Genomic DNA, 112,870 nt, shown 5'->3' on the forward strand with positions numbered 1-112,870 from the left:
GCCACCGTGCCGGGCGCTTGATCTTATTGGAAGTCTTGTCGCAACAACGCGGGTTGAATTGATGAAAGGCGCGAAAAAACATCAGATAGCGTGGTCTATCGCGTTTATTTTGTCCGTCGCGGGCGGGCTGTTCGTGTCATTGGCTATTTATGCATCGCGGATGATCTGGCCCGATCCGGCCGAGGTTCTTGCCGCCTATTCAGATGGCGCTTTGCTGCCCACGCCTGATGAACCTTCGACCCTGGAACCTGACGCCCTGCCTTTTGCGCTGGTCGCCATCGTTGATCAGCCGGCCGTGCCAGAACTTGATGCGCCATCCCCCGTGGCCCCTGCCCTTGCGCCGGTTCCGTCTTGGGGTCAGCCGGGCCGCATGGCTGCAGCTTTCCGTGGCTCGCCCTTGCAACCCGGCAACGACCTGACGGGGGTGAAAGCGACACCACTGATTGACATGCCGATTGTCTTGGCATTTTCATCGGATGCATTGGCGGTCGATACACCCACCCAAGCCGAAGATGTGTTCCGCTTGGGTATCCCGACAGATATGGTGTCACAGGCCGTACATGGGGCGGGTAATACCGATTACGAGCTTGATATGAGGATCGCCGCACTGGCTGAACCGGTGCCAAGCGTCCCGCCTAACGATGTGTTCGTCGTAGCGAAAAGCACACCCGCGCCAGTAGCAGATCAGGTCTTCACTGTTGGTGAACCGGCCCATTGGCCGCAGCTTGTCGACCATCAGACCGTCGTGGCTGTCTCGCAGTCGCTGGCTATGGGTGATGGCGCGACGGGCAACGCGCCCACGATCAAGGCCGCTAACGCCGCGATACCCAGCCGTGCGGCGTTGCAGCGGATTGCCATGCCGCAAGTGCAGTTGGCCAGTGTGTCAAGCGACCTACTCTCCCCGCCGCCGCTGATAATAAAGCCGGCGAAAAGGCCCGAAGATGTCGAAGTGGATGAATTTGCGCGAACCGTGGCGAACGTACTGGCCGCAACGCCAATTCCCACGCGCACCCCGCAGGTCGCCACCCGGCCAACAACCCCAACGCGTCCGGTCCGCGCAGATTTGGTCCCTGTGTCTGCCCCGGTCGCCGCACCGCCGAAGCCTGTAGACGGTCGTCCGCATCTATCGGTCGTCGGCGTCTTTCAGACCGACGGCACCCCTTGGGCGCTGCTTGAACTCAGCGATGGGCGCATCATCAAAGCCACTAGGGGCACCCAATTTGATGCTATCAAGATCTCACGCATTCGGGGCGATAAGGTCTGGGTCCGCAACGGTGGGTCGGAAAAGGGGCTGACGACCGGACAGTTCATGGTGCTAAAATAGACCTCACCGTGATCGCCCGCGCGCCTATTCAGCGTTGCGAAGATAGAAGTCCATTTCTCGGGTTCGGTGTACTAAGCTGTAATTCTTCATTACTTCGACAAAGCGTGGATCGGCTTCCATAAAAGTCATCCAAGTAATTGACGCAGTTTCAAGACGCCCTACATCGCGCATCGCGACGATGAGGTCCGGTTTGTGTCGCACGATGTCTTCCAAGTTTCCGTCGCGGTTTCGATCCGCAAAGCCTGTCAGCTTCTCACAGAGCATAGGGTGCAGATTGCAATCGGTCTGCGCCAGTTTGCTGATGGCGCCCGGATAAAGCCAGTTGTGTGGATACCGGCTGACCCAGTCCACACCCAGCCGAAGCGCAACCGGCGCGCCCGGATCAAGAAGGGTCGATCCAGCCATCAAGCTTGTGATCGGCCCATGTTTCTTAGCAACGCTAACCACAACATCCGTCATTTCGTTTCGGTGTTTGCCAAATTGAATTAATCCGAAGATCAACAACCCACCGAAAACGTAAGACGGCAACGTCCGAACCAGATTTATTCTTGACGTCAACAGCGCCATTACCGCAGCCAGAAGTGCGTAACAAAGAAACGGGATAAGGTGATAATGAAAAGCGGTGCTTTGTGCAAAATAGCTTATCAAGCCGGCGAATGCGGCCAAAGCGAAAAGATTTGCGTTGGCGTTAGGTTGAAATAATAACACTGACATCGCAAGCAAGCCAAGCGTCATCGGTACCAACTGATCTAACAAAACCTCTGACATCGGTTTTTTGAACGCGCCATAAACATCTACCGCCATTGGCGCGATGTCACCCAGATACTCGGGGTGGCGCGTCATGACGAAGGCGACATAAAACACACCGACAAACAGCATAGCCAGATAGCGTGGGTATATGATCGGGGCAATCGACCGGTTGCGCCATATATCCCGGGCCAGAAACGTCAAAGGGAAAAGCAGAAAAAAAGGTTTGATGCAAATCCCGATTGCGGCAAACACGCTGCTTGCCAGCGACGGCGTGCGCTTGTCTGCCGACAGGTTTCCAATCAGCCACGGCGACAGGAACAATACCAGAAGATGTTCACGTTGTGCAATTTCGCTGCCCGCCCCAAGGATGTAGATAATCGCCATGAAGATGAAGAACGCGTAGTAACGGACTGGCGACAAGTCGGTAACACGACGCAAGACCGCGCCGCTCCAGACCATGCTGACAAGATACAGCAGCGCCACCGCCAGATATTGGCCGTTCGTGTCACTGATATGTAACGCATCTGCAAGCCAAAGCGCCGGGACCGTCAAATAAAAGTTCAGGGGCGGATTGACCTCGACAATATCGACGTAAAGCCGGGCGCCATCCAACATTTTGCGCGTCGCGACCAGATACCACGCCGTTTCGTGGTTGATGGGCCAGTTCCAGTAAAGCCCGATCAAAACAGTGCTGAGGACCAGCGCGATGGCGACGACCGGCCACGGGGGTAACGCGATCGCGGCGCGGTCGGAAAACACCCAGAATCGCAGCGCAAGAAATGTCGCGATAGGCACCAGAACAACCACCAACGCCATCGCCAGATAGAAGCTGCCCCCACCCCAGGTGCTGACCACCCCGACGATTGTGCTGCTGGCGACAAGACCCATCGACGCGACGAACACAAACCGCGGGAACTGGCCCTTTTGTGTTGGCTCTGCGGCGAAAGTGACGCGCGAATGGCCCGTGTATGACACCAGAACAGCCACGCAGAACCCTGCAAAATTGGCCCACATATCCGGCACGGAAGCATACCGATAAGCGAGAGAAGCAACCAGAACATGGGTCAGCGTGGCCAGGCCGCCCACACCTATGAAGCGAAGCAATTGTGCAGGCACGGATCAGGTTTCCTTCATCAAAACGGGCACTGGGCAGCACGTAACCAGTGGCTTGCAAGCGTGCATGCGATTGCGATGATCATCCACCCCCCCTGCCCGCGTCGTCGACGCCCTGCTGATGATAAGACCGTACAATGTAAAGCGGACGCTGGCGCACCTCGGTATAGATGCGGCCCACATATTCGCCGATGATGCCCAAGGCAAACATATTCATCCCGCCAAAAATCAGGATCAAGATCACGGTCGAGGCATAACCGGGCGTATCAACACCGAATAACAACGTCCGGAAAAACAGGAACGCGGAATACAGCAACGACCCAACCGCCATGGTCAGACCGATATAGGTCCAGATCCGCAATGGCGTGGTCGAGGCGGCAAAAATACCGTCCAACGCGAGCTTCCACAGCTTCCAATATGACCACTGGGTTTCGCCAGCCGCGCGGGCGGGGCGGTCATATTCGACCTCGATGGTTTCAAATCCAACCCAGCTGAACAGCGCCTTGTTGAACCGCGACCGCTCTCCAAGGGCGCAGATGGCGTCCACCACTTCGCGATCCAGCAGGCGGAAGTCGCCGACGCCGGTCGGGATCGGATAGTCGGCCAAAGCATTGAATAGGCGATAAAACAGACCGGCACTGATGCGCTTTGCCCAAGTATCGGCGTCACGGCGGGCGCGGCGGGCGTTCACCACCTTGGCCCCGTCGCGCCAGCGGGCGACCATATCCACGATCACTTCCGGGGGGTCCTGCAAATCCACGTCGATCGGGATGGCCGCATCGCCGCGCGCGTGGTTCAGGCCAGCGGACAATGCGGCCTCTTTCCCGAAATTGCGCGACAGGTTCACCAAGGCGATCTGGGGCCAGTCGTCACGGCAGGCCAGGATCACGCGCTCGGTCGCGTCGCGGCTGCCGTCATTGACGAATAGGTATTCCACATCCAGATCATCGCCAAGCGGATCCAACGCCTTCGACGTCTGCTCAAGAAACAGGCGAATGCTGTCTTCTTCGTTGAACACAGGAATGATCAGAGAGATCATCTGCCGCCGCTGCACCCCAGGTTCAGAGTGGTCCAGCACTGTTGTATCTTTCGCCCCTGCCATAGTCCTACGCCTTGTAATTGCTATTTGCCGCGTTGGCGCTGCAAACACTCGTCAATTCGCGCAGAATATGATGACGCGAAGTCGCGCTGCAAGCTGCGTTTGGAATATGATCCGCGATTGCGATGCAGCGCGACGCGTGCGCTACGGTTTAACGGTGTGGACGGGGCGTCCTGCGGTCAGGCCGTGAACTTTTGAGACGATGGCCTCGGCATCAATCCCATGGTGGCGATACAAGTCGCTGATTGTGCCAGTCTGGCCGAAATGTTCGACGCCCAAGGGGATGGTCCGGTGCCCCACGACGCTGCCCAGCCATGCAAGCGTTGCCGGGTGGCCGTCGATGACCGTCACCAGCCTGCAATGCGGTGGCAGGTCCCGCATCAGATGTTCAATATGCGACGTGGCGCTGGCAATGCCCCGCGCTCGCGCCCGTTGGGCGGCCGTCCACCCAGCGTTCAACCGATCCGACGATGTCACGGCAAGGACACCAATATCGCGCCGACCTTCGCCGATAATGCCAGCGGCCTTGATCGCCTCGGGTGCGACGGCCCCTTGGTAGGCAATCACCACCTCGCAATTCGGCCCCGGTTTGCGCAGCCAATAGGCCCCGTCGATGGCGCCTTGCCGAAACGCCTCGTCATGGCGTTTGCCGGGCTGCTCGATCGGGTTGGTCGTCAGGCGCAGATAGACGCTGCCGCCGGTCTCGTCACGCAACCATGTGCGTTCGTCCGGGTCTCCTTCGCCGTCGCGTTGCAGATAGTCGAAGGCCCATTCCATGATCACAGCCAATTCGTCCGCGAAGGCCGGCTCAAACGCCGCCAGCCCGTCCTGCGACATGCCGATCAAAGGCGTGCCGACCGATTGGTGCGCGCCGCCTTCGGGCGCCAGCGTCACACCCGACGGCGTGCCCACCAGTATGAACCGCGCATCCTGATAACAGGCATAGTTCAACGCATCGAGGCCGCGGCTCACGAACGGATCATAGACCGTGCCGATGGGGATCAGCCGTTTGCCAAACAGGCTGTGGCTCAGCCCCGCGGCGCCCAGAAGCAGCATCAGGTTCATTTCGGCGATGCCAAGTTCGATATGCTGGCCTTCGGGCGTGAACTCCCATTTCGCGGTCGAGGGGATGCGGTGTTCAATGAACGCGTCCGCCTGCGCGGTGCGCGCAAACAGCTTGCGCCGGTTCACCCAAGGGCCAAGGTTCGTCGTCCCCGTCACATCGGGTGAAGTCGTCAAGATCCGCGCCGCCAGATCACTGTCACCTTTGGACAGGTCGTCAAGGATTTTGCCAAACGCCATTTGGGTCGAGAATTCGCGATCCGAGGAGATTTCTATTGTTGGCACGTCCAGCTTGGCGTCGTTAAACCGCCGGGTGCCCTTGGCGAAGAACGGCACGTCCTTCAGGAACTTCTTCAGCGCGCCGGGGTCGTCCACGGTGGCGAACGGCTCCCATTCCTCACCTTCGGCCACGCCCATATGGGTCTGCCATTCGGCAAACTGGGTCTTGTTCATCAGCCCGCCGTGATTGTCCTTGTGGCCCGCAATCGGCGTGCCCCAGCCCTTGATTGTATAGGCCAGAAAACAGGTCGGGCGGTCGTGGTCGATGGCGGCGAAAATGTCGGCCATCGTCTGAACGCAGTTGCCGCCAAGGTTCTCCATCAACTCGGCCAGTTCTTCGTCCGAGCGTCGGTCGATCAGCGCGCTGACCTCGCCCTGATCGCCCAGATCATCCATCAGCCGCTTGCGCCATACCGCACCGCCCATAAAGGTCAGCGCCGAGTATTCAGCGTTGGGGCAGGCGTCGATCCAGTCGCGCAGCGCCTCGCCGCCCGGCTCTGCAAACGCCGCGCGTTGCAACGCGCCGTGTTTGATGCGGACCACGTCCCAGCCGAAGGCATCGAATATCTTTTCAACCCGTTCAAACAGCCCTTCGCGCACGATCCCGTCAAGCGATTGCCGATTATAGTCGATGATCCACCAAGTGTTGCGCAGATCGTTTTTCCAGCCCTCTTGCAAGCACTCATAGATGTTGCCCTCGTCCAGCTCTGCATCGCCGACCAGTGCCACCATCCGGCCCATGGGCGCGTCTTTGCCCCATGGTTTCGCGCCAACATAGTCCTGCACGATCGAGGCAAAGGACGTGATCGCCACACCCAGCCCGACGGACCCGGTCGAGAAGTCCACATCGTCGATGTCCTTGGTGCGCGAGGGATAACTTTGCACCCCGCCGAAGCCGCGGAAGTTCTCCATCTTCTCGCGGGTCTGATTGCCCATCAGGTATTGCATGGCGTGAAAGATCGGGCTGGCATGGGGCTTCACCGCAACCCGATCTTCAGGTTTCAGCGTCGTGAAATACAGCGCCGTCATGATCGACACCATTGACGCAGACGACGCCTGATGCCCGCCGATCTTGATCCCATCCACCTTGGGTCGGACGTGGTTCGCGTGGTGAATCATCCAGTGCGACAACCACAAAAGCCGCTGCTCAATCGTCTGAAGATGCTGAAAGTCCGCCCGCTTGGGTAGGGTCGTGCGCGCCGTCATCGCGATTTCCTTTAAGCAAAATACGTTGCGCGAAGTCTATCGACATTTCCGCGCGATGTCACAGGCGCAGCGATGATGGGCTGTTGATACAACTCGCACACGTGATGACACAGATGAGCGCAATACGGCCACCCAGTGTGTTGAACAGAGGTACAACGCTTTCCTGCCGCGTATATTTAGTCGGATTGGTCGCCCTGAACTGGGCGCATCGTGGCAATCAGCTCGGCCACTTTCAGGCCGAATTTCCGCATCTCGGACTTGTTCATGATAACGCCGTCCTGCGTCAGATACAGCCAGTCGGTCGCGTCCAGAGTATGACCTCCGGCCTCGGGCGGCAGGACGATCTTGTACCTGATCAAGACGGTCGAACCAGATACGACGCCGCGCGCTTCGCCCACGATATCATCGGCGGTGGCGGTAAAAGTGTTATCATCGCCCAGTTTCAGAAACCATTTGCGGTTCTGCTCGCGCCCGTTGGAATAAACGAACTTTTCCGTCAGAGTACCAGTGTCACCATCCCATTCGCCGACCATCTCGGCGACGAAGCTGTTGGACAACTTGCCCTTGGGGCCGAAAATCAGCCCCTCAGAAGCGAAGCTGCCCGACAGATGCTCTTTCAACGAAAATGCCGGGCCGGCTGTATCGGCGTAGTCATCCGGGCTTTGCGCGCGAAAGCTGAAAAGCATGGTCTTAGCGAAGGTCGCCGCCAAGACCAGCAATAAAAAAGCGGTCAGAAGTTTCATTGGATACGCTCCTTGGTGGGAAGCGCCAGCACAAGGGCGAAAGCGCAGAGTTTCAGGATACAGGGCACGATGGCATAGGCGATGTTTAGGGTGGTCAGGGCCGCGTCGCTGTTGATTTGGCCGGGCTGAAAGCCGCTTTGCTCAAGCAGCGGCAGAACGGCGAAAGCGGCCAAGGCCAGCCCGAGCTTGCCCGCAAAGGACCAGATGCCGAACGCCGCCGATGCGCTTAACCCCGCCCGTGTCAGAACGACCGAGAACATGGCAGGTAAGACGACCATATCAGCCCCAAGTGCCGCACCCGATGCCACGCAGATCAGGGCAAATCCGATCAGATTTCCGGGGGCCAGAAACGCTGCGCCGATAAAGCCCAGGATCGCCAGCGGCATAGAAATCACAAGCGTCATTTTCGTGCCCACGCGTCGGCTCAGTCCCGTCCAGAGCGGCACACTGACCCCCGCGCACAGGAAGAACAAGATCAGAAGCGGCCCGCCCTTTCCCGGCAGTTGCAACCGATCTTCGACAAAGAACAGAAACAGCGTAGACGTCACCGCGACCGGCAGACTGTTGACCAGCGCCAGAAGCAAAAGACGCAACGCCCCTGCCCCCGCCAAGCCGGACAATGACAGCCCCTCGCCCAGCACCGGTTTGCGCTGCCACACGGGAAAGCTGAGCAACGCGACCGTGGCTGCCACAAAACCAAGAAAGCAGCCAAAGACAGGATAACCCTGCCCACCTGCGCCAAACGCCACGAACGCCGCCGGTGCGATGGCCGCGATCACGACACCCGCCAGCATTCCGCCTTCGCGAAAGGCGGCAAGGGTCATAAGGTCTTGTTCTCGTGGCGAATACGCGAGCGTCGCGCTGCGCCCATAAAGCAGGATCATGCCAAGGCTATAGGCCGAGAATAGCAGGACCAGCACCACCACAAGCCGGGCAACGACTGCCCCGCCGGGCTCAAGCGAGAAGAGGACAGGAAAGCCAACCGCCAACCCGGCAGCCGCCAACATTGCAAAAAAGCTTTGCGCCTTGGGCCAACGGTCAATCGCCCAGCCCAAAAGCGGATCTTGCACTAGATCGACCAGCCGAATGACCAACAAGATCACGCCGATCACCCCCAGCCCAATGCCCAGATTAACCGAAGCGAACCGCGGCAGATGAATGTAAAGAGGGATGCCAGCAGCCGCCAGCATCAGTGCATAAAGGCTGACGCGCGGATAGACCATTCAAGACCCCAACAGCTTTCGCGTGAAGGATTTGGACCGCGTATTCTCGCCCACGAAAATGCCCATGAAGCGGCGCTTGATCTGTGGGTGCGACAGGGTGCAAGTGCGTTGGCCGTTGCGCCAGAATGCGACCTTATTGGCACCATCGGACACGGCCAGATAGCGGTCGCCATTGCCGACAGCCTTGAAACAGGTATTCAATTGCGCCTCAAGCGGAAGCGCGCCACCGGTACGTTTGAATTCACGCAGCGTTGCTTCGACAAGATCGTATTGGGTCAGGTCACGTAGGTATGTCAGCTCGATCCCGAAATTCTGGCTCCAATTCAACGCCGCCCCGCCCACGGTGAACAGCCGTGCCTGATACAGCGGAAAGCCCAGAAAGCGCAGAGTGGCGGCGCCGCGCACCTCGGCACCCGGAAGGACGGCGGCAGCGGTTTTGCTTTGTGCCAACGCCACCGGCACGCTGGCGCTGACCAACATTGCCGCAGCCAATATGGCTTTAAGGCCGGGCATGAGCCAACTCCACCTGAACGACATTCGTATGACCCACAGCGAACGAGGCCGCGCAAATCTCTAGATAATACTGCCAGTTGCGCTGGAACGCCTCGCCATACCCCATTTCGGCGATCTTGCGCTTCTGTTGGGTGAACCGTTCGGCCCAGATGCGACAGGTTTTGGCATAGTCCTGCCCGAAAGCAAAATTGTCTTGCACCTGAAGCCCGGCCTTTCGCGCCTGTTCGGCGATCACGCTGTCTGACAACAGCATGCCGCCTGGAAAGACATACTGTCGGATGTAGTCGGACGAGGTCTTGTAAGTCTCGAAAAAGCTGTCTTTGACGGTGATTGCCTGCAACAGCACACGCCCACCTTCGGCAAGGTTCTGTTTCAGAACCGCGAAATAGTCGGGCCAGTAGCGCGCACCGACCGCCTCGATCATCTCGATTGAGACGATGTTGTCGTATTTTCCATCAATGTCGCGATAGTCGCGCAATTGAATATCGGCCCGCCCATCCAGACGACATTCCGCATAGGAATGTTGGTTGCGCGAGATGGTCACGCCGGTCACATCACGCCCATGGTGGGTTGCATGTTCGGCAAACCCGCCCCATCCACAGCCGATTTCCAACACCCGTTCTCCCGTCCCAAGTCGGGACAGCGCGCGGGCATTCTTGCGCGTCTGGGCTTCGGTCAGATCATCGCTGCCATCCATGAACAAGCCGGATGAATAGGTCATGCCTTCGTCCAGCCACAGCTGATAAAATTCGTTCCCAACGTCGTAATGCGACCGAATGTTCTTGCGCGACCCCCGGCGGGAATTCGCGCGCAGCATGGTATCGACCAGTCGGAACTTGGCGCGGTTGAACGCGTTTGCGCGGTCATAGGATGCCAAGTGGTCGCGATTGCGCATGGCCACAGACATCAAGGTTTCAATCGAGGACGTGTCCCACATCCCCTGCACATAGGCCTCGCCCAGTCCAACCTGCCCATGCGCGGCCATTGCTGATACGGCTGCCCAATCGTGGATTACCATCTCGGCCTCGGCGCCTGATGTGCCGAAATGATGGCTGTCGCCTTCAGGCGTGTGCAGGGTCAACTGCCCCTCGCGCAAGCGTTCACAGGTGGACAGAAATTCCGACTTCAGGGCTTTGTTCGTCAAACGCAATGTCCGATCCTTTCAGTGAGTGGTCATTATTGATCATCCGCACGACCCGCATCGCACTTGCGATGCCGTCTTCGTGAAACCCGTGCCGATGATAGGCCCCGGCAAACCAAGTGCGGTTCATGCCTTGCATGGCACGCAACTCGTCCTGCGCCTGAAGCGCAGGTTTGTCGAAGACAGGGTGAGCGAATTCGACCTCGTCATAAATCTTGTCCGCTGGAATCGGGGTCGAGGGGTTCAGGGTCACGAAAAGCGGGTCGCTTTCGGGAATGTTCTGCAACTTGTTCATCCAGTAGGTGACGCCAATCGCTCCGTTTTGCGACCGGTACGCCCAGCTTGACCAGCACGCCTTGCGCTTTGGCATCTGACCGGGATCGCAATGCAAAACCGCCTTGTTGGGCTGATAGCGGATGCGGCCAAGCGCACTTGCCTCGGCCTTGGTTGCATCGTCACCCAGCATCGCCAAGGATTGATCCGAATGGCAGGCAAGGATGATGTCGTCATAGCCCTTATCATGGGCGCCGTCGGTCTGGACCGATACACCATAGGGCATCCGGGCAACCCGCGTCACCGGTGCTCCGACCCGGATATCAACGCCGCGTGTGCGCAGGGCAGCCTCAAGACGTTTGACGTATTCGATACTGCCGCCCTTAACAGTCCACCACTGGTGTTCGCCAATCCCGGCCAGCAACGCGTGATTGCGGAAAAACTGAACAAGGGACCGCGCGGGAAATTGGTCGACATCATCCACGGGTGTCGACCAGATCGCGCCGCACATCGGCATCAGGTAATTATTGCGAAACCAAGGACCAAGTCCGAGCTCATCCACCAGCTCGCCGATGGTCTTGTCATTGTCTTTCGCGGCCTGTTCCGCGTGCTTACCGAACCGCAGGATATCCGCAATCATCTTGTAATATTGTGGCCGCAGCAGGTTCCGCTTTTGCGCCGTTATGCATTTCAGATTGCGAAGACCATATTCCAACCGCCCGTCGTCGATACTTGCGCCGAAGCTCATTTCGCTTTTGGTCACGGGCACATCAAGGTCGCGAAACAGACGGGTCAAATAGGGGTAGGTAACATAATTGAAAACGATAAACCCGGTATCGACGGGCTGGTCACCATTCTTCCCTGCGATCACCGTGCGCGCATGGCCACCCAATCTTGGCGCGGCCTCGTAAATCGTGACATCGTGGTGGGGGGACAGATAATAGGCCGCCGACAGGCCCGAAATTCCGCCGCCGACGATTGCAATTTTTCGACGCGGCCTGCGCTGTTGGTCAAGCATTGGTGCCTCATTCTTGTAAATACATGAAAGGGTTACGACCGTAAGATCAGCTTGGATCAAAAAAACGAAGCAATACTTGATCCAATCTCTCATCCTGTCCGTAGAAAGAGTAATATGGTTGACCACGTCCAAGCCCAAACGCTGCACGCACGGCGCGGCAAGCTAAAGAACGCCTTTAAGTACGGCGTTGATTTTGTGTTGTGCGATTTATCCAGCGATGTTCAACCCGTGCTTCTGTCACGCAATCGCTTCAACCTGTGGTCCTTGTGGGACAAACATCACGGCGGGCCACGTGGTGACGGTCGAGGCGTGGATTGGTTTCGCGACGAGCTTGAGGCGCGCGGGCTGCCCACCGCAGATTGCAACCTTCTGCTGCTGACCCAGCCCAGCTTTCTGGGCATTCATTTCAACCCGGTCAGCTTCTGGATCGCCACCAGCAACGGCACACCGCGTGCTTTTATTGCCGAGGTGAACAACACGTTCGGTGACCGGCATTGCTACTTCTGTGCCCATGATGATTTTAGGGCTATTGAAAAACGCGACACGATCATTGCCGAAAAGCTGATGCATGTCTCCCCTTTCCAAAAGGTCGAAGGACAATACCGGTTCAACTTTGGTATGACAGACGACGCATTCGACATCCGCATTCTATACGAAAATGGCGACGAAGGGCTGTTGGCCACGCTGGTCGGGGATCGGCGCCCGGCCACCAGTGCCTCGCTTGCGTGGGCGGCGCTGCGCAGGCCATTTGGTGCGGCGCGCGTGGTCGCGTTGATCTATTGGCAGGCATTCATCCTTTACCGAAAACGCGCTCCGTTCAAACGCAAGCCTGCCCCGCCGGACCCGTTGGTATCTGACAGCAAGACCTTCCGAAGGAGCAAATGATGGTTGAGTTCAAAGGAAAGACTTATTGGCTGATCGGCGCAAGCGAAGGGCTGGGCCGCGCACTGGCGCGTGATCTGGACAACGAGGGCGCGCGGCTGGTTGTCTCGGCCCGCAGCGCGGATCGGTTGCAAAGCCTGACGGACGAACTGTCAAACGCGCGCGCTGTGCCCTTTGATGTGACCGACCTTGACCAAGTGCGTGATGCCGTGGCGCAGGCAGGCGATGTGGATGGGATCGTCTACATCGCAGGGGCATATGACCCGATGCGCGCAACCGAATGGGACAGCAAATCCGCGATGGTCATGTGCAATGTCAACTTCATCGGCGCCATGAACGTGATGGGCGAGGTGATGCCGGCGCTTACCAAGAAGGGGCGCGGCGATATCACCCTGATCGGGTCGCTGGCGGGGTATCGCGGCCTGCCCGCCTCGGTCGGTTACAGCGCCAGCAAGGCGGCCATCGTCAGTCTGGCTGAAACGCTGCGCTTTGACCTGAAAGACACTGATATCGTTGTCAGGATCGCCAATCCCGGCTTCATCAAGACCCGCCTGACCGAGAAAAACAGCTTCAAGATGCCGATGCTGATGTCGCCCGACGACGCGGCAAAACATGTCTTGAAAGCGATGCGCAAGACTCGTTTTCGCACCGACTTCCCCGCCCCATTCTCTTGGGGGATACGGCTGTTGGAATATCTGCCGGATCTTGTTGTTTACCGGGGAAAATAATCAAAACTTAGTCTGAAAGAGCAATGCCGCCCAACAAAGGGGCGGCATTTTCTTTGGCTACGTAACGCTGTCTTAGTGACACGCTGGACGCTTACCCGGCAACAGAACCTTGTCGATTACATGAATTACACCGTTGTCGGCCATGATGTCGGCGATGATTACATTCGCGGTCTCGCCGGTGCTGTCGGCGATGGTGACACCATCAGCGCCCGACGTGATGCACAGCCGCGCGCTGGTCAAGGCAGGTTTGAAATAGTTCGAACCCTTTGGAATCATTCCCGCAGTCAATTTCCGGTCATCAACATGATACAGAAGGATATCCGTCAGTTTTCCCTTGTTTTCAGGCTTCAGAAGCGTGTCAAGCGTGCCATCGGGCAACGCCGCAAAGGCGTCGTTGACAGGGGCATAAACTGTGAAAGGACCAGGGCCGGACAGCGTGTCGGCCAGATCAGCAGCGGTGACAGCTGCAACGAGGGTAGAGAAACGGTCATCAGCCGCCGCGATCTCAACGATGTTGTCAGCCTTTGCGGTGGCCGCAGTGATGGTCAGAGCCAGCGCCGCAACGGCGGTTTTAGTAAGGGTTTTCATCAGGTTATCTCCTTGTTGGCAGGCTAACAGCCCATGTTTAACTTATACTTACGCAGAATATACGGCGCCGGTTCGCGTGCGGTTCACCGTGTTTCAAGTCGTCACACGAACGTGAGTTTTCGCGATCTCAAGCCCTTGATAAAAAAGAAAAACCTGCGCCAGAGCGCAGGTTTCTTTCAGACTTTACAGGGTGTGTTGAGTGGTGGCCTAAATTCGAAAAATCGGCTGCAGAAGACGGGGCATAAACGCGTTGAACCGCAGGGGCGCATCGGTGGCCGCCAGACAGATGCACGGCTCGCCTTCATCCGCGATGGGTGTGTGATCCAGATCTTCGTTCGCAATCTCGATATCGCCGACGTCGAACTGGCCGGTTTCATCACTGAAACTGCCCTGAAGCACCAACGTCATCTCGATCCCGTTGTGCCCGTGATCCGGCACAGCCTGCCCCCCGGGAATGTAGAGCAGACGAACCGACCCCTGCTTGCTTTCCGACAGGATCGACTGGCGCACGCCCATACCAAGCGTTTTCCATTTCGGCTCTTGCCCCTTCAACGCTTCGACCACCGGGCGCGGATAGATGCCTTGGCGGGTATATTGCGCAATGTTGGGCGCTGGCGCGTCAAGTTGCGCAAGAAGGTCGGCCTTCATCCCGTCCGACACAGCGACGCCATCCGTTGCGTCCAGCAACGCACCGCCAACGCTCTGATGCGCCTCTAGCGTCACGCGGCAGGTCGGGCACAGCGACACGTGGCTGGCCACTGCAACGGCAAAGTGATGCGGCAAGCTGCCCGCGGAATAGGCGGCCAGCATTGCATCGGGTATATGATGGGTAATTGCGGTCATTCTCGCATTCCCTTTAGCTCATGTCTCAACCGTTCCAGCCCCAACCGGATACGGGATTTGATGGTTCCAAGTGGCAGGCCGGTCTGGGTGCTGATTTCCTGGTGGGTCAACTCGCCCAGATAGGCCTTTTCGATAATCTCGCGCTGCTCTGGTTTCAGCGACGACAGTGCTTGCTTTAACTTGCCCGCTTCTTGCTCGACCGCAAGAATTTGGCTTGCATCGGGTTCCGAACCGGGATCTTCGGCCAATTCATCCGGCACCGGGCGATTTTCCTTGCGCACGACGTCGATGTGACGATTGCGCGCGATCTGATAGATCCACGCCGACACTTGCGCGCGGTGCGGGTCAAACATCGCGGCCTTGCGCCACACCGTCAGCATGACGTCCTGCACGATCTCTTCCGCCTGATGGGCCGAACAGCCCGTACGCATTATAAAGCCTTTCAAACGCGGGGCGAAGTGATCAAACAGCGCGCAAAACGCGGCCCGGTCACGATTGTCCCGAATGGCGAGCATCCAGACGGTCTGCTCTGAAATCTCGGTTTTCTTCTGCGACACCGGCTTTCCTTCGCGACGACGCATTGCGGCCATGGGGGGCCTGATGCGCGGGGGATCAAGGTTCAGTGTCAACATAACCTCAATACGAGGCACTATGAAACTCGGATCACTCTGCCGCGCGTTTTTTTTCGCAGTCTGTTTATCGGGCCTTACTGGTGCGATATCCGGTGGAAAAGATGGGTAAATGTGGCCGCGCCCACGATCGGGATCAAAAGGTTGATCAGGGGGATCGACAAAGGGATAGCCATCAGCGTGCCAGCCAGCCAAATGCGCATGTTGTTACGCGCCCGCATCCGGTTCGCCTCGGCCCGGCCCACGCGACGCATAGCGGCCATCTGGAAATACTCACGCCCCAGAAGATAGCCGTTCACAACCCAGAACAGGATCGGCGCCAGCGGGCCGACGAAGAAAAACAGGATCAGAGCGATCAGGTTCACGCCGACAAGCACACCCAGAAATCCAAGGCTGTCGCGGATCGTTTCAATCATCGGCACATCCGGCGCGGGGGGCAGATCGGGATAGTGTCGCGCCTCGACCGCGTCGGCCACGTCGTCCAGAAAGATGCCGGTGAATGCGCCAGCAACAGGCACCATCAGAACGACCGACAGAACGATCATCACCAGAAGTGACGCCCACCATGCGATACCGTCGACCCATGAAACTTCGCCAATGAATGGCAAAGCCAGGGTGTCGGGCACCAAGAACCCGACCAGCCAAGTCATCGCCACAGTGACCGCGATCAGTAGACCAATGGTCAGCGCCAGCCCTTTCCACAGAACAGAGCGAAAGCGCGGGTCGGTCATTTGCGCGACCGAGCGGAAGAAATCGTCAAGGATCATGCGTCCACCCACGTCGTGATTGCATCCAGATCAGGGCGGGGCCGTTCGGGCGGTGGGTTGGTTTGCGTACCGATATGGATGACGCCCGCAACGGTTTCATCATCCCCCAACCCCAACCCATCGCGCAGGAAAGTGCGGTCATAAACAGGCCAGCCGGTCAGCCAGTTCGCCCCCCAGCCCGACGCCAGCGCGGCGTTCAATAGCGCAAGGCAAACGGCACCCGCCGAATACACTTGCTCGATCTTCGGTATCTTGTCGGATTGAACGGGGGCTGAGACGACGACCACCGCCAATGGACTGTCCTGATAGGCGGACTTCGCTTTGGCGATCTGCGCGGGTGCCTCGTTGCGCTCTGCGCCGCGGGTCTCGACCAGATCAGCAAGACGTGCCAATGCGCCCCGTTCCAAGACGATAAAGCGCCACGGCTCCAGCTTGCCATGGTCCGGGCTGCGCGCGGCGGCGGTCAGGATGGGTTGAAGCGCCGCACGATCAGGCGCAGGATCCGTCAGCGTTTTGGCCGGGCGCGACCGGCGGGTTAGCAGAAATTGCAGCGCAGCTTCGTTGCGGTCAGGCATGGTTTTGTCCTTGATCTGGAAAAATGCAGGCTTGGCCGCGTCTGCGGCTGGCTTATGCTTCATGTTGTGTGTCAGGCGAGCAGGATCAAGATGTTACGTCACTTAACATTGAAAAAATCCTGCATCTCGGTCAGAAGTTGCGAATAAACGCGCTGCATACGTTGGTTGGGTTGGCTGGCGGCGAGGTTTTCGGCCATCGGGTCGGGTGCGTGGATGTCAGTGCCTGACATCTCTTCAAGCACCGCGTGGCCGCAGAAAGGCACATAGACTTCGGAATACCCGCCTTCATGCGCCATCATCAGCCGCCCCTCGCACAAATCATCGGCCAGTTCCACAACCATGCGCGTCATCTGGCGAAACGTGTCGGCAGTGGCAAGCATACAGGACAAAGGATCAACCAACGCCGCGTCATAGCCGCAGGCGATCACGATCACCTCGGGCTCGTGGGCGCGTATGGCGGGCAGGACGATACGTTCCACCGCCTCCAGATACGTCGCGTGACCGGCACCCGGTTGCAGCGGGATATTCATGTTCGATCCCTGCCCCGCACCTTCGCCGCGCGTGTCGATATCGCCGGTGTCAGTCGGATAGTTCCGTTCCTGATGCAGTGATATGGTCAGAACATCGGGGTCGTCGATAAATATCGCCTCGGTTCCGTTGCCGTGATGCACGTCCCAATCCACGACGGCGAACCGCTTGGCCAACCCCTTCGCCTGCGCATTGCGGATGGCGATCGCCAGATTTGCGAGCAGGCAAAACCCGTTGGGAAATTCAGGAAGGCAGTGGTGGCCGGGCGGGCGTGACAAGGCATAGGCGTTGTCCAGATCGCCTTTCAACACAGCCTCAAGCGCCGCGACGGACAGGCCCGCCGACAGCGCTGCGATTTCGTACCCACCTTGTCCAAACGGGGTGCGCAAGCCAAGTTCGCCGCCGCCCGTGTCAGATGCGCGTTTGAACTCACCCAGAAAAGACGCAGGATGCACCCGCCCCAACACCTCGCGGCTTGCTTCAGGGGCGGTCTGGCGATGCAGCGCGCCGCTGAGGCCCGTCACATCCATCAGGTTTTTCAGGCGGCGCTTGGTTTCGGGGTTTTCGGGCAATCCCCCGGCTGCCAAGGGTTGCACCAGACCACCAACCGGCAACTTTCCCGCATAATTGCCGCCCGAATGCCAAAAACACTTCTCGTCCCAGAAAAAGCCGGTTTTACGCATCTAATCCTCCTTGCTTGCCCGCAGAGTGGCCCAGCGCGCTTGCATCGTCCAGCCCCGCCCGACAGGATGGCGCCATGAAGAAAGGCGAACTGTCTCATCTGGCGAAACCCGGCGCGCGGATTTCGGTGCGTGTGACACCCAAGGCGGCGCGCAATCAGGTCGAAGACCGCGATGGGCAGTTGCGCATATCCGTTACCACCGCGCCCGAGGACGGTAAGGCGACGAAGGCGGTGGTCAAGCTTTTGGCGCACGCGCTTGGCATTGCAAAATCGCGCCTTGTTCTGACACAAGGCGCGACATCGCGGGATAAAGTATTTCGGGTCAATTAACCTTGGTCGCCCGACCGCGGGATCGACGACGCTACATAATCGCCATCGTCCGACCCGCCATAGCCTGCGCCACCAAGCGGATCGTCACCAAAGCGATTGGGACCATGCGTGCCCTTGCTGGCAAACCAGACGATCAGGATGATGAAACCGATCAAGGGGATCAAGAACATCCAATACCACCAGCCAGACCGGTCGGTATCATGCAACCTGCGCACCACAACCGAGATTCCCGGCAGCAACGTAACCAACCCGAACAGACCCGACAGGATCGGTGTATTTGTCTGGGCCTCGAACCCGCCCTCATAGGTCGTCACCGTGCCAAACAGGACGCTGTCCACGACGCCAAGCAACAACTGTCCGACAAAGACGAAAAGGACGAAATACCAGAACTCAGACCGCTGAGCACGACCTTGAAAAGTGACGTATTTCGAAAAACATGTCCGAATAGATTCCATAAAGCTCATGATCTAGTCCCTGCTAAGTTTACTTATTATCGCCTATGCGGGGTTCGTCCCCGGTGATCAGTCGCTCGATGTTCGCGCGATGGCGCAGGAAAATCAACACGGCAAGCGCAACTGACAGCCCGGCATAGGGCGCAAAGCCCAGCAGCGCGGCCCAAAGCGGCGACAAAGCCGCCGCCGCCAAAGCCGCTAGCGACGAGATGCGGAACAGCACAGCGACCACAAGCCAAGTGACACAAGCGGCCAGTCCGACAGGCCAGGCCAGCGCCAGGATCGTGCCAAGCCATGTCGCAACGCCCTTGCCACCCTTAAAGCTCAGAAAGATCGGGAAGCAATGACCCAGAAAGGCCGCGAAGCCAGCAACTTGCGCAGCGTCTTCGGCAAACACAGCCCGCGCGATCAGAACAGCCGCGCCGCCTTTGCCTGCGTCGCCCAGCAAGGTCAGAAGGGCCGCGGGCTTGTTGCCGGTGCGCAAAACATTGGTCGCGCCGATATTGCCCGACCCAATCTGGCGCAGATCGCCCAGCCCGAAAAGCCGCGCCATTACGATTCCAAAGGGGATGGACCCCAACAGGTAGCCCGCCACGGCGACCAGCGCCAGCACGGGCAACGCGGTGACAAGCTCAGGCATCGTCACCCCCGAACACGCGTTCGCCGCCGACCCATGTACCCAGCACGCGCCCTTCCATCCGCGCGCCGTCAAAGGGCGTGTTTTTTGATTTCGAGTTCAGCTTGAACCGGTCCAACACAAAGGGCGCATTCGGGTCGAACAAAACCAGATCGGCAGGTGCACCTTGCACCAACTCGCCGCCCGGCAGGCCGAAACGGCGGGCGGGGTTCAGCGACAGCGCTCGCCACAACGTTGGCAAGTCGATCAACCCCGCATGGACCAGCCGCATCGCCGCAGGCAGCAGCGTTTCCAGCGCAACCGCGCCTGACGCCGCCTCTTCAAATGGCAAGCGTTTGCTTTCCTCGTCCTGCGGCGTGTGCATGGACGAGATAATGTCGATCAAGCCCGTTGCAACGGCGTTGGCCATGGCCAGTCGGTCGTCCTCGGATCGCAGCGGCGGCTTGAGTTTGAAGAAGGTGCGATAGTCGCCGACGTCCAATTCGTTCAGCGTCAGGTGGTGAATGTTCACGCCTGCGGTTACATTAAGCCCGGCGGCCTTGGCGCGTTCCAGCGCAGGCAAGGCATGGGCGGTGGACAGGTTGTCAACGTGATAGGCGACGCCTGTCATCTCAACCAGCGCCAGATCGCGTTCCAGCCCCATACGTTCGGCCATCGGGCTGACGGCGGGCAACCCACGCAACGACGCAAACTTGCCCGAGGTCACAGCCGCGCCGTCCGACATATTCGGATCTTGCGGGTGGCCGATGATCAACGCGCCAAGGCTGCGCGCATAAGTCATCGCGCGGGAATACACCTTGTTGTTGGTGACAACATGGTCGCAATCGGTGAACGCCACCGCGCCCGCGTCCAGCAGGAACCCCATCTCGACCATTTCGCGCCCTTCGCGACCTTTGGTCAGCGCGGCCATGGAATGCACGTTGACCGGCGCCACCTGACCTGCCCGACGCGCCACGAAGGCCAACGTTTCCGGCGTATCGACCGAAGGCGTCGTGTCAGGGCGAATAACCATTGTCGTGACGCCACCCGCCGCCGCCGCCAGCCCCGCGCTGCGAAAGCTTTCCTTGTGGCGTTCACCGGGTTCGCCGATCTTCACACCGATATCGACGATACCGGGCGCAAGGCACTTGCCACCACAGTCGATGATATCGCCATCCTCGCCCGCGTTCACGCCGGTGATCAGGCCATCCTCAATCGTCAGGCTGCCCAACGCATCGGTGCCGGTTTCCGGGTCAATCAGGCGGGCGTTTGTGAAAGTCGTTGTCATGCAATGTCCCCCGTCACCCCACGCACGCGGTTGATCGCGGCTTGGGTCGCCTTTGCGTCGGCCTGATATTTCAACATGTATTTCTCGCCCGTGCGCGTCACGACCTGAGCCGCCGAGAAAATCACGTTCACTTTGGCAATATTATTCAAAAGAATCGTCCGTTCACCCGGCCCGATCACACGCCGGTCGGTCAGATGCCACGTGAACCCCACCTGTTCGCGCGCGACATAGACGCCGCGCACGGCGATGGCAGCAACCGCGCCCACTACGCCAGTCCACGCATGGGGATTGCCCATATAGATCAAGATGCCTGACATCAGAACAGACCCAAGGGCTGCCAGCAACACATGTTCTTTCACATAGGTGAGCATGTTGCCCGAGAAGCTTTGGATCAGGATCTCGTCCGGCGCGAGCTTGGGGCCGGTCTGATCCTCAAGCCGCGGCTCAAGCTGCATCTCAGACATAGACGCCCTCCGACTGGGTAGAGCGTTCAGCGCGCAGATTTCGAGCCAGAAGATCCATCGCGGCCATGCGCACAGCAACGCCCATTTCCACCTGCTCCTGAATGACCGACCTGTTGATGTCGTCGGCGATGGTGCCGTCGATCTCGACCCCCCGGTTCATCGGGCCGGGGTGCATGACGATAGCGTCGGGCTTGGCATGGGCCAGCTTTTCAGCGTCCAGCCCATAACGGTGGTAATATTCACGTTCAGACGGGATAAATCCGCCATCCATCCGTTCGCGCTGAAGCCGCAACATCATGACAACATCGGCATCTTTCAGACCTTCCTCCATATCGTCATAAACCTCGACCCCAAACTGGTCGATTTGTGACGGCATCAAGGTGGGCGGGCCAACAAGGCGCACGCGGTTTTCCATCTTGCCCAGCAGGATCAGGTTGGACCGCGCAACGCGGCTGTGGGCAATGTCACCACAGATTGCGATGGTCAGACGATGCAGCCGCCCCTTCTCGCGCCGGATAGTCAACGCATCCAAAAGCGCCTGCGTCGGGTGTTCGTGCTTGCCGTCACCGGCGTTCAGAACCGCGCAATTCACCTTCTCGGCCAGCAGGTTCACCGCGCCCGAATGAGGATGACGCACCACCAACAAATCCGGGTGCATCGCGTTCAGGGTCAGCGCCGTATCAATCAGCGTCTCGCCTTTTTTGATCGAGGACGCCTGCATCGCCATATTCATCACATCCGCGCCCAGGCGCTTGCCCGCAATCTCAAACGACGCCTGTGTTCGCGTGGAATTTTCAAAAAACATGTTGATCTGCGTCAGCCCGGCCAGCACGTCAGACCGCTTCTGCGCAGACCGGTTGAGATCAACATAGCTGTCGGCAAGATCAAGAACAGTTTTGACCTCTTCAGGGTGTAGCTGTTCGATCCCCAGAAGATGGCGTTGGCGGAATGTCATACGGGCCTCCGTCCTGTGTTCACGTGCTTATAGGTTCGGGGCGTGCGGGCGTCCATCCCTTGCGCACGCGAAAGCGCAACCCGCCGTTTACCTTCCCCACGCCCGGACGTAGGCTATCATCCATGGAATCGGCACACGACTGGCATGGCGCGAAGGCGCTTCTGGAATGGCATATCGAACTCGGCGCGGTGGACGCGATCGGGGATGCGCCTGTTGACCGCTATACGCTTGAGCCGCGTCAGTCGAAACCGGAAGAAAAGCCATTATCGCAGCCCGTGGCCCGCCCAGCCAAACCAACCGCAGCGCCCCAGACAGACTATGTTGCACTGGCGAAGCAGTCAGCCGCCGCGGCGGGCGACTTGGCAGCACTACATGCAGCCATTGCGGCATTTGAGGGGTGCGAGCTGAAGCGCGGCGCGCGCAATACGGTTTTTTGCGACGGCAACCCCGCCGCCCGCGTGATGATCATCGGCGAAGCGCCGGGCCGGGACGAGGATATTGAGGGCAAGCCCTTCATTGGCCGCGCCGGACAATTGCTGGACCGCATGTTCGCCGCTATCGGGATGAGCCGCGGCGCGACACAGTCGAAAGATGCGATCTATATCACCAATGTCATGCCGTGGCGCCCGCCCAACAACCGCGACCCCAGCGCCGAAGAAATAGCGATGATGGTGCCGTTTCTGGAACGCCACGTGCAATTGGTCGCGCCCGATCTGCTGGTCTTGATGGGTAATACGCCCTGTCAGACCGTGCTGGGGCGAAAAGGCATCGTAAAGATACGCGGCAATTGGGACGACGCATGGGGTAAGCCAGTCATGCCCATGACCCACCCCGCTTACCTTCTGCGCAACCCTGCCGCCAAGCGCGAGGCTTGGGCGGACCTTCTTGCCATTCAGTCTAAACTTCGGGGTTTGTCATGAAAATACTCGCTTTTTCCGACCTGCACCTTAGCAAGCCAGCAGCAGGCGAATTGCTTGAGGCTGCGAAAGACGCCGATTTAATTCTTGGCGTGGGCGATTATGCCCACCAGCGCAAGGACCTTGCCCGCTATGTCGCGCCGTTCGCCGATTGGGGGGCACGGGCCGTGTTCGTGCCCGGCAATAACGAATCCGAGGCCGAGCTGCGCGCGGCGCTTGCGGGCAGCGACGTCACCATACTGCACGGCGAAGCTATCGTGATTGACGGCGTGACCATCGCTGGCATCGGCGCCGCGATCCCGCCACCGCCCGCCATTCCGTGGGCATCGTTTGACCTGACCGAAGACGCCGCCCGCGCGATGTTGTCCCCAATTGAACACGCCGATATTCTGGTCTCGCACTCGCCACCGAATGGCGTGGCCGACCGCCACGAAGAACTCGGACCACTGGGATCATACGCGGTGCTGGATGCGGCGAAACGCCTGTCGCCAAAGTGGCTGCTTTGCGGTCATATTCACGACGCATGGGGCGCACGCGGCCAGATTGGCACCACGCAGGTTCTGAACCTGGGCCCGACGCCCAACTGGATTACATTGGACTAGGATTTCACGATGTCCCACATTACTCCCGCCGCCGCCGCCACGCGAGATTTCATTCCCGTGCGCATCGCCGTGCTGACCGTATCAGATTCGCGCAAGATGGACGAAGACCGGTCCGGCGACACCCTTGTTGCACGGCTGGAAAAGGCGGGCCACATTCTGGCTGATCGTAAAATAAAACCGGATGAGCAGAGCGAGATTGCAGACCAACTGCGCGCTTGGTCTTTGGACCCCGAGATTGACGTGGTCATTTCCACTGGCGGCACCGGTCTGACGGGCCGCGATGTTTCGGTCGAGGCGCATCGCGATGTCTATGAAAAGGAAATTGAGGCGTTCGCGACCGTGTTCACCATAATCTCGATGAACAAGATCGGCACTTCGGCCGTGCAAAGCCGTGCAACGGGTGGTGTCGCCAACGGCACCTATCTGTTCGCCCTGCCCGGCAGTCCCGGCGCGTGCAAGGATGCGTGGGACGATATTCTAGTGCATCAGCTGGATTATCGGCACATGCCCTGCAACTTTGTCGAAATTTTTCCACGTTTGGACGAACACGAACGACGGAAATGATCCGGTCCAACGTTCAACACGTAACTGATATATGCGCCGCCTGCGTGCCAACCCTGTAACCACGCGCCGCTTGCCTGCGGTGGCGTAGCAGTTCAGGATGGCGCAGCGTTTCGTGGAGTGACAATATGCGTTTTCTGGGCCGAAGCCTGACCGGGCTATTCCTGCTGGCTGCAACCATTGGTTTGCTGGCGATGGCAGCCAATATGATCAGTTCGGCATTCAAAGCGCGGGCAGATCGCGACAGCGCAGAACCCACGGCAAGCGAACGAGTTTTTTCGGCCAACGTGACCACCATCACCGCTCAGACGCTCACGCCGGTCCTGACCGCCTATGGCGAACTATCGTCGCGACGCGCACTGGACGTGCGTTCGCTGACCGGTGGCACAGTGACCAAGATCGCGCAGAATTTTGAGAATGGCGGCGTTGTGCGCGAAGGCGATCAGCTTCTGCGCATCGATCCGACCGATTTTGAATTTGCCCTTGAACTGGCACAGACCGATGTTGCTCAGGCCCAAGCCGAATTGCGCGACGCCCGCGCAGCGTTGGAACTGGCCCGCGACGATCTTGACAACGCCACAAGGCAAGCCGACCTGCGTGAAGCCGCGCTGACCCGGCAGCGTGATCTGGTTGATCGAGGCGTGGGCACCGAGGCAGCGGTGGAAACGGCAGCATTGGCCGCGTCGGCGGCGCAACAGGCGGTATTAGGAAAACGGCAGGCGGTGATCACTGGGCAGGCCCGTGTCTCAACAGCCGACGCCGGGCTGCGACGCAGCAAAATCCAACTAGACGAAGCCCAGCGGCGGCTGGACGAGACCAGTATCTCGGCGGAAATCGGCGGCGTTCTGACTGATGTGGCCGTGCTGCGTGGGGGCGTGGTGACGGCGAATGAAAAGCTGGGGCGCATCATCGACCCCAGCGCGCTTGAGGTGCGGTTTCGCGTCTCGGCCGCGCAATATGCACGGCTTCTGGGCGCGGATGGCACACTTTCCAACACCGACGTCACCATTCGCCTGAACGCGGCGGGCGTTGACCTGACCACCACCGGGCGCATCGACCGCGAAAGCGCCGATGTGGGCGAAGGGCTGACCGGCCGCTTGATCTTTGCCACACTGGCCCCCGCCCCCGGTATGCGCCCCGGCGATTTCGTCACGGTCGAGGTCGCGGAACCGGCGCTGCCCGGCACCGTCCGGCTTCCCGCTTCTGCTTTGAATGCCGAAAACGAGGTGCTTGTGCTTGGCCCAGAAGATCGCCTGTCCAGCGCACCGGTTGAACTGTTGCGCAGACAAGGCAATGACGTCATCGTGCGCGCCGCCGCGCTTGAAGGGCGCGAGGTCGTGACCGAGCGCACCCCGACCCTTGGCACGGGTATCCGCATCCGCCCGGTACGCCCCGGCGAAGCAGCCGCGCCGGAACCCAAGGCGGAAATGATCGCGCTTGACCCCGACCGGGTCGCGCTTCTGCGCGACTTCGTGCAAAGCAACACACGAATGCCCGTCGAGGCGCGTGAACTAATCCTGGCCCAACTTGACGAAGGCACCCTGCCTGCCGACACATTGGCCAGGTTGGAACAACGGATGGGGAACTGAGCCATGGGGCGCGGCTTGAACCTTCTCTCCTATTTCACCCGCCATGCGACGGTCGCAAACCTGCTGTTGGTGGTGCTGATCGCGCTGGGAATCTTCGCTTATCCCCGGATGCGCGCACAATTCTTTCCCGATGTGATCGTCGAAAGCGTCACGGTGCAGACCTCGTGGCAAGGCGCCGGGGCCGAAGATGTGGACGAGGCAATCGTTCAGATCATGGAACCCGCTCTTCTGGCCGTCGAAGGCGTGGAAAACGTCAGCTCGCGGTCGTTCGAAGGAAGCGCCAGCATCACCTTAGAGTTCGAGCCGGGCTGGGATATTGCCCGCGCTGCTGACGACGTTCAGACCGCCGTGGACGAATTATCTGATCTGCCTGAAGACGCCGACGCGCCGCAAGTTCGGCGCGGGGCATGGCGCGACAGCGTGACCGACGTGGTGATTTCCGGCCCTGTTGGGATCGAACAGCTTGGACAATTTGCTGATGAAATGATCGTGCGCCTGTTCGAACGCGGCGTCACGCGCACCGGCGTTCGCGGGTTTGTCGCGCCGCAGACGGTCGTCGAAGTGACTTCGCTGTCACTCGTGAAACACGACGTGACAATGGCCCAGATCGCCGAGGCCATCGGCGGCGAGGCCACCGCCGCCCCCGCGGGCGATGTCGCTTCGGGCGCATCGCGGGTGCGCACGGGCGTCGCCAAACGCAGCGCCGATCAGATCGAGGCGATTGTTTTGCGATCAAATCCCGACGGATCAAACCTGACCGTCGGTGACGTGGCGCAGGTCAGGATCGAAGGCGTGGACCGCAACCGATCGTATTTTGTGGGTGATGATCCGGGGATCGCGTTGAACGTGTCGCGATCCGCGCAGGGTGATGCGATTGAGATGCAACAGATCGTCGAAGACATCCGCGCCGAGCTTCTGACCACTTTGCCCGAAGGGGTGAAAATCTCGCTTGTCCGCACGCGGTCCGAACTGATCAACGCGCGCATTTCGATGCTTATGAAGAACGGCCTTCAGGGGCTTTCCCTTGTGCTTCTGCTTCTGTTTCTGTTCCTGAACGCCCGAACGGCGTTCTGGGTCGCGGCAGGCATTCCGGTGGCCATGACCTCGGCCATATTTCTGATGTATATGTCGGGTCTGACACTGAACATGATCTCGCTTTTCGCACTGATCATTACGCTGGGGATTGTGGTTGATGACGCGATTGTCGTGGGTGAACACGCCGATTTCCGCGCGCGTCGATTGGGCGAAAACCCCGTCGATGCCGCCGAGAACGCGGCCAAGCGCATGTTTCCACCCGTCTTTTCTGCCACTCTGACGACAGTGATCGCCTTTTTCGGCCTGACAGCCATCGGCGGACGGTTTGGCGACATGATCGCCGATATTCCCTTTACCGTGATTGTCGTGCTGGCGGCATCCTTGGTCGAGTGTTTCCTGATCCTGCCCCACCATATGGCCCATGCGCTGACCCATACCGCGAAGGAACACTGGTATGACTGGCCGTCGCGGCAGGTCAACAAAGGGTTTCGCTGGGTACGTGACATTGCTTTCCGCCCGCTAATGGGGCTGGTGGTCAAGGCACGTTATCCGGTGATTGCCATGACGCTTCTGATCCTTGCCAGTCAGGCGGCAACTTTCATTCGCGGCGATCTGACTTTCCGCTTTTTCGACGCACCTGAACGGTCATCGATCACCGGCAACTTCGCCATGGTATCTGGGGCAACCCGGAACGACACACAAGACATGATGCGGCTGGTGCAACAGGCCGTGGAACAGACTGCCATTTCCTTCGAGCAAGACCACGGTCGCAGCCCCGTTAAACACGTTCTGGCCCAAATCGGAGGTAACGCCGGACGCGGGTTGTCGGGCGTGGACAGCAAGGATGCCGACCTGCTTGGCGCGATCTCGGTCGAACTGATCGACGCCGACCTTCGCCCCTACTCCGCCTTTGCCTTCGTCAGCGCGTTGCAGCAGGCCGTCGAAAGCCACCCGCTGCTTGAGGTGCTGTCCTTCCGTGGCAGCCGCTATGGCCCCGGCGGCGACAGCTTGGATGTAGAGCTTTACGGCGCAACATCCGAGCAGTTGAAAGCCGCCGCCGAGGCGTTCCGCACCCGCCTGTCGGCCTTCCCCGAAGTCTCGGCGCTGGAAGACAGCCTGTCTTATGACAAAGAGGAACTGATCCTTGATCTGACACCACAAGCTCAGGCACTTGGCTTCACCATCGACGGGCTGGGCCGCGTGTTGCGCAACCGCCTGAACGGGGTCGAGGCCGCGACCTATCCCGATGGCAAACGATCCGCCGAAATCCGGGTTCAACTGCCCGAGACTGAACTGACCTCGGACTTTTTGGAGCGCACGCAACTGCGCACACAGGCCGGCACCTATGTCAATCTGGCCGATCTTGTGTCTGTGAAGGCGCGCACCGGGTTTGCCAGCGTACAGCGTGAAAACGGCATCCGCCTGGTCAAGGTTACCGGCGACATCGACGAAACCAACCCCACCCGCGCCGAGGAAATTCAGCGCACGATCGAAACCGAAATCCTGCCACAACTGGCCGAAGACCACGGCATTGTCTTCCAGCTTGCCGGTCTGGCCGAGCAACAGAAAGAGTTTCTGTCGGACGCCCGATCCGGCCTGATCTTGGTGCTGTTGGGCATTTTCCTGACGCTTGCCTGGATATTTTCCAGCTGGACACGGCCCATTGTGGTCATGGCGATCATTCCGTTCGGGCTTGTCGGGGCCATCTTCGGGCATGCCCATTGGGGGGTGCCGTTGTCCATGTTTTCGGTTGTTGGGCTAATCGGGATGACAGGGATCATCATCAACGACTCCATCGTTTTGGTCACGACGATTGACGAATACGCAAAAGAAAGGGGCTTGGTGCCAGCAATCATAGACGGGGCGGCGGACAGGCTGCGCCCCGTGATGCTGACCACGATGACGACCGTGCTGGGCCTTGGCCCGCTTCTGTATGAAACGTCGCGGCAGGCGCAGTTTTTGAAACCCACCGTCATCACGCTGACGTATGGGCTGGGGTTTGGAATGGTGCTTGTGCTGCTGGTCGTGCCTGCGCTGATGGCGATGCAGGCGGACATGGGTCGCATGGTTCACGCGCTTAGTCGCATGTGGCGCGGGCGTCACCGCTTGGGACTGGCATCGGCAAGCTGGCTGGTTGGCAGCGTGGCGCTGGCGATGGTTGCAGCTTTTGCGTTGTCAATCAGCCTTTGGGGGCCGACCACCGAGGGGATCGCGCGGTTTATCATGATCAGCGCAGTGATTGCCGTTTTGGGATATCTGGTCGGTGCCATCGCGACGCGGCGGCACAGGGCTTAGTCGAACGTCCCCGTCACGCGGCCCAGCAGCATGAAGGCCCGCGCCGTGCGGGTGTCGGCCAGCGCTGCGATGTCAGCGTCCGACGCATTCTTCTCGAAACCAGCAAAGGTTTGATCAAAACGGCGCAGAAAATGGTGCGCGGCGTCGCGGAAAATGGGGTCTTGCTTCATACGTCCGGCTGTCAGAGCCAGTGACGACCTATCGCGCACGCCACCCAAAGCGGCCACACTCCGCCCGCGTTCACCCGCGGCAAACTTGCGCCAGATTTCAGGCCGTGAGCGATCAGGGCGCAGATCGTCCATGTAAATGCCGTCTTGTGATAGAAGGGTCAGCACATCTTGCGCGGCCTGCACCAGCCCCGCAACCTGCCGATCATCCAACGCCCTACGAAGGGCGCGGAAGCCGTCCGCATCTTCGGCGGTCTCAGGAAAATGCAGGGCGCGAATGAAGTCCTCAACCGACAAGGGGGGCGTCAGATCCTCGACCGGGGTGCCCAGTGCCAAGCTGGTCTGATCGGCGACCGCCTGCGGCCCGTCTACAGCGGTTGCAATGGCGGGGCTGGGGTTTGCGGGCGTGGGGTTGGCCAAGGTCGGCATCCCCGGCCGGATCGAGGTAAACGTCGCCAGCGCGCTTTCCGTCTTGCGGCTGACCTGAGCAATTTCCTCAAGCTTCTGCTCGACCTTAGACGCCTGCGCGGGCGTACCGGTGAACCCTTGCTGTTGCTGAATATAGGCCGTTCGCATCGCGTCGATCGCAGCGCTGAGCCGTCGGCTTTCGTCGCGCATGATGCGCGCCGACCGCAGGGCCGCCACCGCAACCCAAATCACGGCTACAGGCATGATGACAGCCACCAGCGTCATCAGAAATTGCAACGGTTGTGTCAGCCCCGCCCCATCGGATTCGCCAAACCCCAAGACAAGGAAAAACAGGATACATCCCGCAAGCCACAGGCCGGACAGCAGAAGCCCGATGACTTCGCCCGCGCTGAGCGACGGCACCTGAGCGTTCAGTGCGCTCAACCGCCCCGTGCCCAGACTTGCCGGCCCTTTATTCGCCTTATCGTTCATCCTGTTCCTCGTGTCTGCCGCGCGGCGTCAGATCCATTCAACCTTCAGGATCTCATAGGCCTTTTCACCGCCGGGGGTGCGCACTTCGACGCTGTCGCCTTCTTCCTTGCCGATCAGGGCGCGGGCGATGGGCGACTTGATGTTCAACTTGCCGTTTTCGATATCGGCTTCGGGCTCGCCCACGATCTGATAGGTCTTTTCCTCGTCTGTATCTTCATCAATGATCGTCACAGTAGCCGAGAACTTGATAGCGCCTTTCAACGTCGCCGGGTCGATCACCTCGGCCAGTGACAAGATGCCTTCAAGTTCTTTAATACGCCCTTCGATGAAGCTCTGCTTTTCACGGGCAGAATGGTATTCCGCGTTCTCAGACAAATCGCCATGTTCGCGCGCCTCGGATATCGCGCGGATGATGGCCGGGCGTTCATCGGTCTTAAGCAGTTTCAGTTCTTCATTTAGCGCAGTGTGACCCGCGCGCGTCAGTGGTATCTTATCCATGAGACCTATTCGTTCTTCCGTGGCCCATACGCAAGCGGCGCATCGGCGAAGTTATTGCCGTAACATTTCAATCATGTCTTGGGGCAAACGCCCCGGTCACAAGGAACGTCTAACAAAGCTGCACGATTTGCAACGCCATTGTTTGCGTGTCCTTGCCCATATTGGCAGGCCATCGCCGAAATCGAATGTCAGCGCAAACAGCATGAGAAACGCTCAAAAAGCCTTCGGATACCCATTGTAACGCCGTGTCTTGATTGACCCAAAGGATGCGCCAAGCTAACGATCTTTCGAAACGGACCATCCGGGGAACAGAGAATGAGCGATATTGAACGCGAAAGCATGGAATACGATGTGGTCATCGTGGGCGCCGGCCCCGCTGGCCTGTCCGCAGCAATCCGACTGAAGCAGCAGAACGCCGACTTGGATGTGGTCGTGCTGGAAAAAGGCTCGGAAGTGGGTGCGCATATCCTGTCGGGCGCCGTGCTGGACACCTGTGGTCTGGACAAGTTGATGCCCGACTGGAAAGATAAGGGCGCGCCGATCAATGTGCCGGTGAAAAAGGATAATTTCCTTATACTTGGCGAAGCGGGACACATGCGCGTGCCCAATTGGCCAATGCCGCCGCTTATGAACAACCACGGCAAATACATCGTCTCGATGGCGAATGTCTGCCGCTGGATGGCCGAACAGGCCGAAGAACTGGGCGTTGAAATCTTCCCGGGCATGGCCTGTTCCGACTTGGTCTTTGGTGACAATGGCGAGGTCAAAGGCGTCATTGCAGGTGTCTTCGGGCTGGAGCCTGATGGGTCTTACGGCCCCAACACCGAGCCGGGGATGGAACTGCATGGCAAATACGTCTTCATCTCGGAAGGGGTGCGCGGGTCGCTTGCCAAGGAAATTATCGCCAAATACGACCTGCAAGCCGGTCGCGACGCGCCGAAATTCGGCCTTGGCATGAAAGAGATTTGGGAGGTTGACCCCGAAAAGCACCGCGAAGGCACCGTGACCCACACGATGGGCTGGCCGTTGGGCAAGAACGCGGGCGGTGGGTCGTTCATCTATCATCTTGAGAACAATCAGGTCTATGTGGGATTCGTGGTTCACCTGAACTACAAAAACCCGCACCTGTACCCGTATATGGAATTCCAGCGTTTCAAGCACCACCCCGAGATCGCATCACTGCTAGAGGGCGGCAAACGCTTGGCTTACGGCGCGCGGGCGATTTCCGAAGGCGGGTATCAGTCAATGCCGAAAGCCTCGTTCCCCGGTGGGGCGCTTTTGGGCTGTTCGGTCGGGCTGGTGAACGTGCCGCGCATCAAGGGCAATCACAACGCCATGTTGTCGGGCATTGCAGCCGCAGATGCCGCCGTGAAAGCCATCGCCGCCGGGCGTGCGGGCGACGAGCTTGCCGATTACGAAGAAGAACTGCGCACCGGTGACATCGCCAAAGACCTGAAAAAAGTGCGCAACGTCAAGCCACTCTGGTCGAAGTTTGGCCTGACCGCATCGCTGATGCTGGGCGGGGTCGATATGTGGGTGCAATCGCTGTTCGGCTTCTCGCCCTTTGGCACGGTCAAGCACGGCAAGAATGATGCGCAAGCCACCGGCAAAGCGGCGGATTTTCCCATCATCGACTATCCGAAACCTGACGGAAAACTGTCGTTTGACCGCCTGACCAACGTATCGTTTTCAGCGACCAACCACGAAGAAAACCAGCCCTGCCACCTGAAGCTGATCGACCCTGACATCCCGATCACGGTCAACCTGCCCGAATACGCCGAACCCGCGCAGCGCTATTGCCCTGCCGGAGTCTATGAGGTGGTCGAGGAAGACGGCAAAGACCCGCGCTTCGTCATCAACTTTCAAAACTGCGTGCATTGCAAGACTTGCGACATCAAAGACCCGAGCCAAAACATCAAATGGACGGTTCCGCAGGGCGGTGATGGGCCGAATTACCCGAATATGTAAGCCATTGTTTGCAAAAAACGTAATTGTGAGGGGCGGCCATGTGCTGCCCCTCATTGTTTTCGGCTGACTTGCCGATTAGGTTTCCCACATCGCCTGGGTTGCCGGGCCTCCTAACGAAAGACTTGCCCGTGCTGTCACTGAGATTTCCAGCCCCTCGTCAGCTTTTGGCCGCCGTGATCGCAGCCACATGCTTTGTCGGTGTCGCACCGTTGACCGGGCAGGCAGAGACCGCGGCTGGCCCCTATCTGGCAGCGCGTCAGGCCGATCTGTCAGGTGACTTCGCCAAGGTCGTCGAATACGGCACCCGCGCATTGGCCGATGCGCCCGAACGACTGGATGTGCTGGAAAGCATGGTCGTGGCCCACACAGCACTGGGGCAGATCGACAAGGCGCTGCCCTTTGCCCAACGGCTGGCGTCACTGAACCCCGACAACCAACTGGCGGGCCTTATCGTGCTGGCTGATGCGCTGGCGCAGGAAAAATGGGACGATGCGATTGCCCAACTGGAAACGGGCACGTCGATTGCTGGAATGGTTGACCGCATGACCGTTGCGTGGATCAGTTTGGGTCAAGGTCAAATGTCGCAGGCGCTGGAGATATTCGACGAATTATCGCAAGACCCCGACACCCGCGCTTTCGCACAATTCCAGAAAGCTCTGGCCTTGGCCCATGTGGGCGATTTTGAAGGTGCAGCGCGCATTCTGGGGGGCGACGACGGTGATCTGCAACTGAACCGGATCGGGGTTCTGGCCTACGCGCAAGTGCTCAGCCAGCTTGACCGCCACGACGAGGCTTTGGCGCTCTTGAAAGAAAACTCCGGCGGGCAGGTCGATCCCGAGGTTGAAGACATGACCGCCCGGTTGGAAACGGGCGACGTCTTGCCGTTCACCGGCATTACCTCGCCCAATGACGGGATTGCCGAGTTGTTGTTTGCCGTCGCCGAAAGCCGCAGCGTGGACGCCAACCCGACCATCGCGCTGGTCTTCAGTCGGCTGGCAGAGCATTTGAACCCAGACAATGCAATCTCGATCCTGTTGTCGGCGCAACTTCTGGAACAGATGAACCGTTACGAGCTTGCAGTCCAAGCTTATGGGCGCGTGCCCAATGACAGTCTGCTATATCAACAGGCAGCGCTGGGACGCACCGATGTTTTACGGCGGTCAGACAGGTTGGACGAAGCCATCGAAGAACTCCGCGCATTGGCCGAGACCTATCCAGAAACGCTGCGCTTTCGGGTTGCACTGGGTGATACTCTGATGCAACAGGACCGGTTTGCCGAGGCACGCGGGGCCTATGATCAGGCCATCGCGGGCTTCACGGTTGATCTGCCCGGCCAATGGCGCACCTATTTCCAGCGCGCGATTGCGCTGTCCAAGATCGACGAATGGCCCGCCGCCGAAGCGGATTTCCGAAAGGCGCTTGAATTGAATCCCGAAGAGCCGACGGTGCTGAACTATCTTGGCTATACCTATGTTGAACGCCAGGAAAATTTGGACGAGGCGTTGGACATGATCGAACGTGCCGTCGCCGCCCGTCCCGACAGCGGCTATATCGTCGATAGCCTGGGCTGGTTGCAGTTCCGGCTGGGGCGTTATGACGAGGCTGTGGAAAACATGGAACGCGCGGTCGAACTGATGCCGGTGGACCCCATCCTGAACGACCATCTGGGTGACACCTATTGGGCCGTTGGTCGAAAACGCGAGGCCCGCTTCCAATGGCGCCGCGCGCTGAGCTTCATCACCGATGACACCGATCTGGAAGAGCTTGATCCGGACCGCATCCGTCGCAAGCTCGAGGTCGGGCTGGACGTCGTGTTGCAGGAAGAAGGGGCGCCGCCCCTGACCGCGACCCAATGACGATCAGCAAGATCTTTGCCCCCGCAAAGGTGAACCTGACCCTGCATGTGACGGGCCAGCGCAAGGATGGCTATCACCTGCTGGACAGTCTTGTGGTGTTCGCCGATATCGGCGACCGCGTGACGGTGCGCCCCGCCGACAACTTCCGGCTTGAGGTCACAGGCCCCTGCGCCGAAGGGGTGCCCACCGACGCCACCAACCTTGTCGCCCGCGCGGCCGCACTGTTCGACCAGCCCGTTCATATCGTTCTGTCCAAACACCTGCCCGCCGCCGCCGGGATCGGAGGCGGCAGTTCGGACGCCGCCGCAACCGTGCTTGCCATGGCCGAGATCACTGGCAACAGCCGTCTGCCCGAAGGCGTAACCGCGTTGGGTGCGGATGTGCGGGTCTGTCTGATGCGGCAGGCGGCACGAATGCGCGGAATTGGGGATGATGTCGCCCCCTGCCCCGGCCTGCCACCGCTGTTTGCCGTGCTGGCCAACCCCGGTGTCGATGTGCCCACCCCGACCGTTTTCAAGGCGCTGGAGGCCAAGACAAACCTGCCCATGCCCAAACGCCTGCCGCAAGGCTTGAAAACGCGTGCGTTCATCGAATGGCTGGCCGCTCAGCGGAACGATCTTGAAGCACCCGCCATCGCCCACGCGCCCATCATCGCGCAAACACTAGACACGCTGGCGGGGCTGCCCGACGCGCGGCTTGCGCGGATGTCCGGTTCTGGCGCGACGTGCTTTGGATTGTTTGACACGGAACAGGCCGCGCAGGACGCCGCGCGCCTGCTGTTGGATCAACAGCCTGATTGGTGGGTGACACCCGCCCGCCTTAGCTGATCCGCGCCACCACGTAATCGGCAAGATCGTGCAACATGTCGCGGATCGGATCGTCGGGAAGGGCGATCAACGCCGCTTTCGCCCGGTCAGCCCACACCATCGCATCGGCGCGGGTATCTTCCAACGCGCCGTGTTTGTGCAGAAGCGTCAGCGCATGTTCCAGATCGCCGTCCTGCTGGCGCCCCTTCTCGATGGTGCGTGACCAAAAGGCGCGTTCTTCGTGATCGGCCTTCGCCACCGCCTTGATCAGCGGCAGGGTCAGCTTGCGCTCGCGGAAATCGTCACCAACATTCTTGCCAATTGCATCCCCTCCGGTGAAATCCAGCAAGTCATCCACGATTTGGAACGACACGCCCAGCGCGTCCCCATAGTCGAACAATGCCTTGACCTGTCCCTCGTCCGCGCCGGCAATCACGCCGCCAACCTCGGTTGCGGCTGAAAACAGCGCCGCGGTCTTGCCGCGTACGACTTGCAGATACACACCCTCGTTCGTTGCCAAGTCCTGCGCGGCAGTCAGTTGCAAAACCTCGCCTTCCGCAATCGTGGCCGAGGCATTGGACAGGATGCTCAGAACCCGCAGATTGCCTGTTTCGACCATCATTTGAAAGCTGCGCGAAAACAGGTAATCGCCGACCAGAACGCTGGATTTGTTATCCCACAGAAGGTTCGCCGTGGGACGTCCCCGACGCTGGCCGCTTTCATCCACCACGTCGTCATGCAAAAGCGTGGCGGTGTGAATAAATTCGACCGTCGCGGCCAGATGAATGTGATAGGGGCCGGGATAGCCGCACAGTTTGGCCGCCGCCAAGGTCAGCATCGGACGCAGGCGCTTGCCGCCTGCTTCGACAAGATGGGCCGTCACTTCGGGAATGCGCGGTGCATTCTTTGACGCCATCCGTTCGCGAATCAAGGTGTTCACCGCGGTCATCTCGTCCGCCAAGTGGACGCCCAGTCGTTCATGCGGTTTATGTGCAGCTTCCATCAGCATGATCACCTTCCCGTCAATTGTCCCGCCATCCGGCTCGACAAGACCTTGGCCCTGCCATTAAGTCCATATCTATGAGAGAGCTTCTGCGAACCACAGACCCAACTTTGATCCCATTCGTCACAGCCCTGCTTGAAGGCGAGGATATAGACTGCTTTGCGATGGACGTCCATATGAGCACGCTGGAAGGTTCCATCGGAATTTTGCCGCGTCGCCTGATGGTTCTTGAGAAGGATCTGTTTCTTGCCCGTGCCGTTTTGCGCGACAATGGCGTCGACTATGAAGGCTAGATCATGACTCAAACGGTGCCAGAGCTGACACATGATGCGTTTCTGGGTGGACGACTGACTTTGTCACAGCCCGTGTCCGGCTATCGCGCCGGGGTTGATCCGGTGTTTCTGGCCGCTGCTGTCCCTGCTAAGCCGACCCAATCGGTGCTGGAGTTGGGGTGCGGCGCGGGCGCTGCGTCACTTTGTCTGGGTCTACGGGTGCCCGGTCTGCGGCTGGCGGGGTTGGAGCGTCAGGCGCTCTATGCCGATCTGGCCGAGCATAACGCGACGCAGAACCAGATCGCGCTGACCGTGCATCACGGCGACCTTGCCCAAATGCCCGACACGCTGCGCAGCGTCAGCTTCGATCACGTGATCATGAACCCGCCCTATTTCCGGCGCGACCGGGGCACAGCGTCGCCCGACACCACCCGCGAAGGCGCATTGGGCGAGGACACGCCCCTGTCAACATGGCTGGACCAAGCCACCCGACGCCTGTCGCCCGGCGGTCATATCACTCTGATTCAACACGCCGAACGCCTGCCCGAGGTGCTTGGCGCAATCGACAGCAGGCTGGGCGCCGTGGTGGTCAAACCGCTGTGCCCCCGCATCGGGCGCGCGGCGTCATTGGTGATCGTGCAAGCTCGCAAAGGTGCGCGCGGAGCCTTTCGGCTGGCCGCCCCGCTGATCTTGCATAAAGGGGCCGCGCATACGATGGATCGCGACCACTATACCCCCGATGTCGCCGCGATCCTGCGCCGCGGCGCAGCATTGACGCTGGACTAGATCTTTCATTGGATTTCAGCGCTGGGACACAACGACCTCGTGACAAACCCTGAAATATGTGCTGCAATCCACTTGTCCAATCACACCAAAGGAGGATCGCCCATGAGCATGAGTTCGCATGTTGAAGAGCTGCGGAGGAAACATCAGGTTCTCTCGGACAAGGTTGAGGCGATGCAAAAGTCGCCTGGCAGCAGCGATCATGAAATTTCCGAACTCAAAAAGCAGAAGCTTCTGCTGAAAGAGGAAATCGAGCGTCTGGCAACAGCCTAAGACCGACAAGATCGGGTCAGTTCCCAGTGCCTTGTGCCGAACTGGCCCGTGCGGCCATCACCGCCCCGGCGGTAATAAGAATACCCGCCAAAACCAACGATAGCCGTGGGTCTGCCACGCCTGCGAAAATCAAGATCAGCGTCGACAATAGCGGCGCACCATAACTGGCGACGCCCAAAAGCTGAATATCGCCCTGTTTGACCCCGATATCCCAAACATAGAATGCCAGCCCGACAGGCCCCAGTCCAAGGCCCAGAACCGCTGCCCAGCCAAGCCCGTTAACGGGCCAGACAGTTTCTTCCCAGACCACATGCGCACCGGTCGCCAGCACTGCGGTCATCAGGCAGAACACCACGACCGACGCGGTCGGCGTGTTGCCCAATCTGCGCGACAAGACCGAGTAGCCAGACCACGTCAAAGCGCACAGGAACGCCAAAGCGAAGCCAGGCAATGCCTCTGCGCCGAAGCCGCGCGATCCGCCTAGAACGATGAGCGCCGCCCCGATAAACGAGGTCAGCGCACCCACAACATGCAGCGGCTGCAACCTCTCGCCCGGCAGCAGACCGGAAAACAGCACGATCAACAGCGGCCAAAGATAGGCGATCAACCCTGCCTCGGCCGCTGGGGCCATGCGCAGGGCCGTGAAATAAAGCGCATGATAACCAAACAGCCCCAAGGTGCCGAACACATAGACCCGCCAGCCCACCTGACGCAGCGCGCCCAGCGCCCCAGTCAACCCGATCCAGATCAGGCCGACCACCCCGCCAATCAGGAATGTCATTGCCGCCAGTTGAAACGGTGGCACCGGGGCTGTGCCCACCGTAAACAGGGCAAGCAACGACCAAAGCAGCACAGCCACGAACCCCACAAACGTAGCCTGCCGGGTGGTCACACCAAATCTCCGATCGGCAGTATGGTCATATCATCAACGCAACCGGCGGTTTGGGCCATCTCGGCCATGATCCAGTGGCGAAAGGCGGCGATATCATGCCGGTCTTCCTGCCCCTGACGGCACAGGAATCGAAACTTCGCATCTGTCCCCAATGCAACCTTGAAGGGGGCCACCAATCGCCCGTCGCCCAAATACCTCACCACGAAAGACCGCCGGCCCAACACGACGCCCGCCCCGGACAAGGCCGCATCCAGCGCGTGGTCAGGTTGCGAAAAACTGGACGACAAGCGCGGTTTGGCGTCGATACCAACCGCCTTGAACCACACCGGCCAGTCGCAGGCGGGGTTCAAAAAGTCATCTGCACTGTTGTGGATCAGGGGTGCATCCAATAACGCATGCGGCGTGGTGTATCGGCAGGCAAGCTCGGGCCGCATGACAGGTGTCATCCATTCCCGCCCCAACGATTGCGAAAACAGCCCGTCATCGGGGCCATAACCAAAACGGATCGCGACATCGACCTCGTCCGCGGTCAGATCCATGATCCGCAACGATGCCGCGACCCTAAGCTCGATATCAGGGTGTGTATGTGCAAACGCGGAAAGACGCGGCGCAAGCCATTTTGCAATGAAAGCCGGCCCTGCCGTCACGGTCAACGCACTGCTTTCCACACTGCGCCGGGCCGCCCGCCAAGCGGCGGTCAGGGCGTTGAACCCCTGCGCCGCGCCGGGGGCCAGAATGCGACCTGCCTCGGTCAGTTCAACCGCGCGGTTCAGACGTTTGAACAGAGGCGCGCCAAAATGCTCCTCAAGCGATTTGATCTGAAATGACAGGGCGGCGGGGGTTACGTTAAGCTCGGCCGCCGCGCGCTGAAACGACATATGGCGGGCTGCTGCATCAAAAGCGCGCAGGGCGGTCAAAGGAGGGAGGCGTTCCGTCATCTCAATCAAGTATCATTGGCGTGGAAAAGCGGGAAGGCCCGATATTCACTTTCGGTCACGCCAAGAGCTGGCGCTCACATCCGAAATACTTGTTTCCGACAACTCATACCATCACAAAAAAGGACCGGCCAATACAGCCGGCCCCATTTGATTCTACGGACACTCAGACGAAGAACTGTGCGCCGTTAGCCGAAATAGTCGAGCCGTTGATGAATTCGGCATCATCAGACGCAAGGAACGTCACACAACGCGCGATTTCTTCCGGTTCGCCCAGACGTCCGGCAGGAATGCCCGCGATGATCGAGTCGCGCACCTTCTCGGGCACGGCCATCACCATTTCGGTCGCGATATAGCCGGGGCAGATCGCGTTGGCAGTGATGCCCGCGCGCGCGCCTTCTTGGGCCAGCGACTTTATGACCCCAAGGTCGCCCGCTTTCGTCGCGGCATAGTTCACTTGCGCGAACTGGCCTTTCTGCCCGTTGATCGAGCTGATGACGATGATGCGACCAAACTTACGTTCGCGCATGCCGGGCCAGATCGGATGGATCGTGTTGAACACGCCCGTCAGGTTGGTGTCGATCACCTCTTTCCACTGGTCGGGCGTCATCTTGTGAAATGGCGCATCGCGGGTGATACCGGCATTGGCCACAACCACTTCGATTGGCCCAAGATCGGCTTCGACCTTCGCCAGCCCCTCCTTCGATGCGTCGTAATCCGCGACGTTCCATTTGTAGGTCTGAATGCCGGTTTCATCGGTAAAGGCCGCGGCCTTTTCGTCATTCCCAGCATAGGTGGCGGCAACTGTATAACCTTCTGCCTTAAGGGCCTTGGAAATCGCTGCGCCAATGCCGCGTGTACCACCCGTGACCAATGCAACTCGAGCCATGTCATCCTCCGTTTTAACTATAGGTATTGAAACTCTGTTACCTTTTATATATCAGATGCGCAATATTATTGCGCAACAATTCAAGCAATAAGCTGAATTAATCTCTCATCTTAACAGGACCATAACAAAAAAGCGCCCGCGGGGGCGCCTTTTCATTTTCTGTGCTGCCTTTTTACGGGCGCTCAAGGCACATTGCCACGCCCATGCCGCCACCAATGCACAGGGTCGCCAGACCTTTCTTGGCGTCGCGGCGCTTCATTTCGAAGAGCAGCGTGTTCAGGATGCGGCAGCCCGACGCACCGATGGGATGGCCGATGGCAATTGCGCCACCGTTAACGTTCACGATGGACGTATCCCAATCCATGTCCTTGTTAACCGCACAAGCTTGAGCCGCGAACGCCTCGTTCGCTTCCACAAGATCAAGATCCTGAGCTTTCCAGCCAGCTTTTTCCAACGCCTTTTTCGAGGCGTGGATCGGCCCCGCACCCATGATCGCCGGGTCAAGGCCAGCAGTGGCATAGGAGGCGATACGAGCCAGCGGTTCCAGCCCACGCTTCTCGGCTTCGTCCGCGCTCATCAAAAGGACCGCCGCCGCGCCGTCATTGATGCCAGAGGCGTTGGCCGCCGTGACCGATCCATCCTTCGTAAAGGCCGGGCGCAGTTTCTGCATGGCTTCCATCGTCGCGCCATGGCGGATATATTCGTCTTGGTCGACAACGATTTCCCCTTTGCGCATTTTGACAGTGAAGGGAATAATCTCTTCCGCAAACTTACCGGCTTTCTGCGCCGCTTCGGCCTTGTTTTGCGAAGCGACCGCGAATTCGTCCTGCATATCGCGTGTAATCTGCCACTTCTCAGCGACGTTTTCGGCGGTCTGTCCCATGTGATAGCCGTTAAAAGCGTCCCACAGGCCGTCCTTGATCATCGAGTCGATGAACTTCATGTCACCCATTTTGTGACCCGCCCGCAGATGCGCGACATGGGGGCTGAGCGACATGTTTTCCTGACCACCTGCCGCAACAATTGCCGCATCGCCAAGCATCACCTGCTGCGCGCCAAGCGCCACAGTGCGCAGGCCAGAGCCACAGACCTGGTTGATGCCCCAAGCCGACGCTTCCTTCGGCAAACCAGCGTTTATATGGGCTTGCCGCGCGGGGTTTTGACCCTGACCGGCTTGCAGCACCTGACCAAGAATGGTCTCGCTCACCTCGTCTTTGTCGATACCGGCGCGGGCGACAATCGCCTCAAGAACGGCGGCCCCCAAATCGTGGGCGGGCGTGTTGGCAAATGCGCCCGAAAAGCTGCCTACGGCTGTTCGTGCGGCGGATACGATAACAACATTGGTCATGATGGGTCCTTTTTCCTCCAAACTGACGAATCCGGCCCCAACCATGGCGATTTCCTGTCGGGTTTCCACGCAGATCCGATGTGAAAAGCATCCTGTGCTGCATTGCAGAGAAAATCAAGTCACACGCGCAACTGCCCTTATGCGCTGCGCGTGCCCTGACGGATTAACCGGTCTTCTGCCAATAAGGGTTGATGGTCGGCACACCGAAATAATAGCCCTGCATGCAATCCACGCCGATCGAGGCCAGATAAGCCGCATCCATGTGGTTTTCGACATTCTTTGCCACCGTGAACATATCGAAATGCCGCGCCAGCGACAGCATCGCCTCGGTCAGAAGCTGGTTGTCCACATCCTGATGAATACCGCGGATAAACATGCCGTCGATCTTCATAATGTCGAAATAGAAGTCCTTGAGACATCGAAAAGAAGTATAGCCCGCGCCAAAATCGTCTAATGCAAAGCTGATCCCTTTTTGCTGCAGCTCGTTCATGAAAACCTGAACAACATCCGGCATGGTGATCGCTGTGCTTTCGGTAATTTCCAAAATCAAGCGCTCTCCGACGGTCGGATTGTCCCGCAAGCCGCGATCAAGCACCTGTTTCCAGCGCGGATAGGCGATTGAGCGGGCAGACATGTTGATCGCCAGCCGCAAACCCGGTTCGGCCGCCAGAACCTCAAGCCCCTTTTCCAGTGCAAGCGCATCCAGAATGCGCCCCATCTCGGTATCTTCGACCGCGCGAATGAAGCTTTCGGCGGGAATCACCCGGCCCGCACTGTCATGTACGCGCAACAAGCCTTCGTAGAACGCCATCCGGTCGGGATTTGCCGTTTGCACCACCGGTTGGTAAGCCAGCTTGACCTGTTTGTGGCGCAAAGCATGGCGCACAAGCGCCACAGCGTCTTTATCGCACAGGTCAAGAGCGACGGACAAGGGGTCGCTCATGGGGGCGCATTCAGGTGCCTCGTTCCATTTTAAACTATCTTTCATCACCATACTCCCTCGCAGCGATGGGACATTGATGCGTGATATGTGCTAACAAGCCGTGAAGACTTATTGTTGTTAAAAATCTTTAGCAAACAGATTGCCGGAGCCCCATGACCCAGCGTTGCACATGGTGCGGGGTTGACCCGCTTTACATCGCCTATCACGACACCGAATGGGGCGTGCCGGAATACGATGGGCGGGCGCTGTGGGAAAAGCTGATCCTTGACGGGTTTCAGGCCGGGCTAAGCTGGATCACCATCTTGCGCAAGCGCGATGCATTTCGCGCGGCCTTTGAAGGATTCGACCCCGAAGTTATCGCCAAATGGGGGGATGACGATGTCGCGCGTCTCTTGGCCAATTCCGGCATCGTCCGCCATCGCGGCAAAATCGAGGCAACAATCGGCAACGCGCGGGCCTATCTTGATCTGGGTGGGGCGCAGGCGTTTTCCGACCAGATGTGGGGATACGTCGATGGCACGCCGCGTATAGGCCATCATGCCAGCCTTGCGGATGTGCCGACCGCCAGCCCGCTGAGCGCACAAATATCCAAAGACCTGAAAAAAGCGGGATTCAAGTTCTGCGGCCCCACAATTGTTTACGCATGGATGGAGGCCTGCGGGCTGTTCAACAACCACATCACCAGCTGTTTTCGATTCGACCAGGTGGCTACCGAAGTACCGCCAGCAAGTCCCGGCTGGGAACGCCCGTGACCGGCACACCGCGCGCGGTCTGGTAAGATCGGATCGCCGCCCGTCCCTTTTCACCAATCACGCCATCCGGGCGACCGGCCTTGAAACCCAGCGCATTCAGGCGCTTTTGCAGCTCTTGCCGCTCGGCTGTGGTCATGTCCCAAGGTTTGCCGGGAAACTTGGCACGAATAGGGCCACGCCCGGCCAGACGGTCAGACAAATGGCCCACGCCGATCACATAGCTGTCGGCATAGTTGTAAGTCTTGAGAACATGGAAATTGTCGAAGATCATGAAGACCGGGCCGGTTGGGCCTGCTGGCAGAATCAGCGCACCGTTGGCCGCACCGGTCAGCTTTTCGCCCGATGCATAGGTCACACCCAGCCGCGCCCAGTCACGTTGACGCCGGGGATAAATGCGGCCCGTGTGCGCAAGGTCAAACCCTTTCGGCAGACGCACCTCATAAGCCCAAGGCTGCCCGGTTTGCCACCCTTTCGCGCGCAGGTACGCCGCGGTCGAGGCCAGCGCATCCGTCGGATCGTCGGCCCAGATATCGCGCCGTCCGTCGCGGTTGAAGTCAACCGCATGGCGCAGGAAGGAACTTGGCATGAACTGCGTGTGCCCCATGGCCCCGGCATAGGAACCTTTCAGTCGGCTTAGTGTCGTGTCGCCAGCGGCAATAATCTGCAGGGCGGCCAGAAGCTCGGCTTCGAACAGATTGCGGCGACGCCCCTCATACGCCAGCGACGCAAGAGTCGACATCACTGGCACCGACCCGCGCACTGCGCCAAAGCTGCTTTCCATGCCCCAGATCGCGACGATGAGCTCGCGCGGAACACCATATTGCTGTTCGATGCGGCCCAACAGCGTGGGATAGCGCGCCATCATCAACTGACCCGCCTTGATGCGTTGCGGGGACGCGGCCGACGCCAGATAATCGCCCAGCGACCTAGCGGTTTCCGGAGGCGCCTTATCCGACCGCACGACCTTGGGCAGAAACCGCACATTGTCCAGCGCGCGCAATGTACCGGCGGAAATGCCGCTGGCCGCCGCACGGGCACGGAAATCGGCGCGCCAAGCGTCGAATCCCACATCTGCAAGCGCGGCTTTCGGCATGGCGGTTACGGCCAATATCAGCCCCACCGCTTGCCGCCGTGAAAAATCTTTGGCTTTCATGCCCTATGACACCCCAGTTATCGCAGCGTGACCCACTAGGATCATCCTGTATCGGGGCTGGATATTACGCTTATTGGCACGAGGCTGAAAGGGTTGTGCCGGTCATCGGCAATCCGACGCTGACTCGCCGCAATTGCACCCATGGCCTGCGCCGCGTATAGCAGGCGAAACCAGATCGAAGTTCCGAAGGGCCGACCATGAGTGACAACAGCAAATCTGCCAATACCATGTGGGGGGGCCGCTTTTCCGCAGGCCCCGACGCGATCATGGAGGCGATCAACGCCTCGATCGGCTATGATCAGCGCATGGCGCGGCAGGATATTGATGGATCGCGCGCGCACGCTTCGATGCTGGCGGCAGTCGGTGTCATCACCGAGCAGGATGCAGAAGCGATCCACGAAGGCCTGTCGCAAGTTCTGACCGAAATCGAAAGCGGCACCTTCGCCTTCTCGACCGCGCTTGAGGACATTCACATGAATGTCGAAGCCCGGCTGAAAGAGATCGTGGGCGAACCAGCGGGTCGCCTGCACACGGCCCGGTCGCGCAACGATCAGGTCGCCACCGATTTCCGCCTTTGGGTCCGCGACCAGATGGACGCCGCGATTGACGGGCTGGACGCCCTGATCCGCGCCTTGATCGGTCAGGCTGAAGCCGGGGCCGACTGGGTCATGCCCGGCTTTACGCACCTGCAAACGGCCCAACCTGTAACGTGGGGCCACCACATGATGGCTTATGTCGAGATGTTTGCCCGCGATAAGTCCCGGTTCCGCGACGCGCGGGCCCGGATAAACGAATGCCCGCTTGGGTCCGCTGCACTTGCGGGCACATCCTTCCCGATTGACCGCCACATGACCGCGCAGGCTCTGGGCTTTGACCGCCCCACCGCCAATTCGCTGGACGCCGTGGCCGACCGTGATTTCGCGCTGGAGTTCCTCTCCTGCGCAACAATCTGCGCCATGCACCTGTCGCGTTTTGCTGAAGAGCTGGTGATCTGGTCCTCGGCCCAGTTCCAGTTTGTGCGCATGTCGGACAAATGGTCGACCGGGTCGTCGATCATGCCGCAAAAACGCAACCCCGATGCCGCCGAACTGATCCGTGCCAAGATTGGCCGGATCATGGGGGCGAATATCGGATTGATGACCGTGATGAAGGGACTTCCGCTGGCCTATTCCAAGGACATGCAGGAAGACAAGGAACAGGTGTTCGACGCCGCCGACAATCTGATGCTGGCGCTTGCTGCAATGACCGGGATGGTGTCGGACATGGCCGCAAACACCGATGGGCTTGAGGCCGCAGCTTCGTCCGGCTTCTCGACCGCCACCGACCTTGCCGACTGGCTGGTGCGCGCGCTGAACATGCCGTTCCGTGATGCTCACCATGTGACCGGTTCGCTGGTCGCCATGGCCGAGGCGCGCGGTTGCGACCTGCCCGATCTGTCACTGGCCGACATGCAATCGGTCCACGATGCGATCACCGACGAGGTGTTCGGCGTGCTGGGCGTGCACAATTCAGTGGCCAGCCGCACATCCTATGGCGGCACGGCCCCGTCCGAGGTCCGCAAACAGATTGCTCGCTGGAAAGAGGCCCTGTCATGATCCGCATCACCCTGATCGTCGCCCTTCTGGGCGTTGCAGCCTGCGGCGCCGATGGCGAACCCCTGCGCCCCGGCAGCCCCGAAGACATCGCAGAACAGCAAGCGCGGCAGTAAGCCCGCAGACAGAAAGGGCGCACCCCTTGGACCATTTCCTTTACCACGACGGAATCCTGCACGCAGAAGACGTGGCAATCCCGCAGATTGCGGCGCAGGTCGGCACGCCCTTCTATGTCTACTCCGCCGCCACGCTGAGGCGACACATGGGCTTGTTCACCGAGGCGCTCGACTGGGCCGATCACCTTGTCTGCTTCGCGGTCAAATCCAACTCGAACCTCGCGGTTCTGAAGCTGCTGGGTGACATGGGCGCAGGCATGGACGTGGTGTCCGAAGGCGAATACCGCCGCGCCTTGGCCGCAGGTGTGCCCGGCGACCGGATCGTCTTTTCCGGCGTCGGCAAAACGCGCGATGAAATGCGACTGGCGCTGACCCACGGCATCCGTCAGTTCAATCTGGAAAGCGAGCCCGAGATTTGCGCGCTGTCGCAGGTGGCAACCGAAATGGGCGTCGTGGCCCCTGTCACAGTGCGTGTGAACCCGGACGTCGACGCCAAGACCCATGCCAAGATCGCGACCGGGAAATCCGAAAACAAGTTCGGCATTCCCATCGCCCGCGCCCGTGATGTTTACGCCGAAATTGCCGCCCTGCCCGGCCTGAAGGTCGTGGGTATCGACGTGCATATCGGCAGCCAGCTGACCGATCTTGAACCATTCCGCCAAGCCTATCAGAAGGTCGCGGAACTGACCGAGGTGCTGCGCGCCGACGGACACCAGATCACCCGGCTGGACCTGGGTGGCGGGCTTGGCATTCCCTATGAACGCTCGAACACCGCCCCGCCCCTTCCCATCGAATATGGGGCAATGGTGCGCGAAACCGTTGGCCATCTGGGCTGCGAGATCCAGATCGAACCTGGGCGGCTGGTGTCGGGCAATGCGGGTCTTATGGTGACTTCGGTCATCTATGTGAAGAAAGGCGAAGGGCAGGACTTCCTGATCGTGGACGCGGCGATGAACGACCTTCTGCGCCCCGCCATGTATGACGCCTATCACGACATCGTGCCGGTGGTCGAAGCCGCGCCCGGTCAGGACAAGGCGCGCTATGACATCGTCGGGCCGATCTGCGAAACCGGCGACACCTTCGCCAAGGGCCGCGATCTGGACGGCCTTGCCCCCGACGACCTGATCGCCTTTCGCTCGGCTGGGGCCTACGGTGCGGTCATGGCGTCGGAATACAATTCCCGGCCCTTGGTCCCCGAGGTTCTGGTGATGGGCGATCAATTTGAAGTCATCCGCGCCCGTCCGACCTATGAAGATATGCTGGGGCGCGATACCATACCTTCATGGCTGTGAACCCGACGCGGGTCCAATGACCCGCCCCACCTTACCAGACGAGGTGCAGCCGCACCTCAGATGGCCCTTGCGACTGACAGGGGCCGGTATGGTTTTGGAACGGCTTTGGCATGCCTTCTGGCCACTTGTCACGATCCTTCTGGTCGCCTTCGCAGTCTGGAGCTTCTGGACCCTTGGCCCCTCGTCCATCGCAACGGGACTGATGCTTGCGGCTGGCCTGTTGGCGCTAACCGCGTTGATTCGGGGCGCGCGCCACTTCGACTGGCCCACCCAAGCCGAGCGTCTGGCGCGACTGGATGACGCCCTACCCGGCCATCCGATCGCTGCATTGATGGACGAACAGGCCACCGGGCGCAACGACCCTGCTTCGCGCGAGCTTTGGCAAACGCACTTGCGCCGCATGGCCCAGCGTTTGAAGGGAATACGGCCCGTCCCCCCTGACCTGCGCGTGGCCCGGCAAGACCCGCTTGGCCTGCGCCTGATGGCTGCCACCGCCGCGGCATTGGCACTTGGCTTCACCCCATGGATGGACCGCGCCGGCGCGCTGACCGGCACCGGGGGCGGCACCAGCGCGCAGCCGATTGCCAGCGCCAGTTGGGAAGGCTGGATCGAGCCGCCGGGCTATACCGGGCGCCCCAGTCTTTACCTGGCAGATCAACCGCCCGGCCCACTGGCCGTGCCCACCGGCAGCCGCCTGACCCTGCGCCTTTATGGCGATCTTGCGGCCCTGTCGATTACCGCCGACCTGTCGGACACGCCCATCACTGACCCGCCCCAGCAAAGCTATGTCCAGACGATCACCCAAAACGGCCCCCTGACGATCAACGGGCCGGGCGCCGCTGAATGGGATATCACCGCCATCGGCGACACACCGCCCAATGTGCGCGTGGACGGAGAGCTGAGCCGCCGCCTGTCCGGCGATTTCTCGCTTCCGTTCATCGCGACCGATGATTACGCGGTGACCACCGGGCAGGCCGGCGCCACGCTGGGGCTTGACCGCATCGACCGCCGCCACGGGCTTGCCATCGAACCGGAAACGCGCCCGCCTCTGGTCGTTGACCTGCCCTTGCCCTATCGCGGCGCGCGCACCCAGATCGAAGGCGTGTTGGAAGAAAACCTGATCGAGCACCCTTGGGCGGGCCTGCCGATCAACCTGACGCTGACGGTCGAAGATGGCGCGGGCCAGACCGGCAAGACGCAACCGCTAAACATCATCCTGCCCGCCCGCCGTTTTCTGCATCCTGTTGCCAAGGCGCTGGTCGAACAGCGGCGCGACCTGCTTTGGTCACGCGAAAACGGTCGTCGCGTGGCGCTGATCGTGCGAACGGTCCTGAACCGCCCGGATGAGCTTAATCTGCCCGATGGGGTCTATCTGCGGCTGCGCGGCGCAATCCGGCGGCTGGAGGGGGGGCTTGCGTTTTCCGACCTGCCCTCGGGCCTGTCCGAGGATCTGCGCGACGAGGTCGCTGGCCTGCTTTGGGATGTGGCAGTCGAACTGGACGATGGCCGACTGGCCGACGCATTGGCACGCATGCAGCAGGCCCAGGACCGGTTGGAACAGGCCTTGCGTGACGGGGCCAGCGAAGAGGAACTGGCCGAACTGATGGACGAGGTGCGCGAGGCGATGCGCGACTACCTTGATCAACTGGCGCAAAACCAGCAAGACGGCCCGCAATCCGACCAACCCCAGCCCGAAGACGGAATCGAGATGTCGCAGGCCGACATCGAAGACCTGATGGACCGCATCGAGGAACTGATGCGCGAAGGGCGCGAAGATGAGGCGATGCAACTGCTCGACCAGTTGCGCCAAATGATGGAAAGCATGCAGATGGCCCAGAATGGCCAGCCAAGCCAACCCGGCGAAGGCGCGCGCGAAGGGCTGCAACAGACGTTGCGCGACCAACAAGGTTTGTCCGATCAGGCCTTCCGCGACTTGCAGGAACAAGGCCAGGGATCGCAGGCAGGCGAGTCTGAAGGCAACGAAGGCCGCGATGGTGATCAGCGCCCTGGACAGAGCGATGATGGCCAAGGGGCCGGACAACAACCGGGGCAGGACACCGGGCAAGGTCAGGATCTGGCCGGGCGCCAAAGCGAATTGCAACAGCAATTGGACGCCCAACGCCGCAACTTGCCCGGCGCAAGTGACGAGGCCGGACAAGCCGCGCGCGATGCGCTGGACGAAGCCGGGCGCGCCATGGGGGACGCGGCTGACGCGCTGGAACAGGGCGATCTGCCCGAAGCCTTGGGCCGCCAAGCCGACGCGATGGAGGCCCTGCGCGAAGGGATGCGACGCTTCGACGAAGCAATGGCGAACCAGCAAGCCCAGCGCGAAGGCGAACAGGGCAACAGCCCCGGCGAGGGCCGCAGATCAAGCCAGCGCGACCCGCTTGGCCGCAACCCGGACGGCCAATCCGGCGCGCCCGGCACGGACAGCCCGCTTGAGGATGGCGACGACGTCTATCGCCGCGCGCAAGAGTTGATGAATGAATTGCGCCGCCGCTCGGGCGATGGCGACCGGCCCGAAGTGGAACGGGATTATCTGAAACGACTGTTGGATCAGTTCTGACTTTGTGCGCTTCACATGCGCTTGCGCGCTGCCAAGGCGGCTGAAATCGTGCCTTCGTCCAGATAATCCAGTTCGCCCCCGATCGGCACACCTTGGGCAAGCGATGACACCTCGCACCGCCCCTCAAGCTCTTCGGCGATGTAATGGGCGGTGGTCTGACCGTCGACGGTCGCGTTCAGCGCCAAAATGACCTCGGTCACATTTTCATCATTAACCCGCTGGATCAAACGCGGGATGCCCAAATCCTCGGGCCCCACCGCATCCAGCGCCGACAGCGTGCCACCCAATACGTGATAACGACCCTTGAAGCGCCCCGCGCGCTCCATCGCCCACAGATCAGCCACATCTTCGACCACGCAAATCTCTCCCACCGCGCGTTTTTCCGACATGCAGATATCGCACCGATCCGCGGTCGAGACATTGCCGCAGGTCACACATTCCCGCGCCGTTTCGGCAACCGCCGCCATCGCATCGGCCAAGGGCGTCAGGACCAAAGCGCGCTTGCGGATCAGATACAGAACCGCACGGCGGGCCGACCGCGGCCCCAGCCCCGGCAGCTTTGCCATCAACTCAATCAAGTTTTCAATATCGCGGGGGGCTTCTGACATGCGCGCGCCTGCCTCAGAACGGCAGGTTCATGTCCTTGGGCAGCCCAAGCTCTTCGGTCAGGCGCGACATCTCGCTTTCGCTACGCTCCTGCGCCTTGGCTTGCGCGTCCTTGATCGCGGCCAGGATCAAATCCTCGACCACTTCCTTTTCGTCCGGGTTGAAGATCGACGGGTCAATGTCCAGCCCCGTCAACACACCCTTCGCCGTGGCCGTGGCGCGCACCAGACCGGCACCGCTTTCACCTACGACAGTCATGGTGGACAGGCTTTCCTGCAAATCCGACATCTTGGTTTGCATTTCCTGTGCGGCTTTCATCATCTTGGTCATATCGCCAAGACCACCCAGTCCTTTCAGCATCGTATGCTCCTCGATCTACTGTGTTCAGTTCTAGATACGGTCCGGCAGCGTGGCTTACAAGGTGTGGCGCAGGGTTTGCATCACGCCTCTTCGAATGGGTCCCATTCATCTTCCACCTCGGGTAAAGCCGCGACGGCGGCTTCATCGACCATGTCTTCTGCCGTGCGAATATCGGTGATACGGGCTTTGGGAAAGTTCGCAATCACGGCTTGCACCAAGGGATGCGCCACCGCTTCTTCCTGCAAGGCAAGCTTTTCGCCATCCCGAACTTCGGTGATGGTCGGCGCGTCGCAGCCATTGACCAACGTCACGCCCCAACGCACACCGGTCCACATCTGCAAGCGTTGCGCCAGCCGCGCGGCAAGGTCGTTCGGCGCGCCATCCGCCAGCGTAAATTCGACCCGTCCGGGTGTGTAAGACGCCAACCGAACGCCACCTTCCACCTCAACCAACAGCTTCACATCGCGGTTGGATCGGATCAGTTCAATCACATCCTCGAACCGGGCGTAGCGCGCCAAGGCATCCTCGGGCTGCGCCGATACGGCCAGCGCGGTCACACCACCAACGGTTCCGCCACCCGCAACCGGCCCGCGCGACGCCGTGCTGCCCGCTCCGCCCCCGGTCGGGACAGACATCCCACCCGCGGGGCCTGGGGGCGGTGCTGGCTGATCTTTCAACTTGCGCACCAGCTCTTCGGGCGAGGGTAAATCGGCCACATGGGTCAGACGAATGATCGCCATCTCGGCAGCCATCATCGAGTTTGGCGCGGCCCCGACCTCTTCAATCGCTTTCAGCAACATCTGCCACATCCGCGACAACACGCGCATCGGCAGTGCCTCGGCCATGGTTTGCCCGCGACCGCGTTCCTCTGACGACACCGTTGGGTCTTCCACGGCTTCCGGCGTGATCTTGATCACACTCAGCCAATGCGACACCTCGGCCAGATCGCGCAATACGGCCATGGGGTCTGCGCCATCGGCATATTGGCCACCAAGCTCGACCAAAGCCCCCGCCGCATCCCCTTTCAGGATCAGATCCATCAGATCAAGCACCCTGCCACGATCGGCCAACCCCAACATCGCGCGCACCTGATCGGCGGTGGTTTCGCCCGCCCCATGGCTGATCGCCTGATCCAACAAAGACTGCGCATCCCGCGCCGACCCTTCCGCCGCCCGCGTGATCAACGCCAGTGCGTCGTCCGCAATCTCGGCCCCTTCGGCATCGGCAATCCGGCGCAACATCGCCAACATGTCTTCAGGTTCAATCCGACGCAGATCAAACCGCTGGCAACGGCTCAGAACCGTCACCGGAACCTTGCGAATCTCGGTCGTCGCAAAAATGAATTTCACATGCTCGGGCGGCTCTTCAAGTGTCTTGAGCAGCGCGTTGAACGCGCTGGTCGACAGCATGTGAACCTCGTCGATAATGTAAATCTTGTAGCGTGCTGAGGCCGCACGATAATGCACGCTATCGATAATCTCGCGAATGTCGCCCACACCGGTGCGCGAGGCCGCGTCCATCTCCATCACGTCGACATGCCGCCCCTCGGCAATCGCCACGCAATGCTCGCACTGACCACAGGGCTCGACCGTCGGGCCACCCTGTCCATCAGGGCCGATGCAATTCATCCCTTTGGCAATGATCCGTGCCGTGGTCGTCTTGCCGACCCCACGAATGCCCGTCATCACAAAGGCCTGCGCAATTCGGTCCGATGCAAAGGCATTGCGAAGCGTGCGCACCATCGCGTCTTGCCCGATCAGATCGGCAAAAGTCTCCGGGCGGTATTTGCGCGCCAACACCTGATAAGGCTGTGCAGTGGGCGAATCATTGGAAATTGCGTCTGACATGGGACCCTTTGATGCCGGATTCGTGTGCCCGCCAGATTAGGCCGGGCAGTGCGCTGCGTCCACCGAACTCTGACCCGCGCATCATATCATCCCGTCCGGTTTCTTTTGGCCCAAAATATCCTGGGGTGAATGCGCACCGCGCAGAGGGGCGAAGCCCCTTCCCTCATCGCCCTTTGCGCTTTCCCGCCCCTTTGGTCACACCCTTGACCATCTTCGAGAACTTGCGCTCGCGCGCCCGGCTCTCAGTCACAGTTTCCGTGTTCTTCGCCTCGCCCGCGCGCAGCTTGCGCCAGCGAGCCAACCGATCGGGATCAAGCTCCCCCGCCTCGATGGCCGCGCGAACGGCACAACCCGGCTCGGTTTCATGGGCACAATCGGAAAAGCGACAGTGGGTTTCCAATTCAGCCAGATCGTCGAACACGATGTCGATCCCCTCGCGCGTGTCCAGAAGCCGCATGGCGCGCATTCCCGGCATGTCGATGATCCAACCGCCGTGTCGCATCGGATACATGCTGCGCGCTGTGGTCACGTGCCGCCCCTTGGCGTCATCCTCGCGAACGCCTCCAGTCGCCGCGTCACCTCCGGTCAACGCATTGGTCAGCGTGGTCTTGCCCACGCCGGACGACCCGATGAACGCCGCCGTCTGCGGTGGTTTGCACCACGCGCCCACCGTCTTGGCGGCATCTGGGTCACGCGCGTTCACTGTCAGGATCGTCAGCATCGGGTCAAGCGCCTGAGCCTGGGTCTCGTACAATGTGGAATCGTCGCACAGGTCCGCCTTGGTCAGGACCAGCACGGGATAACACCCTGCCTCGTACGCCAAGGCCAAAAACCGTTCAATTCGCGCGATGTTGAAATCATCGTTGCACGAGGTCACGATGAACAGCGTATCCACATTCGCGGCGATCAACTGCGTGTGTGCATCCGTTCCCGCCGCACGGCGTTGCAGTAGGGATTTCCGTTCCAGCACCTGCTGGATACGCATTTCAGGATCGGCCAGAACCCAGTCGCCCACCGCCAATTCGCCTGCGGCATTCTTAGGCGACGTCAGAATCACATCGCCCGCTTCGCCCAGCGCATTCATGCGGCTTCGGTGAATTTCCGTGATGCGATATGGTGTCAAATCGCCGGCATCGTCGAACTGTGCCTCGAAGGAAGTGGACCATCCAAGGTCCGCAAGTGTGTAGGTCATCGCTCTGCCTGTTTCAGCATCGCTTGGCACCCCGATCGACAATGCGGTGTGGGGTGTGCGTGCTCAGGCAGAAAGGGGTACATCCCGTCTAGCAAATTCCTGCCCGAAGGGTGGTGACGACAATCATGTTAGCCCTCCGTTCAATGATACGCGCCCTGCGCGAGCCGGATCTAGTGATCCCTCTCGGCAAAACTGCGTTTCGACTCTAGGTGCTTCAACTGCTGTGCAACTAAAGCTGGGTGAGAGGCTGGACACGACCCAAGCGGGGCTCGTTGTGGCTGCTTCCTTCCGGACCTGACCAGATTGGCGAGGCGCCTGCCCGCGCCAACCTCTCAACCCTCATATATGAGGCGAAAACCCGCGATGCAAGCCTGTCAGTTCCAGCTCGTAATGGGCAAAACCGCCTTCATCGCATTCCATCACGCGGCGGAGCGGTAGCCAAGAGTGATCTGCGCAGGCGCGACCGGCTCGTGGTGAGGTGCGAAAACACACGCTGGCACCAGGAATTTCGGCAAACCGCCAGACCGGGTCATCACCGACCTCAATCACACGGCGCTGCTGCATGTAAGCTTTCAGCAAATCGCGAATCGCCAAGTGTGGCGCATCCACTACGCCCCCGATTGGCGCGATAGGGTAGCCGCCGCCGCCACTGGCGCGGAAATCACTGGTTGCAAGCAGGAACTGATGGTCATCGGCAACCGCTCGGCCCCGGTGGCACAGCCCGACAATTCGTCCACCGCCAAGACCCGAGGTCCCTCCCGCGGGGGTGAAACGGGCAGGTTGGCTCAGGTCGATCTGGTAGGTCAGGCCCAGAACTGATTCCAACAGATAGCCCGGCGTGCAGTCGCCCTTCAACGCAATGCCTCGTTCGCCCGGCAGCACCTGATTGAACACGCTAGCCGAACGTTCAAGCCATTCTTTCAGATAGGCCCCGGTGACGCGGATCATCGCAAGCTCGTTGGGGAACACGTAAAGGTCGGACAGACAACGCAATGTCATCAGACCCGCGCGCACATCGGTATAATAGTTCGGCCCCGCCAGTCCGCCCGACTTGAACGGCGCGCTGGACGCCAGCACTGGAAGATCAGTTCCCAGCACCTGCGCCTGATAGCGCGTGACGTGATCCATCATCGCCTCTTGCACCAGACGCGTGGCACGATCTGGCCCCACAAGGGCCAGATGGTTGTTCAAGTCCCGCCTGCAGTGGGCAATCGGGGTGCGCATATGTGACAGCGTGTTTTCGTGCAGTTGCTGAAACCAGTTCGGAAAGCCCCTTGTGGTCTGCCCCTGCCGAAGTTCGGCCGATGCAGCGTCTGCGACCTTTCGCAGCTCTGCCCTGCCGGACAGCACTTGCCAGCCCGCGCCATCGCGACCAAGCGTCAGGTCGATGACTCCCAAATGCGACCCCCAAAAACCGGGAACCACGGTCGGCACCTGCTCAAGACAAGGGCTCAGCCCGTCCGGCCCGACCGAGGGCGCGGTCTGTTCGGGAAACACCTGATGGGAATGGCCGCCGACGATGGCGTCGATCCCGGTAACGCGTGACAGGGGCAGCAGGGCGTTCTCCATCCCCGGCAGGTGTGTATCGTCGCCAAGCCCCGAATGGGCAAGGGCCACAATCACATCCGCCCCGCGCGCTTTCAGATACGGCACGAAGGCCTCGGCCGTTTCAATGATGTCGCGAATCTCGGGTGTGGAGTTGGCGTTATGACCCAGTTTCAGCGAACCGGGCGGAAGGAAGCCGATGACGCCGATGCGGATGTCATGCACCACGCCATGCGCGTCCACGATCTGCCGATTCAGCATCGCGAAGGGCGGCACAAGCGTGGTGTCCTGTGTCGTCATACCCGCCCGCTTCACGACCGTATTGGCCGAGACTATGGGAAACCCGGCCTGTTCGATCGCGTCGAACAGCACATCAATGCCCCGGTCGAAATCGTGGTTGCCCAAAGTTCCCGCATCATATCCAAGATGGTCCATAGCGGCGATCATGGGGTGCAGGCTGGGTCCGTCCGCCCCACCCGCCGCGCGGTATTGTTCGACCATCAGATCGCCCATCGCCGTGCCATGCAGGAAATCGCCGTTGTCCAACAGGATCGTATTGGGTTCTTCCGCGCGGGCCTCCGCGATCAGGTTAGCCGTATTGGTGAGCCCCCACCCCTCTACGGGCCGGTCTGATAGATAGTCATAAGGCAGGATGTGCATATGCAGGTCCGTCGTCGCCAGAATACGCAATCGCGCCTGCGTCGCACCATCTGGGGGGGCGCATTGCTGCACGGGCTTCAACACCTATCGAACTCCTGCCTTATACCGCGCTTTACATTATTTTGCATCGCATTCGACCATTGAAAAACATTCCAAGGTAATTGAAAAGACTTCATATGCAACCTTAAGGCGTTTTACCTGTCAAATGCAGGTGGAAATCGCGGGGCTACCTGATAGCGTGCGGCGACAAGTTCAGAAGTACATGAGGGCAACATGAAAATCGCCGAGCAGGTGACATTCGGCGCAGGGCTTCTGGACCGTGCGGCCGAGTTGCGATCCGACAACACGGGTCTGTTACGACTGGCAGAAACTGCGCGTGTTCTGCCCGTTTGGCGTGGCAAACCGATGGTCGAACGAATCTCCGACCGCCAAATCGACTTGGCCTATCTGACCTTATCTCACAACGAAGTGTGCGCCCGCCGCGACCGGCTGGTATTTCTGGGGCGCGACCGGGTTGGCCCGCTGTTCACCGTTGATATGTCAGACTGTCAGCCAAATGGCGATGCGCCGGACCCATCGGAATTCGTTGACCCCACCTGGCAACAGCTTCCCGGCACACCCGACACACAGGGCTTTGCCGAACTGCGCAACATCATGGCGCAATTGACCCCGATCGAGGCCGAAGCCGCCGCCACCGCGCGCGCCATTCTGGAATGGCACCGCATCCACGGGTTCTGCGCCAATTGCGGGGCGCACAGCCTGCCCACGCAAGCCGGCTGGCAACGGACCTGCCCGGATTGCGGCCGGTCCCATTTCCCGCGCACCGATCCGGTCGTGATCATGCTGATCACCCACGGCAACGCGGTTCTGGTCGGGCGCAATGCGCAATGGCCTGCTGGCATGTTCTCGCTTCTGGCCGGGTTTCTGGAACCCGGCGAAACGGTCGAGGCCGCAACCCGCCGCGAGGTGTTTGAAGAAACCGGGGTCCGGGTCGGGCAGGTTGATTATCTGTCGTCACAACCGTGGCCCTATCCCTCATCTTTGATGATCGGCACACGCGGTCTGGCCACGAGTACCGACATCACGATTGATCCCAACGAGTTGGAACAGGCAATCTGGCTGTCACGCGAAGACATGTTGCAGGTGTTTGCAGGCCAGAACCCCGATGTCTCACCCGCCCGGAAAGGTTCAATCGCGCATTTCTTATTGTCAAACTGGCTTGCAGACCGGCTGGATTAGACCGAAAAACAGAGATGGTCCGCATCGGGAAAGAGCCACCGCATGAAACTTAAGACACGCGAAGACATCGAAGCGACGCTGGAACAAGTTTTCGAAGCCCTGTCCGATTTCGACGGGATGGAACGGGCGGCCCTGCGGCGCGGGGCCGATGTGACGCGCACCGATACATTGCCCGCGCCGGGTCAGGGAATGACGTGGCATGCCACCTTCCCCTATCGCAACCGAATGCGCGCCGCTGACATGATGCTGAAAACCTATGAAGCGCCGCATCAGCTCGTGCTGTTCTCCAAAGTGTCGGGGGTTGAGGCCACGGTCGAAGTCGAGCTTTTGTCGCTGTCGCGCAATCGAACGCGAATGATACTAAGTATCGACATGCGCCCTAAAACGATCCCTGCGCGGCTGGTAATACAGTCCATGACACTGGCCCGGAATGCCATATTGCGAAGGTTTCGCAAACGAATTGCGAATTATGCGCTGTCGATCGAAGACCGCTATCGCAGGGCGCAGGACCCGATTCGCTGATAGCTTCTGTTCAATCGCGGGCCGGGTCGCGCGGGTAAACCCCGAGAATATCAATGGTTGAGGTGAAATAGGCTAGCTCCTCTAGCGCCAGTTGCACCGACCGGTCTTCGGGGTGGCCTTCGATGTCGGCATAAAACCGGGTGGCGGTGAACGATCCATCGACCATATAGCTTTCCAGCTTGGTCATGTTCACGCCATTGGTCGCAAAGCCGCCCATCGCCTTGTACAGCGCGGCGGGAATGTTGCGGACCTCGAACACGAAGGTGGTCATCATGCCGTGATTGCCGCGCCGCGTGTGATCGGGCTTGCGCCCCATGATGACGAAACGAGTGGTGTTGTGACCGTGGTCTTCCACGTCCTCGGCCAGCACATCCAGCCCATGAATTTGCCCTGCCAATACCGAGGCCAGCACGCCTTCGCCTGCCGTTTTGGTCTTTGCCAGCGTAGCCGCAGCGCCTGCACTGTCGGCGGCCGCGACGCCACGAATGCCGTGGCTTTTCAGGAAGCTGGCAGATTGTGGCAACAACACAAGATGGGCGCGGACGGTGTTGATATCCTCGACCTTGGCCCCCGGAAGACCCAACAGGTTGATGCGGACACGCACAAACGCCTCGTCCAGGATATGCAACCCGCTTTCGGGCAACAGACGGTGGATGTCAGCTACGCGGCCATAGGTCGTGTTTTCAATCGGCAACATGGCCTGTTCGGCATCCCCGCTGCGCACGGCGGCAATAACCTGCTCGAAGGATTCGCATGGCATCGGCTCAAGCGTCGGGCGCGCGGCAATACATGCCTCGTGCGAGTAAGCTCCAGCCTCGCCCTGAAAGGCTATACGGCCTGTCATTTCGCGCGTCCTTCCTGCCGATTTGCGTTAAAGTGCAACTTACTTCGCCTCATATCGCTTGAAATATGACAATGGAAGCGGCTAGAAGGCTTTTGATTTTGGATGAGACGGATCGCGACATGTTCGACACAATGACACTGACGAAAGCCGGGGCCGCTGTTATTGGGACCCTCCTGTTTTTCTTGCTGGGCTCTTGGGCAGCAGACAGCCTGTATTCGACCCACGCCGCCGCCCACGGCGACGAAGGCGAAGTGGCGACCGGCTACGTGATTGCCACCGCCGACGACGAAAGCGATGAGGCGGAAGAGGAAGAAGAGGAGGTGCCCTTCTCGGAAATGCTGGCCTCTGCTGATCCCTCCAAGGGTGAGAAAGTCTGGGGCAAATGCCGCGCCTGCCACAAGCTGGAAGATGGCGCCAACAGCACCGGCCCGCACCTGTTCGGTGTTGTCGACCGCCCGATCGGTGAAGTGGGCGACTTCAACTACTCGGACGCGCTGGCCAGTCTTGATGGCAACTGGACGGCGGACGAACTGAACGCATGGCTGGCTGACCCCAAGGGCTATGCACCCGGTAACAAGATGACCTATGCCGGTCTGAAAAAGGAAGAAGACCGCGCGAACCTGATCGCCTATCTTCAAACCATCGGCGGTTAAGCTCTGGCACACACCTGTCTTACGGCCGCCCCACTGCCGGGGCGGCCTTTTTCTTTTCGATATCCGCCGGTTTGCGCGCGTTAGACCCCCGTTCACCAAATCGCGCCTTGCAGTTTATCTGGCCGCAGCTTTAGCTTGGGCAAAAGACAATCGATGATCCGCTGAAGGAGAGCCAGATGAAGCCGGTACAGGCACGCGCCCTAATCCCAGATACCGACATCCGCATCCCGATGGCTTACGCCCTGCTTGCCGGTCTTGCCCTAATCTTCGTCCCGCTACTGGCACAGGCCGAAACGACAATAAAATCCCACGCCTATTCCTATTTCTCTGAGCCGAAATACAGCGCCGACTTTACTCATCTGGACTACGTAAATCCCGACGCACCCAAAGGGGGCGAGATCATCATCTCGTCCGAAAGCGGCACCTTTGACAGCTTCAACCCCTATGCCCGCAAAGGGGTGTCTGGCGCACTGGCTTCCATGAATGTCGAACGCCTGATGGTCGGCACCGCGGACGAGATTGGCACCGTCTATGGCCTGCTGGCCGAAAGCCTTGAATACCCCGAAGATCAAAGCTGGGCCATTTTCACCCTTCGCCCCGAAGCGCGCTTTGCCGATGGCAGCCTGGTGACGGCGGAAGATGTGGTCTTCACCCACGACCTGTTCATGGAGCAAGGGCTGATCAGCTATCGTGAAGGCGTCGCGCGTATAATCGCCAACGCCAAGGCGCTGGACACCAAGCGTGTCAAATTCACCTTTCAAGCCAACGCCCCCATTCGCGAACGTATCAGCCAGGCAGCAGCAACACCCGTCATGTCGAAAGCGTGGTTCGAGGAAACCGGCGCGCGGCTGGATGAAAGTCGGCTGGAACAGGCGATGGCCACCGGCCCCTATATGCTGGACAGCTTCAAGATCAACCAGCGCATCATCTACAAGCGCAACCCTGATTACTGGGGCAAGGATCTGCCAATCAACAAGGGCCGCTGGAATTTCGACACGATCCGCATTGAATACTTCGCCGACAGCAACGCCGCGATGGAAGGGTTTTCATCTGGAAGCTACACCTTCCGACTGGAAAACAGCTCGAAAGAATGGGCCACGTCTTATGACTTCCCGGCGGTTAAAAACGGCCACGTGATCAAAGCTGAATTGGATAGTGGCGACCAAGCTTCAGGCCAGGGTTTTGTGTTCAATATGCGCCGCGAAAAGTTTAAAGACATTCGCGTGCGCGAGGCCATTGGCCTGATGTTCAATTTCAACTGGTCGAACGAGGCCCTGTTCTATGGCCTCTATGAACGGGTCAACAGCTTCGCCGAAAACTCGTATCTGGAGGCCACCGGCACGCCATCGCCCGAAGAACTGGCGCTGCTGGAACCATTGGCCGATCAACTCCCCGAAGCGGCCTTGGGCGAGGCGGTGATGGCGCCGATCTCGGGAGAAAAGCAGTTTGACCGCCGCAACGCGCGCAAAGCGTCGAAGCTGCTAGAGGACGCAGGCTGGGTCGTCGGCGGCGACGGTATTCGGCGCAACGCAGATGGCAAAACGCTACAGGTCGAATTCCTGATCTTTTCGCCGACATTTGACCGCGTGATTACCCCTTATGTCGAAAACCTGCAAAAGATTGGTGTCGATGCAAAACTTAGCCGGGTGGACACATCGCAATTCGTCGATCGTCGATACGCGTTTGATTATGACATCATCACCGACCAACTGGCGCTGGGAAATGAACCGGGCGGAAACCTGGAACAAATGTTTGGCTCGAAAGAGGCCGCGGTGTCCGTCTTCAACTCGGCCGGGTTGGCAAATCCAGCGGTGGACAGTCTGATCGACACGATCCGCGCAACTGATACCAAGGAAGAACTGGTCGCCGCCGCCAAGGCGCTGGATCGGGTGCTGAGGGCGCTGAAATTCTCGGTCCCACAATGGTATAAAGACAAGCACACGGTCGCCTATTACGACCAGTTCGAACACCCCGACCCATTGCCCCCCTATGATCTGGGCTATCTGGACTTTTGGTGGTTTAACGCAGAAAAAGCAGCAAAACTGAAGGCAGACGGCGTACTGCGCTGACCCGCGACAGGCACCCAAGGCACGAGTAAGAGAGCGAGACCCAAATGGGCGCATATATTCTGCGCAGGCTTCTTTTGATCATCCCGACCTTGTTGGGGATCATGGTGATCAACTTTACCCTGACCCAATTCGTGCCCGGCGGCCCGATCGAACAGATCATCGCCCAGATGGAAGGGGAAGGTGACGTATTTGCCACCATCGCCGGCGGAGGCGCGGATGCAGGGGCTGGGGGTGGCGGGGATGAACGCTATCTTGGCGCGCGGGGCTTGCCACCTGAGTTTATCGCTGAGCTTGAGAAAGAGTTTGGCTTCGACAAACCGCCGGTCGAGCGGTTCTTTTCCATGCTATGGAACTATGTGCGTTTCGATTTCGGTGAAAGTTACTTCCGGTCCATAGGCGTGTTCGAACTTGTGGCCGAAAAGCTGCCGGTGTCGATCTCGTTGGGGCTGTGGTCCACGGTTATCGCCTATATGATCTCGATCCCGCTGGGTGTGCGAAAAGCCGTACGCGATGGGTCGCGTTTTGACACATGGACATCGGGCGTGATCATCGTGGCCTATGCGATCCCCGGCTTTTTGTTCGCCATCCTCTTGCTGGTCGTCTTTGCAGGCGGGTCTTACTTGCAATGGTTCCCGCTGCGCGGCCTGACCTCGGACAATTGGAGCGAGCTGAGCCTTTGGGGTAAGATCGTTGACTATTTCTGGCACATTACTTTGCCGGTTTTCGCGTCGACCATCGCCAGTTTCGCAACACTGACGCTGCTGACAAAAAACAGCTTTCTGGACGAGATCAAGAAGCAATATGTCGTGACGGCCCGCGCCAAAGGGCTGGCAGAACATCGCGTGCTATACGGTCACGTCTTCCGCAATGCGATGCTGATCGTGATAGCGGGCTTCCCGGCAGTGTTCCTTGGCGTATTTTTTGGCGGCTCGGTCATCATTGAAACGCTTTTCTCGCTGGACGGCCTGGGCCGGTTGGGGTTCGAGGCCGCGTTGCAGCGCGATTACCCCGTCATTTTCGGCACGCTGTTCGTTTTTGGGCTGATCGGCCTTCTGATCGGCATTCTGTCCGACCTTATGTATGTCTTTGTCGATCCGCGCATCGACTTTGAAGGGCGCGAGGTCTGACAATGACGCTGTCCCCCCTGAACCAACGCCGCTGGCGCAATTTCCGCCGAAACGGTCGCGCCTTCTGGTCGCTGATCCTGTTCTGCATTCTGTTCGGCCTGTCCCTGCTGGCCGAATTCATCGCCAACGACAAACCCATTGTGGTCAGTTATCAGGGCGAACTGTATGCTCCAATCTTCAAATTCTATCCCGAAACCGCCTTCGGGGGTGATTTCAGGACCGAGGCGAATTATGGCGATATCGAAGTCCGGTGCCTGATCAAATCCGGTGGCTCTGAAGCCTGCTGGGACGATCCCGAAAAGACAATCGCGCAGGCTGAAACCGGCATGGTAAACGGGGCCGACATCCAGAAGGGGTGGCTGCTGTGGCCACCGATTCCCTACAGCTACACCACCATTGTCGATACCGGCGGCGCGGTGCCGTCGCCGCCCACCAGCCAGAACATTCTGGGCACGGATGACACGTCGCGCGATGTGGCGGCGCGGGTGATCTATGGCTTCCGGCTGTCGGTCTTTTTCACCATCATCGTGACCGTTCTGACGTCCGTTGTCGGCATCGCCGCCGGGGCGATTCAAGGCTATTTCGGCGGCTGGGTCGATCTGATTTTCCAGCGCATCTTGGAAATCTGGAGCTCTACGCCGTCCCTTTACGTCATCATCATCCTATTTGCGATTCTGGGACGAAGTTTCTGGCTTTTGGTCTTTGTGACGGTGCTGTTCGGCTGGCCCGCTTTGGTCGGTGTGGTGCGGGCCGAATTCCTGCGCGCACGGAATTTCGAATATGTCCGCGCGGCCCGCGCGCTGGGTGTTGCTAACCGCGTCATCATGTTTCGCCATGTGCTGCCCAACGCGATGGTCGCCACGCTGACCATGCTGCCTTTCATCATCACCGGCACGATCTCAACCCTTGCAACGCTCGACTTTTTGGGATTCGGCCTGCCGTCCTCGGCTCCATCGTTGGGCGAGTTAACCCGGCAAGCCAAAGCCAACCTGCAAGCGCCGTGGCTGGGCTTCACCGCGTTTTTGACCTTCTCGATCCTGCTGTCACTACTTGTCTTCATCTTTGAAGGGGTGCGAGACGCGTTTGACCCGCGAAAGACCTTCCAATGAGTGTTTTGAACGTCAAAGACCTGCAAGTTGGCTTCCGTCAGGACGGAGAGCTTCACCCCGCTGTCCGCGGTGTCAGCTTCGAGGTGGCCAAAGGCGAAACCGTCGCCATCGTAGGTGAAAGCGGATCGGGTAAATCCGTCACCGCCCTGTCGACGGTGTCGCTTTTGCCCGACAGCGCGCAGGTCAGCGGATCGATCACCTATGAGGGGCGCGAAATGATTGGCGCGTCCGCCTCCACACTGCGCGATGTGCGCGGAAACGATATCAGCTTCATTTTTCAAGAGCCGATGACATCGCTGAACCCGCTGCACACGATCGAAAAACAACTGACCGAGTCGATTGAACTGCACCAAGGGCTCAGGGGTGACGCGGTGCGTGTGCGCATCTTGGAACTTTTGGGCAAGGTCGGCATTCGTGACGCCGAAACGCGGCTTGCCCATTATCCGCACCAGTTGTCGGGCGGGCAAAGACAACGTGTGATGATCGCTATGGCATTGGCCAACGGGCCAGAGCTTCTGATCGCGGACGAGCCGACCACGGCGCTGGACGTGACCATTCAAGCGCAAATCCTCGACCTGTTGGCCGAGTTGAAAGAAAGCGAAGGGATGAGCCTTCTGTTCATCACCCATGACCTTGGCATCGTGCGCAAGATCGCGGACCGTGTGTGCGTGATGAAGGATGGCGTTATTGTCGAAGAAGGGCCAACCGCCGAGTTGTTTGCCAACCCCCGCCATGACTATACCCGCACCCTGATCAATGCCGAAGCACACGGCCGCCCCGATCCCGTGCCCGACGGCGCACCCGAGATTGCGCACACAAAAGACCTGCGCATTTGGTTTCCCATCCAGCGCGGGTTATTGCGCCGCACGGTGGGGCATGTGAAGGCGGTGAATGCGGCCAGCTTCTCGGTCCGTGCGGGGGAAACTGTGGGGATCGTGGGTGAGAGCGGATCGGGCAAGACGACGCTGGCGCTGGCAGTGATGCGGTTGATCAGCTCGGACGGGCCAGTTGTGTTTCTGGGTGAAAATATCCAAGGACGCAAATCGCGGCAGTTGCAACCCCTGCGCCGCGACATGCAGATCGTGTTTCAAGACCCATACGGCTCACTTTCGCCACGTATGACGGCAGAGGAAATCATTGCCGAAGGTCTGTCGGTTCACGGGCTGGAACCCGGCCGCAACCGGCGCGAAATGGTGACCGAGATCATGTTGGAGGTCGGTCTGGACCCCGCCACAATGGACCGCTATCCGCATGAATTCTCTGGCGGTCAACGTCAACGCATCGCCATCGCGCGAGCGATGATCCTGCGGCCCAAACTGGTGGTTTTGGATGAACCAACCTCGGCCTTGGACATGACCGTTCAGGTGCAGATCGTCGAGCTTCTGCGCGGTCTGCAAAAGCGGCACGGGCTGGCCTACCTGTTCATCTCGCACGACCTGCGCGTGGTCCGCGCGCTGTCGCACAAAGTTTTAGTGATGCGGGCGGGCGACGTGGTGGAAAGCGGTCCAGCAGATCAGATCTTCGATGCGCCGCAGACCGACTATACCCGCGCGCTGATGGCGGCTGCATTTGATATTGTCGTTGCCAAGGGCGCGTCACAATAGGCGCAGCGCCGGGCGTTCAGGATGGACCGACCATCTTACAGCGCGTGCTGCGCGCGTTCAGGCGGCGACAAGCCAGATCGGCTTGGGCTTCAGTCATGCCGACGAAGTTTGCATGCCAGCCGTCGGGGCGGCGCACAACCTTGCGCAAGGCTTCGTCCAGTGTGTCGATCTCTTTCAACGCGGTTTTCAAAAGCTTGCGTTCTGCCTGATAGCGCGAGCCAAGCACACCTACGTTGATCGCCCAATGCCGCCCGCCCGACGTTGACATGCGCGTGACCACTTCGGGCTGTGCTTCGCTATTGGACCGCGGTTCAAGCGATGTCAGAACAATTGCGGCGGGCCGGGCACGGGGGGGCGCGACCCGCGCTGGGGCGATGGCACTTGCCGAAACCGCTTGAACGGGCTGCGTGGCGGTGTCGGGCACCTGCACTGCGGCGGCGACAACCTGTGTCACGGGCTGCGTCGTGACGGGCTGGATTTCTTCGGGCCGCGTCGGCGCGGGCGGCGGCGTGACCTCGGCCACGATATCTGCTTCGTTCGCGGCGGTCGCGACGGCATCTTTAATGCTCTCGGACAAGGCCGCAAGCTGCGCCTGCGCGGCGGGGTCTTGGCTGATCGGGCGCGGTGTCGGGCGCGGGCTGACCTTGACCGCAGTTACAAGGCGGATGGTCTTGCCTGCGGCACCGGGTGCCACGGCCTCGGGGCTGCCACCAGCATAAACCGGCAAGGAAGGTTTGCGCACCGGCGCACGATTGGGCGCGCGGCGGAAGCCCAGATCCATCAGTTCGGCAACCTTGGCATTGCGTGTCGCGGTTGAACGACCGCCGAAAACCGTCGTGATGATCCGCTTTGACCCACGCTCGGCCGACGCCACGAGGTTGAACCCCGCCGCGCGGGTGTACCCCGTCTTGATCCCGTCCGCACCCTTGTAGTTGCCCAGAAAACGGCGGTTCGTATTCGATACCGACCGCATCCCGGCATCAGTCGTGATCCGTGAAAACAGATTGTAGTATTGCGGGTGGTCGAAGAACAGGTGACGGCCCAGCCGCGTCATGTCCCGCGCCGTGGACAGGTGGCCGCTTTCGGTCAAGCCGTGAGCATTCTTGAAATGTGTGCGCGTCATACCCAACGCCTTGGCCGTGCGGTTCATCCGCCGCGCAAAGGCGGCTTCGGACCCTGAAATCGCGATACCAATCGCGGTGGCCGCGTCGTTGGCGGACTTCACGCCAGCGGCGCGAATCAGATATCGAAACTTGATTTTCTGACCCGAGCGCAGTCCCAGTTTCGACGGCGGTTCAGCGGAGGCCTTGCTGGTGATCGTGACGACCGTATCGGGCGAGATTTCACCGCGCTTGATCGCCTCGAACGCGATATACAGCGTCATCATCTTTGTCAGGGATGCCGGGTGCAGTTGCGTATCCGCGTTGCGCGAATGCAGCACCTCACCGGTGCGCGCGTCGATCACCATCGCCGCATAGGGCGCAGCCTGCGCACGCGTTGAAGAAAGCTGAATGACACAGCCAATAACTGCAAGGAACAGCCCAAAACGGGCCCACTGCCACGGACGTTTTTGCACGTCGTCCACCTTTTTCTGCCTCAATCGCCTGGATCTTATGTCCGGCTGATTTGTTTTTTTCAGGCTAACCGAAGATCGCGTCCGAGAAAACACCTTATTTTCCAAGGATTAGACCGTGGCCTGCAAGACACGTGACGCACATATAGTGGCACAGGTCGTGGTCATACCTAAATCTTGGGAAAAGCGGCGTGTCCACAGCAGCTCGCCTACCTCGTGCCAGAACAAATGTCGCAGCACTGCGTCAATTATCAGCACAAAAACTGGATATTGAGACTTCGGACCTCATTTTGTATGAGCCTATCTTAAGACGTGACGCCCTGCCCCCTTTTCATCAGGCGCCGCGACCCTATATCCTGTGGCCAGATCGTGCCCATAAAAAACCATCGGAGCGATGCACAAATGGTCAGACAGCCCCTCATCATGTCACAAGGCGACGGCCAAGATGATGGCGATGCTGGGCTTGCGGTTGTCACCAAGCCCAAGACCAAACGACCGCCGATGTACAAGGTGCTGATCCTAAACGACGACTTCACCCCGATGGAATTCGTCGTGATGGTTTTGGAAAGGTTCTTCGGCATGAACCACGCGCAAGCGTTCGAGCTGATGTTGACCGTGCACAAGAAAGGTCTGGCAGTGGTCGGCGTCTTTTCCTACGAGGTCGCCGAAACCAAAGTGACCCAAGTCATGCATCTGGCGCGTGAACATCAGCATCCGCTGCAATGTACCATGGAAAAGGAGTAGCCGCGCAAGCGGCGATCACCATGCTTCACACCCGATTGTCCATCGCGCTGCGCGACGGCGCGTTCTCTTTGCCGGAAAGCGGCCGCATTCTTGTCATCGGCCCCAGCGCCGATCACGATCTGTCGAGTTTGCCGAAAGACCGGCTGACGATTTACAGCCGCTTCTTTCCCGATCACGATCACTGGAAGTCGGCTGGTTTCGACACGGTTTCGGCCCTGCCGGAAAGTGGTTTTGCCGCCGGTTTGATCTGCGCGCCCCGTTCAAAGGCGCTGGCACAGGCATGGGTGCGCGCGGCAACTGAAGCCACGGGCGGCGGGGTGGTCTTGCTGGACGGGCAAAAGACCGACGGGATCGACAGCCTTTTGAAGGCCGTAAAGAAACGGGCCGACATGCTGGGCACCTTATCCAAGGCACACGGCAAGCTGGTCTGGTTTGAAAAAGCGGACGTTGCGGATTGGGCGGCAGTGGACACGCAGCTTGACGGCGGCTTCATCACCCGCCCCGGCGTGTTTTCTGCAGATGGGATCGACAAAGGCTCGGCCGTTCTGGCCGCGGCCATGCCGCCTTCGATCAAGGGTCGAGTGGCCGATCTGGGCGCCGGCTGGGGGTTTCTGTCACGCCATATTCTGGATCGCACCGGCGTCACCGCCCTTGATCTGATCGAGGCTGATCTGGTGGCGCTGGAATGTGCCAAGATGAACATCGCGGACGCAAGGGCGCGTTTCATCTGGCATGACGCCACGCGGTTTCGCCCCGACACACCCTATGACGTGGTGATTTCAAACCCACCCTTTCACACTGGGCGCAGCGGCGACCCGAACCTTGGGCGCGCCTTCATACGGTCCGCCGCCGACATGCTGACGCCCACCGGCCGGTTTGTCATGGTGGCCAACCGCCACCTGCCCTATGAAGACACAATGGCCGACCTGTTTCGCGAGGTCGAAGACCTTGGCGGAACGGCAGGTTTCAAATTGCTGAGCGGCGCAAAGTCCCGTCGCACACGGCGCTAGGATCAGCTAGGCTTACCGGGAATCAGGAGGCTCCTATGTCCTTTTCCATCGCTGGCAAAACCGCCATCGTCACTGGCGCGGCCAACGGCATTGGCCTGTCCATTGCCCGCCATTTTGCCGACAATGGCGCGAACGTCATGTGCGCTGATATGGACGAAGCCCGCCTTGTGGATGAGTGGGGCGCAAACCCGGACAGTGATGAAGACGGCCCATCGAACATTCGTGTATTCGGCGGCGATCTACGTGAAAAGCTGACCATCGCCAACCTGCTTTCCGCAACGCTGGACGCGTTCGAACGAATCGACATTCTGGTCAATGCCTCGCGTCAGGTGATGTTGGCCGATCCGCTTGATCCCGATGATAACGCTGTTCAGATGCTGCTGGACCAAAACCTGATGACCAGCCTGCGGCTGAGCCAACTGGTCGCCAAGCGGATGGTCCGTCAGGGCGAAGGGTTGGACGAGGATCACCAGGATGTGCCGCTGGGAACAATCGTGAACCTGTCTTCGATTGCGGCGAGCCGGACACAGCCGGGGCTGATGGCCTATTCCATCGCCAGCGCGGCTGTTGACCAGATGACCCGATCGCTTGCCGTGGCATTGGCGCCCAATCGTATCCGCGTGAACGCCGTCGCCTTCGGCTCTGTGATGAGCGCGAGCTTGCGCGACACGATCCGAGACGCCAGCGAAACCCGCGAGGATATTCTTGAGGGCACACCCCTTGGCCGCATCGCCTCGGCCAAGGAAGTCGCCGAAGCTGCGCAGTTCCTGTCATCCGAAGGCGCGGGCTTCATGACGGGGCATATCCTGACCGTCGATGGCGGGCGCAGCCTGTTGGACGCCGTGGGTAACCCGGCGCACTGAACACCCAACAAAACAATCCCAACGCAACCCACCGGACCGAAGGAGAGCCTTGTGACCGACCAGATGGAAGACCAGAAAGCCCGCGCCAGCACATGGTTCAGCGACCTGCGTGATCAAATTGTCGCCGCCTTCGAAGGGTTAGAGGATACGCAGTCCACCGGGCCATTCGCTGACCAGCCGGCCGGACGGTTTGAGGTAAGCAAAACCAAGCGCAGCTCGGACGACGGGAAAGATGCGGGTGGTGGGGTGATGAGCATCATGCGCAACGGTCGCGTGTTTGAGAAAGTGGGCGTCAACATCTCGACCGTTTACGGTACGTTGGGGAAATCAGCACAGAAGGCAATGGCCGCGCGCGGGGTGCCCGGGATGAAGGAAGACCCGCGGTTCTGGGCCTCGGGCATCAGCCTTGTGGCGCATATGCAGAACCCGCACACGCCAGCCGTTCACATGAACACGCGCATGTTCTGGACGCCCGGCGCCTGGTGGTTCGGGGGCGGCGCCGATCTGAATCCCTGCATCGAATATGACGAAGACACTGCGCATTTCCACAGCCAGTTGGAAGCCGCGTGCGAACGTCACGACATAAGCTATTATGACAAGTTCAAAGCCTGGGCAGACGAATACTTCTTTATTCCCCACCGCGGCCGCGCGCGCGGGGTTGGCGGCATCTTTTACGACGACCTGAACACCGGCGACTGGGATGCGGACTTTGCCTTTACCCAAGATGTGGGCCGCGCTTTCCTGCCTGCTTTCGTACCCGTCACCGAAGCGCGTTGTGACACGCGGTGGACAGATGCCGACAAGGACAAGCAACTGGTGCACCGGGGGCTTTATGCCGAATATAACCTTGTTTATGACCGCGGCACCAAGTTCGGCCTGACCACCGGCCACGACGCCAACGCGGTGTTGATGAGCCTGCCGCCGATGGCCAAGTGGGTCTAGGGTTCGGGAACTCCGACACGCTCCTCGGTCAGTGGCGCGGCGTCCGACCGCTCTGACGAAGCGTTACAGGGGACAGCATCCGCCCTGATGTGCGATCCTGCCCCCAAACCGAACCAACAGGGGGATTCTCATGTCCGACATCGTAATTCTTGGCGGCGCACGCACCGCAATCGGCACGTTTGGCGGCAGCCTTGCCGCGATCCCGCCCAGTGCACTGGGTGCCGCCGTTACGCGCGAGGCGATGGCACGTGCGGGCGTTAATCCTGCCCAGATCGGTCACGTTGCCTTTGGTCACGTCATCAACACCGAACCGCGCGACATGTATCTGTCCCGCGTGTCCGCAATCGAAGCGGGTATTCCCAACACGACGCCAGCGATGAACGTGAACCGCCTGTGCGGATCGGGCCTTCAAGCGGTGGTATCCGTCGCGCAATCACTGATGCTGGGGGACGCGGACTTTGGCGTGGCCGGCGGTGCCGAAAACATGAGCCGCGCGCCCTACATTCTGCCGCAGGCCCGTTGGGGTCAGAAAATGGGCGACGCGGGCGCGCAGGACATGATGCTGGGCGCGTTGAACTGTCCGTTCGGCACGGGCCATATGGGTATTACCGCCGAAAACGTCGCGGCCGAGCATGACGTCAGCCGCGCGGATCAGGACGCCTTCGCGCTGGAAAGCCAAAACCGCGCCGCTGCGGCCATCAAGGCTGGGCATTTCGACAGCCAGATCGTGCCGGTTGAGGTCAAGCAACGCCGCGAGGTGGTTCAGTTCGCCCGCGATGAACACCCCAAACCAACCACGGCCGAGGCCTTGGCCGGACTGCGCACGGCGTTCCAGAAAGATGGCACCGTCACAGCGGGCAACGCGTCGGGCATCAATGACGGGGCAGCGGCGCTGGTGCTGGCACGCGCCGATGCGGCGGAACGCGCGGGTCTGAAACCCATGGCCCGCATCATCGGCTACGGCCATGCCGGTGTGCGACCCGAGGTCATGGGGATCGGCCCCGTCCCAGCGGTTGAAAACCTTTTGGCAAAAACCGGGCTGAGTGTCTCGGATTTTGACGTAATCGAGTCAAACGAGGCATTCGCCGCACAGGCCATCGCCGTGAACAACGAACTCGGGCTGAACCCCGCGAAAGTGAACCCAAACGGGGGCGCCATCGCGCTGGGGCATCCGGTGGGTGCAACCGGCGCGATCATCACCATCAAAGCGCTGTATGAGTTGGAGCGGATTGGCGGCTCGAAGGCGCTGATCACCATGTGCATCGGGGGCGGTCAGGGCATCGCGCTGGCCATCGAACGGATCTGAACGGGACGCAGGGTTTGCCCGGCACCACGGCCGGTCAAACCGTTATTTCCAGTCGAAAAAATCGTCATCAACGCGCGACAGAAGGTCTTTTGCCAGGGCACGGCCCAATTCAGGGCCGTCGGCAATAGGGCCAGAGACCTGACCGGATTCCGATTGCGAGCCGTCCGTGCGCAGGATTTCCCCGCGCAGGGTTAGCGTGCCTTCGTCCAAGGTGGCAAGGGCCGCTATCGGCGTCTCACATGATCCATCCAACGCCCGAAGAAACGCACGCTCAGCCGCCAGTCTTTGTCCGGTCTCGACGTCATGAATGGCGTCCAGCATATCCTTAACGCGCTGGTCGTCCGCGCGCCGTTCGATCCCGATGGCTCCTTGCGCAACGGCGTTCAGCATATCGTCGGTCGGGATGGGGGTCGCGGGCACGTCCTCCATCGCCAGACGGTTCAGACCCGCCATGGCAAGGAATGTCGCCTCGGCCACGCCATCATGCAGTTTTTTCAGGCGCGTCTGGACGTTGCCGCGAAATTCGACGACCTCCAGGTCAGGACGACGATTGAGCAACTGAGACTTGCGGCGCAGCGACGAGGTGCCGACAACCGCGCCCTTGGGCAGTTCGGCGATGGAAGAATATTTGACCGACACGAAAGCATCCCGCGTGTCTTCGCGCGGCAGGTTGCAATCCAGAACCAAGCCGTCGGGTTGTTCGGTCGGCATGTCCTTCATCGAATGCACGGCAATGTCAATGCGGCCATCCAGCATCGCCTCTTCGATTTCTTTGGTGAACAGGCCCTTATTGCCGATCTCCTTCAACGCGCGGTCGGCGGCAATCATCGCGCGGTCGTCGCCTGTTGTGTGGATAACAACCACTTCGAAGGCCGCTTCAGGCAGGTCGAAGGCAGCCATCAGGCGGCGGCGGGTCTCACGGGCCTGTGCCAGCGCAAGCGGGCTGCCGCGAGTGCCGATTTTCAGCGGGGTATCGGGGGTCGGATATGCATGTTTCATGCACCCCATTTACGCCGGAAGATCGGGGCTGTCCATGCCTGCGGCATCCCTTGCGCTTGACATCCCGTCGCGGGTGGGGGACCACGGCTCGAACCCAGTCAGGAAAGGCCCGCACTCATGACACAGCAAAAGACAATTCTGCGCGCACTGGCGGGCGAAACGCTGCCCACACCGCCCATCTGGATGATGCGTCAGGCGGGGCGGTATCTGCCCGAATATCGCGCCACGCGCGCCGAAGCCGGGGATTTTCTGAAGCTGTGCTACAACCCCGAGCTGGCTGCCGAGGTCACGCTGCAACCCATCCGCCGCTATGGCTTTGATGCTGCGATCCTGTTTGCCGATATTCTATTGGTGCCGCAGGCGTTAGGGGCGGATTTATGGTTCGTCACCGGGGAAGGCCCACGCCTGTCCACGATCACAAGCCAATCCGACTTTAACAAGCTGTCGGACAAGGATAACATTCACGAAACCCTGAATCCGATCTATGAAACCGTGCGGATTTTGCGCGGCGCACTGCCGGACGAGACTACGTTGATTGGTTTTGCCGGGATGCCGTGGACGGTAGCGACATATATGATCGCCGGCCAAGGCACCAAGGATCAAGGTCCCGCCCATGCGTTGAAGGCCGAGCACCCCGCGGTGTTTGATGCGTTGATGGACCGGTTGACCGAGGCGACGATCGAATATTTGTCGAAGCAGATCGAAGCGGGCGCCGAAGTGGTCAAGCTGTTTGACAGCTGGGCGGGATCGCTGAATGCAGCGGATTTCCAGAAATACGCGGTCGAGCCTGCCCGCGTGATCACTCAAGCACTAAAAGAACGCCATCCCGGCATTCCCGTCATCGGCTTCCCGCGCGAAGCGGGCGATGGCTATATCGGTTTTGCCAAGGCGACTGGTGTGGACTGTGTCGCGCTGGACAACTCTGTCAGCCCGGAATGGGCGGCCAAGCATGTGCAAGTTGATGGTTGCGTTCAGGGCAACTTGAAATCAAGTCACATGGTCACGGGCGGTCAGGCGTTGGTGGATGAGACCCGCGCCATCGTCAAGGCCTTCAAGAACGGACCGCATATTTTCAACCTGGGTCACGGGATCACGCCTGATGCGGACCCGGAAAACGTGCAGCTGATGATCGATACTGTGCGAGGCGGCTGAGGTCGTTGGGGGCGTTGCCCCCGCGCGAAAGCCTGCCGGCTTTCACCCTCCCCCAGGATATTTTAAGCCAGAAGAAACGCGCGGGCTTGTCAAGTTGGGCAGGCCCGTGTCTTGTTCGCGGGTTGTCAAAAGGAAGCTGGAATGCGGCTAGGTATTGCCACCCTGATCATCGCTTACGTGCTTAGCCAATTCTATCGCGCATTTCTGGCGGTGATGACGCCTGCGTTGAAGGCCGATCTGGGGGCGACGCCAGAGGATCTGGCGCAGGCATCTGGCGCTTGGTTCCTGTTTTTTGCACTGATGCAGATCCCGGTTGGCTGGGGATTAGACAATATTGGGCCGCGCAAGGTAACGGCCGCGCTTTTGGCCCTTGGCGGGGGCGGAGGAGCAGCGGTTTTCGCGATGGCCTCGACCCCGGACCACATTCTTTATGCAATGATGTTGATCGGGATCGGGTGCTCTCCGGTTCTGATGGCAAGCTATTATATTTTTGCGCGGATCTATCCGCCCGCAGTGTTTGCCACTTTGGCGGGGATGGTCATCGGCATTGGATCGCTGGGTAATATCGCGGGGGCTTTGCCGATGGCGCTGGCGGTTGAGCAATTTGGCTGGCGTGCCTGTCTTTGGGCGATGGCAGTTGTGACGGTATTGGTGGCAGCGTCGATCATGTTGGCGGTGGACAATCCGCCGAAGCTGGTCGCCGAGGACGGCGCGCCGAAAGGGTCGGTTCTGGACCTTTTGAAAATGCCCGCGCTTTGGGCGATTTTTCCGATCATGCTGGTGAATTACACTGCTGCGGCGGGCTTGCGCGGCAGTTGGGCGGGGCCCTATTTGCGTGACGTTTACGGGTTGGACACCGCCGGAATTGGCTGGGCCACGATGGCGATTGCGGTGGCGATGGTCATTGGTAGCTTTGCTTATGGACCGCTGGATCGCGTGTTTCGGACGCGCAAATGGGTCATCTTTCCCGGCAACATGATCGCTGTGGCCTTGGTTTTTCTGCTGTGGGCCGCACCGAATGCGGGCGTTTGGCAGGCGGCGTCAATCATGGCGGCGATCGGTCTGTTTGGGGCGAGTTACCCCTTGATAATTGCCCATGCCCGCAGCTTTGTGCCGCCGCATCTGATCGGGCGAGGCGTCACGTTGATGAATATGTTCGGGATCGGTGGGGTTGGGATATCTCAATATGCCTCGGCTGGAGTGTTCCGAATGGCCCAAGGCCCCGACGTGGCGGTCACGGCCCCTTATCAGGCCGTGTTTCTGTTTTTCGCCGTACCCGCTCTGATCTGCTGTCTGCTATATCTTCTGAGCGAAGATCGCTTGGGCTAGGCGCTTTTGCGACGGCGGCGTCGCCGCTTGGCCGGGGCTGCATCGGCGCGCGGTTTCGGCGCAGCAGCGCCGCCCGAGCGCGGTTTGCGACCTCCGCCCCCAGCGCCACCACGACGACCGCCGCCGCCACCCTGATTGCGAGTCGGGCGCTTTTCTTCGACCGGACGGGTGCCGCCAAGGATCGGGATGTTGATCTTCATGACCTTTTCGATGTCGCGCAGCAGGCCAAGTTCGACGCCAGAAACGAAGGAAATCGCATCGCCATCAGCACCAGCGCGGGCGGTGCGGCCGATACGATGGACGTAATTGTCGGCAACTTCTGGCAGGTCGAAATTGTAAACATGGCTGACGCCCGGAATGTCGATACCGCGGGCGGCCACGTCTGTTGCGACCAGCACGCGGGCCTCGCCCGACCGGAACGCCGCAAGCGCACGGTCGCGCTGCCCTTGGCTTTTGTTGCCGTGAATCGAGACAGCTTTGAAGCCTTCCGCGACCAGTTGCTTCATCAGCTTTTCAGCGCCGTGTTTGGTGCGTGAAAACACCAGCGACAGCGCGTCTTTATCATGGCCCAGCAGGTCAATCAGCAGTGCGATTTTTTCGTTGCGACCGGGCGCGTAGTAAAGCCCCTGCGTCACCTTGTCAGCAGCCTTGCCCGGAGGTGACACCTGAACCTTGGCCGGATTGGTCAGATAGGCGCGCGACAGCTCTTCCATCTGCTTCGGCATGGTGGCCGAGAACAGCATGGTTTGGCGCGGTGTGCCCAGTTCGGGCGCGATCCGGCGCAGCGCATGGATGAACCCCATGTCGAGCATCTGATCGGCTTCGTCCAGCACAAGGAAGGTCGCGGTATCCAGGCGGATGGCCTTGCGGTCCAACAGGTCGATCAAACGGCCGGGCGTGGCGACAAGAATGTCGATGCCGGGCGCCAACATGCTGATCTGCTTGTTGATCGACATGCCACCCACGACAGTGCGGACTTTCAAATGCGTGCCCTGCACATAGTCGCGCAGATTCACTGCGATCTGGTTCACCAATTCGCGTGTGGGGGCAAGGATCAAAGCCTTGACCGACTTGGGCTGACGCTTGTCGTGGTTGCGCAAAAGCTGGTGGATCAAGGGCAGGCCAAAGGCCGCCGTTTTGCCAGTTCCGGTCTGGGCCAGGCCCATCACGTCACGGCCTTCAAGGACCAGCGGGATGGCTTTGATCTGGATGGGTGTCGGCGTTTCATAGCCGGCTTCGGTCACGGTTGTGACCAGCTTCGGGTCAAGCCCGAGCTCTGCAAATTTTGTCATTATCGTCTTTCTGGCACGCATGATCGCGCGCCGTATTCACACGGTTACGGGGCGGATGCCCCATCGCTTCGGTTTGCGGCCAATGCTCGCGCCGGGCCGAATGCCCAATGCGCCGAACTGGTCGTCAGCACCCCGCGTGATTTGGGAACTTTGTCAGGCGCCTGTCGCGCCGTGGGTCTCTGTCTGCCGCAAAATGGGCGGGCTGCTCACGCGTCAGCCGGACAGAGTTGTGCCCGTATCACAGCATCGCCCGGTTAAGTCAACGACAAAACGCCGCCGGACGGCGCTTGAACCTTTCGCAAGCGCGGCAAGTGCGCTATGGACGCCCTCGGTTCAGGCGAGTCTTACGCGAAGGCTGGCGAACCGTGAAATATATAGGAGGCCGTGATGGGCTATAAAATCGCTGTCGTTGGCGCCACGGGCAATGTGGGTCACGAGATGCTGAACATTCTGGCGGAACGCCAGTTTCCTGTGGACGAGATTGTCGCGCTTGCGTCGCGCCGCTCGCTTGGCACCGAGGTCAGCTTTGGCGATACAACCCTGACCACCAAGGATTTGGACACGTTCGATTTCACCGGATGGGATATGGCTCTGTTTGCCGTAGGGTCCGATGCGACCAAGCAATACGCGCCAAAAGCGGCGGCAGCCGGCTGTGTCGTGATCGACAACTCGTCGCTGTATCGGTACGACGCCGACATCCCCCTGATCGTGCCCGAGGTGAACCCGCACACGATCCACGATTATGCCAAGAAGAACATTATCGCGAACCCTAACTGCTCGACCGCGCAGATGGTGGTGGCACTAAAGCCCCTGCATGACCGCGCAAAGATCAAGCGTGTCGTCGTATCGACCTATCAGTCTGTTTCGGGCTCGGGCAAAGAGGCGATTGACGAGCTGTGGAACCAGACCAAAGGCATGTATGTGCCGGGGCAGGAAGTGGACCCGTCGGTTTACCCCAAGCAGATCGCCTTCAACGTGATCCCGCATATCGACGTGTTCATGGACAGCGGTGACACGAAAGAAGAATGGAAGATGGTCGCCGAGACGAAAAAGATCATCGACCCATCTATCAAGGTCACGGCAACTTGCGTGCGCGTGCCTGTGTTCGTTGGTCATTCGGAAAGCCTGAACATCGAGACCGAGGAGTTTCTGGACGAAGACGAAGCCCGCGACATCCTGCGCGAAGCCCCCGGCCTTCTGGTCGTGGATAAACGCGAAGACGGCGGCTATGTCACCCCGGTTGAATGCGTCGGCGATTTCGCCACCTTCATCAGCCGCATCCGTCAAGACGTCACGGTCGAAAACGGCCTGAACCTTTGGTGTGTCTCGGACAACTTGCGCAAGGGCGCTGCGTTGAACGCCGTGCAAATCGCCGAGCTTCTGGGCCGTGAGGTTCTGAAGAAGGGTTAATTCTTCTGACAATTCAATAGGAAAAGCCCCGCCACGAGTGGGGCTTTTTCGTTTGGGCCATTGGCAAGACGAAAGGGGTTTGCAACACTCTGCACAACAGCACCATTGCGCTGTTTGTTTGAACTTCAGAAAAGGCGTGTTTCATGCGTTTCACTTTGCCCCTTTTGTTGCTAACGACTGCCCCCGCCTTTGCGGACGCGTTTCAGACCACCGCCAGCCCTGTGGCTGCGACGCTGTATCCCAACTTTGCGCAGGTCACCCATCACATCACGCAAACGCTTCCCGCCGGGACACACAGCCTTGTTGTGCCCTTCGCTTTTGATGGCGCCAGCGCGGCACCACAGGTGCGAAGCTTGTCAGGCGGGGTCACAATCACGCAGATCAAAAGGCAGGAAGGGCAGTTGCGCGACAGCGCAGCCTTTCAAACTGCCGAACAGAAAGCCGCCGTGAAAGCGGTCGAAGACACCCAGAAAGCGCTTGAGGCCCATGACCGTCAGACCAATATGCTGGGCGGTCGGGTCCGAGCACTTGAGGCTCAGCTGGAATTTCTGGGGTCGCTATCTGCGGGCGCGGTTGAAGGCGACCCCGATGACCTTCTGAACGTGGCCACAATGGTTTTGGGGGAAAGCGAAAAGGCCCATGCAGAAATTGCCAAACAAAGCGCATTGATCGCGGACGCACTTGTCGCGCGGGAAGATCTGGCAACATCGCTTGAAACGGCGCAAGCCAAACTGGCACGGCTGCTGCCCCCGGAAAAAGGGGATGACCTTTGGGCGGTGCAGGTTGACGTCGCAAGCCCCACCGACGCGGTATTGGAACTGACCGGCTATGACGCCGGGGTCTTTTGGCAACCTGCCTATGATGTTCATTTGAACGCGGACACACCTGATCAAATTCAGGTCACGCGCAAAGCCACCATCGCGTCATCTGCTGACACAAGCTGGTCCGGAATTGATCTGACAATCTCGACCAACCAACCGACCGGTCAAATCGGCCCGCGCCCTGTGTATGGTCATAAGGCGACAGTCTTCGAAGATGCGCCCATTGTGATGAAACGCACGGCCTCACCCAGCTTTTCGGACGCTTTGGTCGAAGAAGAGGTGATCGTGGTCGAAGAAGCCGCCGGTGGGTTTGCCCCGGTCGATCACGGATTTGCTGTGACATATACATATGGCACGCCGGTCGACCTTGGCCCGGATGACACTTTGGTTCTGGATCTGGGCACGCTGGCGCTGTCATCAACATCCCAAATCCACGCGTCGCCGCGATATGACAACACCGCCTATCTTGTGGCCAACATCACCAACAACAGCGGCGAACCGATCTTGCCCGGCAAGGCCAGGCTGTATCGTGATGGCGTGCTTGTTGGCGAAGAATTCATGCCCGGACTTGTCGCATCAGATACCATTGAATTGCCCATGGGCCCGGTTGAACACATCCGCCTGACCTATGTCGAAAAGGACAACCAGGTGGGCGAACGGGGCTTTATCAAGTCCGCGACTTCACGCACGCACAAAGCTTTGATCCGGGTTGAAAACCTAAGTGACACCGCCGAAGATTTGCGTGTGTTCTATCCGACAACATACTCGGAACAGGAAGAGTTGACGGTCACGGTCAACACATCGCCTGCGCCAACAACAACCGACTTCGAAGATCGCAAAGGCGTTGCAACTTGGGACATGAAACTTGGGGGTGGCGACACGTCCGAGATTTCTGTCGAAACCACCTTGCGCTGGCCTGAAGGTAAAACGCTTTCCTGGCAGCCCTAAGACGCTTGCGTCACGATTGGTCGCGGGACGAGTTCAGATCCGCGACCATTTTTTGTCCGCGACGCAAGGCAGTGAAGGCCGCCCCCAATATGATAACCCACAAGACCAGCGCCAAGGTCGGCTGCCCCATCAGTATTGGGATAAAGATCCCCAGCACCGCCCCAAGGGTTGTCAACGCCATGCGGTGCTGCTTTGCCATCGGGCCCGAGAAATCAGGCTCCAACCCCTGTGCGGCGCCGGCTTCGCGGGTATAAGCCGCAAGGACAGCCATCGTGGCGGCTGCCCAGCCCAGCGCGGGCATTGCCGCCCCCAACCCCATCCCCACAAGGATCAGGATATCGGCATAACGGTCGGGCGCCTCATTCCAGAACGGCCCATCCGGTTCGGCGCGACCACCTTCGACGGCGACCATCCCGTCAAACAGATTGCACAACAGCCGCCCCTGCACGCCCAGCGCTGCAACGATCAACCAAGGGGCCGACGCACCACCGGACAACCAGAACGCCGCCCCGGCAACCGCCGCAAACAGGATCGAGGCTTGGCTGATCCGGTTCGGCGTCACCTCGTGTCGGGCAAGCCAAGCGGCGATGCGCTGTGCCCATTTTCGGTCACGGGTTGCAATGGGGCGACGTTGGGCCATGGGGCATCACTTTCAAATCAGGCGACGGACCAGAAATAGCGGATCAGGTGGAAAAAGATCGGGGCGGAGAATACAACGCTGTCCAGCCGGTCGATGAACCCGCCATGACCTGCAATCAGATGGCCCCAATCCTTTACGCCCTTGTCGCGTTTGATGGCGGACATCACAAGCCCCCCGAAAAAGCCCATCAGCGTGATGACCAGCGACAGGCCCGCCGCCTCAAGCGGTGTAAACGGTGTCATCCACCACAGCCCCGCCCCAATGGCCGAGGCGTTGAGGACACCGCCCACAAACCCCTCCCATGTCTTCGAAGGCGACAGGCGCGGCGCGATCTTGCGACGCCCGATCAGCTTGCCCCACACATATTGCAGCACGTCCGACAGCTGCACGACGACCACAAGGAAGGCGACCAGAAGCACGTTCTTGCCTTCATATCCCGGAATCTCCAGCGACAGAAGCGCGGGAACGTGGCTGGCGGCAAAGACGCAGATCATCAGACCCCACTGGGTTTCCGCCACGCGGGTCAGGTATCCGTCGGTATCGCCGTGAATGGCGATCACGATGGGCAACAGAAGGAAGGCATAGACTGGGATGAAGATCGAAAACATGCCGTACCAATCCGCCCAGATCAGCGCGTATTGCACGGGAAGTATCACGAAAAAGCTGACCACCAGCGCCCAATGATCGGCGCGGCGCTTGGCGGTCAGGGTCAGAAACTCGCGCAAGCCCGCAAAGCTGAGCAGCGCAAACAGAATGACAACCCCCGCCTGCCCACCCAGCATCGCCAGCGTCAGCAGGGCCACCATGCCCCACCACGCGTTGATCCGCGCCACAAGGTTGTCGATCACGTCATTGTCGCGCGCCATGCGGGCCTTCAAGACCTGCGCGATCACGGTCGCGACGACCAAGATCGCCAGCACGCCAAGGATCAAAGTTGTGAATTCTGCGGGGGTGTTCATCGGGCAACCTCCTCGGCCAAGGTGGCAAGGGCGGCTTCAGCGCGTTTAAGAAATGCAGCCTTGTCTTCACCGTCAATCACCGCAAGCGGCTCTCCGAATGTGACCGAGCACAAAAGCGGGACAGGGATCACCTTGCCCTTCGGCATGACCGAGGTCAAATTGTCGATCCATGTCGGCACCAACTCAACATCGGGGCGCGCTTGGGCGACATGGAACAGGCCCGGTTTGAACGGCAATAACAGCTCGTCGGACGTATTCCGCGTGCCTTCGGGAAACAGGATCAGGCTGGCGCCGTCATCCAGCGCCGCCACCATCTGCCACACCGGGTCATCGCGGCGTGTTTGCGGGTTGCGGTCGATCAGAACGGCATTGAACACTTCGCGCCCGATAAATGGTTTCAGCTTGCCGCCCAGCCAGTAATCCGCCGCCGCAACCGGGCGCGTCTGTGTCCGAAGTGCAGGCGGCAGCACGGTCCAGATCAGAACGAAATCCCCGTTCGATCCATGATTTGCGAAATAGATGCGCTGACGCGGCACAGGGTCGACACCCTGCCAAACACCACGAACAGCCGTCACCAGACGGGCAAACAGGACAATGGCAGCCCCCACGAGCGTCGGCAAAATGGTCTTAAACAATTCGCGTTTCCTGACCTAGACCGGCCGGAAGGAATTGGTCTTGGCATCATAGAACTCCAGGCCACCTTCGCCAATATCGTTCCACAGCCCGTGCAGGGTCAGCTTTTCAGCTTCGACCGCATCGCGCACAAAGGGGAAGGTCATCAGGTTGTCCATCGAGACCTTGACCGCCTCTTTTTCCAAGGTGGCGCTGTCAATTTCGGCATCATTGCCGCCCAAACGCTCGTAACCGGGGCGCAGAATGTCCATCCAACGTCCAATGAACGACGTCTTCTCGGTCAGTTCGGGCGCGCGGCCGTGGCACATGTCGTGGAACCCCTGCACGCCGCCACAGGTCGAATGGCCCAACACGATCAGATGCGCCACCTTCAACGCCTTGACCGCGTATTCCACCGCCGCTGACGTCCCGTGAAAATCCCCATCCGGCGCGTAAGGCGGGACAAGGTTCGCGATATTGCGGTGCAGGAAAAACTCGCCCTGATCAGCGCCGAAGATAGCGGTCACATGAATGCGGGAATCACAACACGAGATTACCATAGCGCGCGGATGTTGCCCGCCTTCGGCCAGGCGGCGATACCAGGATTTGTTCTCGGCATATCCCGTGGCCTTCCAGCCCTGATAGCGTTGCACAAGATAAGTCGGCAGCGGTTGCGCTCGTTCCATGGAATCCTCCGGTTGCGGTTCCTTGTATGTAGGCTGAAATCCCGCCAAATTCGAGGAAATTTTGCAGCACCGATATACGATTTCTTGAGATCGCTGCGTCACATTCAAGAACGAGAGGGAATTTAATCGAGGGTGTGCAGGTGACTGTCATAGTAAATTTGAATCATAGCGAATCCGTGCGGCTAGACCGTGCGCAATTGGAACGGCTTTATGTCCAGCTTGGACCGGCCCGCGCCGATAAAGAGGTCAATCAAACGCTTGAAGACCTCGCGATCGGGCTGGCCAATGTGCAAAAAGCGCAAAGGGGCGGACAGATGGACCAGGTGCGCGAGTGTGTGCGCAACCTTATCGCCATCGCCAACAAGATCGGCATGACCAGCCTTGGCCGGGTTGGGCGCGATGTCCTTGATCTGTCTCAGGGAACCGACTTGGCGGGGTATCACGCAACGCTGGCCCGCCTTGGTCGCATCGGGGAACGCAGCCTGATCGCAGTCTGGGACATTCAGGACGTTACGCTTTAAGCAAAAACTGGCCGGCACAGGTCTTGGCCTTGCGGCGGCGCGCAGCGGCGTTAAGTTGGCCCTATCACAACCGATACGAGGCCAAGATGACCCTGACTTTTGCCCCCGAAACACCCGACGCCGTGCCACTGATCGTCATTGGCAAGGGCGACAAAGACGTTTTGGACGCTTTGCCGGAACCGGCGCGCGCATGGGTTGCCGCCAATCATTTCGACGGAAAACTAGGCGATGTTCTAGTCGTCCCGGACGAAAAGGGCGTACCAGCCCTTGCCTTGGTGGGCTATGGCGATGCAGCCGCTCGCGCCCGCGGTCGGTTCGGTCTGGCCGCTGCGCGCGCTAAGTTGCCCAAGGGCACCTATCGCCTGCAACACGGATTGCAACCCGAGGCCTTGGAAGAAGCCGCGCTTGGCTGGTTGTTGGCTGGCTATCGCTTTGACAGATATGCGGACCAAAAGACCCCCAAGGCGATGATCGTCGCGCCGGATGGCATTGACGTTCCCCGACTTGAAGCCATCGCCGCAGGCGAGGCGCTAACCCGCGATTTGATCAACACCCCGACCGAAGATATGGGGCCGGACGAACTTCAAGCCGCCATCGAAAAGCTGGCGGGCGATCACGGCGCGTCGGTGCGCGTTACAAGCGGCGATGATCTTCTGGAGGAAAACCTACCGATGATCCACGCCGTCGGTCGCGCTGCAGCCCGTATCCCCCGGCTAATCGACATGCGCTGGGGCGATTCTGGTCCGACGCTGACGCTGGTCGGCAAAGGTGTTTGTTTCGACACAGGCGGGCTGAACCTGAAACCTGGTGCATCTATGGGGTTGATGAAAAAAGACATGGGTGGCGCGGCCACTGTGCTTGGCTTGGCGCAGATGATTATGGCAATGGGGCTGCAAGTGCAGCTTCGGGTGCTGATCCCGGCGGTGGAAAACGCCGTGGCGGGCAACGCGTTTCGACCGGGTGACATACTGACTTCTCGCAAAGGGCTAACGGTCGAGGTTAACAACACGGATGCCGAAGGCCGGCTGGTTCTGGCTGACGCGCTGACGCTGGCGGATGAAGATAAGCCCGAGCTTATCATCTCGATGGCGACTTTGACCGGGGCAGCGCGGGTTGCGGTGGGGCCTGACCTGTCGCCATTCTATGCCACCCAGCCGACGGACGCAGATGCGCTGCGCAAAGGTGCGCTGTCGGTGGCGGACCCGGTATGGGAAATGCCGTTCTGGACGCCTTACGAGGCCATGATCGAACCGGGTATCGCCGATCTGGACAACGCGCCGAAGGGTGGGTTTGCGGGGTCGATCACCGCGGCCCTATTCTTGAAACGCTTTGTCACCGATACGCCGCGGTACATGCATTTCGATATCTACGGCTGGAACCCCACCGCAGCCCCCGCCCGCCCAAAAGGCGGTGTGGGAATGGGTGCGCGCGCACTTCTGGCCGCCCTGCCTGAAATGTTAAACCTGTGATGGACGCCCGCCTGACCCCCGCCAACCCGCACGTCGCCCATGACAGCCTGAAGGGGCAGGTCGATGCTCCCACCTACACCAGTGGCGAATGGCGCCGCGTGGGGGTTGGTGTCACCGATTTGCTGCGAACACCTGATGGCCCGCGAACCCGGCAAACCCTGTTCGGCGACCGCCTCCTGCAGTTAGAGGAACGCGACGGCTTTGCCTTCGTGCAGTCGGAAAAGGACGGGTATGTGGGCTATGTGGCGGCGTCCGATCTGGTGGATGACAGGCAACCGACGCACTGGGTCAGCGCCCTAGGCTCGCACATTTACCCCGCGCCGGATTTCAAACGGCACGAGGTTCACAACCTGTCACTAGGCGCCCGGGTCACAGTGGTCGAGACTTCGGGCGCTTTTGCCCGCACCGACACCAACCTGTTTGTCCCGACGGCACATCTCAGCCCGTTGTCAGATACGCGCGCCGACATCATCGCCACCGCTGAACTATTTCTTGGCACGCCATATCTGTGGGGTGGAAATTCGCGAGCCGGCATTGATTGCTCGGGGCTTGCGCAGGCCGCTTTGCTGGCGGCGGGCCATGCCTGTCCGGGCGACAGCGACATGCAAGAAGGCCTTGGCAAAGCAATTCCAGCCAACCAGCCACTTCAACGCGGCGATCTTCTGTTCTGGAAAGGGCATGTGGCGCTGGTGGTCGATGATAAGATGATGATCCACGCCAACGCGCATCATATGGCGGTTGCTTACGAAGGGTTGGATGACGGTATCGCCCGCATAAAGGCGCAGGGGGATGGACCCGTAACAGCGCGGCGGCGGCTTTAAGATTTATTTGACCGCGCGGATCAGCTTGCGATCCAGCACCCGCAACACGATACGCAGATCGTTGCCGCGTTTCAGAATACGCCCGTCCATGCCGATCACCGCGAACTGACCCTGACGACTGCGCAGTTTCGGGCGTTTTTCAATCCGGTAAATCGGGGTTTCGGCTGTGCGTCGAAAAATCGAGAACACCGCCACGTCGCGTAGGAAGCTCAACCCATAGTCACGCCATTCCCCAGCCGCGACCATACGGCCATACAATCCCATGATGGCACCAAGTTCCATCCGGTTGAAAACGACTTGTTCGGCAGGCTGGCGTGGCCCCTGAATTGGGGGCGGCTTTTGCATGTTCATGCCTTCACAGTGCCGATCAATCATCAACAAATCAATCCCTGCCCGATTTTGGCCGCGATTTAAGGCAGAAGTTAACACATCACTTCCCTTTTGATGCCGCGTTAACCCGACATGGTAGACGAAGTAGAGCGAGCGCAAGCTCAACCCGGTGCTGCAGCAACAGCCCCCATCCTAAACGCGGCGCCGGGCCTACTTGCGGTGGTTATCAGTTTTTCTGGCCATCTGGCCGTACAAACTACGCCGATCACAATCCTGTCATTTTGCTTTTACGGCGCAGTGTATAGACTCGCCAGAATTTCAATCCTCTTGAAAGGAGCAAACATGACTTTTCTTGGACGAACCGTGCTGGCCCTCGTAATCAGCGCCCCGATGGCTGCGCCACTGCTGGCCGAGGATAAAAAGCCCGAACCGACTAACCCGGTCGTGATCGAACGCATGGAAACCATGAAAGCCATTGGCGGCGGGATGAAGGCCTTGGCCGATATGGCCAAAGGCGAAGCACCGTTCGATTCGGCAAAAGCCGATGCCTCGGTCGCAGTTATTGCCGAGAAAGCCGTTTTGGTTCCCGCCAAATTCGAAGTAAACGAGCCCGACCCAGCAACCGAAGCGCTGCCGAAAATCTGGGATAACTATGACGATTTCATCAAGAAATCCGAAGACATGGCCGCTGCCGCGACATCCGTCGGACCGATTGGCGATCAAGCCGCGCTTGGTGCGGCGGTCGGCAAGATCGGCGGCACCTGCAAAGCCTGCCACCGCGACTATCGCGAATAAAGCGAGCTACGCAGCCCAGCGTCGGAATTCCATCCAAGGCGGTGCGTGACAAGCGCACCGCCTTTTGTATTCGTCATGTTACGAACACCAAACGCGGTCGATCAATCCATCCTTCGTGATCGAGATGTTCAGCCGGTCGGGTCGGTAATCCTGTGTCACCGCCATGTCGGGCTTCACCACACGGGTCGCCGGCGGCAGATCAACCTCGCGCAGGACCGCCGCATCCTGTCCGACCAAGCCGCGCAGTCTGTCCTGTCCGCAACGGGGCACAAATGCGTCAGGTGCGGGGGCGGGCGGGCCACCAAACTGGCAGGCGGTTAAAACCGCGACCAATGGCAAGATCAGATAGATTTTCATACCTTCCATTTGCGCTGCAATGTCGCCCGATGGCAAGGGCTGGTCGGCAGAGCGCTTGAAACCCCGTTGGCTTTCCAGCAATCTGGCCCAGTCACACAACAGGAGAGAAACCATGCGCACCCGTGCCGCCGTTGCCGTCGAAGCTGGCAAGCCCCTTGAGATCATGGAGGTGAACCTTGAAGGCCCGAAAGAGGGCGAGGTTCTGATCGAAATCAAAGCCACCGGCATTTGTCATACTGACGAATTTACCCGCTCGGGCGACGACCCCGAAGGTCTGTTTCCCGCGATCCTTGGTCACGAAGGCGCGGGCGTGGTTGTCGAGGTCGGACCGGGCGTCACCTCGCTTGGGGTCGGTGATCACGTGATCCCGCTTTACACTCCGGAATGTCGCGAATGCGAATATTGTCTGAACCCGAAAACCAACCTGTGCCAGTCGATTCGCGAGACGCAGGGTCAGGGGCTGATGCCTGACGGGACCAGCCGGTTTTCGATGCTGGATGGGACGCCGATCCATCATTATATGGGCTGTTCGACCTTTGCCAATCACACGGTCATGCCCGAAATCGCGCTGGCGAAAGTGCGCAAGGACGCGCCGTTCGAGCAGATTTGCTATATTGGGTGCGGCGTCACCACGGGGATTGGGGCCGTGATCAACACGGCCAAAGTTGAAATCGGCTCGACCGCGATCGTGTTCGGGCTGGGGGGCATCGGCCTGAACGTTCTGCAGGGCTTGCGATTGGCGGGTGCAGATCAGATCGTTGGCGTGGACCTGAACGATTCAAAAATCGAGATGGCGACGCGGTTCGGCATGACCCATTTCGTGAACCCCTCGAAAGTGGACGGTGATCTGGTGGCCCATCTGGTTGAACTGACTGGCGGCGGTGCGGATTACACGTTTGATGCGACCGGCAATGTGGGTGTGATGCGCGATGCGTTGGAAAGCGCGCACAAGGGCTGGGGCGAAAGCGTTATCATCGGCGTCGCTCCTGCAGGTGCCGAAATCTCGACCCGCCCCTTCCAACTGGTGACCGGTCGCGTCTGGCGCGGCACGGCGTTTGGTGGCGCACGCGGGCGCACGGACGTGCCGAAAATTGTCGATTGGTACATGGACGGCAAGATCGAGATTGATCCGATGATCACTCACACGATGGGGCTTGAGGATATCAACAAGGCGTTCGATCTGATGCATTCGGGCGAAAGCATCCGCAGCGTCGTGCTTTACTAAACGCCTGAGCAAACAAGCAGATACCGGGGCGGGCCGCACTTTGCAGGCCCGCCCCGCTTCATATTATCCGCGTCACTTTGCAGGGTTGTGCCAGCGGAAAAATTCGTTAAATTAGAACCATTCTAATTCAGGAGCCTTTAATGTTGGCTGGCACCCTTAACCGTCGCCGTTTCTCGGACTTGTCCGAACAGGAAATCCTTGCTCTCGCTATCTCGAACGAGGAAGACGATGCGCGCATCTATCGCCAATATGCCGAACATTTGCGCGCCGACTTCCCATCCTCGGCCAAGGTATTTGACGGGATGGCCGAAGAAGAAGATGAGCATCGCCGCCTTTTGATCGACGCCCACAAGGCGCGGTTTGGCGTTGTGATCCCGCTGATCCGGCGTGAACATGTCGCGGGCTTCTATGCCCGCCGCCCCGTTTGGCTGGTCGAAAACCTTGGGCTGGAATCCATCCGCGGTGAAGCGCGCGAGATGGAGCGGCAGGCGGAACAATTCTATCGTAAGGCCGCCGACCGCACGACAGACGCAAACATTCGCAAACTGCTGGGCGATCTGGCGGCAGCCGAGGCCGACCACGGCAATGTCGCCGGCCAGCTTGAGGCAGACCACCTTGGGGATCAGGCCCGGTCAGAGGAAGACGCCGACGCCCAGCGCCAATTCATTCTGACTTGGGTGCAACCGGGACTGGCCGGGCTGATGGATGGCTCTGTCTCGACCCTTGCGCCGATCTTTGCGACCGCGTTCGCGACCCATGACACGCACACGACGTTCCTTGTGGGGCTGGCAGCCAGCGTCGGGGCCGGTATCTCGATGGGCTTTACCGAGGCCGCTTCGGACGACGGCGAACTGTCGGGGCGCGGTAGCCCGGTGAAGCGTGGTTTTGCCTCGGGCATCATGACGACATTGGGGGGGTTGGGACACGCCCTGCCCTATCTGATCACTGACTTCTGGACCGCCACCACCATCGCCCTGATCGTGGTGTTCATCGAGCTTTGGGCGATTGTTTGGATACAAAACCGTTTCATGCAAACCCCATTCTTGCGCGCAACCATTCAGGTTGTCGTAGGCGGGGCGCTTGTCTTCGCGGCGGGGGCCTTGATCGGCGCGGGCTAGGGCGCGCACGGCATCTCGCCAACCGTTGCGCCCCATGTTAGGGCTTGGCCCATGATCGACGTCCTGCTGCAGACCTTGCCTTTTTTTGCGCTTATCGGATTGGGGTTCGGGGCTGCTGCGCGCGGCTTCTTCCCGCCCGCAGCGACGGTCTATCTGACCCGCTTTGTCTTCTATTTTGCGCTATCGGCGATGTTGTTTCGCTTTTCCGCCAATCTCAGCTTGTCCGAGGTCGTATCGTGGCCCTTTATCTGGGCCTATGCGCTTGGTGGTGGGGCGGTTTACCTGCTGGCAACCGCAGTTGCGCTGGTGCGCAAACGCGGCTTGGAAGAAGCCGCGGTCGAAGCCCAATGCGCCGTCATCGGCAATACCGGCTTCTTGGGCGTGCCGATGTTGGCGCTTTTGATGGGCGAAGCGGCGGTCGGCCCCGTCATGCTGGTGCTGGCTGTTGACCTGTTCCTATTCGCCAGTCTGATCGTCATATTGATCACGGGATCACGCGATGGGCGGGTCAGCCCGGCGATTCTGGGCACAGTGGCCAAGGGGTTGATCACCAACCCGATGATCGTTTCGATGGCGCTTGGTTTTGCGTGGTCGGCCACCGGTTGGGCGCTGCCTGACCCGTTCAGCCGGTTTCTGGACATTCTGTCGGGCGCATCAACGCCGGGTGCGCTGTTTGCCATCGGCGCATCGCTTGCCGCAAAATCGGCCGAACGTATCAGCGTCGCCGCTTGGCTATCCTTTGCGAAACTGATCCTGCATCCGCTGGCGGTGGGGGTGCTGGCGTTCTTCGTTTTCGATGTCGACCCTTACGCGGCCAGCGTGATGGTGGCGGCAGCAGGCCTGCCAGTGGCGGGCAACGTCTATATCCTTGCCCAGCACTATGGCGTTGCGCCGCAGCGCGTGTCGGCGGCAATCCTGATATCGACGAGCGCGTCGATTCTAACACTCTCTGCAATTCTAGCTTGGTTGACCCAATGATCCTTCTGTCCGGAGCATATCGCCTGTTCTTCTCGTTCGCCGCATTGTTTGCGGGAACCGCCATTCCGATCTGGCTGATCTATTACGCCGGTGTGGTCGACCGCATGAACGACCCCTTGCTGTGGCACCAGCACGAGATGTTGTGGGGCTATACCCCTGCGGTCATCGCCGGTTTCCTGTTTACCGCGATCCCGAACTGGACGCGCCGCCCGCCACTTGGTCCCGTCACAGTTGCCGGGCTGTTCGGCTTATGGCTCACCGCCCGCATCGCGATGTTCGCCGCCCCCGAAGGCGCGCTGTCGCATACCGTCGCATTGGCATTCTTGCCTATCGTTGCCCTGCTGGTATTGCGTGAGCTGCTCGCCAGCCGCAATCGCCGCAACTATATCGTCGCGGTGGTCGTGCTTGGGCTGGGGCTGTCGCAGGCGGTATTCTTAATGGGGGATGCAGATCTTGGCCTGACCATGGGGTTTGCGCTGATATTCGTCCTGATGATGCATATTGGCGGACGGATCACACCCGCCTTCAGCCGCAACTGGTTGAAAAAGCGAAACGTGGAGGACCTGCCCGCCGCCTTCGGCACTGTTGACCGGGCTGCTATCACGCTGGGCGTTGCGGCTGCAGCCAGTTGGATCATCATTGGTGCGCACGCCATCACCGGGCTGATCGCAGCAGCAGCGGCGGTCGCCCTGGCACTTCGTCTGTCGCGGTGGCGGGGCTTTGCCGTCACGTCCGAGCCGCTTTTGTTCGCGCAACACGCGGGCTATGCGTGGCTGCCGGTATCAATGGCGCTTCTGGCGGCGGCGTCGCTGTCGGATTGGGTCAACATTGGTCAGGTCCACCACGCCATCGGCGCCGGTGCCATTGGAACGATTACCGTCATCGTTATGCTGCGCGCCCTGCTGGGGCATTCGGGCCGCCCAATCGAGGGCACTCGATTTGACCGCGTTTTCCTGAACTTCCTGCATATCGGCGCCGTTCTGCGCGTCACCGCCGATTGGACGGGCGACCCGACCCACTTTTACCACCTTGGCGGCACGTTCTGGGCTGTGGGTATGGTCTGCTTTTTCATCCGCGCTTTCCCCATTGCTTTGGCCCCGCGCGTCTAGTTAGCTGGCATAGGATTTCTGAAAAGGAGATACAAATGGAAACGCTATCGGAAAACATCTGTTTTGGGGGCACTCAGGGCGTCTATAAACACGCGTCCGACGCAACTGGCACCGACATGACCTTCGGCCTGTTCTTGCCGTTAGAGGCGCAAGATGGCCCCGTTCCCGTTCTGTGGTTTCTGTCGGGCCTGACCTGCACCCACGAAAACGCCATGACCAAAGCCGGCGCGCAAGCTTGGGCGGCGGATCAGGGTATCGCGTTGGTCTTTCCCGACACCAGTCCGCGCGGCGAGGGCGTCGCCGATGATGACGCGTTCGATCTGGGCCAAGGCGCGGGGTTCTATGTGAACGCCACGCAAGACCCGTGGGCACCACATTTCCAGATGTGGGACTATGTCACCGAGGATCTGCCGGGGCTGGTCTTTGATCATTTCGCGCTGGATCCGGAACGCCAAAGTATCACAGGGCATTCGATGGGGGGACACGGCGCCCTGACCATCGCGATGACGCTGCCCGAACGCTTCCGGTCCGTGTCCGCTTTTTCACCGATCTGCAATCCGATGTCGTCGGATTGGGGGCGCAAACAACTGACCGCGTATCTCGGGGACGAAGACAGTGCCGATTGGTCCGCCCATGACGCCAGCCACCTGATGACGCAGCGCGGGTTCGACGGCCCCATGCTGATCGACACTGGCACCAAGGACCAGTTCATCGACCTACTGCGTCCAGAAACATTGGCCCACGCCATCGCAAGCCGCCGCCAACAGGCCGCGTTTCGGATGCAACCGGGCTATGACCATAGCTATTTCTTTATCTCCACTTTCATGGAGGAACACATCGCATTCCACGCAGATGCGCTTTGGGCCTGACCGGTGGTTGTCTATGTCGACGCGGACGCCTGCCCGGTCAAAGCCGAGGCCGAGGCGGTCGCGACCCGGCACAAGACACCGGTGTTTTTCGTGTCAAACGGCGGTCTGCGTCCGTCGCAAAACCCGCTCGTGCAGATGATCTATGTCCCCGATGGGCCAGACGTGGCGGATATGTGGATCGCGGATCGTGCGGGACCAGCGGATGTGGTGGTGACTGGCGACATCCCCTTGGCCGCCAAATGCGTCGAGGCGGGTGCGCAAGTCCTGCGTCACACAGGTGAAGCCTTCACTCAAGCCAATGTGCGCGAGCAACTTGCGATGCGTGATCTGATGACTGATCTGCGCGCCGCCGACCCGTTTCGGCAAGGCGGCGGGCGGGCGTTTTCGAAATCTGATCGCGCGCGGTTTCGTGAGGCGCTGGAAATGGCGTTGCGCCGGATTGGCGCGAGTTGACGGCCCTGCGACATAGCAGCGCGAAGCCTGAAAATGGGAATAAATTCAGCGTTCTCCCCTTGGCCTCTGCCCCCTAAAATGACACGATAATGTTGCCTGCGGGAGCGGGTGGGCGTTCGGATAATATGGGGCTTTGCCCCCTGATCAGCCCGATCGTTGGTATTTCCAGGGGCAGAGTGGAGTGGGTCCACCTGCCGGGGCACACACTGGTGGCACCTATTGCAGTCGCCCGCGCGTGCCGCGATCTGACACGAGGAAGTGATTTTTTATGACGCTCGACAAGAGAGGGCTTCGGCCCTCTCTTTTTTGTCGCGCCTCGGGCATGTTTGCGCGCTCAGTCTTGCGTATCTGCGCCTTGCGCACTAGGCAGATATGACAAACTGACCGGAGGGCACGTCATGCCGCACAGCGACCCCAAAACACTGGTTTCCACCGAATGGCTTGCCAAGCATCTGAATGATCCAGACCTGCGCATCCTTGATGCCAGTTGGTATCTGCCCGACATGAACCGTGACCCGCGTGCCGAATACAGCACGGCCCACATCCCCGGCGCGCGATACTTCGATATAGACGAGATTGCCGACCTGCGCACCGACCTGCCGCACATGATGCCGCCTTCAGAAAAGTTCGTGTCCCGCGTGCGCGCGATGGGGGTTGGTGATGGGCACCAGATCGTCGTCTATGATGGGATGGGCCTGTTTTCCGCCGCCCGTGTGTGGTGGATGTTTCGCCTGATGGGTCACAAGGACATCGCCGTCCTGGATGGCGGCCTGCCCAAATGGCAAGCCGAAGGGCACCCGGTCGAAGACATGCCCCCCGTGGTGCGCGACCGCCACATGACCGTGATGCGGCAGGCGCATATGGTGAAGGATGTGACCCAAGTCGCCGCCGCGGCTAAGCTGGGCGACCAACAAATCATCGACGCCCGTCCCGCCGACCGATTCCGTGGCGAGGCCCCCGAACCGCGCGAGGGGTTGCGATCGGGCCATATCCCCAATTCAAAGAACCTGCCCTTCAGCGATGTGCTGAACGAAGACGGCACGATGAAATCCCCCGACGACCTTCGCGCTGCGTTCGAAGCCGCTGGCGTCGATCTTGGAAAAGCCGCCATCCTCAGCTGTGGGTCGGGCGTCACCGCTGCAATCCTTGCGCTGGCGCTGGAACGCATCGGCCATGACCGCCACGCCGTCTATGACGGAAGCTGGGCGGAATGGGGCATGTTTAACGACCTTCACGTCGAAACCGGAGAATAAGTGATGTTCACAAACCTGAACGCTCAGCCCACCGACAAGATTATCGCACTGATGCAACAGTTCCGCGAAGACCCTCGCGAGGGCAAGATCGACCTTGGCGTCGGTGTCTACAAGAACGCCCAAGGCGTCACCCCCGTGATGCGCGCCGTCAAGGCCGCCGAGAAGGTTCTGTGGGATCTTGAAAGCACCAAAGCCTATACCGCGCTTGCGGGCGATCCGGCCTATTGCCGCGCGCTGTCGGGGCTGGTTCTGGGCGACAGTGTCGCGGCGGACCGGCTGGCGATGGCCGCACAGCCGGGCGGCACAGGGGCCATTCACCAAGCGGTCGAGTTGATCAAGATGGCGTCACCGGATGCCACGATCTGGCTGTCGGCGCCGACATGGCCCAACCATCCCTCGATCATCAAGCATCTTGGGATGAAAATGGCCGAGTATCGCTATTTCGACAATGACAGCCGTGCGGTCGATTTTGATGGGATGATCGAGGATCTGAAATCGGTGCGCGCTGGCGATGCGGTTCTGCTGCACGGCTGCTGCCACAACCCTACCGGCGCAAACCTGACCCTGCCCCAGTGGAAAGAAGTCGCAGACCTGATCGTTGAAAAGGGCGCGCTGCCCTTCATCGACATTGCTTATCAGGGTTTCGGCGACGGGCTGGAAGAAGACGCAGCCGGTGTGCGCCTGATCGCGCAGACAGCACCCGAGGCGTTGATCGCGGCAAGCTGTTCAAAAAACTTCGGCATCTACCGCGAACGCACCGGGCTGTTGATGAGCATCTCGCAAACCGCCGAGCAGGCGGCGATCACCCAGCAGAACCTGACCCACCTGAACCGCCAGAACTTCAGCTTCCCACCCGATCACGGCGCGCGGCTGGTGACGATGATCCTTGAGGATGACGGCCTGCGCGCCGAATGGATGACCGAGCTTGAAGACGTGCGCCAAGGCATGTTGCGTCTGCGCGAAAATCTGGCCGGTGAATTGCGCGACCGCACCGGATCGGACCGTTTCGGGTTCATCGCCGATCACCGCGGCATGTTCTCGCGCCTTGGTGCCACGCCCGAACAGGTCGAGGCGATGCGCGTCGATCACGGCATCTATATGGTCGGCGACTCTCGGATCAACATTGCCGGGTTGAACGACGAAACCGTGCCACTTCTGGCGGACGCAATTGTGAAGGTTGGGGTTTAGGCCCCGACCTCTTTTTCGCACTCGCTACCGCGTTGCATTTCTTGATGGTCCGCTGTGCGGGCGAAGCTGCCGTTCGAAATGCAGGAATGAAAAGCGGCTTTCGTGTGAGTGTGGGATAAAATCTGCAGAAACCATCAGCAACCTCAGCGAAGTTCGAGAATTATTCTGTGGTCAGGACTCCGTCTTCACCAACTTGTTCCAACAGCTCCTCGAAAAGAAGATTGCCTATTGAAACGTTGTTCTCGACGATCCAAAGATCATCGGCTTTCGCTCGAAACATTGCCGTCGCATCTTCGACGTCAACACAAAGAATTTCCCGTTTTTCCAAGGCTATCTTGTCGACAATGAAGACAACAGAAGCATCAGGAAACGCTGCAACGACTTCTTTTGGGTTAGCGCCTGAGAAACGAGGTTCTGAGACGGGCGCGATGTACGCGCGGAAACCCATTTCGTTCTCTTTCGCGACTTCATCCAATAATGCTGTCCATTTGGATAAGTCAGAAAAATCAGTTTGCACGAATGGAGAAAGTTCGTCTTCCATCAGTTACCTCCTTGTTGTCGGACATTCGCCGCATCACCGCAAATATGCAAGATGGGCTCAAAGCCGACTTTAGCATTTCGACAGTTGACCAAAAGAAAAGGGAGCCTTCCAGCCCCCTTTTCCACCCTGTTGGCCTTGGCATTTGCGCAGCCAATCTGCGCCGGGGGTTGATTCCCCGGCGCTTTGTTTTCACCCGTTGGTGAATTCCGGATAGGCTTCCATGCCCAGTTCGGCCATGTCGAGGCCGTTGACCTCTTCCTCTTCGCTGACCCGCAGGCCCATTGTGGCCTTGATGATCGAGAAGACGATGAAGCTGACCACGAAGACGAAGATACCGATGGCCGCGAACCCCAAAATCTGGGTGCCGAAGCTGGCGTCTGCGTTGGTCCAAGCCACGATGAAGGTGCCCCAGAAACCAGCGACCAGGTGAACCGGGATTGCACCGACCACGTCGTCGATTTTCAGCTTGTCCAGCAGCGGAACCATGAAGACCACGATGACACCACCAATGCCGCCAATGATCAGCGACTGGAACAGGCTGGGTGCAAGCGGCTCGGCGGTGATCGACACCAGACCGGCCAGTGCGCCGTTCAAGGTCATCGTCAGGTCAACCTTCTTGAACAGTATTTGCGTCATGATCATCGTGACGATAGCGCCGGCAGCGGCCGCCATGTTGGTGTTGGCAAAGATGCGCGCCACGTCCGAGACATCTGAGATCGTGCCCAAAGCCAGTTGCGAGCCGCCATTGAAGCCGAACCAACCCAGCCACAGGATGAACGTGCCCAAGGTGGCAAGCGTCAGGTTGGACCCCGGCATCGGGATTGTGCGGCCATCTTTGTATTTTCCAAGACGCGGACCCAGGATCAGGGCGCCAGCCAAAGCAGCGAAACCACCGGCTGCGTGCACAAGGGTCGAGCCTGCGAAGTCCGAGAATCCGGCCTCCGACAACCAGCCGCCACCCCACTGCCAGCTTGCCTCAATCGGATAGATGAAGCCCGTTAGCACGACCACGAAGGCCAGGAAAGGCCACAGTTTGATACGCTCGGCCAACGTGCCCGAGACAATCGAAGCGGTGGTGGCACAGAACATCAGCTGGAAGAAGAAGTCCGACGCGCCCGAGGCATAACCTACGTCCACAGCATCGGCAGCAACACCAACGGGATCCAGCGATGTGACCGCGAAGAACGGACCCAACCAGCCTTCGATCAGCCAGTCAGCCGGATACATGATGCCGTAGCCCGACAGCCAATACATGATCGCTGCAATGGAAAACAACGCGATGTTCTTGGTCAGCTGCATCGTCACGTTCTTGGACCGGACCAAACCGGCCTCGAGCATGGCGAAACCAGCGGCCATCCAAAAGACCAGCACACCGCCCAGAAGAAACAGCACCGATGTCAGGATGAATTGCGTGTGGGCTGCGGTCTCACCGCTCGCCTCTTGCGCCATGGCCAAACCGGGCATCGTCGCCAGCAGAGCCGTTGTAAGTGCGAATTTACGTGTCATTTTTATTCCTCTCGCGCGCTCAAAGGGCGTCTGGTCCGGTTTCGCCAGTGCGCACGCGCAATGCGTCGCCAACATCCAAAGTGAAAATCTTGCCATCACCGATCTTGCCGGTATGTGCCGACTTCGCGATCGTCTCGACCACGTCGGGGGCCAGGTCATCGTCCACGACGACCTCCAGCTTCAGTTTTGGCAGGAAATTTACAGCATACTCTGCGCCGCGATAGATTTCAGTATGGCCCGACTGCGCGCCGAACCCTTTGACTTCTGTTACCATCATCCCAGTCACCCCGACCGAGGTGAGCGCTTCGCGCACCTCTTCCAGTTTGAAAGGCTTGATCGTTGCTATGATCAGTTTCACGTTCGTTTCCTTTCTTTCCCACAGCCCCATTCAATGATGCAGGACGGGACGAAGGACAGGGTTGGCATAGCTCCGCCGAGGCTCAAAACCGGCGTTGCACAAAAAATGCTGCGCGTGCACAATGGTGTGCTTAAATTTTAGCCGTCGCGAAAAGTCGCAGGCGCCCGCGGAACCGGCTACACTCAGGAAAAACGATTCGCTGCGGCGGACCGAACGAGCAGACGCGGAACCAGAATCATGAGCCCATCCGGCCCCAAACGCCCCAAGCTGGTGGCAGACAAACGCTATTCCAAGAAGAAGCCCGCGGCCAAGCCATCCGCGCGGCGCAAGACCCGCAAGCCTGCGCCCAAACGCACACGGCGAAACACGGGACGGCCCAAGGGAATTCTTGGGTGGCCCATCTTCCTGATCGGCTGGGTGTTGCGCTTGATCTGGCGGTTAACGTGGAAGGCGGCTGCGGTCGTCGCTTTGATTATCGGGATTGCAGTGTTCTATTTCGCGGCCACCATGCCGGAACTGAATGCCCTGCTGGACGGTCGGGCGAAAGGTTCGGTGACGATTCTTGACCGCTATGGCGCGGTCTATGCGTGGCGGGGCGATCAGCGCGGTCGCACCATCAACACCGAAACCGCCAGCCCCTATCTGACCGATGCGATCATCGCCAGCGAGGATAAACGCTTTTACAATCACTTTGGCCTCAGCCCGCGCGGCATCGCCAGCGCCATCCGCATCAACCTGAGCGAAGGGCGCGGCCCGCTGTCGGGTCACGGCGGATCAACCCTGACCCAGCAGGTGGCGAAACTTCTATGCCTAGGTGTGCCGTTCGACCCGAATGAGTGGAAGAACGAAGCGGCTTATGAAGCTGACTGCCGCCAAGGATCGCTTCGCCGCAAGATTAAGGAAGCCGTCTATGCGATGGCACTGGAAACCAAGTTCACAAAAGACGAGATTCTGACGATCTATCTTAATCGGGCCTATCTGGGTGCCGGGTCGCACGGCTTTGACGCCGCGGCCCAGCGTTACTTCGCCATTCCGGCGTCAGAGCTGAACCCGGCACAGGCCGCGATGCTGGCGGGGATGTTGCCCAAGCCGTCGGTCTATGCCCCGACTGCAAACCTGAAACGATCACAGGATCGCGCCGCGACCGTACTGCGTCTGATGAGCGAACAAGGATATCTGAGCAACGATCAGGCGACCAAGTTTCAAGCTAACCCAGCGACCCTGTCCACGGCTGCCAAGGCGCAGGCAGGCGGATATTTTGCAGACTGGATCATGGGCGATCTGCCCGCGTTCCTGACCCGCAAGACGACCGAGGATGTCATCATCAAGACAACGCTGGACCCCCGTATCCAGACCGCTGCCGAGAATGCTATGACCAAGATTTTCGAAACCAAGGTCTCGTCCGGGTCCGAAGCTGAAGCCGCCATCGTTGTGATGAGCTCGGACGGCGCAGTGCGCGGCATGGTCGGCGGGCGCGAAACCAAGGTGACGGGCGCGTTCAACCGGGCCACACAGGCCAAACGTCAAACCGGATCAGCCTTCAAACCCTTCGTTTATGCGGCGGCGCTGGACATGGGCTATCGCTGGGATGACTTCATTCTGGACGAACCTTACTGCGTGAACGTCCCCGGATCGGGCCAGTGGTGCCCAAAAAACTATACCCGCAAACATTACGGTAATGTCAGCCTGACCGAAGCGCTGGCGCGGTCCTTGAACATCCCTGCCGTTAAGGTTGCCCAAGATGTCGGGCTTGAAGCCGTGCGCAGTGTGGCATCAATGTTTGGCATTGAAAGTGATCTGGCCGCTGGCCCTGCGCTGGCGCTGGGTGCGTCAGAAAGTACCTTGCTGGAAACCACGGGGGCGTTTTCGGGCATCCTGAACGGCGGCTCGGCGGTCATTCCCTATGGCCTGACCGAACTCAGTCTAGTGGGCGAAAGCGATCCGCTGATGACACAGTCCGGCGGTATTGGTGAGCGTGTCATCTCGCAGCAGGCCGCGCAGCAACTGGTTTATATGATGAGCCGCGTGGTCGAAGCCGGCACCGGTGGCCGCGCCAAGATTGATGGGCTGGAAATCGCAGGCAAGACCGGCACCACGAACTCGTCCCGCGATGCGTGGTTCATCGGATTCACCGCCGAATACGTGATGGGCGTCTGGATGGGGTATGATGACAATACGCCACTGAAGGGTGTCACCGGCGGTGGCTTGCCCGCCGAGATCTGGCGTGAAGCGATGGTGGGCATCCAGTCCGAACTGGTGCCGACCCCTCTGCCCATGATCCGCCCCGGCGCGGCCCCCCAATTTAACGGACAGGTCTTTTCGTCCGAAGGTCAGCGCGGCGGCGGGCGTCCACAAGGCGGTCAATCGGTTGGCGAAGCGGTCGAGGATGCATTTATCGGCGTGCTACGCTCGATCTTTGGCAAGAACTAGCGCAACCGCAGATGGTCACGCCGTCGTCAACAGGACACGTTGCAGCAAGCTGATAAGCGTGTCGCGTTCATCTTTGGTCAGATCGCGCAGGAACGTATTGTTCAAAGCGTTGATGAGCGGTGGCAGCTTCTGCGCCATCTCGCGGCCTTTCTGGGTCAGAAAAACCTGCGTCGTTCGGCGGTTAGATGGGTGTGAGCGGCGTTCGATCAGGTCATCCTGCGCCATCGCATCCAGATTGCGGCTGATCTGATATTCAGGCAGCTTCAGCTTCTTGCCCAGCTCGCGCTGGCTTTGGCCGTCCTGCGCAAGAAGTTGCATCAGGGTCATGAAAAAACGAAAATTCAGCTCCAGATCGGCCAATCGTTCCTTCATCGCACCGTCAACGCAACGCGCCAGCGCCTGCGTCAGAAAGCCGAAACTTTCAATTTGGGTTCCCTTGGGCCAGCTTGCATCCGCCACGCCGATACTCCTTCAAATTGGGTAATCTTGATACTTACGGATGCAACCCTTTTCAAGACCACGACCTTCGTGAAACGAAAAACGCCCCCGCGTGTGCAGCGCAGGGGCGTTGTTCAAATTGAGTCGGCAGGGCGGTCAGCCTTATTTCAGATCCGCGATCAGCTTGTTCAAATCACCGCCACGACGGTCCAGCATCGCACCGATCTCTTTCCGTTCGGATTTCACGATGGAAATACCTTCCACCTGCATGTCGATAAATTTGCCGTTCTTGGCTGACACCACGAACACGACGTCAAAGGGTGATTTGCCCCTTAACTGAGTCTGGGTCATCACTTCGTACCGGCTTTTCACCTGCTTCGTGTTGACAACGTTAATGCTGCCGCCTTGGAATTCGCGGAAACGGCTGCCATACCGGCGTGCCACATAGGCGCGAAATGCCTTTACGAAAGCTGCTTTTTGCGACGCGCTTGCGGATCTTCCATCCGGGCCAAGGGCCGACAGCGCGATAAAGTTAACATCGGCATATTTCGCAAACACGTTCTCGAAACGTTTGATCATGGTGCCTTCCGACGCACCGGAGTTGATGATCCCATTGATATCACTGACAACCTGATCAATAAGGCTTTCCGCCCGGTCAGCCGAGATCGCCGCCAAAGCGCGACCCGGCAGCAGCGCCATTACGCCCAGCCCGGCCAATCCGCCCAGCATTGCGCGGCGTGTCAGTGAGGTTTGGTTACCCATCATACGCATCGTAAATATCCTCAAGTTCAGTATCCTCGACCTCGATCCCAAGTTCATACCGGCGCGAGTCGAGGTAATACAGCTGCATCAGCTCGTAACCATCTTCGCTATAATAGAACTCGTCAATCGTGTCGCCGAAAGTGTAACGGTCGCCGAACTTTGACAGAACCCAAGTCGCCTTGGGAAGGTGTTTCACGTCAGTCGGCAAAACCAAGCTCAGCGGATTCAAGAAGAAGTCCGCAACGATCCCGAAGCCATCGCGTTCGGTCGATGGCCCAAAGACAGGAAGAACCACGTAATCGCCCTCGGGCGCACCCCAGATATGAAGCGTTTCGCCAAAATCGGTGTCGCGTTCTTCCAGCCCAATATCCGTCGCCACATCAATCGTACCCAACAATCCGAACGTGGTGTTGAACAAAAAGCGGATCGCGTTGTGCGCCGCATCTTCAACATTACCTTGCAGGATGTTGTTTACGACCACGCCCGGCAGGCTTGCATTGTCCGAGAAGACCGACACAACATCGCGCACCTCGCGCGGGACCGCTTCGCCATAGACATCGGACGCGGGCGACACCAGCGCACGGTCAAGGTCAATATTCGCACCATGCGTGCGCCGGTTCTGAACCTCGTGCGGGTCAGCATAGCCCGATGGCGCAGGCGCTTTTGCACAAGCGCCCAACGCGACCAACAAAAGGCCAGCAATCGCCGGAGAATACTTCGTAATCAGTTTCGTCACTTTGATATCTTTGTCTGGCAGCACATCAATTGTTCACGCCTCACATAATGCACGAGCGTTCATTGCAAAGCCGTTAAGGGATCTTCAGCTTTTTATGTGTCTATTGGGTGACAGAATACAAGCAGATTCCCACCGAAACACGTACCGCCAACCGACGCATCTGCCACGCTGAAACCCAATGGAACAAGCCAAATGCGCCATGAAGAGTTAGAATTTGGTCATGAAGAACTGCGCAAGATACGGCGTAAACTTCACGGCTTGTTGATCAGCGCGGCGCTGTTTTCGGTGTTCGTCAACCTGCTGATGCTGACCGCCCCGATATACATGCTGCAAATCTATGATCGCGTGCTCAGCAGCCGATCAGTGGAAACACTGGTCGCACTTACATTATTGATGACCTTTCTGTTTATTGTGATGGGCTGCCTTGATTATGCGCGTGGGCGGATCCTTGCCCGCGCCGGGGCTCGGTTTCAGGCTGGTTTGGACGAACGCGTATTTCGTGCCGACCTTGATCCCGCGCAAGTCATGGCCGGCTCCGGGACACCGCCCAGCGCGGTGCGGGATGCCGACGCGATCCGACAGCTATTGGCCAGCCCTGTCGTGACCGCTTTATTTGATATGCCTTGGACGCCGGTGTTTTTACTGGCGATCACGTTATTTCACCCTTGGCTTGGCGCGCTCGCCTTGTCGGGCGGGGCGCTACTGGTTGCGGTGACGCTTACAAACCAAGCGCTGACAAGGGGGCCGGCATCGGTTGTAGCAGCACAAAATCGTGCGTCCGACCAACTAGCCGAGCGGCTGCAAACCGAAGCACCAATGGTCCGCGCCCTTGGTCTGACCGATCATGCTTTTCAGCGATGGCAGCAAGTTCGACGCACGACGTTACGTTCGGCCATTCACGTCTCGGACCGGCAAAGCCAGTTCGCAGTTTTCTCTAAAACCTTCCGACAGTTCTTACAATCAGCCATGTTGGGGCTCGGAGCGTATCTGGCGGTGCAAGGCGCAATCTCACCGGGGGCGATGATCGCCGGGTCGATCCTGCTGTCCCGCGCGCTGGCACCGGTCGATCTGGCCATCGGTCAATGGCCATTGGTGCAGCGCGCCCGATCCGCTTGGCTGTCGCTGGCGCAACGTCTCACGACTGCCACATGCAAAACAGACCGGACCGCGCTGCCAACCCCGGCTTCAGATGTGCATGTCAACAACCTGACCGTCATTCCCGAGGGCCACAGCTATGCTGTTCTGCGCGGCATTTCGTTTCACCTGAAACCGGGCACCGCGTTGGGTGTGATCGGGCCAACCGGAGCAGGCAAATCCACGCTGGCTCAGGTGCTGACAGGGACGCGTGCGCCAAGCGCCGGCACGGTCCGACTGGGCGGCGCGGCGCTGGATCACTATGCGTCTGACGCCTTGGGCCGCATTGTCGGATATCTGCCGCAACGGGTGCTGCTATTTGATGGGACCATTGCAGAAAATATCGCGGGCTTTTGCCCCAAGGCCGACGATGCCACGGTGATCGCTGCCGCACAGGCTGCCGACGCACATGATCTGATCCTGTCACTGCCCCAAGGTTATGACACAAAAGTCACTTCGGGCAACAATCCGCTTTCAGGTGGCCAAATGCAACGTATCTGCCTTGCACGCGCGCTTTTTGGCACGCCGCCTCTGGTCATTCTGGATGAACCAAATTCGAACCTGGATCATGACGGATCGGTCGCCCTGAATGCGGCCATCCAGACGGTGAAGCTGCGGGGTGGTGCGGTCGTAATCATGGCGCATCGTCCTGCCGCCATACAACATTGCGATATGCTGATGGTACTTGATGACGGATGCGCGACGGAAATCGGACCCCGCGACGAGATTCTAAGGAAACGCGTGCGTAACGCTGCACAAATACACTCAATACACGGCATCGGTGGAGGGTTTGATGACAGGGCATGACCTTTCCGCCCGACGTTTTCTGCTGCTTGGTTTTACCATGCTGTTCTTGCTGATCGGCGGCTTTGGCACGTGGTCCGCAACGGCCCGTATTGCCGGCGCGGTGGTGGCATACGGCACGTTGCACCCCGATCGGCTCCAACATATCGTGCAGCATCCCGATGGTGGGGTCGTCGTTGCGGTCATGGTCGAAAACAGCGATACCGTCCGCAAGGACGATATCCTGATGATGCTGGACGACGCGCGATATACTTCGCAATACAGGATCACAGAAAACCAGTATTTTGAAATCTTGACACGCATCGCCCGCCTGACGGCTGAACGCGATGATGCAGCCGAATTGTCCTATCCTGCGGTGTTGCACGACCACGCCCGCTTCCGCCCTGACGTGGCGGAAATGATCGCGGGTCAGACCCGGTTGTTCCGGTCACATCGCGCGGTTCTGCGAACGCAACTAGCGCAATTGGACAAACGCGCGTCACAAATCAGGGCACAGATTGATGGGTTGGACGCGCAGCACCGCGCCTTGGTGATGCAGCGAATTCTGCTGCTGGAGGATTTAACCCGGCAAGAAAAACTGCTGGCTGACGGGTTGTCACAATACCCACGCGTCCTGTCGCTGCGCCGGGAAAAGGCGGCCTTGACCGGACGACTGGCCGAAATTGCCGCCACCCGCGCCCAAGCCGCGCTGCAACTGACCGAAACCGATCTGCAAAAGCTGGCGTTGCAAGCTGAACGACAGGACGCCGCAATTGCCAAGCTGCGCGACCACCACGTCACTGCCAACGAACTGTCGGAAAAGATGCGCAGCCTGACCCAAGAAATTGAACGGCTGACCATTCGCGCACCCGCCGCCGGCGTCATACACGACCTTCAGGCCCTGACCCCGGGCTCTGTCGTGAGGGCCGGCCAATCGCTGCTGCATATCATTCCGCAGGATCACAGTATGCAGGTCGTCGCCCGGCTATCGCCAACAGATGTCGACCAGATTTTCATCGGCCAACTCGTGACGTTGACCTTTGCGGCATTGACTCAACGCGAAACCTCTGAGCTAAGAGCAAAAGTGCATAAGATCTCGGCTGCCGCTTTGGAAGATGCAAGAACCGGGCAACTTTACTATACCATCAAGATCGCGATCCCCGACACCGAACGCGCACGCCTACCCACTGATGCGCAGCTGCTGCCCGGAATGCCAGTTACGGCTTTCATCAAGACCGGGGACCATAGTCCGATGTCCTACCTGCTAAGCCCCATCACCGGTTTTTTTGACCGGGCGATGCGCGAACACTAGCAGCCGAAACCTGCGAACTGCGCATTGCCGCCGCTTTCGCCCTTTTCACCGCATGGATCGCAAGCTAGCGTCCGGAAACCCCTGCGCGATACGGGGAACCAATCGAAAAGGACACGACATGAGCAAAATTGAAGCCCGTCTGACGGAACTTGGCGTAACTCTGCCGGACGCACCAGCGCCAGCGGCCAACTACGTTCCCTATGTCCGGGTTGGCGATCTGGTTCACGTTTCAGGCCAGATATCGACCAGAGATGGTGAGTTCCTGACGGGAAAGCTGGGTGAAGACATGACCGCGCCAGATGGTGCGCTTGCAGCGCGCGGGTGCGCGATCAGCTTACTTGCCCAGGTCAAAGCCGCCTGTGGTGGTGATCTGGACCGGCTACAACGGGTCGTCAAGCTGACGGGCTTCGTGAACTCGACCAGCGATTTTAGCGAGCAGCCCACAGTGATCAACGGTGCGTCCGATTTCATGGTCGAGGTTTTGGGCGACGCTGGTCGCCATGCACGGTCGGCTGTTTCAGCCGCCAGCCTTCCGTTTGGTGTCGCCGTTGAAATCGAAGGCATCTTCCAGATCAAATGACCCAATCGCCGCCCCCTCTGCCGGACAGCTTCTTGGCGCGTCCGATCGCTCATCGTGCGTTGCATGATCTTGCCGCTGGCCGTCCGGAAAACTCGCGCGCAGCGATCCGGGCTGCCATCGACGCAGGCTATGGGATCGAGATAGACTTGCAACTGTCCAAGGATGCGCAGGCGATGGTCTTTCACGATTATGATCTGGCCCGGCTGACAGGGCAGTCAGGTGCGGTCCAACAACGCTCGGCCACTGAACTGGGCGGGATCAACCTGACCCATGGAAACGAGGGGATCCCAACCTTTGCCGAGGTCCTGAACATCGTCGCAGGACGCGTGCCTCTGCTAGTCGAACTGAAGGATCAGGACGGTGCGATGGGACCGCGCACTGGTCCGCTGGAACAGGCCACGGCGGACGCATTGAAAAACTATACCGGTGATGTGGCGCTGATGTCGTTCAATCCTCATTCCGTCGCCGCGTTCGGCGCCCTTGACACGGGCCACCCGGTGGGCCTGACGACCGCCGCGTTCCGCGACGATCCCGAAAGCCTGATCCCTGCTGCAACACGTCGGTATCTGCGTGACATTCCCGATTTCGACCGGGTCGGCGCAAGTTTTATCAGCCACGAGGCCAGCGATTTGCACAGCCTTGCCGTTGCTCGCCTGAAAGCGCGGGGAGTGCCCGTTCTTTGTTGGACGATCCGTTCAAAAAAGGACGAGATCGAAGCACGCAAAATAGCTGACAATATCACCTTTGAGGGCTATCCGGCTTGACCGCCCGACCGATCTTGGGTCCAATGGGCAAGTGACTGATACCAAAATCGAAATCCGCACCCACAACAGCCTGTCCAGCATCGCAGCCCGCGATTGGGATGCCTGCGCCGGTCCCGAAGCATCAGATGGCGTCCGCTCCATCGACCCGTTCACAACCCATCGGTTCCTGTTGGCGTTAGAGAAATCGGGCAGTGTGGGCGGACGAACGGGATGGCAGCCGCACTACCTCAGCGTTCACGCCGGGGGGCAGGTGATCGCCGTCGCCCCCTTGTATGCCAAGACGCACAGCCAAGGCGAATATGTGTTCGATCACAGTTGGGCCGATGCCTACGACCGCGCGGGCGGGCAGTACTATCCAAAGCTGCAATTGGCCGTTCCGTTCACACCCGTAACCGGGCGGCGTTTTCTCACCCGGCCCGGCCATGATGCCATCGGACGCGCCGGGTTGGTGCAAGGCATGATGCAGATCGCGACGGAAAACGGGCTGAGCTCGGCGCATATCACCTTCTGCACCGAAGACGAGGCCCAGGCAGGGGCGCAGATGGGCTTGCTTCATCGCATTGGGCAACAGTTTCACTGGGAAAACCACGGCTATGCCGATTTCGATGATTTTCTGAGTGGCCTAAGTTCGCGGAAGCGCAAACAGCTTCGAAAAGAGCGCCGGCAAGCCCAAGAATTCGGCGGCCGTATCGCAGCCTTCACCGGCGACGACATCCAGTCCCATCATTGGGACACTTTCTGGCATTTTTATCAGGACACGGGCGCGCGCAAATGGGGCCGCCCTTATTTGACGCGCGCGTTCTTTGATGAATTGCACGCCTCGATGCGCGATGACGTGTTACTAGTTTTTGCGCTGCGCGACGGTCGGCCGATTGCCGGGGCGCTGAACCTGATCGGACGAGATACTCTGTTTGGCCGCTATTGGGGCGCGTCAGAACACCATCCCTGCCTGCATTTCGAACTGTGTTATTATCAGGCCATCGACTTCGCCATCCAACACAATCTACAGCGGGTCGAGGCGGGCGCGCAGGGTGAACACAAACTTGCGCGCGGCTATTTGCCGGTCACCACCCATTCACTGCACTGGATCGCCGAACCCAGCTTTCGCGATGCGGTCAGTGAATTTTTAGGCGCCGAGAAAAGGGCCGTCGAGGGAGATATGGATATCCTGACCTCATACGGCCCTTTTCGGAAAACGGTGATCGACGAAGGCGACTAGGACTGCATGTCGGCCAACAGCGCCTCGCCCCCTGATGTTTCGCAAACACCCGGATTTTCTTCAGCGTTCAACACCTTGACCACGCCGTCTTCCGCATAAAGCGCATAGCGGCGCGAGCGGTTGATCAGGCCGGCGGGCGGTGCATCGAACACCATGCCCACGTCGCGCGTGAACGACCCGTCGGCATCGCCCAGCATGGTAATGCCGGCTTCGGTCGCGCCGGTGCTTTCGCCCCAAGCCTGCATGACAAATGGATCATTCACTGAGATACAGATGACCTCGTCCACGCCTTTCTTGTCAAAATCGGGCTTTGTGCGCATGAAACTGGGCACATGCGCGGTCGTGCAAGTGCCGGTATAAGCTCCCGGAAGGGCGAAGATCACGACCTTGCGCCCTTTGGTCAGGGACGACAGTTCAACCGGCTCTGGCCCGTCATCCCCCATTTGCAACAACGTCGCATTCGGTAGTTTGTCACCAACTGATAGAGTCATTTTTAACATCCCTGATTGTGTTTCCACTGCTCCTAGTCATAGTCTGCAAACCGCGTCAGGTCAGCAGAAAATGGAAGCCCCGCATGTCTCACATTATTGTCATCGGCGCCGGGCAAGCCGGTGCGTCGCTTGTTGCCAAGCTTCGAAACTCGGGTTTTGACGGCAAAATCACCCTGATCGGGGCCGAAACCGCGCCACCCTACCAACGCCCGCCACTGTCGAAAGCCTATCTGCTGGGTGAAATGGATGAGGAGCGTTTGTATCTGCGCCCCGAAAGCTTCTATGCCGAAAATGATATCACCTTGCGGTTGGGCACCCTTGTAGACGCGATCGACCCCGAACGGCGCGAAGTGGTGATTGGGGACGAGCGCATCGCCTATGATCAATTAGCGTTGACCACCGGATCTGTGCCGCGCCTCCTGCCCGACGCCATCGGCGGCAGATTGCAGGGCGTCCATGTGGTGCGCACCCTTGCGGATGTGAACCGGATGGCGCCGGAATTTACGCAAGGTCGCCGCGTGTTGATCATCGGCGGTGGGTATATCGGGCTTGAGGCCGCAGCGGTCGCGGCCAAGAAAGGTTTGCACGTCACACTGGTCGAGATGGCCGACCGTCTTCTTCAAAGGGTGGCTGCGCCTGAAACCTCGTCCTATTTCCGGGCGCTGCATACAGCACACGGTGTCGATATTCGCGAAGGTATCGGGCTGGAGCGGTTAACTGGTGACGGGCGCATCAGCGGTGCAGTCCTGTCTGATGGCACAAAGCTGGACCTCGACTTTGCCGTGGTCGGTGTGGGCATTGCACCCAACACCGATCTGGCCCAGGCTGCGGGGCTTCGGATTGACAACGGCATCTGGACAGACGCGCAGGGTCGAACATCTGACCCGGCCATCTGGGCTGCTGGCGACTGCACGTCCTTCCCGTATCGCGGGGGACGGATTCGGCTGGAAAGTGTGCCGAACGCCATTGATCAGGCGGAAGTGGTCGCTTGCAATATGATGGGTGAAGCAGTCGATTACGTGGCGAAACCTTGGTTCTGGTCAGATCAGTACGACGTAAAGCTGCAAATCGCCGGGTTGAACTTGGGCTATGATAATGTGGTCACACGACGGGGTGAACATGATGGCAGCACCAGCTTTTGGTATTATCGAGGCGATCAATTGCTGGCAGTCGATGCGATGAACGACCCACGCGCGTATATGGTTGGCAAGCGTCTGATCGAGGCTGGTAAAACCGCAGACAAGGCAACCGTCGCTGACCCATCCGCCGACTTGAAACCGCTGCTGAGATGAGGATCATCGCCGGTCGGTTTCGCGGCCTGACTCTGGCCAGCGTGGGTAAAGGAGACGCGGGCGCGCATTTGCGCCCGACGTCGGACCGGGTGCGGGAAAGCCTTTTTTCGATGCTGACCGGCGGGCGGTTCGGCGACCCCGTCGAGGGCGCGAAGGTGTTGGACCTGTTTGCCGGCACCGGCGCATTGGGGCTTGAGGCGCTGTCGCGCGGGGCGGCGCATGTGACGTTTGTCGATGATGGCCGCAAGGCACAGACGCTGATCCACGAAAACATCGCGAAATGCCGTTGCGCCGATCAGGTCACAGTGTTGAAACGCGACGCCACGCGCCTGCCGGGTGGGTCACCGTATGATCTGATCTTTCTGGACCCGCCTTATGGCAAAGGCTTGGGCGAAAAGGCACTGGACGCCGCAAGCAAGGGCGGCTGGATTGCACCAAACGCGCTGATCGTATGGGAGGAAAGTGCTACAATTGCCCCGCCGGATGGGGTGACCCTGCTGGATACGCGACAGTATGGAGATACCGTGATCTCGGTTCTAAGGCGGGTCTAGGCGCCGCCTATTGTGCCCTTGTCACGTCCACCGCTGCGCGCGCATCGTCAACCATCGCCGCACCGTCCAACCCTTTCTGGTTCATATCTTCGATCCATTCGGCAATGACCTCATCCCCCAAGGCGCGGATTTTAGCGGTTTGTTCCTCCGAGATTTCGGCAATGATATTTCCGTCCGCGGCCATCGCCTCGCGCCCTTCGATATCGCCAGTGTCATAGGCGCGTCCGGCCCATGCGGATGTATAAAAGCCCGAATTCGCGTCAATCACCACTTTCAGGTCATCGGGCAGTCCGTCATATACATCCTTGTTCATCGCCCAGATGAAAAACAGGTTATAAAGCGACTTGTCGCCTGCAACGTCTGTGTGACTATCCGCAAGTTCGTTCAGCTTAAGCGAAGGCGCCATTTCCCACGTGATCACACCGCCATCCAGCACCCCCTTGGCCAGAGCCTCGGGAAAGGCCGGGACGGGCATCCCGATGGGGATCGCGCCAAGCTTATCTAACAGCAGCGTCGCGGTGCGTGACGGGCCGCGCAGTTTCAGGTTCTGAAAGTCTGCAACGGAGGCAATCGGGTCGCCCTTCTTGTGAACGATCCCGCGCCCATGCATGTGTGCGGCGATGACCTTTACATCCGCAAAGTCGTCCATCAAGTATTTCTGGGTATAGACCCAAGCCGCTTTGGATGCCTCTTCACCGGATTTTGTTGTCATGAAAGGAAGCTCCATCGCTTCGCTTTCGGGGAAGCGACCGGGTTGATAGCCGGGAATGACCCAACCCCCATCAATCGCACCGTCGCGGATCAGGTCATATTGGCTGCTGGCTTTGCCGCCCAATTGCATGGCCGGATACAGTTCAACCTTGATACGCCCACCGGAGTCTTTTTCGACCTTCTCGGCCCAAGGGGTCATGAAATAAGTTGGGCTGGACGACAAGGGCGACACAAAATGCTGAAATCGCAACGTGACCTCTTGCGCGATACCGGCGCTGGCCGACATCGCAAGGGCGGTCGCCGCAGCAAGGGATGTGATGATGGATTTCGGGGCAAAGGGGCGGAAGTGGGTCATCTGACACCCTCCGATTTTTTCGTAAGGACAGCCGCGCACGTTGGTCGCGGAAGCCGCAGCACCTATTGCACCACGGCATAGCGAACCTATGCAGGGCAGCTTGCGAGTGCAATTGAAAAACGGCACCGCGCGTGACCTCTGAAAATCAATGCTCGAATGGTGCTGATCTTGAACGGATTTTTTCGTGTCGCGGGGAAAAGCAGCAAAAGCTTCCCCTAGGTCAATGTCAATCCCACGTCGGGTGGAATTTCCCTGCGGGGGACAGAGTGAAAATCTCGCACCCGCCTGCCGTCACCCCGATTGAGTGTTCAAACTGCGCCGAAAGTGATTTATCGCGGGTGATCGCCGTCCACTCATCGGGCAGGACCTTTGTCTCGGGCCGGCCCAGATTAACCATCGGTTCGATAGTGAAGAACATGCCTTCTTCCAGCACTGGCCCATGTCCGGGGCGGCCATAATGCAAAACGTTGGGCGGCGCATGGAACACCTGCCCCAGCCCGTGACCGCAGAAATCGCGCACGACGGACATGCGGTGGCTTTCCACATGCGTCTGGATGGCGTGACCGATATCGCCGAAGGTGTTGCCGGGGCGCACAGCCTCGATCCCTTTCATCAGGGCGTCATGGGTCACCTGGATCAGGCGATCCGCAAAGGGTTTGATTTTGCCAACCTTATACATGCGGCTTGTGTCGCCATACCAACCATCGACGATAACGGTCACATCCACGTTCAGTATGTCACCGTCTATCAACTCGTCATGCTTGCGCGCCGATTTTTCATTCTTGCCTTTGGGCGTTTTCGATCCCGGAATACCGTGACAGACCACGTGGTTCAGCGAAATGCAGGACGCGTGTTTGTAACCCTTGTAACCGATGGTCGCAGAGACCGCGCCGGCCTCGTCCACCATCGCTTCAATTGCAGCGTCAACTTCGGCAGTCGTCACACCCGGCGCCATCATGGGGGCGATGCGGTCCAGAATATCGGCGGCCAAATGCCCCGCCTTGTGCATCCCGGCGAAATCAGAGCTGTCATAAAGGCGGATGCCTTCTTTGGTCACGCGCATGGTGTCGTCCATGGAAAAATCCTTCTGCTTCGCCCCTAAATACGGTGTTCAAGCCAAAGACGCCAGAGGGGCGCCGACCGTAATTCCGTCCGGGCTGATCCGCGCGCCCAGCACCATCACTTCGACACCCGCCGCGCGGGCGGCATCAAAAGCGGCGCCATAGGTGGGGTCGATATCCCGCGCCAGATCGAACCGGTCACAATCTGTGCGCTGCACCAAGTAAAGCATCACAGCGCGATGACCCTGACCGACCATGGTGGCCAGTTCACCAAGATGTTTGGTCCCGCGCGCGGTGACGCTGTCGGGAAACTCCGCCAAGCCGGGCTGGCGGCTTAACGTCACGGACTTGACCTCGACATAGGTCAGCCCGTCACCTTCCAGCAGGAAATCAATGCGGCTGTTTTCACCGTATTTCACCTCGGCCCGGACGGTGTGATAGTCATTCAGCCCGCCAACCTCGTGCGCCTGCAGGGCCGCGCGCAGGGCACGGTTGGGGATCGACGTGTCAACGCCGGTGAAATGCCCGTTCTGATGATCGACCAGCCGCCAGCCAAACTTCAGCTTCTTCCTGGGATCGTCATTCGGCTCCAGCCAGATCTTCGTCCCTGGCACGGCCAGCCC

109 protein-coding genes and 1 other RNA gene (1 of these 110 cut by a window edge) are annotated in these 112,870 nt (G+C 59.6%); 56 read left to right on the top strand and 54 right to left on the bottom strand.

Annotated elements, in window-relative coordinates:
* The first annotated feature begins 61 nt into the window (after positions 1 to 61).
* On the top strand, positions 62 to 1,324 hold the full coding sequence (locus MN186_RS13145) for a hypothetical protein (RefSeq protein ID WP_242114818.1): 1,263 nt from the start codon (positions 62 to 64) through the stop codon (positions 1,322 to 1,324).
* Between the two features lie 24 nt (positions 1,325 to 1,348).
* Here MN186_RS13145 and MN186_RS13150 read toward each other — a convergent pair whose 3' ends face one another.
* From MN186_RS13150 to MN186_RS13185, 8 genes are all read right to left on the bottom strand, one after another.
* The gene (locus tag MN186_RS13150) at positions 1,349 to 3,190 is read right to left on the bottom strand and encodes a GtrA family protein (protein ID WP_242114819.1); all 1,842 of its coding nucleotides are present in this window, start codon (positions 3,188 to 3,190) and stop codon (positions 1,349 to 1,351) included.
* A gap of 79 nt (positions 3,191 to 3,269) precedes the next feature.
* On the bottom strand, positions 3,270 to 4,289 hold the full coding sequence (locus MN186_RS13155) for a glycosyltransferase family 2 protein (RefSeq protein ID WP_242114820.1): 1,020 nt from the start codon (positions 4,287 to 4,289) through the stop codon (positions 3,270 to 3,272).
* Between the two features lie 141 nt (positions 4,290 to 4,430).
* Positions 4,431 to 6,833 (bottom strand): transketolase, encoded by a 2,403-nt coding sequence (locus tag MN186_RS13160; RefSeq protein WP_242114821.1) that lies wholly within the window; start codon positions 6,831 to 6,833, stop codon positions 4,431 to 4,433.
* Between the two features lie 176 nt (positions 6,834 to 7,009).
* Positions 7,010 to 7,576, bottom strand: coding sequence for a DUF3833 family protein (locus MN186_RS13165; RefSeq protein ID WP_242114822.1), 567 nt, complete (start codon positions 7,574 to 7,576; stop codon positions 7,010 to 7,012).
* On the bottom strand, positions 7,573 to 8,799 hold the full coding sequence (locus tag MN186_RS13170; RefSeq protein ID WP_242114823.1) for an MFS transporter: 1,227 nt from the start codon (positions 8,797 to 8,799) through the stop codon (positions 7,573 to 7,575). The genes MN186_RS13165 and MN186_RS13170 overlap by 4 nt, the downstream gene beginning before the upstream one ends.
* The gene (locus MN186_RS13175; protein ID WP_242114824.1) at positions 8,800 to 9,312 is read right to left on the bottom strand and encodes a chalcone isomerase family protein; all 513 of its coding nucleotides are present in this window, start codon (positions 9,310 to 9,312) and stop codon (positions 8,800 to 8,802) included.
* Positions 9,299 to 10,462 carry an SAM-dependent methyltransferase gene (locus tag MN186_RS13180; protein ID WP_242114825.1) on the bottom strand — a complete coding sequence of 388 codons (1,164 nt, stop codon included), beginning with the start codon at positions 10,460 to 10,462 and terminating at the stop codon, positions 9,299 to 9,301. The genes MN186_RS13175 and MN186_RS13180 overlap by 14 nt, the downstream gene beginning before the upstream one ends.
* Positions 10,413 to 11,744 (bottom strand): NAD(P)/FAD-dependent oxidoreductase, encoded by a 1,332-nt coding sequence (locus tag MN186_RS13185; protein ID WP_242114826.1) that lies wholly within the window; start codon positions 11,742 to 11,744, stop codon positions 10,413 to 10,415. The genes MN186_RS13180 and MN186_RS13185 overlap by 50 nt, the downstream gene beginning before the upstream one ends.
* A 114-nt stretch (positions 11,745 to 11,858) precedes the next feature.
* On the opposite strand from MN186_RS13185, the gene MN186_RS13190 reads away from it, so the two are divergent.
* Both MN186_RS13190 and MN186_RS13195 read left to right on the top strand, forming a co-directional pair.
* Positions 11,859 to 12,629 (top strand): DUF1365 domain-containing protein, encoded by a 771-nt coding sequence (locus tag MN186_RS13190; RefSeq protein ID WP_242114827.1) that lies wholly within the window; start codon positions 11,859 to 11,861, stop codon positions 12,627 to 12,629.
* On the top strand, positions 12,629 to 13,354 hold the full coding sequence (locus MN186_RS13195) for an SDR family NAD(P)-dependent oxidoreductase (protein ID WP_242114828.1): 726 nt from the start codon (positions 12,629 to 12,631) through the stop codon (positions 13,352 to 13,354). The genes MN186_RS13190 and MN186_RS13195 overlap by 1 nt, the downstream gene beginning before the upstream one ends.
* Before the next feature lie 72 nt (positions 13,355 to 13,426).
* Here the strand turns inward: MN186_RS13195 and MN186_RS13200 are convergent, their stop codons facing one another.
* From MN186_RS13200 to MN186_RS13225, 6 genes are all read right to left on the bottom strand, one after another.
* Complete coding sequence (locus tag MN186_RS13200; RefSeq protein WP_242114829.1) at positions 13,427 to 13,942, bottom strand: fasciclin domain-containing protein; 516 nt, start codon at positions 13,940 to 13,942, stop codon at positions 13,427 to 13,429.
* A 207-nt stretch (positions 13,943 to 14,149) separates the two neighbouring features.
* Positions 14,150 to 14,785, bottom strand: a complete 636-nt coding sequence (locus MN186_RS13205; protein ID WP_242114830.1) for a ChrR family anti-sigma-E factor — start codon at positions 14,783 to 14,785, stop codon at positions 14,150 to 14,152.
* The gene (locus MN186_RS13210) at positions 14,782 to 15,417 is read right to left on the bottom strand and encodes a sigma-70 family RNA polymerase sigma factor (RefSeq protein ID WP_420838936.1); all 636 of its coding nucleotides are present in this window, start codon (positions 15,415 to 15,417) and stop codon (positions 14,782 to 14,784) included. Before MN186_RS13210 ends, MN186_RS13205 begins: the two co-directional genes overlap by 4 nt.
* A 74-nt stretch (positions 15,418 to 15,491) precedes the next feature.
* Positions 15,492 to 16,181: an EI24 domain-containing protein gene (locus MN186_RS13215; RefSeq protein ID WP_242114831.1), complete on the bottom strand. Its 690-nt coding sequence runs from the start codon at positions 16,179 to 16,181 to the stop codon at positions 15,492 to 15,494.
* Complete coding sequence (locus MN186_RS13220; protein WP_242114987.1) at positions 16,178 to 16,756, bottom strand: nitroreductase family protein; 579 nt, start codon at positions 16,754 to 16,756, stop codon at positions 16,178 to 16,180. Before MN186_RS13220 ends, MN186_RS13215 begins: the two co-directional genes overlap by 4 nt.
* A 98-nt stretch (positions 16,757 to 16,854) precedes the next feature.
* Complete coding sequence (locus tag MN186_RS13225; RefSeq protein WP_242114832.1) at positions 16,855 to 17,967, bottom strand: class II histone deacetylase; 1,113 nt, start codon at positions 17,965 to 17,967, stop codon at positions 16,855 to 16,857.
* 74 nt (positions 17,968 to 18,041) lie between these two features.
* Between MN186_RS13225 and MN186_RS13230 the strand changes: the two genes are divergently transcribed.
* Positions 18,042 to 18,296 carry a DUF167 domain-containing protein gene (locus tag MN186_RS13230; RefSeq protein ID WP_242114833.1) on the top strand — a complete coding sequence of 85 codons (255 nt, stop codon included), beginning with the start codon at positions 18,042 to 18,044 and terminating at the stop codon, positions 18,294 to 18,296.
* Here MN186_RS13230 and MN186_RS13235 read toward each other — a convergent pair.
* The 5 genes from MN186_RS13235 to MN186_RS13255 are packed head-to-tail and all read right to left on the bottom strand — an operon-like array spanning position 18,293 to position 22,071.
* Complete coding sequence (locus tag MN186_RS13235) at positions 18,293 to 18,760, bottom strand: DUF805 domain-containing protein (protein WP_242114834.1); 468 nt, start codon at positions 18,758 to 18,760, stop codon at positions 18,293 to 18,295. The two genes, MN186_RS13230 and MN186_RS13235, sit on opposite strands and share 4 nt — an antisense overlap.
* A gap of 19 nt (positions 18,761 to 18,779) precedes the next feature.
* The gene (gene plsY, locus MN186_RS13240) at positions 18,780 to 19,388 is read right to left on the bottom strand and encodes a glycerol-3-phosphate 1-O-acyltransferase PlsY (protein ID WP_242114835.1); all 609 of its coding nucleotides are present in this window, start codon (positions 19,386 to 19,388) and stop codon (positions 18,780 to 18,782) included.
* Positions 19,381 to 20,652: a dihydroorotase gene (gene pyrC / locus MN186_RS13245; protein WP_242114836.1), complete on the bottom strand. Its 1,272-nt coding sequence runs from the start codon at positions 20,650 to 20,652 to the stop codon at positions 19,381 to 19,383. Before pyrC ends, plsY begins: the two co-directional genes overlap by 8 nt.
* Complete coding sequence (locus tag MN186_RS13250) at positions 20,649 to 21,116, bottom strand: hypothetical protein (RefSeq protein WP_242114837.1); 468 nt, start codon at positions 21,114 to 21,116, stop codon at positions 20,649 to 20,651. Before MN186_RS13250 ends, pyrC begins: the two co-directional genes overlap by 4 nt.
* Entirely contained in the window at positions 21,109 to 22,071 is a 963-nt protein-coding gene (locus tag MN186_RS13255; protein ID WP_242114838.1) for an aspartate carbamoyltransferase catalytic subunit, read from the bottom strand. The genes MN186_RS13250 and MN186_RS13255 overlap by 8 nt, the downstream gene beginning before the upstream one ends.
* Before the next feature lie 122 nt (positions 22,072 to 22,193).
* Here MN186_RS13255 and MN186_RS13260 point away from each other — a divergent pair, with 122 nt between their 5' ends.
* The 5 genes from MN186_RS13260 (at position 22,194) to MN186_RS13280 (ending at position 29,070) form a co-directional block, all read left to right on the top strand.
* Positions 22,194 to 22,991, top strand: a complete 798-nt coding sequence (locus MN186_RS13260) for a uracil-DNA glycosylase (RefSeq protein WP_242114839.1) — start codon at positions 22,194 to 22,196, stop codon at positions 22,989 to 22,991.
* The gene (locus tag MN186_RS13265; protein ID WP_242114840.1) at positions 22,988 to 23,590 is read left to right on the top strand and encodes a metallophosphoesterase family protein; all 603 of its coding nucleotides are present in this window, start codon (positions 22,988 to 22,990) and stop codon (positions 23,588 to 23,590) included. The genes MN186_RS13260 and MN186_RS13265 overlap by 4 nt, the downstream gene beginning before the upstream one ends.
* Positions 23,591 to 23,599: 9 nt before the next feature.
* Positions 23,600 to 24,154, top strand: a complete 555-nt coding sequence (gene moaB / locus MN186_RS13270) for a molybdenum cofactor biosynthesis protein B (RefSeq protein WP_242114841.1) — start codon at positions 23,600 to 23,602, stop codon at positions 24,152 to 24,154.
* Between the two features lie 125 nt (positions 24,155 to 24,279).
* Positions 24,280 to 25,740, top strand: a complete 1,461-nt coding sequence (locus MN186_RS13275) for an efflux RND transporter periplasmic adaptor subunit (protein WP_242114842.1) — start codon at positions 24,280 to 24,282, stop codon at positions 25,738 to 25,740.
* Between the two features lie 3 nt (positions 25,741 to 25,743).
* The gene (locus MN186_RS13280) at positions 25,744 to 29,070 is read left to right on the top strand and encodes an efflux RND transporter permease subunit (RefSeq protein ID WP_242114843.1); all 3,327 of its coding nucleotides are present in this window, start codon (positions 25,744 to 25,746) and stop codon (positions 29,068 to 29,070) included.
* On the opposite strand, the gene MN186_RS13285 is transcribed toward MN186_RS13280, so the two are convergent.
* Together MN186_RS13285 and greA are read right to left on the bottom strand one after the other, a co-directional pair.
* A complete protein-coding gene (locus MN186_RS13285; protein ID WP_242114844.1) occupies positions 29,067 to 30,137 on the bottom strand; it encodes a hypothetical protein in 1,071 nt (356 codons plus the stop codon). The two genes, MN186_RS13280 and MN186_RS13285, sit on opposite strands and share 4 nt — an antisense overlap.
* A gap of 27 nt (positions 30,138 to 30,164) precedes the next feature.
* Complete coding sequence (gene greA / locus MN186_RS13290) at positions 30,165 to 30,635, bottom strand: transcription elongation factor GreA (RefSeq protein WP_242114845.1); 471 nt, start codon at positions 30,633 to 30,635, stop codon at positions 30,165 to 30,167.
* Between the two features lie 315 nt (positions 30,636 to 30,950).
* Between greA and MN186_RS13295 the strand changes: the two genes are divergently transcribed.
* From MN186_RS13295 to MN186_RS13305, 3 genes are all read left to right on the top strand, one after another.
* Positions 30,951 to 32,603, top strand: a complete 1,653-nt coding sequence (locus MN186_RS13295; protein ID WP_242114846.1) for an electron transfer flavoprotein-ubiquinone oxidoreductase — start codon at positions 30,951 to 30,953, stop codon at positions 32,601 to 32,603.
* Between the two features lie 128 nt (positions 32,604 to 32,731).
* The gene (locus tag MN186_RS13300) at positions 32,732 to 34,459 is read left to right on the top strand and encodes a tetratricopeptide repeat protein (RefSeq protein WP_242114847.1); all 1,728 of its coding nucleotides are present in this window, start codon (positions 32,732 to 32,734) and stop codon (positions 34,457 to 34,459) included.
* Positions 34,456 to 35,286, top strand: a complete 831-nt coding sequence (locus tag MN186_RS13305) for a 4-(cytidine 5'-diphospho)-2-C-methyl-D-erythritol kinase (RefSeq protein WP_242114848.1) — start codon at positions 34,456 to 34,458, stop codon at positions 35,284 to 35,286. Before MN186_RS13300 ends, MN186_RS13305 begins: the two co-directional genes overlap by 4 nt.
* Here the strand turns inward: MN186_RS13305 and MN186_RS13310 are convergent.
* The gene (locus MN186_RS13310) at positions 35,279 to 36,274 is read right to left on the bottom strand and encodes a polyprenyl synthetase family protein (protein WP_242114988.1); all 996 of its coding nucleotides are present in this window, start codon (positions 36,272 to 36,274) and stop codon (positions 35,279 to 35,281) included. The two genes, MN186_RS13305 and MN186_RS13310, sit on opposite strands and share 8 nt — an antisense overlap.
* 71 nt (positions 36,275 to 36,345) lie before the next feature.
* Here MN186_RS13310 and MN186_RS13315 point away from each other — a divergent pair, with 71 nt between their 5' ends.
* From MN186_RS13315 to MN186_RS13325, 3 genes are all read left to right on the top strand, one after another.
* On the top strand, positions 36,346 to 36,561 hold the full coding sequence (locus MN186_RS13315; protein WP_242114849.1) for a putative signal transducing protein: 216 nt from the start codon (positions 36,346 to 36,348) through the stop codon (positions 36,559 to 36,561).
* Positions 36,562 to 36,564: 3 nt separating this feature from the next.
* Positions 36,565 to 37,326 (top strand): tRNA1(Val) (adenine(37)-N6)-methyltransferase, encoded by a 762-nt coding sequence (locus tag MN186_RS13320; protein WP_242114850.1) that lies wholly within the window; start codon positions 36,565 to 36,567, stop codon positions 37,324 to 37,326.
* A 102-nt stretch (positions 37,327 to 37,428) separates the two neighbouring features.
* A complete protein-coding gene (locus MN186_RS13325; RefSeq protein WP_242114851.1) occupies positions 37,429 to 37,596 on the top strand; it encodes a DUF465 domain-containing protein in 168 nt (55 codons plus the stop codon).
* Between the two features lie 16 nt (positions 37,597 to 37,612).
* Here MN186_RS13325 and yddG read toward each other — a convergent pair whose 3' ends face one another.
* The 5 genes from yddG to MN186_RS13350 all read right to left on the bottom strand — a co-directional run bounded on the left by yddG (position 37,613) and on the right by MN186_RS13350 (position 42,648).
* Positions 37,613 to 38,488, bottom strand: a complete 876-nt coding sequence (yddG, locus tag MN186_RS13330; RefSeq protein WP_242114852.1) for an aromatic amino acid exporter YddG — start codon at positions 38,486 to 38,488, stop codon at positions 37,613 to 37,615.
* The gene (gene gcvA, locus MN186_RS13335; protein WP_242114853.1) at positions 38,485 to 39,426 is read right to left on the bottom strand and encodes a transcriptional regulator GcvA; all 942 of its coding nucleotides are present in this window, start codon (positions 39,424 to 39,426) and stop codon (positions 38,485 to 38,487) included. Before gcvA ends, yddG begins: the two co-directional genes overlap by 4 nt.
* 163 nt (positions 39,427 to 39,589) lie before the next feature.
* On the bottom strand, positions 39,590 to 40,312 hold the full coding sequence (gene phbB, locus MN186_RS13340; protein WP_242114854.1) for an acetoacetyl-CoA reductase: 723 nt from the start codon (positions 40,310 to 40,312) through the stop codon (positions 39,590 to 39,592).
* 172 nt (positions 40,313 to 40,484) lie between these two features.
* Positions 40,485 to 41,660, bottom strand: a complete 1,176-nt coding sequence (locus tag MN186_RS13345; RefSeq protein WP_242114855.1) for an acetyl-CoA C-acetyltransferase — start codon at positions 41,658 to 41,660, stop codon at positions 40,485 to 40,487.
* A 163-nt stretch (positions 41,661 to 41,823) separates the two neighbouring features.
* A complete protein-coding gene (locus MN186_RS13350; RefSeq protein WP_242114856.1) occupies positions 41,824 to 42,648 on the bottom strand; it encodes an EAL domain-containing protein in 825 nt (274 codons plus the stop codon).
* A gap of 107 nt (positions 42,649 to 42,755) precedes the next feature.
* Here MN186_RS13350 and MN186_RS13355 point away from each other — a divergent pair, with 107 nt between their 5' ends.
* Positions 42,756 to 43,355 (top strand): DNA-3-methyladenine glycosylase I, encoded by a 600-nt coding sequence (locus tag MN186_RS13355; protein WP_242114857.1) that lies wholly within the window; start codon positions 42,756 to 42,758, stop codon positions 43,353 to 43,355.
* On the opposite strand, the gene MN186_RS13360 is transcribed toward MN186_RS13355, so the two are convergent.
* Positions 43,312 to 44,508 carry a lytic murein transglycosylase gene (locus MN186_RS13360; RefSeq protein WP_242114858.1) on the bottom strand — a complete coding sequence of 399 codons (1,197 nt, stop codon included), beginning with the start codon at positions 44,506 to 44,508 and terminating at the stop codon, positions 43,312 to 43,314. The two genes, MN186_RS13355 and MN186_RS13360, sit on opposite strands and share 44 nt — an antisense overlap.
* 5 nt (positions 44,509 to 44,513) lie before the next feature.
* Here MN186_RS13360 and MN186_RS13365 point away from each other — a divergent pair, with 5 nt between their 5' ends.
* The 4 genes from MN186_RS13365 to MN186_RS13380 all read left to right on the top strand — a co-directional run bounded on the left by MN186_RS13365 (position 44,514) and on the right by MN186_RS13380 (position 50,074).
* A complete protein-coding gene (locus MN186_RS13365; RefSeq protein ID WP_242114859.1) occupies positions 44,514 to 44,669 on the top strand; it encodes a hypothetical protein in 156 nt (51 codons plus the stop codon).
* Between the two features lie 36 nt (positions 44,670 to 44,705).
* Positions 44,706 to 46,103 carry an argininosuccinate lyase gene (gene argH / locus MN186_RS13370; protein ID WP_242114860.1) on the top strand — a complete coding sequence of 466 codons (1,398 nt, stop codon included), beginning with the start codon at positions 44,706 to 44,708 and terminating at the stop codon, positions 46,101 to 46,103.
* 139 nt (positions 46,104 to 46,242) lie between these two features.
* A complete protein-coding gene (lysA, locus tag MN186_RS13375) occupies positions 46,243 to 47,508 on the top strand; it encodes a diaminopimelate decarboxylase (RefSeq protein ID WP_242114861.1) in 1,266 nt (421 codons plus the stop codon).
* Between the two features lie 16 nt (positions 47,509 to 47,524).
* Positions 47,525 to 50,074: a TIGR02302 family protein gene (locus tag MN186_RS13380; protein ID WP_242114862.1), complete on the top strand. Its 2,550-nt coding sequence runs from the start codon at positions 47,525 to 47,527 to the stop codon at positions 50,072 to 50,074.
* A gap of 11 nt (positions 50,075 to 50,085) precedes the next feature.
* Here MN186_RS13380 and recR read toward each other — a convergent pair whose 3' ends face one another.
* The 6 genes from recR to MN186_RS13410 form a co-directional block, all read right to left on the bottom strand.
* Positions 50,086 to 50,682: a recombination mediator RecR gene (gene recR, locus MN186_RS13385; protein ID WP_242114863.1), complete on the bottom strand. Its 597-nt coding sequence runs from the start codon at positions 50,680 to 50,682 to the stop codon at positions 50,086 to 50,088.
* Between the two features lie 13 nt (positions 50,683 to 50,695).
* Complete coding sequence (locus tag MN186_RS13390) at positions 50,696 to 50,980, bottom strand: YbaB/EbfC family nucleoid-associated protein (RefSeq protein ID WP_420838939.1); 285 nt, start codon at positions 50,978 to 50,980, stop codon at positions 50,696 to 50,698.
* Positions 50,981 to 51,120: 140 nt separating this feature from the next.
* The gene (locus MN186_RS13395) at positions 51,121 to 52,887 is read right to left on the bottom strand and encodes a DNA polymerase III subunit gamma/tau (protein ID WP_242114865.1); all 1,767 of its coding nucleotides are present in this window, start codon (positions 52,885 to 52,887) and stop codon (positions 51,121 to 51,123) included.
* Between the two features lie 163 nt (positions 52,888 to 53,050).
* A complete protein-coding gene (rsgA, locus tag MN186_RS13400; protein ID WP_242114866.1) occupies positions 53,051 to 54,079 on the bottom strand; it encodes a ribosome small subunit-dependent GTPase A in 1,029 nt (342 codons plus the stop codon).
* A gap of 237 nt (positions 54,080 to 54,316) precedes the next feature.
* Positions 54,317 to 54,414: signal recognition particle sRNA small type (gene ffs / locus MN186_RS13405), an RNA gene on the bottom strand.
* 4 nt (positions 54,415 to 54,418) lie between these two features.
* On the bottom strand, positions 54,419 to 56,368 hold the full coding sequence (locus MN186_RS13410) for a bifunctional 2',3'-cyclic-nucleotide 2'-phosphodiesterase/3'-nucleotidase (protein ID WP_242114867.1): 1,950 nt from the start codon (positions 56,366 to 56,368) through the stop codon (positions 54,419 to 54,421).
* 189 nt (positions 56,369 to 56,557) lie between these two features.
* On the opposite strand from MN186_RS13410, the gene nudC reads away from it, so the two are divergent.
* Both nudC and MN186_RS13420 read left to right on the top strand, forming a co-directional pair.
* On the top strand, positions 56,558 to 57,523 hold the full coding sequence (nudC, locus tag MN186_RS13415; protein WP_242114868.1) for an NAD(+) diphosphatase: 966 nt from the start codon (positions 56,558 to 56,560) through the stop codon (positions 57,521 to 57,523).
* 42 nt (positions 57,524 to 57,565) lie between these two features.
* The gene (locus MN186_RS13420) at positions 57,566 to 58,045 is read left to right on the top strand and encodes an SRPBCC family protein (RefSeq protein WP_242114869.1); all 480 of its coding nucleotides are present in this window, start codon (positions 57,566 to 57,568) and stop codon (positions 58,043 to 58,045) included.
* 10 nt (positions 58,046 to 58,055) lie between these two features.
* Here the strand turns inward: MN186_RS13420 and MN186_RS13425 are convergent, their stop codons facing one another.
* A complete protein-coding gene (locus tag MN186_RS13425) occupies positions 58,056 to 58,889 on the bottom strand; it encodes a prephenate dehydratase (RefSeq protein WP_242114870.1) in 834 nt (277 codons plus the stop codon).
* A gap of 119 nt (positions 58,890 to 59,008) precedes the next feature.
* On the opposite strand from MN186_RS13425, the gene MN186_RS13430 reads away from it, so the two are divergent.
* From MN186_RS13430 to MN186_RS13450, 5 genes are all read left to right on the top strand, one after another.
* A complete protein-coding gene (locus MN186_RS13430; protein WP_242114871.1) occupies positions 59,009 to 59,542 on the top strand; it encodes a c-type cytochrome in 534 nt (177 codons plus the stop codon).
* Positions 59,543 to 59,718: 176 nt separating this feature from the next.
* Positions 59,719 to 61,611 (top strand): extracellular solute-binding protein, encoded by a 1,893-nt coding sequence (locus MN186_RS13435; protein ID WP_242114872.1) that lies wholly within the window; start codon positions 59,719 to 59,721, stop codon positions 61,609 to 61,611.
* A 44-nt stretch (positions 61,612 to 61,655) separates the two neighbouring features.
* A complete protein-coding gene (locus MN186_RS13440) occupies positions 61,656 to 62,738 on the top strand; it encodes a microcin C ABC transporter permease YejB (RefSeq protein WP_242114873.1) in 1,083 nt (360 codons plus the stop codon).
* 2 nt (positions 62,739 to 62,740) lie between these two features.
* Positions 62,741 to 63,847, top strand: a complete 1,107-nt coding sequence (locus tag MN186_RS13445; RefSeq protein WP_242114874.1) for an ABC transporter permease — start codon at positions 62,741 to 62,743, stop codon at positions 63,845 to 63,847.
* Entirely contained in the window at positions 63,844 to 65,451 is a 1,608-nt protein-coding gene (locus MN186_RS13450) for an ABC transporter ATP-binding protein (RefSeq protein ID WP_242114875.1), read from the top strand. The genes MN186_RS13445 and MN186_RS13450 overlap by 4 nt, the downstream gene beginning before the upstream one ends.
* Positions 65,452 to 65,467: 16 nt before the next feature.
* On the opposite strand, the gene MN186_RS13455 is transcribed toward MN186_RS13450, so the two are convergent.
* Positions 65,468 to 66,919, bottom strand: a complete 1,452-nt coding sequence (locus tag MN186_RS13455) for a D-alanyl-D-alanine carboxypeptidase family protein (protein WP_242114989.1) — start codon at positions 66,917 to 66,919, stop codon at positions 65,468 to 65,470.
* 528 nt (positions 66,920 to 67,447) lie between these two features.
* Here MN186_RS13455 and clpS point away from each other — a divergent pair.
* The 5 genes from clpS to MN186_RS13480 all read left to right on the top strand — a co-directional run bounded on the left by clpS (position 67,448) and on the right by MN186_RS13480 (position 71,889).
* Positions 67,448 to 67,768: an ATP-dependent Clp protease adapter ClpS gene (clpS, locus tag MN186_RS13460; protein WP_242114876.1), complete on the top strand. Its 321-nt coding sequence runs from the start codon at positions 67,448 to 67,450 to the stop codon at positions 67,766 to 67,768.
* 20 nt (positions 67,769 to 67,788) lie between these two features.
* Positions 67,789 to 68,778 (top strand): class I SAM-dependent methyltransferase, encoded by a 990-nt coding sequence (locus MN186_RS13465; protein ID WP_242114877.1) that lies wholly within the window; start codon positions 67,789 to 67,791, stop codon positions 68,776 to 68,778.
* A gap of 35 nt (positions 68,779 to 68,813) precedes the next feature.
* Positions 68,814 to 69,641: an SDR family NAD(P)-dependent oxidoreductase gene (locus MN186_RS13470; RefSeq protein ID WP_242114878.1), complete on the top strand. Its 828-nt coding sequence runs from the start codon at positions 68,814 to 68,816 to the stop codon at positions 69,639 to 69,641.
* A 63-nt stretch (positions 69,642 to 69,704) separates the two neighbouring features.
* Positions 69,705 to 70,583 carry an oxygen-dependent coproporphyrinogen oxidase gene (hemF, locus tag MN186_RS13475; RefSeq protein ID WP_255744266.1) on the top strand — a complete coding sequence of 293 codons (879 nt, stop codon included), beginning with the start codon at positions 69,705 to 69,707 and terminating at the stop codon, positions 70,581 to 70,583.
* Positions 70,584 to 70,713: 130 nt separating this feature from the next.
* Positions 70,714 to 71,889 carry an acetyl-CoA C-acyltransferase family protein gene (locus tag MN186_RS13480; RefSeq protein WP_242114880.1) on the top strand — a complete coding sequence of 392 codons (1,176 nt, stop codon included), beginning with the start codon at positions 70,714 to 70,716 and terminating at the stop codon, positions 71,887 to 71,889.
* A 42-nt stretch (positions 71,890 to 71,931) separates the two neighbouring features.
* Here the strand turns inward: MN186_RS13480 and hemC are convergent, their stop codons facing one another.
* Positions 71,932 to 72,888 carry a hydroxymethylbilane synthase gene (gene hemC / locus MN186_RS13485; protein ID WP_242114881.1) on the bottom strand — a complete coding sequence of 319 codons (957 nt, stop codon included), beginning with the start codon at positions 72,886 to 72,888 and terminating at the stop codon, positions 71,932 to 71,934.
* Between the two features lie 117 nt (positions 72,889 to 73,005).
* Between hemC and hemE the strand changes: the two genes are divergently transcribed.
* Positions 73,006 to 74,040: a uroporphyrinogen decarboxylase gene (gene hemE / locus MN186_RS13490; protein ID WP_242114882.1), complete on the top strand. Its 1,035-nt coding sequence runs from the start codon at positions 73,006 to 73,008 to the stop codon at positions 74,038 to 74,040.
* Positions 74,041 to 74,181: 141 nt separating this feature from the next.
* Entirely contained in the window at positions 74,182 to 75,369 is a 1,188-nt protein-coding gene (locus MN186_RS13495; RefSeq protein WP_242114883.1) for an MFS transporter, read from the top strand.
* Here the strand turns inward: MN186_RS13495 and MN186_RS13500 are convergent.
* Positions 75,366 to 76,661 (bottom strand): DEAD/DEAH box helicase, encoded by a 1,296-nt coding sequence (locus MN186_RS13500; protein ID WP_242114884.1) that lies wholly within the window; start codon positions 76,659 to 76,661, stop codon positions 75,366 to 75,368. The two genes, MN186_RS13495 and MN186_RS13500, sit on opposite strands and share 4 nt — an antisense overlap.
* A gap of 387 nt (positions 76,662 to 77,048) precedes the next feature.
* Here MN186_RS13500 and MN186_RS13505 point away from each other — a divergent pair, with 387 nt between their 5' ends.
* Together MN186_RS13505 and MN186_RS13510 are read left to right on the top strand one after the other, a co-directional pair.
* Positions 77,049 to 78,071: an aspartate-semialdehyde dehydrogenase gene (locus MN186_RS13505; protein ID WP_242114885.1), complete on the top strand. Its 1,023-nt coding sequence runs from the start codon at positions 77,049 to 77,051 to the stop codon at positions 78,069 to 78,071.
* 143 nt (positions 78,072 to 78,214) lie between these two features.
* Complete coding sequence (locus tag MN186_RS13510; protein ID WP_242114886.1) at positions 78,215 to 79,840, top strand: DUF4139 domain-containing protein; 1,626 nt, start codon at positions 78,215 to 78,217, stop codon at positions 79,838 to 79,840.
* Positions 79,841 to 79,850: 10 nt separating this feature from the next.
* On the opposite strand, the gene MN186_RS13515 is transcribed toward MN186_RS13510, so the two are convergent.
* Genes MN186_RS13515 through MN186_RS13530 form a run of 4 tightly spaced genes read right to left on the bottom strand, consistent with a single transcriptional unit; the run spans position 79,851 to position 82,737 of the window.
* Positions 79,851 to 80,480 (bottom strand): CDP-alcohol phosphatidyltransferase family protein, encoded by a 630-nt coding sequence (locus tag MN186_RS13515; RefSeq protein WP_242114887.1) that lies wholly within the window; start codon positions 80,478 to 80,480, stop codon positions 79,851 to 79,853.
* Positions 80,481 to 80,497: 17 nt separating this feature from the next.
* Positions 80,498 to 81,439, bottom strand: coding sequence for a phosphatidate cytidylyltransferase (locus MN186_RS13520; RefSeq protein ID WP_242114888.1), 942 nt, complete (start codon positions 81,437 to 81,439; stop codon positions 80,498 to 80,500).
* Positions 81,436 to 82,074: a lysophospholipid acyltransferase family protein gene (locus MN186_RS13525; RefSeq protein WP_242114889.1), complete on the bottom strand. Its 639-nt coding sequence runs from the start codon at positions 82,072 to 82,074 to the stop codon at positions 81,436 to 81,438. The genes MN186_RS13520 and MN186_RS13525 overlap by 4 nt, the downstream gene beginning before the upstream one ends.
* A 15-nt stretch (positions 82,075 to 82,089) precedes the next feature.
* Positions 82,090 to 82,737: a carbonic anhydrase gene (locus MN186_RS13530; RefSeq protein WP_242114890.1), complete on the bottom strand. Its 648-nt coding sequence runs from the start codon at positions 82,735 to 82,737 to the stop codon at positions 82,090 to 82,092.
* A 176-nt stretch (positions 82,738 to 82,913) separates the two neighbouring features.
* On the opposite strand from MN186_RS13530, the gene MN186_RS13535 reads away from it, so the two are divergent.
* From MN186_RS13535 to MN186_RS13545, 3 genes are all read left to right on the top strand, one after another.
* Positions 82,914 to 83,258, top strand: a complete 345-nt coding sequence (locus MN186_RS13535) for a hypothetical protein (protein ID WP_242114891.1) — start codon at positions 82,914 to 82,916, stop codon at positions 83,256 to 83,258.
* A gap of 86 nt (positions 83,259 to 83,344) precedes the next feature.
* Entirely contained in the window at positions 83,345 to 84,727 is a 1,383-nt protein-coding gene (locus MN186_RS13540) for a leucyl aminopeptidase family protein (RefSeq protein ID WP_242114892.1), read from the top strand.
* A complete protein-coding gene (locus MN186_RS13545; protein WP_242114893.1) occupies positions 84,727 to 85,548 on the top strand; it encodes a C40 family peptidase in 822 nt (273 codons plus the stop codon). The genes MN186_RS13540 and MN186_RS13545 overlap by 1 nt, the downstream gene beginning before the upstream one ends.
* A gap of 3 nt (positions 85,549 to 85,551) precedes the next feature.
* Here the strand turns inward: MN186_RS13545 and MN186_RS13550 are convergent, their stop codons facing one another.
* Positions 85,552 to 85,899, bottom strand: a complete 348-nt coding sequence (locus MN186_RS13550; RefSeq protein WP_242114894.1) for a DUF2794 domain-containing protein — start codon at positions 85,897 to 85,899, stop codon at positions 85,552 to 85,554.
* A gap of 321 nt (positions 85,900 to 86,220) precedes the next feature.
* On the opposite strand from MN186_RS13550, the gene MN186_RS13555 reads away from it, so the two are divergent.
* On the top strand, positions 86,221 to 86,673 hold the full coding sequence (locus MN186_RS13555; protein ID WP_242114895.1) for a c-type cytochrome: 453 nt from the start codon (positions 86,221 to 86,223) through the stop codon (positions 86,671 to 86,673).
* Positions 86,674 to 86,751: 78 nt separating this feature from the next.
* On the opposite strand, the gene MN186_RS13560 is transcribed toward MN186_RS13555, so the two are convergent.
* Entirely contained in the window at positions 86,752 to 87,144 is a 393-nt protein-coding gene (locus tag MN186_RS13560; RefSeq protein WP_242114896.1) for an I78 family peptidase inhibitor, read from the bottom strand.
* On the opposite strand from MN186_RS13560, the gene MN186_RS13565 reads away from it, so the two are divergent.
* The 8 genes from MN186_RS13565 to MN186_RS13600 all read left to right on the top strand — a co-directional run bounded on the left by MN186_RS13565 (position 87,143) and on the right by MN186_RS13600 (position 95,223).
* Positions 87,143 to 88,255, top strand: coding sequence for an S-(hydroxymethyl)glutathione dehydrogenase/class III alcohol dehydrogenase (locus tag MN186_RS13565; protein ID WP_242114897.1), 1,113 nt, complete (start codon positions 87,143 to 87,145; stop codon positions 88,253 to 88,255). The genes MN186_RS13560 and MN186_RS13565 overlap by 2 nt on opposite strands.
* A gap of 140 nt (positions 88,256 to 88,395) precedes the next feature.
* Positions 88,396 to 89,373, top strand: a complete 978-nt coding sequence (mbfA, locus tag MN186_RS13570) for an iron exporter MbfA (protein ID WP_242114898.1) — start codon at positions 88,396 to 88,398, stop codon at positions 89,371 to 89,373.
* Positions 89,374 to 89,424: 51 nt separating this feature from the next.
* Entirely contained in the window at positions 89,425 to 90,351 is a 927-nt protein-coding gene (locus tag MN186_RS13575) for an AEC family transporter (RefSeq protein WP_242114899.1), read from the top strand.
* The gene (locus tag MN186_RS13580; RefSeq protein ID WP_242114900.1) at positions 90,348 to 91,460 is read left to right on the top strand and encodes an NnrS family protein; all 1,113 of its coding nucleotides are present in this window, start codon (positions 90,348 to 90,350) and stop codon (positions 91,458 to 91,460) included. The genes MN186_RS13575 and MN186_RS13580 overlap by 4 nt, the downstream gene beginning before the upstream one ends.
* A 35-nt stretch (positions 91,461 to 91,495) precedes the next feature.
* Positions 91,496 to 92,329: an S-formylglutathione hydrolase gene (fghA, locus tag MN186_RS13585; RefSeq protein ID WP_242114901.1), complete on the top strand. Its 834-nt coding sequence runs from the start codon at positions 91,496 to 91,498 to the stop codon at positions 92,327 to 92,329.
* 3 nt (positions 92,330 to 92,332) lie between these two features.
* Positions 92,333 to 92,782 carry a YaiI/YqxD family protein gene (locus MN186_RS13590; RefSeq protein WP_242114902.1) on the top strand — a complete coding sequence of 150 codons (450 nt, stop codon included), beginning with the start codon at positions 92,333 to 92,335 and terminating at the stop codon, positions 92,780 to 92,782.
* A 398-nt stretch (positions 92,783 to 93,180) separates the two neighbouring features.
* Positions 93,181 to 94,035, top strand: coding sequence for a 3-mercaptopyruvate sulfurtransferase (gene sseA, locus MN186_RS13595; RefSeq protein ID WP_242114903.1), 855 nt, complete (start codon positions 93,181 to 93,183; stop codon positions 94,033 to 94,035).
* A 3-nt stretch (positions 94,036 to 94,038) separates the two neighbouring features.
* Entirely contained in the window at positions 94,039 to 95,223 is a 1,185-nt protein-coding gene (locus MN186_RS13600; RefSeq protein ID WP_242114904.1) for an amino acid aminotransferase, read from the top strand.
* Positions 95,224 to 95,383: 160 nt separating this feature from the next.
* Here the strand turns inward: MN186_RS13600 and MN186_RS13605 are convergent, their stop codons facing one another.
* The 3 genes from MN186_RS13605 to MN186_RS13615 all read right to left on the bottom strand — a co-directional run bounded on the left by MN186_RS13605 (position 95,384) and on the right by MN186_RS13615 (position 97,628).
* Positions 95,384 to 95,764: a DUF6924 domain-containing protein gene (locus MN186_RS13605; RefSeq protein ID WP_242114905.1), complete on the bottom strand. Its 381-nt coding sequence runs from the start codon at positions 95,762 to 95,764 to the stop codon at positions 95,384 to 95,386.
* A gap of 189 nt (positions 95,765 to 95,953) precedes the next feature.
* Positions 95,954 to 97,270: an ammonium transporter gene (gene amt, locus MN186_RS13610; protein WP_242114906.1), complete on the bottom strand. Its 1,317-nt coding sequence runs from the start codon at positions 97,268 to 97,270 to the stop codon at positions 95,954 to 95,956.
* 19 nt (positions 97,271 to 97,289) lie between these two features.
* Complete coding sequence (locus MN186_RS13615) at positions 97,290 to 97,628, bottom strand: P-II family nitrogen regulator (protein ID WP_242114907.1); 339 nt, start codon at positions 97,626 to 97,628, stop codon at positions 97,290 to 97,292.
* 237 nt (positions 97,629 to 97,865) lie between these two features.
* On the opposite strand from MN186_RS13615, the gene MN186_RS13620 reads away from it, so the two are divergent.
* Positions 97,866 to 100,058 (top strand): transglycosylase domain-containing protein, encoded by a 2,193-nt coding sequence (locus MN186_RS13620; RefSeq protein ID WP_242114908.1) that lies wholly within the window; start codon positions 97,866 to 97,868, stop codon positions 100,056 to 100,058.
* A 15-nt stretch (positions 100,059 to 100,073) separates the two neighbouring features.
* On the opposite strand, the gene MN186_RS13625 is transcribed toward MN186_RS13620, so the two are convergent.
* The 3 genes from MN186_RS13625 to MN186_RS13635 form a co-directional block, all read right to left on the bottom strand.
* Entirely contained in the window at positions 100,074 to 100,517 is a 444-nt protein-coding gene (locus tag MN186_RS13625) for a MarR family winged helix-turn-helix transcriptional regulator (RefSeq protein WP_242114909.1), read from the bottom strand.
* Between the two features lie 141 nt (positions 100,518 to 100,658).
* Positions 100,659 to 101,261, bottom strand: coding sequence for an MlaC/ttg2D family ABC transporter substrate-binding protein (locus MN186_RS13630; protein ID WP_242114910.1), 603 nt, complete (start codon positions 101,259 to 101,261; stop codon positions 100,659 to 100,661).
* On the bottom strand, positions 101,251 to 101,994 hold the full coding sequence (locus MN186_RS13635; protein WP_242114911.1) for an MlaA family lipoprotein: 744 nt from the start codon (positions 101,992 to 101,994) through the stop codon (positions 101,251 to 101,253). Before MN186_RS13635 ends, MN186_RS13630 begins: the two co-directional genes overlap by 11 nt.
* A 192-nt stretch (positions 101,995 to 102,186) precedes the next feature.
* On the opposite strand from MN186_RS13635, the gene MN186_RS13640 reads away from it, so the two are divergent.
* The 5 genes from MN186_RS13640 to MN186_RS13660 all read left to right on the top strand — a co-directional run bounded on the left by MN186_RS13640 (position 102,187) and on the right by MN186_RS13660 (position 107,786).
* Positions 102,187 to 103,935 carry a type I secretion system permease/ATPase gene (locus MN186_RS13640; RefSeq protein ID WP_242114912.1) on the top strand — a complete coding sequence of 583 codons (1,749 nt, stop codon included), beginning with the start codon at positions 102,187 to 102,189 and terminating at the stop codon, positions 103,933 to 103,935.
* Positions 103,922 to 105,223 (top strand): HlyD family type I secretion periplasmic adaptor subunit, encoded by a 1,302-nt coding sequence (locus MN186_RS13645; protein WP_242114913.1) that lies wholly within the window; start codon positions 103,922 to 103,924, stop codon positions 105,221 to 105,223. Before MN186_RS13640 ends, MN186_RS13645 begins: the two co-directional genes overlap by 14 nt.
* A 118-nt stretch (positions 105,224 to 105,341) precedes the next feature.
* Positions 105,342 to 105,803, top strand: coding sequence for a RidA family protein (locus MN186_RS13650; RefSeq protein ID WP_242114914.1), 462 nt, complete (start codon positions 105,342 to 105,344; stop codon positions 105,801 to 105,803).
* The gene (locus MN186_RS13655) at positions 105,800 to 106,567 is read left to right on the top strand and encodes a glycerophosphodiester phosphodiesterase family protein (protein WP_242114915.1); all 768 of its coding nucleotides are present in this window, start codon (positions 105,800 to 105,802) and stop codon (positions 106,565 to 106,567) included. The genes MN186_RS13650 and MN186_RS13655 overlap by 4 nt, the downstream gene beginning before the upstream one ends.
* Before the next feature lie 31 nt (positions 106,568 to 106,598).
* A complete protein-coding gene (locus tag MN186_RS13660; protein ID WP_242114916.1) occupies positions 106,599 to 107,786 on the top strand; it encodes a GNAT family N-acetyltransferase in 1,188 nt (395 codons plus the stop codon).
* Here MN186_RS13660 and MN186_RS13665 read toward each other — a convergent pair.
* A complete protein-coding gene (locus tag MN186_RS13665) occupies positions 107,783 to 108,277 on the bottom strand; it encodes a peroxiredoxin (protein ID WP_242114917.1) in 495 nt (164 codons plus the stop codon). The genes MN186_RS13660 and MN186_RS13665 overlap by 4 nt on opposite strands.
* 83 nt (positions 108,278 to 108,360) lie before the next feature.
* Here MN186_RS13665 and MN186_RS13670 point away from each other — a divergent pair, with 83 nt between their 5' ends.
* Entirely contained in the window at positions 108,361 to 109,569 is a 1,209-nt protein-coding gene (locus tag MN186_RS13670) for an NAD(P)/FAD-dependent oxidoreductase (RefSeq protein ID WP_242114918.1), read from the top strand.
* Positions 109,566 to 110,120 carry a 16S rRNA (guanine(966)-N(2))-methyltransferase RsmD gene (rsmD, locus tag MN186_RS13675; RefSeq protein ID WP_242114919.1) on the top strand — a complete coding sequence of 185 codons (555 nt, stop codon included), beginning with the start codon at positions 109,566 to 109,568 and terminating at the stop codon, positions 110,118 to 110,120. Before MN186_RS13670 ends, rsmD begins: the two co-directional genes overlap by 4 nt.
* A gap of 7 nt (positions 110,121 to 110,127) precedes the next feature.
* On the opposite strand, the gene MN186_RS13680 is transcribed toward rsmD, so the two are convergent.
* The 3 genes from MN186_RS13680 to sfsA all read right to left on the bottom strand — a co-directional run.
* A complete protein-coding gene (locus MN186_RS13680; RefSeq protein WP_242114920.1) occupies positions 110,128 to 111,186 on the bottom strand; it encodes a TRAP transporter substrate-binding protein in 1,059 nt (352 codons plus the stop codon).
* Positions 111,187 to 111,412: 226 nt separating this feature from the next.
* Complete coding sequence (gene map, locus MN186_RS13685; protein WP_242114921.1) at positions 111,413 to 112,261, bottom strand: type I methionyl aminopeptidase; 849 nt, start codon at positions 112,259 to 112,261, stop codon at positions 111,413 to 111,415.
* A gap of 36 nt (positions 112,262 to 112,297) precedes the next feature.
* A protein-coding gene (gene sfsA / locus MN186_RS13690) for a DNA/RNA nuclease SfsA (RefSeq protein ID WP_242114922.1) crosses the window boundary here: on the bottom strand, positions 112,298 to 112,870 show its 3' portion. The gene runs 126 nt beyond the window's last position; 573 of the gene's 699 nt are visible here — the last part of the coding sequence; its start codon lies beyond the right edge, outside the window; its stop codon occupies positions 112,298 to 112,300.

This window comes from Aliiroseovarius sediminis (assembly GCF_022678485.1).
Taxonomy (GTDB): Bacteria; Pseudomonadota; Alphaproteobacteria; order Rhodobacterales; family Rhodobacteraceae; genus Aliiroseovarius; species Aliiroseovarius sediminis.

What these genes read in the sequence shown, in the direction of transcription:
- MN186_RS13185 (WP_242114826.1), bottom strand. Translation starts at nt 11,744, where the DNA reads ATGCTTGACCAACAGCGCAGGCCGCGTCGAAAAATTGCAATCGTCGGC.
- MN186_RS13650 (WP_242114914.1), top strand. Translation starts at nt 105,342, where the DNA reads ATGAGCAAAATTGAAGCCCGTCTGACGGAACTTGGCGTAACTCTGCCG.
- MN186_RS13510 (WP_242114886.1), top strand. Translation starts at nt 78,215, where the DNA reads ATGCGTTTCACTTTGCCCCTTTTGTTGCTAACGACTGCCCCCGCCTTT.
- MN186_RS13530 (WP_242114890.1), bottom strand. Translation starts at nt 82,737, where the DNA reads ATGGAACGAGCGCAACCGCTGCCGACTTATCTTGTGCAACGCTATCAG.
- MN186_RS13165 (WP_242114822.1), bottom strand. Translation starts at nt 7,576, where the DNA reads ATGAAACTTCTGACCGCTTTTTTATTGCTGGTCTTGGCGGCGACCTTC.
- MN186_RS13225 (WP_242114832.1), bottom strand. Translation starts at nt 17,967, where the DNA reads ATGCGTAAAACCGGCTTTTTCTGGGACGAGAAGTGTTTTTGGCATTCG.
- MN186_RS13280 (WP_242114843.1), top strand. Translation starts at nt 25,744, where the DNA reads ATGGGGCGCGGCTTGAACCTTCTCTCCTATTTCACCCGCCATGCGACG.
- MN186_RS13315 (WP_242114849.1), top strand. Translation starts at nt 36,346, where the DNA reads ATGAGAGAGCTTCTGCGAACCACAGACCCAACTTTGATCCCATTCGTC.
- MN186_RS13575 (WP_242114899.1), top strand. Translation starts at nt 89,425, where the DNA reads ATGATCGACGTCCTGCTGCAGACCTTGCCTTTTTTTGCGCTTATCGGA.
- greA (WP_242114845.1), bottom strand. Translation starts at nt 30,635, where the DNA reads ATGGATAAGATACCACTGACGCGCGCGGGTCACACTGCGCTAAATGAA.
- MN186_RS13420 (WP_242114869.1), top strand. Translation starts at nt 57,566, where the DNA reads ATGAAACTTAAGACACGCGAAGACATCGAAGCGACGCTGGAACAAGTT.
- gcvA (WP_242114853.1), bottom strand. Translation starts at nt 39,426, where the DNA reads ATGACGGAACGCCTCCCTCCTTTGACCGCCCTGCGCGCTTTTGATGCA.
- MN186_RS13250 (WP_242114837.1), bottom strand. Translation starts at nt 21,116, where the DNA reads ATGTCTGAGATGCAGCTTGAGCCGCGGCTTGAGGATCAGACCGGCCCC.
- MN186_RS13620 (WP_242114908.1), top strand. Translation starts at nt 97,866, where the DNA reads ATGAGCCCATCCGGCCCCAAACGCCCCAAGCTGGTGGCAGACAAACGC.
- MN186_RS13465 (WP_242114877.1), top strand. Translation starts at nt 67,789, where the DNA reads ATGCTTCACACCCGATTGTCCATCGCGCTGCGCGACGGCGCGTTCTCT.
- hemF (WP_255744266.1), top strand. Translation starts at nt 69,705, where the DNA reads ATGGAAGACCAGAAAGCCCGCGCCAGCACATGGTTCAGCGACCTGCGT.
- pyrC (WP_242114836.1), bottom strand. Translation starts at nt 20,652, where the DNA reads ATGACAACGACTTTCACAAACGCCCGCCTGATTGACCCGGAAACCGGC.
- MN186_RS13200 (WP_242114829.1), bottom strand. Translation starts at nt 13,942, where the DNA reads ATGAAAACCCTTACTAAAACCGCCGTTGCGGCGCTGGCTCTGACCATC.
- MN186_RS13560 (WP_242114896.1), bottom strand. Translation starts at nt 87,144, where the DNA reads ATGGTTTCTCTCCTGTTGTGTGACTGGGCCAGATTGCTGGAAAGCCAA.
- MN186_RS13580 (WP_242114900.1), top strand. Translation starts at nt 90,348, where the DNA reads ATGATCCTTCTGTCCGGAGCATATCGCCTGTTCTTCTCGTTCGCCGCA.
- phbB (WP_242114854.1), bottom strand. Translation starts at nt 40,312, where the DNA reads ATGGCTCGAGTTGCATTGGTCACGGGTGGTACACGCGGCATTGGCGCA.
- MN186_RS13380 (WP_242114862.1), top strand. Translation starts at nt 47,525, where the DNA reads ATGACCCGCCCCACCTTACCAGACGAGGTGCAGCCGCACCTCAGATGG.
- MN186_RS13310 (WP_242114988.1), bottom strand. Translation starts at nt 36,274, where the DNA reads ATGCTGATGGAAGCTGCACATAAACCGCATGAACGACTGGGCGTCCAC.
- MN186_RS13275 (WP_242114842.1), top strand. Translation starts at nt 24,280, where the DNA reads ATGCGTTTTCTGGGCCGAAGCCTGACCGGGCTATTCCTGCTGGCTGCA.
- MN186_RS13295 (WP_242114846.1), top strand. Translation starts at nt 30,951, where the DNA reads ATGAGCGATATTGAACGCGAAAGCATGGAATACGATGTGGTCATCGTG.
- MN186_RS13425 (WP_242114870.1), bottom strand. Translation starts at nt 58,889, where the DNA reads ATGACAGGCCGTATAGCCTTTCAGGGCGAGGCTGGAGCTTACTCGCAC.
- MN186_RS13435 (WP_242114872.1), top strand. Translation starts at nt 59,719, where the DNA reads ATGAAGCCGGTACAGGCACGCGCCCTAATCCCAGATACCGACATCCGC.
- MN186_RS13235 (WP_242114834.1), bottom strand. Translation starts at nt 18,760, where the DNA reads ATGAGCTTTATGGAATCTATTCGGACATGTTTTTCGAAATACGTCACT.
- MN186_RS13195 (WP_242114828.1), top strand. Translation starts at nt 12,629, where the DNA reads ATGGTTGAGTTCAAAGGAAAGACTTATTGGCTGATCGGCGCAAGCGAA.
- clpS (WP_242114876.1), top strand. Translation starts at nt 67,448, where the DNA reads ATGTCACAAGGCGACGGCCAAGATGATGGCGATGCTGGGCTTGCGGTT.
- MN186_RS13515 (WP_242114887.1), bottom strand. Translation starts at nt 80,480, where the DNA reads ATGGCCCAACGTCGCCCCATTGCAACCCGTGACCGAAAATGGGCACAG.
- hemC (WP_242114881.1), bottom strand. Translation starts at nt 72,888, where the DNA reads ATGAAACATGCATATCCGACCCCCGATACCCCGCTGAAAATCGGCACT.
- MN186_RS13470 (WP_242114878.1), top strand. Translation starts at nt 68,814, where the DNA reads ATGTCCTTTTCCATCGCTGGCAAAACCGCCATCGTCACTGGCGCGGCC.
- plsY (WP_242114835.1), bottom strand. Translation starts at nt 19,388, where the DNA reads ATGCCTGAGCTTGTCACCGCGTTGCCCGTGCTGGCGCTGGTCGCCGTG.
- amt (WP_242114906.1), bottom strand. Translation starts at nt 97,270, where the DNA reads ATGACACGTAAATTCGCACTTACAACGGCTCTGCTGGCGACGATGCCC.
- MN186_RS13645 (WP_242114913.1), top strand. Translation starts at nt 103,922, where the DNA reads ATGACAGGGCATGACCTTTCCGCCCGACGTTTTCTGCTGCTTGGTTTT.
- argH (WP_242114860.1), top strand. Translation starts at nt 44,706, where the DNA reads ATGAGTGACAACAGCAAATCTGCCAATACCATGTGGGGGGGCCGCTTT.
- MN186_RS13210 (WP_420838936.1), bottom strand. Translation starts at nt 15,417, where the DNA reads ATGTTGACACTGAACCTTGATCCCCCGCGCATCAGGCCCCCCATGGCC.
- MN186_RS13655 (WP_242114915.1), top strand. Translation starts at nt 105,800, where the DNA reads ATGACCCAATCGCCGCCCCCTCTGCCGGACAGCTTCTTGGCGCGTCCG.
- MN186_RS13350 (WP_242114856.1), bottom strand. Translation starts at nt 42,648, where the DNA reads ATGAAAGATAGTTTAAAATGGAACGAGGCACCTGAATGCGCCCCCATG.
- MN186_RS13600 (WP_242114904.1), top strand. Translation starts at nt 94,039, where the DNA reads ATGTTCACAAACCTGAACGCTCAGCCCACCGACAAGATTATCGCACTG.
- MN186_RS13440 (WP_242114873.1), top strand. Translation starts at nt 61,656, where the DNA reads ATGGGCGCATATATTCTGCGCAGGCTTCTTTTGATCATCCCGACCTTG.
- MN186_RS13500 (WP_242114884.1), bottom strand. Translation starts at nt 76,661, where the DNA reads ATGACAAAATTTGCAGAGCTCGGGCTTGACCCGAAGCTGGTCACAACC.
- nudC (WP_242114868.1), top strand. Translation starts at nt 56,558, where the DNA reads ATGAAAATCGCCGAGCAGGTGACATTCGGCGCAGGGCTTCTGGACCGT.
- moaB (WP_242114841.1), top strand. Translation starts at nt 23,600, where the DNA reads ATGTCCCACATTACTCCCGCCGCCGCCGCCACGCGAGATTTCATTCCC.
- MN186_RS13360 (WP_242114858.1), bottom strand. Translation starts at nt 44,508, where the DNA reads ATGAAAGCCAAAGATTTTTCACGGCGGCAAGCGGTGGGGCTGATATTG.
- MN186_RS13550 (WP_242114894.1), bottom strand. Translation starts at nt 85,899, where the DNA reads ATGAACATGCAAAAGCCGCCCCCAATTCAGGGGCCACGCCAGCCTGCC.
- MN186_RS13630 (WP_242114910.1), bottom strand. Translation starts at nt 101,261, where the DNA reads ATGATGGGTAACCAAACCTCACTGACACGCCGCGCAATGCTGGGCGGA.
- map (WP_242114921.1), bottom strand. Translation starts at nt 112,261, where the DNA reads ATGGACGACACCATGCGCGTGACCAAAGAAGGCATCCGCCTTTATGAC.
- MN186_RS13480 (WP_242114880.1), top strand. Translation starts at nt 70,714, where the DNA reads ATGTCCGACATCGTAATTCTTGGCGGCGCACGCACCGCAATCGGCACG.
- MN186_RS13205 (WP_242114830.1), bottom strand. Translation starts at nt 14,785, where the DNA reads ATGACCGCAATTACCCATCATATACCCGATGCAATGCTGGCCGCCTAT.
- MN186_RS13365 (WP_242114859.1), top strand. Translation starts at nt 44,514, where the DNA reads ATGACACCCCAGTTATCGCAGCGTGACCCACTAGGATCATCCTGTATC.
- MN186_RS13325 (WP_242114851.1), top strand. Translation starts at nt 37,429, where the DNA reads ATGAGCATGAGTTCGCATGTTGAAGAGCTGCGGAGGAAACATCAGGTT.
- MN186_RS13260 (WP_242114839.1), top strand. Translation starts at nt 22,194, where the DNA reads ATGGAATCGGCACACGACTGGCATGGCGCGAAGGCGCTTCTGGAATGG.
- hemE (WP_242114882.1), top strand. Translation starts at nt 73,006, where the DNA reads ATGACACAGCAAAAGACAATTCTGCGCGCACTGGCGGGCGAAACGCTG.
- MN186_RS13160 (WP_242114821.1), bottom strand. Translation starts at nt 6,833, where the DNA reads ATGACGGCGCGCACGACCCTACCCAAGCGGGCGGACTTTCAGCATCTT.
- MN186_RS13355 (WP_242114857.1), top strand. Translation starts at nt 42,756, where the DNA reads ATGACCCAGCGTTGCACATGGTGCGGGGTTGACCCGCTTTACATCGCC.
- MN186_RS13145 (WP_242114818.1), top strand. Translation starts at nt 62, where the DNA reads ATGAAAGGCGCGAAAAAACATCAGATAGCGTGGTCTATCGCGTTTATT.
- MN186_RS13455 (WP_242114989.1), bottom strand. Translation starts at nt 66,919, where the DNA reads ATGGTGATCGACGCGCGCACCGGTGAGGTGCTGCATTCGCGCAACGCG.
- rsgA (WP_242114866.1), bottom strand. Translation starts at nt 54,079, where the DNA reads ATGACCTACACACTTGCGGACCTTGGATGGTCCACTTCCTTCGAGGCA.
- MN186_RS13395 (WP_242114865.1), bottom strand. Translation starts at nt 52,887, where the DNA reads ATGTCAGACGCAATTTCCAATGATTCGCCCACTGCACAGCCTTATCAG.
- MN186_RS13220 (WP_242114987.1), bottom strand. Translation starts at nt 16,756, where the DNA reads ATGCCTGACCGCAACGAAGCTGCGCTGCAATTTCTGCTAACCCGCCGG.
- MN186_RS13430 (WP_242114871.1), top strand. Translation starts at nt 59,009, where the DNA reads ATGTTCGACACAATGACACTGACGAAAGCCGGGGCCGCTGTTATTGGG.
- MN186_RS13640 (WP_242114912.1), top strand. Translation starts at nt 102,187, where the DNA reads ATGCGCCATGAAGAGTTAGAATTTGGTCATGAAGAACTGCGCAAGATA.
- MN186_RS13285 (WP_242114844.1), bottom strand. Translation starts at nt 30,137, where the DNA reads ATGAACGATAAGGCGAATAAAGGGCCGGCAAGTCTGGGCACGGGGCGG.
- MN186_RS13175 (WP_242114824.1), bottom strand. Translation starts at nt 9,312, where the DNA reads ATGCCCGGCCTTAAAGCCATATTGGCTGCGGCAATGTTGGTCAGCGCC.
- MN186_RS13345 (WP_242114855.1), bottom strand. Translation starts at nt 41,660, where the DNA reads ATGACCAATGTTGTTATCGTATCCGCCGCACGAACAGCCGTAGGCAGC.
- MN186_RS13155 (WP_242114820.1), bottom strand. Translation starts at nt 4,289, where the DNA reads ATGGCAGGGGCGAAAGATACAACAGTGCTGGACCACTCTGAACCTGGG.
- MN186_RS13520 (WP_242114888.1), bottom strand. Translation starts at nt 81,439, where the DNA reads ATGAACACCCCCGCAGAATTCACAACTTTGATCCTTGGCGTGCTGGCG.
- MN186_RS13305 (WP_242114848.1), top strand. Translation starts at nt 34,456, where the DNA reads ATGACGATCAGCAAGATCTTTGCCCCCGCAAAGGTGAACCTGACCCTG.
- fghA (WP_242114901.1), top strand. Translation starts at nt 91,496, where the DNA reads ATGGAAACGCTATCGGAAAACATCTGTTTTGGGGGCACTCAGGGCGTC.
- MN186_RS13445 (WP_242114874.1), top strand. Translation starts at nt 62,741, where the DNA reads ATGACGCTGTCCCCCCTGAACCAACGCCGCTGGCGCAATTTCCGCCGA.
- MN186_RS13540 (WP_242114892.1), top strand. Translation starts at nt 83,345, where the DNA reads ATGACCCTGACTTTTGCCCCCGAAACACCCGACGCCGTGCCACTGATC.
- MN186_RS13495 (WP_242114883.1), top strand. Translation starts at nt 74,182, where the DNA reads ATGCGGCTAGGTATTGCCACCCTGATCATCGCTTACGTGCTTAGCCAA.
- mbfA (WP_242114898.1), top strand. Translation starts at nt 88,396, where the DNA reads ATGTTGGCTGGCACCCTTAACCGTCGCCGTTTCTCGGACTTGTCCGAA.
- MN186_RS13255 (WP_242114838.1), bottom strand. Translation starts at nt 22,071, where the DNA reads ATGACATTCCGCCAACGCCATCTTCTGGGGATCGAACAGCTACACCCT.
- MN186_RS13680 (WP_242114920.1), bottom strand. Translation starts at nt 111,186, where the DNA reads ATGACCCACTTCCGCCCCTTTGCCCCGAAATCCATCATCACATCCCTT.
- MN186_RS13505 (WP_242114885.1), top strand. Translation starts at nt 77,049, where the DNA reads ATGGGCTATAAAATCGCTGTCGTTGGCGCCACGGGCAATGTGGGTCAC.
- MN186_RS13605 (WP_242114905.1), bottom strand. Translation starts at nt 95,764, where the DNA reads ATGGAAGACGAACTTTCTCCATTCGTGCAAACTGATTTTTCTGACTTA.
- MN186_RS13545 (WP_242114893.1), top strand. Translation starts at nt 84,727, where the DNA reads ATGGACGCCCGCCTGACCCCCGCCAACCCGCACGTCGCCCATGACAGC.
- MN186_RS13170 (WP_242114823.1), bottom strand. Translation starts at nt 8,799, where the DNA reads ATGGTCTATCCGCGCGTCAGCCTTTATGCACTGATGCTGGCGGCTGCT.
- MN186_RS13670 (WP_242114918.1), top strand. Translation starts at nt 108,361, where the DNA reads ATGTCTCACATTATTGTCATCGGCGCCGGGCAAGCCGGTGCGTCGCTT.
- MN186_RS13565 (WP_242114897.1), top strand. Translation starts at nt 87,143, where the DNA reads ATGCGCACCCGTGCCGCCGTTGCCGTCGAAGCTGGCAAGCCCCTTGAG.
- MN186_RS13450 (WP_242114875.1), top strand. Translation starts at nt 63,844, where the DNA reads ATGAGTGTTTTGAACGTCAAAGACCTGCAAGTTGGCTTCCGTCAGGAC.
- rsmD (WP_242114919.1), top strand. Translation starts at nt 109,566, where the DNA reads ATGAGGATCATCGCCGGTCGGTTTCGCGGCCTGACTCTGGCCAGCGTG.
- MN186_RS13665 (WP_242114917.1), bottom strand. Translation starts at nt 108,277, where the DNA reads ATGACTCTATCAGTTGGTGACAAACTACCGAATGCGACGTTGTTGCAA.
- MN186_RS13265 (WP_242114840.1), top strand. Translation starts at nt 22,988, where the DNA reads ATGAAAATACTCGCTTTTTCCGACCTGCACCTTAGCAAGCCAGCAGCA.
- recR (WP_242114863.1), bottom strand. Translation starts at nt 50,682, where the DNA reads ATGTCAGAAGCCCCCCGCGATATTGAAAACTTGATTGAGTTGATGGCA.
- MN186_RS13390 (WP_420838939.1), bottom strand. Translation starts at nt 50,980, where the DNA reads ATGCAAACCAAGATGTCGGATTTGCAGGAAAGCCTGTCCACCATGACT.
- MN186_RS13190 (WP_242114827.1), top strand. Translation starts at nt 11,859, where the DNA reads ATGGTTGACCACGTCCAAGCCCAAACGCTGCACGCACGGCGCGGCAAG.
- MN186_RS13320 (WP_242114850.1), top strand. Translation starts at nt 36,565, where the DNA reads ATGACTCAAACGGTGCCAGAGCTGACACATGATGCGTTTCTGGGTGGA.
- sseA (WP_242114903.1), top strand. Translation starts at nt 93,181, where the DNA reads ATGCCGCACAGCGACCCCAAAACACTGGTTTCCACCGAATGGCTTGCC.
- MN186_RS13215 (WP_242114831.1), bottom strand. Translation starts at nt 16,181, where the DNA reads ATGATCCTTGACGATTTCTTCCGCTCGGTCGCGCAAATGACCGACCCG.
- MN186_RS13555 (WP_242114895.1), top strand. Translation starts at nt 86,221, where the DNA reads ATGACTTTTCTTGGACGAACCGTGCTGGCCCTCGTAATCAGCGCCCCG.
- MN186_RS13230 (WP_242114833.1), top strand. Translation starts at nt 18,042, where the DNA reads ATGAAGAAAGGCGAACTGTCTCATCTGGCGAAACCCGGCGCGCGGATT.